We start from the raw sequence: 115,343 nt of genomic DNA, 5'->3' as shown, positions 1-115,343 counted from the left end.
ACGATCATTTATCCGGTGGTCGATAGCATCCATTTAAAGCGATTGTTACCACATCCAGAGCAGATTGACTTAGATTCTTTGTACCAAAGCATCCCCATCCAGCCCCTCAGCCCTAAAACGGATTTGAAAAACGTGTTTGCGGCGGGAATTAGCTTGCTTATTATGGCGGGATTGATTTACTGGATTTTTGGCAAAGCGATCACCAAACTCTTCAAACGCTACCTATTATGGCGACGTCACCGGGAATTTAAACGAACCTTCCAGCGCTACGCGCGTCAAGTGGCGGGAACTCCGGTGGGTTTACTGAATTTAGAACGGGCCTTTTCTGGGTGGAAGAAATACCTAGAGGAATTAACGCAATTACCTTTTACGACCTTTACTTCGAAAGAAATGCTCGATAACTTGGCAGATGAGGCGATGGAAAAGGTCTTGAATGAAATGGATTCAGCTATTTATGGCGGGAATTTTTCCCAACATACGACGGAATCCTTACAGTATTTAGAGGGTTTAGCCACGAATTTATACGAAATAGAACAGGAAAAGATCCAGAACAATGAAGTTTAATCCGCTGTATTCATGGCACCAAATCCAGGCATTCTTCACCTTCGAGTGGGAGAATAGCTTGTTTTTGTATGGCTTGGTATGGCCCTTTCTCGTTTATTTCATCAAGTATTTACGCCAACGCGGCAACCAGCCACGCCTGGAATTATCGCTTTCTGTGCCCTTGAAGCAAAACCGGCTTACCCTCTTGCTGAGTTATGTTCCCATGGTCATTCAGGTACTATGCCTGTCTTCCGTCATCATCGTGGCGGCAGGGCCTTACCGCGTGATTAAACACCAGAAAAAGCAAGTGGAAGGAATTGATATTGCATTGGCTTTGGACATATCCTCCTCTATGCAGACGCGTGATATTAGCCCCAGTCGTTTAGAAACAGCTAAAAAGATGGGCAAGGAGTTCATCCGCCAGCGAAATCACGATCCCATTTCGCTCATCGCTTTCGCGGGTGCCCCCTATCTAGCGAGTCCCATTACGACGGATTCGGCCTTTTTATTGCATCAGTTACAGCGATTCCAGACGAATCAAATTGTGGAGGAAGGAACCGCTTTGGGCGATGCCTTGGGGATGTGTATTAACCAAATCCGCGACTCTGAAAATCCCAAGAAAATCAGCATCCTGATATCCGATGGTAATAATACAGCCGGTAATCTCGACCCGGTTACCTCCGCGGAACTGGCTAAAAATTTCAACATCAAAGTCTATACTATAGCCGTGGGAAGCCTACAACCAAGTATAGACCCGGTGGACGAAAGTACCTTGCGCGAGATTGCACGCTTGACGAAGGGAAAATTCTTCCGGGCCACGAATGGCCAGGCCTTGCAACAAATTTTCCAAGAAATTGATAAAATGGAGGCCTCAGTGGTCAAAACGGTTACCTGGGAAGAACACATCTCCCTTTCTTACCTATTTGCAGAAATTGCCCTGATCCTATTCTTTATCGGATTATGGGTTCGTTTCAGCTGGATAGGCAACTCTTTAGAAGATTAATATGGTTTTATTTCCGCACGCGAAGATTAATATAGGCTTGTACATCACGAAGAAACGCAAGGATGGATTTCACGATTTAGAGACTTGTTTCTTTCCGGTGCCTTGGACGGATGTGCTCGAGATCACGCCATCAGAAGGGGAATTCACCTTTAGCTCTTCAGGTTTAGACATCGCAGGTGCCATCGAGGATAATCTATGCTACAAGGCTTATGAGCTATTGAGGAAAGACCATCAAATGCCTCCTGTACACATCCATTTGCACAAAATTATCCCCATGGGCGCTGGTTTAGGTGGAGGTTCCTCAGACGCTGCGTTTACTTTAATGGGTTTGAGAGACTTGTTTCAGCTCCCCCTAACGAACGAAGACTTACAACCCTATGCGGCAAAATTAGGCAGTGACTGTGCGTTTTTCTTGTCGAATCAGGCGGCTTTCGGCAAAGGAAAAGGGGACAAACTGAGCCCTATCGAGGCAAGCCTAAAAGGGAAGTTTCTCGTGTTATTATACCCCGCAGTGGGCATTTCTACGGCGGAAGCCTATGCGGGTGTAACGCCTGCAAAAGCACCGGTAGATCTGCGCAAGGCCATTTTGAAAGCGGATTGGAAAGAGGCGATTTCGAATGATTTCGAGAAGAGTATCTTCCCGCATTATCCTGTTTTGGCTTCTTTGAAGGAGGAAATGTACACCTTGGGTGCGAGCTATGCAGCGATGAGCGGATCGGGGTCGACGATTTTCGGAATTTTTGACAAAAAAATCGACCCACCTGCAAGATGGGCCGATTATACGGTTTGGAGCGGCTGGGTCGAAAAAGACTAGTCTTTCGCGAAGATCGCTTCTAAGGCTGATGCGCCCTTTGTTACGACTTTTCCTGCCGGTAATTCTTTCAACAATTTGATTCCCGCGTAGTCTGGTGTGGAGCTCAAAATCTCCACAGGCACTTGTGCCATGGCGCCATTCGTCATTTCCACGTAGATGAAACCGCCTTTACCCACGCGAGCCAGGCCCGCTTGTGGAATGCTAGGAATTTTTTGAGAGCCTACTTCGATGCGCGCACTCACGAATTGACCTACCGTGAAGTTCTTTTCATCCGACTTGTTTGCGAAGTGGCCGTGAACGGACGTCGTGCGGTTGGTTAAATCCACTTGTGGGGCGATGAGGAAGATTTTGGCATTTGCTTTTTGACCCTCTGATTCGAATTCGATAGTTTGACCGATGTTTAATTTGGCCAAATCCTTCTCAAACACCTTCAATTCTACGTGCTTGTCTGCCATTCCCACGACCTTAATCAAGACATCAGACGGTGTTACGTATTTCCCGATCGCTAAAAACTGGTCTTGGATATAGCCGTCGATGGGCGAACGCAAGGTCAAAACAGAGCTCAAATTTCCTTTGGCTAGCGATTTCAAGTCACAACCTAAGACCTCTAATTTTAGTCCCAAAGCCTTCACCTGCGCATTCACATTGCCTAAATCGGCTTCCGACTGCTGTAATTTCTTTTTTGAACCCACTTCCTCGTTCGTCAACACTTGCTGACGCGATTTCTCGGAACTCATAAAAGTCTGCGAAGACAGAGCCTGCAAATACTCTTGCTGCATTTGGATGAAATCAAGAGACGTCAAGGTCGCTAAGGCCTGCCCTTTCGACACTTTTTTGCCCGGAAGCAATTCATACGTCGTTTTCACGTAACCCGCGATGGGGATTGAGATAGACGCTAAAGATATAGGCGGCACATCGACCACCCCAGTACATTTAACTTCGGTAGACATTTCGCGCTCTTCTAAAGCTCCGAATTCGATGCCCGCGTTCGTCTTCTGTTCTGCGGTCAATTTAATTTCGGTCACCGGCGCTTCCGAGGTGGCCTCTTCTTTTTTCGAGCAAGCCGCTACGCCTAATACAAGGCATAGTGCTGCTAATTTGATTAACTTATTCATTTCCAATGATGGTTTGACGGGTGATAATCGCCTGGTTGTAGGCGTTGACTTCTTGAATATAACTTTCGCGAATCTGCCAAGCTTGCTGCGTATTTTGCAACATCTCGACGTATTCGATTTCTCCCTGCTGATACGATTTCAGCGCGGTCTTCTCTAACAAAGCTGCTTGAGGCAAGGCTGTGGAGGTATAATAGGCCAAACTCGCCCGGTATTTCGCCACCGCTGCCTCCGCATTCTTGTAATCCGTTTGCAAGGCAGATTCGGCTTGGATTTTTTGGCTAACAAAAGCCTCCTCCTGTAATTTCGCTGAGGCAATCTTCGCTTTTTGCCCTTTCCCGAAAATCGGAATGGCCAAACCAGCTTGTACGAAGTTTTGACCCCCTACATTTTCAATGCTCTGCGTCGTAACCCCAATTCTCAGATCCGGCTTCAAGCGTTCTCTTTCGACCGCCGTCAGCAATTTCCCGTGCTCTACTTGCTCAGCTAAAAGTTCGATAGTCGGGTTTTTCGACAGATCTAACCCAGCTTGGCCGGATTCCATGGCCAGCGATTCCTTCCCTTCAATCTCAAATTCCCCCGGTTCATTGATCCAGTAAGCGAGGTTTTGGTAGGCGGTCTTTTGATCCGCTTCTAGGGCAATTCGCTTCTGCTGAAACTCCCGCAAACGCGTTTCTGCCGCCATCAATTCCAAGCGATTCGTCTCGCCTTGTTGGAATTTAATCGTTGCCGCACGCTTCATCAGGGTATATAAACTGTCTTGTGAAGCTAAAAACGATAGATTTTTCTGCTGTGCCAAAATCTGGTAATAATAGAATTTCACACTCGAAGCCACTAAATTTTGCGTGATCTTCAAGCGCTTTTCGCTCAACACTTTCGCCGAGGTCAAGGACTTCACCTGTGCCTTTAACAGCGTAGGCCACGGGATACTTTGGGAAGCCACCAGGGTATAATCTTGGCTGTAATAGGTCTGCACTCGTCCGTACTGCGCATCCACCGTTCCTTTAGGCAATTCTTTACCAGAATTAATCAAAGCCTCCGCGGTTTTAACGTCTGCCAAACCAGTGGCAAGGAGGGCGTTGCGAGTGGAGGCGAGGGAGAGGCAAGCTTTTAAAGAGAGTCGATAGTCGATAGTCGGGAGTCGAGAGTCACTAGTCGATAGTCGATAGTCGATAGTCGGGAGTCGAGAGTCACTAGTCGATAGTCGATAGTCGATAGTCGGGAGTCGAGAGTCACTAGTCGATAGTCGATAGTCGATAGTCGACAGTCCGGAGGCTGTGCTTGAAAATGACATCAAGATGAATAAAACTATCATCCCTAGACCTTTGGCCTTCAGCTTCTGCTCTCGGCGGCCCATCACGATCGAGTAGACGACTGGAATAACGACCAATGTTAAGAACGTCGCGGTAATCAAACCGCCTATCACCACCGTTGCTAAGGGCCGTTGTACCTCCGCACCCGGGGAGTGGCTCAGCGCCATAGGCAAGAAACCTAAAGAGGCCACCGCCGCGGTCATAATCACGGGTCTAAAACGCAACTCCAATCCTTTCTTCAAACGTTCTTCCACGCCCAACCCCTCGTCTGCTAATTGCTTAAAGAAGGAAAGCAACACAATTCCGTTCAAGACCGCGACACCGAATAAAGCGATAAATCCGATCCCCGCCGAAACCGAGAACGGCATCCCGCGTAACCAAAGAGCAACCACACCCCCGATAGCTGATAAAGGAATCGCCAAGTAGATGATGGCGGCTTCTAAGAAGCTTTGGAAGGTAAAAAACAAGAGTACAAAAATCAGCGCTAACGCGATCGGAACTACTAAAGCCAAACGCGATTTCGCCGCCTGTAAATTCTCAAACGTTCCGCCATAGGTCACGTAATAACCCGCCGGCAAAGTGATCTTATTTTTCATGACTTTTTGGATATCAGCCACCACGCTTTCCACGTCACGACCTCGGACATTAATCCCGATGGTAATGCGGCGGTGCGTATTATCTCTGGAAATTTCTAATGGCGCGTTTTCGTAATTTACCTCCGCCACTTCTTGTAAGGGAATTTGAGAGCCAGATGGCAAGTCGATGTAGAGTTCGCGCAAATTCTGAATGTCTTGGCGGTGAACGGAATCCATTCTAACTACTAAGTCGAATCTTTTCTCGCCTTCCATGACGATTCCGGCCGTTTCTCCGGCGAAAGTCATCTTGATGGCGGAGTTAACTTCGTTCACATTCAAGCCATATTGCGCCATCTTCACACGATTGTATTTCACCACTAATTGCGGGATGCCGTCGATTTGCTGGACTTTGATGTCCCCTACGCCGTCGATGCTGCGGATGTAGCGAGAGGCTTCGGTCGCATGATCAAATAATTCTTGGAGATCTTCCCCAAAAATCTTCACCGCAATATCCGATTTCACTCCCGCGATCAGCTCGTTAAAACGCATTTGAATCGGTTGCGTGAACTCGAAATTCACTTCTGGGTAGACGTCTAATGCCGCATCCATTTTGGCCTCTAATTCCTCCATCGTCTCCGCATTTTTCCATTCCGACGGATCCTTTAATTGGATTATTAAATCGCAGGCATTCACGCCCATCGGGTCCGTTGGGATTTCAGAGGCTCCGATGCGGGAAACAATTTGCTTCACTTCCGTGGGAAATTTCTTCAATAACATCGCTTGAGCCGCGGAATTGATTTTAATACTTTGGGAAAGAGAGGCATTCGTAGGCAAAATCGTCTCTACCGCAAAATCGCCTTCGTTTAATTCCGGAATAAACTCACCGCCTAAAGTCATAAAGAGGGCAATACTGGCGCTAAATAGGCCAAAAGCCCCGATCACCACCCACTTGCGTTGCTTCAAGGCCCAATGAATGAGGGGTTGATAGCCGCGGTATAAAAAACCCATAATGCGATCCGCAATCGTGATTTCGTGACTGATTTTCTTGCTTAAAAACAAGGCAGACATCATGGGCACATAAGTCAGCGAAAGAATCAGCGCACCTAAGATGGCGAAACTAACTGTTTGCGCCATCGGTCTAAACATCTTGCCCTCGATTCCACCTAAAGCCATAATGGGTAGGTAAACGATCAAGATGATGATGACGCCAAAGGCAGCGGAGCCGAAAATCGCTTTGGCAGAAATCCCCACTTCCTCATCCATCGCCTGCTGACTCAATTCCTCGCCTTTTCGATGGCTGTGGAGCCGGTGTATAATGGACTCCACAATGATGACGGCGCCATCCACAATGAGGCCAAAATCAATCGCCCCTAAACTCATCAGGTTCGCAGACACCCCGAAAATGTGCATCAGCGCAAAGGCAAACAATAAACAGAGTGGAATCACCGAGGCCACGATCAAGCCGGCGCGCAGATTTCCCAGTAGTAAAACTAAGATAAACACGACGATCAAACCTCCTTCGATCAAGTTCTTCTCCACCGTATTGATGGCGCGACCGATTAACACGCTGCGGTCTAAATAGGGAACCACGTGAACTCCTTGGGGTAGGGTTTTGCCAATGATTTCCAGCTGAGCCTTCACATCTTGAACCACCTGATTTGCATTCGCCCCTTTTAAAAGCAACATCACGGCACCTACCGCCTCTCCCTTTCCATTTCTGGTCATCGCTCCATAGCGGATCGCTTTCCCGAAGCCTACTTTGGCCACATCCTTCACTAGAACGGGCAAGCCCGCCTCCCCTCTTTGGGAAACCACCGTATTCTCAATATCCTCTAACGAAGTCAACATTCCCTCCGAACGGATGAAATAAGCATCCGTACCTTTCTCTATATAGCCACCTCCGGAATTCGAATTATTGATCTGAATCGCCTTAAATACCTCATTTACGCTCACGTTCATGGCACGTAATCGCTCTGGATCTACCGCCACTTCATATTGCTTCAAGTGCCCTCCATAGGAACTCACTTCTACCACGCCCTTGATTCCTAAGAGCTGACGTTTAATAATCCAATCCTGGTAAGTCCGCAAATCCGCAAGGGAATATTGATCTTTAAATGCAGGATCCACCTCTAGGGTGTATTGAAAAAACTCGCCTAGACCGGTGGTGATGGGCGCTAATTCGGGAATGCCAGACCCTTGTAAAAGGTAGGGCTCAGCCGCTTTTAATTTTTCGGCCACTTGCTGCCGGGTCACTTCGGTGGCGACCTCATCCTCGAAAACGACCGTAATAATGGACATACCCATCCGAGAAATGGACCGAATATCCTTTACATTGGGGATTGTTCGTAACGATATCTCCAAAGGATAGGTGATAAACTTCTCCACCTCGGAGGCGGCCAGAGCCGGGGATTGGGTGATCACCTGCACTTGGTTCGACGTAATGTCTGGCAGGGCATCGATGGGCAGTTTGCTCAGCGAATAGCCTCCCCAAAAAATCAGCCCCAGGACAAAAAGCCCGACCACTAATTTATTGCGTATACTGAAACTGATAATGGAATTAATCATGTTTTAAAAATTAAGCTTTGATATAAACGGCTTGAGACCGTACAGAACAGGCGTAATTTTAAAACCGGGGAGGCGCGATTAAGACACGCTCCATCGAGAAATGGTAGTTGTTTTCGTAGAATTCTGAGCGGCGACGCGCTACGATGAGCGCGACAGCACTCATGAAAAAGAAGGTAACTGCGGGCAAAACGAAGCCCATCGCACCTGAGAAATCGAATGAAGGTAAACTCGGATGTTGGGTTGTTTTTGCGTGCTTCGAATCAGCCGCATAATGCATCCAAAGAAAGTCCACAAAACTGAAACCCGCCGGAGCCTGCTTCTTGTGATCTTGAAAATGCTTCACCAGTTCGTTCGCCTTGATGGACTGCTCCATCCCCACCTTGGGCAATAAGCCGCCGGCAAATAGGATCACAAAAAGAACATAAGCCATGACATTTTTCATCCCCCAAATGTAACAAAAATTCGAATTTTTCACCCATATTTATGTTTTCATTTTAATTTAAGATGGAATGACGGCCTAAATCATGGATGAAATAAATCTTTTGTGGCATCAGCTCACTGATTCTGAAACCATTATCCGCTCTGGATTGATGGTCATTACCTTGATTGTTTTCGCCGAGAATGGCCTCTTCTTTGCCTTTTTCCTGCCTGGGGATTATCTGTTGTTTTTGACGGGTGTTTTTGGGGGTACCGGCGTGCTGAAAGAGCCATTGAGCTCCCTTTTGTTAAGTATTTTTCTAGCCGCCGTCATCGGTTCCTTTGTGGGGTATTTAGTGGGGCGGTTTTTTGGCAAATCGCTGATGAATAGGCCAGATGGTTGGTTTTTCAAGAAGAAACACTTGGAATCGACCCGGGAATTTTTTGACAAATACGGATTTATGGCGCTGGTGATCAGTCGCTTTTTGCCTATTGTGCGGACTTTCACGCCTATTTTGGCGGGAATTAGTCACCTTTCCTGGTATAAATTTATTTTATTGAACCTGGTGGGAGGTGCGCTCTGGGTGGGCATTTTAGTGACCGCAGGTTTTTATTTAGGCCAAAATTTCCCCGGCATCATCAACTACGTACAATACATCATTCTATTCTTCCTAGCAGTTACCACGTTTACGGTGGTGAAGGGATATTTGAAATTGAGAAAATGATCGAGCAATTTGGCTATGTGGCGGCATTTTTAGGCGCAGGAATGCTATTCCTGGGCTTGATCTTAACCCTTGCCCGCTTTATTCGCCCAAATCGCCCCAATGTCGAGAAGAATTCCACCTACGAATCCGGCGAAGCACCGGTAGGAAACGCCAATATTCGCTTCAATCCGCGCTTTTACGTGATTGCCCTGCTCTTCGTCCTGTTCGAAATCGAATTAGTATTCTTATTCCCCACGGCCACCCTATTAAAAGACAAAGCTCTATCTGCAGCAGCACCGGAATTCCCGATGTATGCGGTATTCGAGATTTTATTATTCGTGGGAATCCTGGCTTTGGGACTCGCTTTTGCTTGGGTAAAAGGGTATTTAAATTGGGAAAAACCAGAAACGGCTGCGGAGAAATTGAACATTCCTATCCCAGACAGCGTTTACGATAGCATTAGAACAAAACATTCCGGACCTAAATAATGGATCATAAAACGCATACACTCACTTCGCTGAACGCTTTTTCCAAACTGTTACTGGATTATCTAGCAGAGAAGCCGGTGTTAAAGGAGTTTTACGGCAATGGCCCAAAGATCTCAAATTTCAAAGACCAAATTTCAGAGAAAAAATCGTTCCCATTTGCTACACGTGAGGTTCTTCAGACTGTTTTAAGCGAGCAATATGCCGCGATAGGTGCTGAAATGCCAGCGGTGGATCTTCGCGATGAGAATACCTTTACGGTAACCACGGGACATCAGTTAAATATTTATACGGGTCCCCTTTATGTGATTTATAAGTTAGTCTCGACCATTAATCTGGCGCGAAAACTTCAAAAAGCGTATCCCACTCAGCGCTTTGTCCCTGTTTATTGGATGGCGACGGAGGACCATGATTTTGAGGAGATCAATCACTTCTTTGCTTTTGGGACGAAATACGAGTGGAATACTTCCCAAAAAGGTGCCGTAGGTCGCTTTTCATTGAGCGATTTCCCTCGCATTCCGTTGAGAAATGAGATCTTCGACAAGGCCTATTCAGAGGGAAAAAACCTCTCAGAAGCAGTGAGAATGTATATGCACGCGCTTTTCGGGGCTGAGGGTTTAGTCTGTCTCGATGCAGATGATGCGCGATTGAAGTCGATTTTTGCTCCTATCATGGAGGCGGATTTAAAGCAACAGGTTCACGAGCCGATTGTACGGGCGACGACTGAGAAATTAGAAGCCTTAGGCTACAAGACACAGGTTTCGGCGCGTCCAGTGAACTTGTTTGAATTAACAGATAACGATCGCGTTCGTTTGGAAACAGGGGATTCGGTGGATATCACCAAAGCTAGCCCGAATGTGATCTTGCGACCCTTGTACCAAGAAGTCATTTTACCTAACCTAGCCTACATCGGAGGCCCGGCGGAGGTGGCTTATTGGTTGCAATTGAAAGGTATATTTGATTTACACCAGGTTCCATTCCCTATTTTATTGCCGCGTAATTTTGCGATCGTGAAGACGCAGAAACAGGTAGAGAAAGCGGAGAAATTAGGCCTGAGTTTAGCGGATTTGTTTAAAAATGAATTAGCGCTAAGACGTGATTTTGTGGCGGGACGCACGTCACATAAGTTGGATACCGATCAAGAGGCGCAAAATCTGATGCCTATTTTAGCGGAACTGGCCGCCAGGGCAAAAGCCATCGATCCTACTTTAGAAGCTAGTGTGCACGCAGAGCAGGCACGCTGGACAAAAGGCTTGGAGCGGTTAGCGAAGAAATTAAAGCGCGCGGAAGAGCGTAATCAGGGGGATGAGGTGAGACAGGTTTTGGCACTAAAAGAAGCCTTATTCCCTGCTGGAGAATGGCAGGAAAGACATACGAACTTCCTCGAATTCGCGAGTGATTACCCCGATTTTATACACGATTTACTACAGACATTCGATCCATTACACTTCGAATTCTACGAAATAACCCTATAATGCCCGAAAAACTCAGTCCGTCAGACTTCCTCGAAGCCGCAAAAACGTACCCGGTGCTCGATGTCCGATCGCCTGGCGAATATACGCGGGCACGGATTCCGGGAGCGATTTCCTTTCCTATTTTCGATGATGAACAGCGCGCGGCGGTGGGCACCTGCTACAAACAAAAAGGGAAGGACAAAGCGATTGAATTAGGCTTAGAATTCGTGGGTCCGCAACTAGCGACCTGGGTGAAAAAGGCCAAAAAGCTAGCCGTCGACAACACCATCCTCGTCCATTGCTGGCGCGGAGGCATGCGAAGCGGCAGTATGGCCTGGCTTTTTGAGACGGCTGGATTGCAGGTCAAAATCCTCGTGGGTGGCTACAAGGCCTACCGCAACGAGGTATTAGCCATTTTCGAACAACCCATTCCCTTCCGCGTTTTGGGTGGGAAGACGGGATCTGGGAAGACGGAGATCTTGCATGAATTAGCGAAAAGAGGACATCAGGTACTCGATTTAGAAGGAATTGCGCACCATAGAGGGTCGGCTTTTGGGCATTTAGGCCAGGAAGTACAGCCTACGAGTGAGCATTTTGAGAATGAAGTACACCGCATTTTGTGCGGTTTTGATTACGGCCAGGAGATCTGGGTGGAGGATGAAAGCCGCCACATAGGTCAGGTATTTATGGGGGCATCGCTCTATAATCAGCTCAGAGAGGCTCCTGTCACGTTTTTAGATATTGAACCGGTCTACCGTTTGCCGCACTTAGTGAATGTGTATGCGTCTTATCCGAAGGAGGATTTGGCTACGGCTTTGGGCAAAATAAAGAAGCGTTTAGGCCTGGATCGCTACGCCATCGCGATGGAAGCGCTAGAGGCAGACGACTTTAGTTTAGTCGCGGAAATCACGCTCTATTACTACGATAAGGCCTATATGTACGGTTTAGGCCAAAGAGAAAACGACAAAATCACCCGCATCGAGGTCCGCACGCTGGACCCGGTCGAACAAACCGATTTACTTTTAAGCCATGCTTCCTAACGAATTTTTAGACAAGATAGTCGCGCAACACCAGCAGACGCCCCCTTTTCCGGCGACTTCTGACATCAAAAAGTTGTTCACGAAAATCGTTTTGACGCTTTTCCCGGAACAAACGCGACTGCATTTTAAGGAGGTGTCCGAACTGAAAGCCGTGTGGGAAAGCATCGAAAATGGGCTTGAAAGTCTGTTGTATTCGATGAAAGAACAGCTTTCGGAAGATCCTGCGGTCATTGCTCACCGCTTTTTAGGCCAAATTCCAGCCATCTACGACCTCTTGCAAACGGACGTGGAAGCGATGGTGGCGGGCGACCCGGCGGCGACCACTTCCTACGAAGTGATCCGGACTTATCCCGGCTTTTACGCCTTGGCCTTTTACCGCTTAGCGCACGGATTGCACCAGGAGAAAGTGCCGTTGATTCCGCGGATTTTGACAGAATATGCCCATTCCAAAACCGGTATCGACATCCACCCTGGCGCAAGCATCGGTCGCTATTTCTTTATGGACCACGGCACCGGAATCGTGATTGGGGAAACCACCATCATAGGGGAACGCGTGAAAATCTACCAAGGAGTCACCTTAGGAGCCCTTTCTGTCGATAAATCGATGGCTTCCACGAAGCGCCACCCCACTATCGAAGACGGCGTGGTCATCTACTCCGGAGCCACCATTTTAGGCGGCGAGACGGTTGTAGGAAAAAACTCGATTATAGGCGGAAACGTCTGGTTAACGCGCAGCGTTGCCCCTAACACGAAGATTTACCACCAAGAAAACGTCAAAGTTATCCAAGATTAATATGAGCCAGCTGTTAGAATTAGTCGGAAACACGCCTTTAGTCGAATTATCGCGTTTGAACCCAAACCCGAAGGTCAAGATTTACGGGAAGTTAGAAGGAAATAATCCGGGAGGTTCGGTCAAAGACCGCGCCGCGAAAAACATGATCGAAGGCGCCATCCAGCGCGGGGAATTGAAAGCAGGGATGAAGCTCATCGAAGCGACCTCTGGTAACACGGGCATCGCGTTAGCCATGATTGCCCGTTTATATGATATCGAAATCGAATTAGCGATGCCAGCGAATTCCACGCGGGAACGCGTCTTGACGATGGAAGCCTTTGGCGCTACAGTGACCTTGACAGAAAGCATCGAATCCGCCCGTGATTACGCCGTTGAAAAAGCCGCCAGCGGCGAGTTCTTTATGCTGAATCAGTTCGAGAATCCGGATAATTATTTGGCCCATTACAAAACGACGGGACCCGAAATCTACCGCGACACAAAAGGCACCGTAACTCACTTCGTGAGCTCTATGGGCACCACGGGCACCATTATGGGCACGTCGATGTACTTAAAGGAACAAAATCCAGCCATCCAAATCGTAGGCTGCCAGCCCACAGACGGCTCTAAAATCCCAGGCATCCGCCGCTGGCCTATCGAATACCGACCTAAAATCTATGACCCCTCCCGCGTAGACCGCGTGATGGACATTTCAGAAGCAGATGCCACCGCGATGACACAGGCACTCGCTAAAGTCGAAGGCGTATTCGGTGGGATGAGCAGTGGCGGCAGTGTTTTAGCCAGCTTACGCTTAGCGACTGAGTTAGAGGAAGGTGTGATCGTCTGCATCATTTGCGACCGCGGAGATCGCTATTTATCAAGCGGACTTTTCGGGGAATAAATCCCCGCTTTGCGAGATTTCTTTGTTTTTTTTAAGCCAAGATTGGGATTAAATAAAATTATACTTATTTTTGCACTCCCGATTAACGCGGGGAATTGAGGTGGATTAGCTCAGTTGGTAGAGCATCGGATTGAAAATCCGTGTGTCCCCGGTTCGAGTCCGGGATCTACCACTTCAATGAATAAAGACCCTAACAGCGATGTTAGGGTCTTTTGTTTTATCAGTAAACTGATAATTAATTTTTAGCATAGGATTCAATAGGAAGAAAGTCTAGATTTAGGCAGGTTTAAAGACCTACCAAACACCTAACTACCTAATACCTATGTACTACCTTCGCCTGCCATTCCTTGGGATGGCCCTTTTGCTCTTGCTAAACTCCTGCGAACGTCATTCTATCATCGAACCCCTCGATCCACATCAAGACTTAAAACAATGGTATGCATTTAGCAGAATAACCCACACTAATGAGCCCGTGTTGTGGAATTATACCACTCCTTTTACGATGCCAGACGGCTCACAGGCTTTTCAAATACCCGTGATGTCAAAAGTGGGAATGAAGGATTTGATTATTTATTCAGAAAATGGAGTTCAAAAAGGGTTTTATAAATGGTATACTCCTAAGGATGAAACCCATATTAATGTACAGGTTCTCAATATGTTCGATGAGGTGATTCGGGATGGTATTTTAACCAAAACAAAGAAGGCAAGTAATCCGCGAAAAAAGATCAAAAATCTCGAGAATTCCATTCCTAAAATGGCCAACTTAGATTTAGATGAGGTATTCTGCTATGGAGAACGAACTCGACCACCTATGACCCATGATGAGCTGATTGCCATCTACCGAAACAATTTGGGTAATTATGATTCCGCAATCCCCACTTTTTTTGAAGGAGGTGGCGGCGAATCGGGAACAGAAGAGGAAATTGATTTCGATCCTTCAGAAGAATTATTGTTTTCCGTCGGCAACGACGTCAAGAACAAATGCCTACTTCAAGCCATAAATGGAGTCATTAATTCGAAATATGATTTAGGGGGAATTGTAAAGAAATTAAAACTAAGTGCCAAAACCGTTCATTTTATTGAAGTAACTAATTTGCCAGCAACAGTTATGGCGCATACAACTTCTATCTCTTCTAAAGAGGTTACGATCGAATTAAATTTAAATGTATTACCTAAGCTGTCCCAAGAATTAATGGCTGTCACTTTATATCATGAATTATTACATGCCTATTTTGGGGTGATCTTAGGAAAAAATTGGAATGAATCAAAAGAGCATAATGAAATGACTGACACTTATTACTTAAGTTTATTAGAGGAAATTATGATTAAAAGGTTTCCCAACATAAAAGATTACGCTGGAGGATTGATTTTTACAGGATTACAGGAAACAGAGCTATTTAATAAGCTCAATGAGAATACCCAAAATTATATCAAGACAATAATTTATAACTTTAAAGACGGAAATAATGGAACGTACTGCAAATAAAAACCTCAAGAATCTTACATTTCTTACGCTGTTTTTAGTTTTACCATTGTTTATTTATGGTCAGACTAGAATAATTACTCTAAGTAACCATTTTTCATATAAAGGTAATTCAACCAGTAAACTAACAGTAGATAGCTCATGTCAGTTATTAGTACACGACTTAACTAAAGGGGCATATATTTCTTCTCAAAATGCAACCTGCCGTTCTGATATTGGCCTATATCTATATAAAGTAGATTCAAGAGGAAAGATTAATGAAAAAGAGATCATTTATTGGGGCACTTTAGTAGATTCTACTCAGGAGAGTATTCTACAGAATATTAAAATGACCTCAGGAAAGTACCTGAAGCCTAGTAAAAATATGCGACAGGCAGAACACTGGTATCTATTTGAATACATTTCAAATGGTTATAAAACTGGGTGCTTCGATCGAAATTGTCGTAACGAACAATCGGTTTTGGAAGACCAACTTAATAACTACAAGTTTATGATTTGGTCAACGATAGAAAAAGTGAAAGGACTTACTGGTAAGCTAACTTTCATTGATGGTAATAGCAACGATGAAGCATTTAGAAAAGGATTAATCAAGCAAGAAGAAAGGAAAGAGATGTAACTAATTCCCTGACTTATACATCCCAATCGCATAAAGTGGAATGATCTGGACGTTAGGGATTTGGCCAAAATTCTCCAAAGAGGTTCGAATTCCCTTAGTAACATTCTTTTCCTCTAAGAAGCGATACAAGCTTTGCATCGCGCCTTTCGTGCCTGATTTGACTTCGATGGGTAGAATTTGACCTTTGCGTTGGATGACGTAATCGACCTCAGATTGCGCATTTTTGCTTTCTCTTTGCCAATAATGCAAGTCCCAGTTTTCGTAACACGAGGTGTTTTTAATCAATTCAAGCCCCACGAACATTTCGGCTATATTCCCCTTGTTGATCACGGAGAAATCACTCTCCAAAAGCATTTCGGACATATTTAATCCTAAAATACGTTGGAAAATTCCTGTATCGAATAACAAAAACTTCCGCTTTTTCACATTGATCTCCGCCCCCAATGGCAACCCATTACAACTGGAATGCGTAACCGGATATATAATACCCGCTAGGGTTAATAAATCTAAGGCCTGTTTGACTTGTATATTTGTCAGATTAGTATTCCCATAAGTGTAGGTGAACTTATTTCCTACCTGTTGAACAACCAGGTTAAATACCTCTCTAATACGAATAGCGGGAACTCGATCTCGGAATTTGGCAAAATCTGCTTGAATTGATATGACTAAATCGTCTAAAATACGCTGCACTTCTAACATATCTCCATTTCGAACATAAGAACTAACCACTTCAGGCATCCCTCCTATGATTAAAAACTTCTTCAAATAATGGTTCAGTTTTTCGTGAACCAAATCAGGTAGTTCAGCGGTAAATCCAGCGCTCATCACATAATCAATCAGTCCCGTTTCACCATTCGCTAGTAAAAACTCCTGAAGAGATAAAGGGTATAGAAAAATAGATCGAACCCGCCCCACTCCGTAAGACGGAACCTCAGATAAAGCGAATTCCAACAGAGAACCTGCAGCGATTACATGCAATTGAGGCATTTTTTCATAGAAATACCGCAGAGCAGAAATGGCAGGAATGCATGCTTGAATTTCGTCAAAAAACACCAAGGTCTTCCCCTCCACTATAGGGACTTTCAACAAAAGTGTCAGCTGTTCGCACAGTTCAGCGGGGGATATGGATTTCTCAAATAGCGTCGAAAATTCGGGGTTTTCATCAAAATTTACTTCAACGAAATGATCAAATGATTTTGCCAAATGCCTCACAGCCGAGGACTTCCCTACTTGCCTAGCACCCCGTAGCAACAAAGGCTTCCTATCGCGCTGATTTCGCCACTTTTCAAGCTCTTGATCAATTATTCTGGGGATGTAGCTCATTGTTTTGTTAAAAATCCAAACCAATATTACTACTTAAATGATAAAAATCCAAACCAATAATGGACTCAAAATGATAAAAATCCAAACCAATGTGAAATAAAGGCGCTGTGTTCTGACGCATTTTCAGGTATTGACAAAAAGTGTCAACACCCTAAAACTGCCCATAGTAAAATACATTTTTTTTACTATTTTTAGGAGAAATTACCCCTTATGCGCAAATTCCTACTAAACCTCATTGAACAATTCGGTTACCAAGTCACTAAATTCGATCGCAAGGCCGCTGGGCCTTACGCGGATATTCAGGACAAAACTTTTTGGAGCTTTTACGAGAAATGCCAGCCCTATACGATGACGTCGGTAGAGCGGATGTTTGCGTTGTACCAGGCGACGAATTATGTGATTGATCAAAATATACCCGGGGATTTTGTGGAATGTGGCGTTTGGCGTGGTGGTTCGTCGCTGATGGTGGCGCAGGTGTTAGCGCACCGCGGGGTGAGCGATCGCCACCTCTATTTATACGATACGTTTGAGGGGATGTCTGAACCTACGGCGGAGGATGTGGATTTTAGGGGCCAAAAAGCCGACCTAATGCTCGAGCAAACCCAGGACCAGAAGGAGACTTCGGTTTGGTGTTTGGCAAACTTAGACGACGTAAAATTAACGATGTCGAACAGCTCATTTCCATCAGAAAACATCCACTACGTGGAGGGAAAAGTGGAAGACACGATTCCGCAAATCACCCCAAAAGGCGCCATCGCCCTGTTACGTTTAGACACGGATTGGTACACTTCTACGAAGCACGAATTGATTCATTTATATCCATCTTTAAGCGAAAGCGGCGTGATGATCATCGACGATTATGGCCACTGGGAGGGCTGCCGCAAAGCGGTGGACGAGTATTTCGCAGAGCAAAAGACATCGATTTTATTGCAGAGAATTGACTACACAGGCCGTTTGGCGATAAAAAAATAAACCTATGCGCATACTACTTTTAACTCTATTAGCATTTAGTACACTTGCTCAACAGAAACCCATGCGATTGTGGTACGATAAGCCGGCGACGTATTTTGAAGAGGCGCTTGTTCTCGGAAATGGGAAACAGGGGGTGACTGTTTTTGGCGGGACAAAAAGCGATAAAATCTTCTTGAATGACCTGACTTTGTGGTCTGGGGAGCCGATGGATCCGTATATGAACAAGGAGGCGTATAAAAATTTACCGGCGGTTCGCGAGGCTTTGCGTCTGGAAAATTATAAGGCGGCGGATTCTTTGGTCCGTAAAATACAAGGCAAATTCTCGGAATCGTATGCGCCGCTGGGAACCTTATATGTAGACTTTAACCACGATAATCCGACGGAATACCGCCGCGAATTAAGTTTAGATAAGGCCGTTTCGACGGTGCATTACCACACTGGTTCGAATGAGATTCGCAAGGAATATTTCTTCTCGCATCCGGACAATGTGTTCGTGATTCACTTGACGAGTAAGGAGAAAAAAGGGTTGAATTTTACGGTTCAATTTAAGTCCTTGTTGCGTTATTCGACGAAATCGACCATTAATCACTTGCACGCGAAAGGGACAGCGCCGGTGCGAGCGGATCCGAATTATGTGCGCAAAAAGGGGAATCCCATTATGTTTGATGATACCAAAGGAACGCGTTTTGCTTCGGATATTTTGATTCAATCGGCGGACGGAAAAGTGCTGAGAACGGATTCGACCTTGCAGATGGTGGGCGGAACGGATGCGACGATTTTAGTGACGATGGCGACGAGTTTTAATGGTTTTGACAAGAGTCCATCGAAGGAGGGTTTGAATGAAGATGAGCTGTCGGAGAAGCGTTTGCAGGCGGCCAGCTTTAAGGGTGCGGAGCAATTATTGGCGCGCCACTTAGCGGATTACCAGCCCTATTTCAAGCGTGTGAACTTGAGTTTGCCGGCAGACAATGCGCCGGAATTGCCTACGGATGAGCGTTTACGTCGTTATGCCAAAGGCGAGAAGGACAACTACCTCGAAACATTGTACTTCCAGTTTGGGCGGTATTTATTGATCTCGAGCTCGCGGACGCCGGGTGTACCAGCGAACTTGCAAGGACTTTGGAATCCACACATTCAACCGCCTTGGTCGAGTAATTATACGATGAACATTAATGCCGAAGAGAATTATTGGCTGGCGGAAAATACGAATTTGAGCGAGATGCACGCGCCGTTTTTGGGCTTTTTAGAGAACCTAGAAAAGACGGGACGCATTACGGCGAAGACGTTTTACGATGCGCCGGGTTGGGTGGTTCACCACAATTCAGATATTTGGGCGATGTCGAATCCAGTGGGGGATTTCGGGAACGGAGATCCGAGCTGGGCGAACTGGCCTATGGGCGCTACCTGGGCTTCCACCCATTTGTGGGAACATTATTTGTTCACACAGGACAAGAAATTCTTAGAGGCAAAGGCCTATCCTTTGATGCGTGGTGCGGCGGAATTCTGCCTGTATTGGTTAATTGAAGACAAAAACGGTCGCTTGATCACGTCTCCATCCACTTCACCAGAGAACAAATTCATCACGCCTACGGGCTACCAAGGAGCGACGGCCTACGGGGCGACAGCGGATTTGGCGATGATTCGCGAGTTGTTTTTGGACTTGATCGCGGCGGAAAAAGTCCTGAAAAAAGATCCGGCCTTCCAGGCATCTTTAGAAAAGGCTTTGGCCCGTATACTGCCGTACCAAGTAGGAGCGAAAGGCAATCTACAAGAATGGTATTTCGACTGGGAGGACACGGATCCGAAGCACCGCCACCAATCGCATTTATACGGTTTATACCCGGGAACACACGTAACGGTGGCAGAAACGCCCACGATTGCAGCGGCGGCTAAAAAGACCTTAGAGATCAAAGGCGACGAAACAACGGGCTGGTCCAAAGGCTGGAGAATTAACCTCTGGGCACGTCTGCGCGACGGAGATCACGCGTACAAAATGTACCGTGAACTGTTGAAATACGTAGAACCAGACGGTGTAAAAGTGAACTACGCACGCGGCGGAGGTACCTATCCTAACCTATTCGACGCACACCCTCCATTCCAAATCGATGGAAACTTTGGTGGCTCAGCGGCAGTCGCAGAAATGTTAATTCAATCCACTCCAGAATTAATCGAAACTTTGCCTGCATTACCGGCGGCCTGGGCTTTAGAAGGAGCTGTATCTGGCTTAAAAACCCGTGGTGGATTTGAGGTTTCCATGAGCTGGAAAGACGGCAAAGTGACGTCCCTACACCTGAAAGGGATGAAAGGAAGCACGGCGAAAGTAAAGGTGAATGGCGAGATTAAAAGTTTGTTGATAAAAACGGGAGAAGTTCACGTTTTGTGAAACCTTACGCGACTTCCTCCACCAGCGAACTCACCCAGTCCTGATACAATTCCGTTTCAATCTGAACGGCAACAGCGGCATGCTGTTCCCAGTCTGGCCAAGTAGCTTTTAATTGGGAGATCATCTCCTCTAGGTGCCCCTCTTCTTCCACGATGATGGATTTCACTTGGACTTTAGATTTTGTCTCTGTCAGGATTTGCTGGTAGATCGGATACAGTTCGTCAGCGCGCAATTCGATGGCGTAGGTCACTAATAAATAGGCCGCCCATTTTACGTCGTAGCCGGTTAGGCCTAGTTTTTTCTTCGCATATTGGCTGACGCGCAGGTCAAGAACGTCTAGATAGAAGCGGGAAGAGCGCGGGTTGATCAAAAAGGAATCGTCATAGGTTTCGAAGCCGGACGGAACTAATTTGCTGATTTGCTTCTTTAAATAATAAGCGTGGCGGTGTTCTTCTGCGGCGTGTTTTAAGATGATTAGGCTGACCTCTTTTTTGTGCTCAAATTTGGAAATTTTACGAGCCCCGGAATTTTCCATAAAGGAAAGCGTGTTCAAAAAACGGGCATGGGATTCAGGATTCGCCACTAGAGCGGCGATGGTTTGAGCGGTGTTCATGATTGACTTAGGCAAAATGTGTAGACAAAGATAGGCCAAAGACAAAAATTTTCTATCTTTAATCTCCAACAAAAATCAACGAATGAAAAAATTTCAACCTTTTTGGCTGGGAGCCCTGTTCCTCTTCGTGAGCACGTCTCTCTTTTCTCAAGTCACTTTCCCGATTAATGACGTCGCAAGTCCGTCGAATGGCTATTATGCCTTCACGAACGCGACCATCGTGAAAGATGCAAAAACGACTTTAACCAAGGCGACTTTGGTGATTAAAAATGGTAAGATCGAATCGGTCGGAGCTGTGGCGGTCCCTAAAGACGCGGTGGTGATCGATTGTGGCGGTAAGTACATTTACCCGTCTTTCATCGATATTTACAGTGATTATGGCATGAACGCTGTGGCAGCTGGCGGTGGTAGTTACCGCTCGCCCTCTCAAATGATTTCGAATACAAAAGGCCCTTATTCTTGGAATCAGGCTATCAAATCGGAGGTTTCGCACGCGAAATTGTTCGAGGTGAATGATTCAAAGGCGAAGGAATTGCGCAAGCTGGGCTTTGGCACGGTATTAACGCATCAAATGGACGGTATCTCTCGTGGAACCGGCGTTTTCGTGAGCTTAGCGAAGCAAAGAGAAAACTTGGTGGTCTTGAAAGAGAAAGCTTCGGCGCACTATTCGTTTAATAAGGGATCGTCTACGCAGGATTATCCGGGCTCGTTGATGGGTTCGATTGCGCTTTTACGCCAAAACTTCTTAGACGCCGCTTGGTACAAATCGAAGCCGGCGAAAGAGGGAACGAATTTATCTTTGGCTTCTTTTAATGAAATTCAAGCGCTTCCACAAATCTTCGAGGTAACCGATAAGTGGTCCGTTTTACGGGCAGATAAAATCGGCGACGAGTTTGGCGTTCAATACATTATCAAAGCGAGCGGTAACGAATACCAACGAATTGATGAGATGAAAGCGTCGAATGCGAAATTCATTTTGCCTTTGGACTTCCCGCAAGCGATGGATTTAGAGGATCCGACGGACGCGCGTTTCGTGAACGTGGCGGATATGAAGCACTGGGAATTAGCGCCTACGAACCCGGCGACTTTTGAGAAAGCGAGTCTATCGTTCGCGATTACGGCGAATGGATTAAAAGATGTGAGCAGTTTTATGCCCAATCTCCGCAAGGCGATTCAATACGGTTTAAGCGAGCAAAAGGCGTTAGAGGCGTTGACTTCAACCCCAGCAACGATCTTAGGCGTTTCTGACATGGTCGGAAGTCTGGATGCAGGCAAATTAGCAAACTTCGTAATCACGAATGGTCCCGTTTTCGCCGAAAAAACGACTATCATTGAGAACTGGGTACAAGGCGATGCGTATCCGATTGCGAAGGAACAATGGAGTTCTTTGGCAGGGAAATATGATTTACAATTAGGTGCAAACAAGGCGACTTTGAGTATCTCAGGTGAGCCAGGAGGGTATAAGGTTCAGATTTTGGCCAAAGACACCACATCCGTCGACTTCTCTCAAAAAGAATCCTTAATCAACTTGAGCTTCTCTTCGAAAGCCGACAAAGGCAAGCGCACGCGTTTGACGGGAACATTCGGAGATGCGAGCTTCGCTGGAACAGGCCAATTAGCGAACGGCGACTGGATTTCGTGGAAAGCAACGGCTTCCGCGGCGGCAGATACGGTAGCGAAAAAAGCAGGTAAGAAAGAAGATAAATTGGAATTAGGATCCGTCATCTACCCATTTGCGGGCTACGGAACACCCAAGCCAGCGACGGCCGAAACGATCTTGATCAAGAACGCGACGGTTTGGACAAATGAAAAATCAGGCGTTTTAAAGGACAGCGATGTCTTATTAAAGAACGGTAAAATCGCGGCGATCGGCAAAGGATTGAAAGATCCAACGGCGCGTGTGATCGACGGAACGGGCAAACACGTGACGGCGGGTATCATCGACGAGCACTCGCACGTAGCGGGAACCGGCGGCATTAACGAATGTTCGCAATCAGTGACGGCTGAGGTGCGTATCCAAGACGTGATCGATCCAGATGACGTGGACATCTACCGTCAATTGAGCGGTGGCGTAACGTCAAGCCACATCTTGCACGGATCATGTAACACAATCGGTGGCCAAACGCAATTATTGAAGTTCCGTTGGGGTGCGAACGCCGAGGGAATGAAGTTTGCAAACTGGGATCCATTTATCAAATTCGCATTGGGCGAGAACGTAAAACGCTCTTGGAACACGTCAAATCCGCGTTTCCCAGACACGCGTATGGGGGTGGAGCAGGTGTTAATGGATGCGTTTACTCGCGCGAGAGACTATGAAAAACAAGGTCCTGGCAAGCGTATTGACTTGGAATTAGAGACTTTGGTGGAGATTTTGAACCACAAGCGTTTCATCACGTGCCACTCGTACGTACAGAGCGAAATTAACGCGATGATGAAAGTGGCGGATCATTTTGGATTCACGGTGAACACGTTTACCCATATTTTGGAAGGTTATAAAGTAGCAGATATCATGGCCAAACACGGTGCGAATGCCTCGACATTCTCAGACTGGTGGGCCTATAAAATGGAGGTGACGGACGCAATCCCGCAAAATGCCTACTTGATGCAAAAGACGGGCGTGAACGTGGCGATTAATTCGGATGATGCGGAAATGGCACGTCGTTTGAACCAAGAAGCAGCGAAATCAGTGAAATACGCAGGTATGTCGGAGGAAGAAGCGTTGAAAATGGTGACGTTGAATCCTGCCAAAATGTTACACGTCGCTGACCGCGTCGGTTCCATCAAGGAAGGTAAGGATGCCGATATCGTGGTTTGGTCAGACAATCCATTATCGATTTATGCGAAATCGGAGCACACGATCGTTGATGGCGCAGTAGTTTTCGACCGCGCGGCAGATTTGATTCGCCAAGCGGAATTGAAAGCAGAAAAACAACGCTTAGTGCAAAAGATGATCGGCGCGAAAAAAGGCGGCGCATCGACTCGTCCAGCGACTCCATCCTACAAGGCGGAGAACGAATGCGAGGAGGATCACCACCACGGAAACAGCATTTGGGACCGTATTTCGAACCGTTGGGCTAACACTGAAAACTAAGATTTAAGATGAAAAAACAGATCATATATACTCTTTTCTTTGCGCTTAGCGGGATCTCTGCATTCGCACAAGAAACCATGCACCCATCCCCTGCCCAAAGCAAGACCATCGTCATCACCGGCGGTACCATCCACGTGGGCAACGGAACCATCATCGAAAACGGCACGCTCGTTCTCGAAAAAGGCAAAATCAAATCCGTATCTGCCACTCCTGTGACTATTTCAGGAGACGTAGAACGCATTGATGCCACAGGAAAGCAAGTCTATCCAGGCTTAATCGCCCCTAACTCGAGCTTAGGTTTGGTGGAATTCGCTTCTACGAAGTCGACCATTGACATCGAGGAATTAGGCGAAATGAACCCGAACATCCGTTCGATCGTAGCCTATAATACCGATTCGAAAATCATCAACACGGTGCGTTCGAATGGCGTTTTATTAGCGCAAATTACGCCGCAAGGCGGGATGATTCCCGGTTCTTCTAGCGTCGTGCAATTAGACGCATGGAACTGGCAAGATGCCGCTTACGCGATGGACAATGGCATTCACTTTAAGATGCCAGCCTTGATTAACCGTCCAGCTGCTTTTCAAAGAAGAGGAGCAAACGCGGATCCAGTGGCGGCGGGGTTGGCGCGCCTCGAAGAGGCGCGGTCCTTTTTTAAGGAAGCAAAAGCATATCTAAACGAGAAGACACATACAAGCACGAACTTGAAGTTCGAAGCTACGAGAGGCTTATTTGACGGAAGCAAGCCCTTTTTCGTGCACTGTGATTTAGTGAAGGAGATGCTAGCGGCGATTAATTTTGCCAAAGAATTCAACTTCAAACTTGTCCTAGTGGGAGCCACAGACAGTTGGATGATTGCGGATATTTTGAAGGAGAATAAGGTGGCGGTGATTTTGGGAGAAATCCACAGCCTTCCCGCTGCAGAAGATGACGCCGTAGATCAGCCGTACAAGACACCCGGAATGTTACAAAAAGCAGGCGTCTTATTCTCTGTAGGCTTCGAAGGCGGCGATGGAAACTGGCGCCAGCGCGACCTGCCTTTCCACGCTGGAACCATGTCAGCTTACGGGATGACAAAGGAAGAAGCGCTTTCAGCGATCACGCTAAATGCCGCAAAAATCCTTGGCATTTCAGACCGCACCGGCAGTATCGAATCAGGCAAAGACGCGAACCTAATCATCTCAACAGGTGATGTGTTAGACATGCGCACGAGCGTTTTAACTCATGCCTTCATTCAGGGCCGCGCCTTGAATTTAGACAACAAACATTCCCAACTTTTTGAGCGTTATAAGTACAAGTACAACGTGAAATAAGTTGAATTAAAGTGCAGTCTAAAAAGTCCTCAAAAGCCAATTTTGTCTTTTGAGGACTTTTTTTATACCCTCATTGCGCGTCATTATCAGTGTTTTTATAAAGTTTAGGATAAAAGTGTTAATAGTTTTGTTTTTGCATTTATTCTCTGAATATTATCAAAAATAAAACGCTAACCACTAATAAAATATGAAAACCAAACTAGTCTTTTCGACCGTTTTGATCAAGTCCCGCTTGACATTACGGATGACACAACAAGAAGTCGCTTCTGCCGTAGGAGTTTCCCAAAGTGCCTACAATTATTGGGAATCCGGCAAACATTATCCCAACGCCACCAAAATTTACCTCCTCATCCGAGTCTTGAAGATTCCCATTGAGGATGTGTTCTCGGCCTAAAATTTTCTTACCTTTGGGGGGATGATTCGCCTCAGCCTTTTACTCTTTTTGACATTCGTTGCGTGCACCCCCTCCCCGGAGCCGGCTACCCATTTCTACGACTGGAAAAAGGAGCTGAATCGCCTATCATCTTCCCCCCTTTCGGTAAAAAAGACCGTCATCTTAGATGGCACAGCAGAAGTGATTGATTCGGCCCAGGTGGATTTGGCCAAAGAATGGGCCCTCTTCCAAGAAGCCGACCTCAACAAACCTGCCTACGCCCTCAGCTACGAGAATCACAGCGCCCCAGGCCTGATCCTTTACGTGCTGAAAAAAGGCGAAGACCTTCCCGTTCGTTCCTTCCAAATCGCTTTAGACTCAGCCGGCAGACCATCTACGGTAGATTTTGAGATCTCTTCTGAGAATTTAATTTACATTACCTCCAAAAAACTCTCCATGCACCTCATCTCCGGTCGCGTGGTTTCCTACACCATTTCAGGTTCACAAGCTTTGCGCTGGTTCTCCTCGCCTACTCGCTATTCGGTTAGTGGGGTGGTATTGTAGCACTTCGTGCAGTCACTAGTCTCTAGTCGGGAGTCGCTGAGCGTAGTCATTGCTGCGCAATCTGGTCGTGGTCGCTCCGCGAAGTCATTGCTGCGCAATCTGGTCGTCACTTCGTGACTTAGTCGCGACTTTGTCGCTTAGTCCGGAGTAGAAGAATGGGTTAATGCAAACCTGCTAACAATTACCATAATAACCCAGAAATGCCTGGAAGGGCATAATGTTGAAATATCTTCGAGGCACTCAGAGGCCTTTTCAGGTATTGACACAATCTGTCAATACCGAAAAATCGACTTTAATGACTCGCGCAATTATTCACAAAATAGCCTTTTACAGCGCATTCCGCCGGCGGAGGATACTCGCGCTATTGACACAATCTGTCAATACCTGAAAATCGACTTTTACGCCAGACGATTTATTTCTCCATTTGTCGATTCTACGCAATCAGAGCCATTTTGAACAGAAAGGCCATGTAGAAAACCAAATCATACTGAACAGCAAGGCCAGGCTGAACAATCAGGGCGCTAAAAGGGTTTAAAGACGAGAGCGAGGGGGCAAGAAGGGAAAACATCGAAATAATTCGTATTTTTAAGGCATGATTTTACGGACAGAGAATTTAGTCAAGAAATACGGCCAACGATTAGTGAATGATCACATTTCGTACCAGGTGGCGCAAGGGGAGATTGTGGGTTTGTTGGGGCCAAATGGCGCGGGTAAAACGACTTCCTTCTACATCGCTACGGGTTTGGTGAAGCCGAATGAGGGGAAAGTGTTCTTGGATGATTTGGACGTAACAGACTTGCCTATGTATAAGAGGGCAAGGCTTGGAATCGGGTATTTAGCGCAGGAGGCGTCGGTTTTTAGGACGCTGAGTGTGGAGGAAAATATTCAGGCGGTGTTAGAGATGACGGATTTGTCGAAGGCGGCGCAGAAAGAGAAGGTGGAGAGCCTTTTGGAGGAGTTTTCCTTAACGCATGTGCGGAAGAGTTTAGGTCAGGTGCTTTCTGGGGGTGAGAGGAGAAGAACGGAGATCGCGAGGGCGCTGGCGGTGGATCCTAAGTTTATTCTGTTGGATGAGCCGTTTGCGGGGGTCGATCCGATCGCGGTGGAGGAGATTCAGACGATAGTGTCGAAGTTAAAATACCGGAATATTGGGATTTTGATTACGGATCATAATGTGGATGAGACGCTATCGATTACGGATAGGGCTTATTTGCTTTTTGAGGGTAAGATTTTGAAGGCGGGGACGCCACGAGAATTAGCGGATGACGAACAAGTTCGTCGTTTGTATTTAGGTAAAAACTTTAAGCTTAGAGAAAATCAGCGATGAAAAAGGAGACGATTGCGGTACATGGGAGTCATTTGAAGGATGAGACGGCGGGAGCGATTGCGGCGCCGGTGTTTTTGACGACGACTTTTGAACGGGCTTTGGACGGAACGTATCCGAAAGGTCACATGTATTCTCGCAACTCCAACCCTAACCGCACGGCACTTGAAAAAGGCCTGGCGGCCTTAGAAGGGGCGTCGCGAGGCTTCGCCTTCGGCTCAGGCCTCGCCGCCGTCAACGCCGTCTTCCAATGCCTACAATCTGGTGACCATATTTTAATGCCCGAAGTGGGGTATTATGCCTCGTACAAACTGGCGGAAGAGATTTTGGGTCCCTGGGGACTAGAAGTGACGCAGGTGGATATGACGGATTTGGCACAGGTAGAAAAAGCGGTACAAAAAAACACAAAGCTCATCTGGGCGGAGACACCGGCGAATCCGATGCTGAGCATAACGGATATTGAAGGCCTGTCAGTCATTGCTAAAAAACACGGACTTAAATTAGGCGTGGATAATACGATGGGCACACCAGTGCTCCAAAATCCCATCGCTCATGGCGCGGACTTCGTGATGCACGCGACGACGAAGTACATCGGCGGACATTCGGACATCATGGGCGGGGCAGTGCTAGTAAAAGAGGATGATGAGTGGGCGAAAAGAATTGAAAGAGTGCAGATTTTGATGGGTGCGACTCCTAATCCGTTGGACTGTTACTTATTAGCGAGGGGTTTGAAGACTTTGCCTTTGAGAATGAGAGAGCACAGTGCGAACGCGTTGGAACTGGCGAAGCGTTTGGAAAAACACCCTAAGGTAGAATTAGTGCATTATCCTGGCCTGGAATCACATCCGCAGCACGCTTTGGCAAAAAAACAGATGCCTCAAGGATTCAGTGGCATGATCGCTTTGCAGGTGAAAACGGGGGAAACAGAAACGAGGGAGATGGCGGGTAAACTGCAGATTTTCCAACAAGCGACGAGCTTAGGTGGCGTAGAATCACTGGTGGAACACCGCAAGTCCATTGAAGGACCGCAAAGTACGACACCGGGAAACTTATTGCGTTTCTCGATCGGTTTAGAACATGTAGATGATTTGTGGGCTGACCTAGAACAGGCGCTGGCTACTATTTAGAGATCCTTCTCTAATTTCACCTCGACTTCTTTATTAATTCCTTTCAGTTCGACACGCTGGCGCTTGTAGCCAGATTTCGAAATCGAAAGAAAATTGTATTGCTTTTCGTCGATCTTAATTTCGATGGGGGTTTTCCCCACGAAGTAACCGTTTAATATAACTTCTGCTCCCGCTGGATCCGTTTTGACAGAAATGGTCTTAGTTGCAGGCGCAACGAAAGAACTTAAAGCACTGATTAGCAATACGATAAGAATATTTTTCATGTAGGCTTCGAATTAAGAAATCGAAATTACCTAAAAATAAATGAAATAATGTTCTGGAAGCTAAAAATATCTAGTTGCTGATAATTGCAATTGGGCATTCAGTACGTGCTGGTCGAGCACCCATTGGTAATTGCGCATCCAGGCGAAATTTAATTTGGCGGTGAGGGAATAGGCCTGGATTCTTCTTTGGTAATATCCACCCCACATCAGGTCTACCCATTTCGCATCATAGGTTTTAAACGCGTCGTAATAGTAATCCATGTTGTGGGCGTAGCGCTCGATAGAAAAACCGGCGATGGAAGCGGGGCGAACGAAGGCGAGGTCAAAGGTTTGGAGGTTTGATCCGGGACCTATGCCGGCACCTAGCACCTGACCCTCGTTTGTGTAGCCGTGGCGAACAAAATCGTGGCGATACCAGGGGCCATTATTGCGTACGAGGCGATCAGCGGTCATTTCCAGGGTGGTGTTTTCCAAAGCCAGGCGAATATACCGGCCGGAAGACTGTTTGAACACCTTGCGTAAACCTAGGATATAGGCCCTGGAATGCTCCATGGACGTTAACCAATCCCAAAAACTATTCTTGTAATCATTATAGCCTAATTCCCCGTAGAGCTCGACATGGGAGGCCGGAAAAACCCAGCGCACATTCAAGGACGCTAACTGGTCTCTTCGCTTCGCATCCTCCAGCGGAAGATTCTTTTTTTCAAAGGGCAGTAAGAACGGAAACACGTCCGTCAAGCCCGAGCCCATGTCAGATGTATAAAGATGGAAAGCGCGGGAGAAACCGAGGAATAGTCCGGGTACCCAGCGCGGCTGGTAATTCAAGGTGAGGGCAGAAATGTAGCGGGCATCCGTGGATTTAGGCTCTAAATAATTGATGCCGTTGACTATATAATCGGATGCCAAAGGCTGTACCCCAGACCCCTCTAAGCGCCCGCCAATCAGCTGGAATTCGAAAGAGCCCAGGAAGGTTTTTAGCGGTTTGACGCTATTGAATGTCCCGTGCAAGAAGCCTGGGGCATTGTTTGACAGGAGAAGGGAGTTGCGGAAACCCGGACCCCACCAGAGATTCTCGGTGGAAATACCCACAGAGACGGAGCGGGAGGAGAGGCGGAGGGCACTTTGGCCTAAACGAAAACGGGAATAGGCAGAGGTCCCAAAGCGTTCCGGAATGTCTGTGCTATTCCACAAAACTAACATGGGAGCGCGCTGAGGGCCTTGAAGGGAAAAAGTTCCGAAGTCTCGGTTCTCCGCGTAGACGAATTCCGGCATCAGCTGGAGACTTAGGCCTTTGTAGTGGGTAAAAAAACCTGCCGTTAAATAAGTTTGCAAACCTTTCGCCGGGATCATCGCGCCGTCGTTCCATCCCAAGGGGGCGTAGGTATTTAGCTGATTCAGGACAGTGGCGGGTAGCAGACCTGTAGCGGCCGAATCTGAAATCGGCCGTATAGTAAACGAATAAGTGGCTCCGGAGATCAATTGTTGATTACGGAGACGCTCTTCAGAAAAATCTGGCCGGCCCACGGGAATGGTTTGGGCGTAGATTTGTGCTGTCAGAAAGAAAAAAAACATCTTTTTAAGCATGGACAAATTTAGGGAGGAATGGGCGCAATGTTGTAAATTTGGGTGATAAAGATTTCGATGAACAAAAAGTCCAACCGTTTTGCGCTGATTCGCTATGTGAACGATGCCCTTGTGGTCATTGCAGCCTATTCGCTTGCGCTTTGGAATACGGGGCATATAGATCAATGGAATCCGGCTTTTGGCCTGCTTTCGCTCGTATTGTGGTATTTTGTCTCCTCTTTTTCGAAATTGTATGCGGATCGACGCTCGAATAAGTTTGCGGAGGAGATCATTTTCATCGTTTACCACCTGATTTTATTTACGATTTTGCTCAGTTCCAGTCTCTTCTTTTTGAAGCCGACTGGGGCCTATGATTTCCACTTCTTTGCCTATTTTATTAGCGCTAATTTCCTTTTAGCGGCCATCACCAAATACATTTTACGGAAGAATCGCCACGCTGCTTTTTACCAAGGACGGATGAATGACGTGGTTTTATTAGTGGGTGCGACCGCCGCGGCGAAGAATTTTTACGATACGGTACAGAAGTATTATTACTACGGTTATAAGGTCGAGGGCCTGATTGATGACGAGATGAACAATATTCCAGGTTGTGATTATTTAGGCAAAATCAGCCAGCTGGACTTGATTTTGAAGTCGCGCTACGTGGACGAAGTCGTGATTGCCTTGCCTACGGACGACTATTCGACCATTCAGCGCTGCATCAGTATTTGTGATTATTACCGGACCAAAGTCCGTATTTTGCCTGACTTCAAACAATATGCGACCTCCTCGGTCAGCATTCAAACGATCGGACAAGTGCCCGTGATGAACGTGGGACGTCTACCGCTGGATCGTTTGGAGAACCGAATTTTGAAGCGCATTTTTGATGTGACGTTCTCGCTGGTGTTCTTCCTGACTTTTGGCCTGATTCTATTTCCACTGATCGCCTTGTTGATTAAGTTGACGTCCAAAGGGCCTGTCATCTTCAAACAAGAACGCTGGGGACTGAATAATGAGACCTTGATTTGCTATAAATTCCGCACGATGGTGCAGGAAAGTGAGGACGTAGATGCAGAGGGAAATTACCAGCAGGCGCAAAAAGATGATCCGCGCATTACGCGTATTGGGGCCTTCTTGCGCAAGACGAATTTGGATGAAATACCGCAGTTTTGGAATGTATTAATCGGCAATATGTCTGTCGTGGGACCGCGTCCGCACCCGACTCCCCTGAATATCGAATCGATGAATACCGTGGATAATTACATGCTACGCCACATCGTTTTGCCGGGAATTAGCGGCTGGGCGCAGGTAAATGGGTGCAGAGGGGAAACGCGGACGACGGAAGATATGCAGGATCGCGTAGACTTTGATTTGAGTTATATTCACCGCTGGTCGTTTTGGTTAGATTGCCAAATCATCCTCCAGACCGTCATTAACTTCTTCAGGGGCGACCAGAACGCGTACTAAACTTTTGAAACTGAAGGCTCAGGGAAAAAATCTCCCAGTAAATACAACCCTACCCAAGTCCAAAATGGGAATGCACCCATAGGTCCTTCTAGAAAAACATCAAAACTACCATTTAGCCAAAAAGTAAAAAGCACACAGGATATCATCAGCTGGCGATCAGTTAACTTCCTTTGAAACATAGGCTTGAATAGACAAAAAAGCCAATAGGACCATAATAAAAATAGTGGCCAACCAAATCTAGCTAATATCGTTAAATTAAAATTGTGTGGCGACCGTAGGTCTTCAGAATCAGTTGTAATGACATCGCTCTCCGCCAAACTCATTCCAAATCCCTTCCCTTGTAACGCAAATTCCGGACTAGTACTGTAATCCAAAATGTTCGCCCACCATACTAAACGCCAAATTTTATTATCTTCTAAAGTAGCATCTTTCCCTACCCCAAAAATAGATCCTACATTTTCGACCAATTGATCCATTCCTACTTTTCTTCCTTGGAAATTATCTTTCACTTTAATAGAAGCATATAAGGGGAGTACAATAAGTAACACCAAAGGTAAAAAGCGGGCGTATTGTTTTAATTGTGTCCGTATTTCATGTTGTTTGGTAAAATAGGCAAACAGTCCTAAGCCTATAGAATAAGCGAGCATACCAGACCTAGAATAGGCCGTAATTATCAGTAAGTTTAATGCAATGGCAATGGCCATGATTAATTGAAAACGAAATGAACGATGGCTTAAAAATAGAATTAATACAAGGGTCGAAATTAATAAATGCACCCCCATATCGCCATATTTATAGAGGGCGAAAGGCACGGAACCAAACAAAACGCGGTTATCAAAAAATTCGGAAAAATTTTGAATGTAAAAATTAAAAAAAGCAAACAGGGGAAACCATGTGTATATTAAAATCAGGTATTCCCACATTTTTTGTTGGTAATCCTTAAATAAAAAGACAAAGAAGGCAAACCAGGCGTATTGAATTATAAACGAATCTCTTATCACATCGAAGAGCGTATAGGAGCGCAAACCCCAAGCAATGTAACCTACCATTATTAGGAGGAAAAATGCCAGAATTTTTGTCCGCTTATCCCAGCCGAACGTATAGTCTTTACGAGTAATAAATAGAATGATAAATCCGCCTACCCAAATCGCTTCGGCAAAAAAACTGTAGGCAATTCCTTTGTTAAAGAATACGTATAAAGCCATTACAAAAAAATAAGCCTGTAAATACAGCTTTTTAACGGCTTCCATGAAGATTATATTTTATTGATGCTTGCCATTGTAAATTCGTATAATCGGATTTGGTTGATGAATCTGACCAGCCAGAGCCATCTTCTATTCTCACCCACATATAATTATTGACTGAAGTTTGGAATACTGATCCGCCCAAAAGTACATATTTTCTTACTTGTATCTGCGCCTCTACCCCAGTCATCAAATTGACCCAATAGCGATTTGTGTAGCCGCTACCATAATATTGATACACATAAAAATCATTATTTTTCACTAATCTTTCCGCATGTAGTCTGATTAAATTGTTACCTCTATGCCAGCTTAAATTGATTGTTTGACTATTCGATCCCGGCCCAATAGATGCCCCCAGTAATTTAGCATTTTGTGTATATCCTTGACGTACTTCAGTGCTAGTATACCAGCTAAAACGATTGGGTTCTCCGGCCGTTGCCTTGATGACTAAAGCCGGATTCATTAATTGTAATTGTGCAAATTCAATTTCAAATTCGATAAATGATTTCTTTCTTTTTCCTAAAGGGAAAAGCTTACGACCACCTATAATAAACCCTGTTTTAGTAGAATCTCCAAAGAAGCTCGACGGACCCACTAGTTTATCTGGTTGACCAAATTCTCCAAAAAATTCAGCATGATCCCTAGGAAGAGCAAATCGGAAAAGAAATGCCCCTAATTGCATTTTTGGATTCTCCACAAATGGTTTCCCCGATTGTGGCCCATCATTCGTGAAGTAATTTTGCTGCGCAAAAGAATAGCCTAAATAGAAATTAGGCACCCACTTGGGTTGCCAATTGACCATAAATGCCTTCAGCATTCTCACTGAATTATTCTTATTTTCAATGCCTCCAGCCCATAGCGGTCTAAAATACTTGTCCTCAGGTGATAGCATACTAGGATTTTCTAGCATACCTACGATTCCTTTCCCTTCAAATGAGCCAACAGGAGTAATTACCGGCTTGCGTGTTTGCAAAAAATAATGTAAAAACCCAGATGCTTCATTGGTCATCATCAAGCTATTTTTAAATCCTGGCCCCCACCAATTATTTTCGGTTGATATTCCCGTTGAAATATTCTTTAGCTGGAATGCAATTCTAGATTGACCAGGAAAAAAGGTTTTCAAAGGAGCTTCTCCAAATTGACTATAATAATCAATTTGATTATTTATCATGAAAAATATCCTCGTAATATAATTCCCGTCTTGTGGATTCCCAATAAAAACAGGCGGTGGAGAGTTTTCCGCGATCACCCATTCTGGCTGCAAGTTAATGTCTAAGAATTTCCATCGTAAATGAACCCCTAGGCTCCACCGACGTTGAAAACCAACTGCCGGATATAATGTCCCTTCATTATAACCTAAAGGCATCACATTATTATTTTGTACTGTATGGCTAAAACTAATATTCTCAAGCTGAAATGACTTTTTCAATGCCACCGACTCTAGTTCTTGTAATGCTGATGTGGAACGAATCATAAAAGATTGGTTCTGGTATTTTAAAGAATCTGCACCATTCATTAATTGAGCATTCCTTAGAGCATCTGTCAATGAAATATCATCCAATAAAGTCGTCTGACCGAATAAAGAACACGTAACCAGCAAAAGACCTACTATATACTTTACCATAAAAATATCGTGTTAATGAAAGCATACAGGTTTGATTTCGAATGATCCTTTTCCCATAAATAATTCGAAGAATTCACCCATTTAAAATCACCTGTGAATAACAATTTTTTATAGCGATATCCCCCTTGAAACCCAAAGGCAAAATCATCCCATTTAGTATCTCTAAGCCAAACCGCATTTCCGCCAGCATAGGTGTATGGCTTATTTGAGACGTGTTGAAAAGAAAGCCCTATTTTAGTCCAGCCCTGATTCCAGCTTATGGCAAAAGATTGTGCATCATTCCCATGACCAACCCCATTCGCAATAATCTGGTTATTATTTGTAAAACCTTCATAGACTTGACCATGTTCATACCAATTCCCTGCTGGACGCATTAAATATGAGGGAGTTTCAGACATTTTTATTGCCTCAGCTTGCACAGATATGAATGACCTTGAATTCAGTGGGTGTAATTTCTTAAAACCAACCATCCAAGCAGCGGCATGACCCATATCTAAATAGAGGTCACGTAAATTTTCTTTGGCATCATTATAGCCAAATTCAGCATAGATTTCGGCATGATTTTTAGGCATTAACCAGCGGGTGGAAAAACTTAAAATCTGGTCTTTGCTCAGTGTATCATCATTATAATCGCTCTTGAATAGATTGTTCAACACCGGCAAGTAGGTGTTCATAAATTTCGCGTTGGGCAGTGGCACCTCGTAATTTTGAAAAGAACGGGAAACGGAGAAGAAGACGTTTTTCATAAACCGCGGCTGGTAGGTCAGGATGATCCCGTTGTATTGGCGATTCTTTGGATTATGAGACAAATCACGTCTTTTCAAGGCATTGTTTTCAAAGCCCTGCAAGGAATCTCTTGTCATCCGGCCTAAAATCAATTGGAATTCGAAGGATCCTATCGGAGTCTTCAAAGGTCGTGTGGTATTCAAGCTGTAATGCTGAAATCCAGCCGCATTATTCGTCATCAGTAACGAAGAATAGTGTCCAGGCCCCCACCATAGATTCTGGTTCGATACGCCTAGCGAAATCCCCCCCGCCTCTAAGCGTACAGAAGATTGTCCTAGACTTAGTCGATCTAACGATGGATTTACTTCTCCCCACGCGTCGCTAGTTTCATAATCTGCCGAACCCGTATGTATAAATTCAGGTTTGAACTGCACATGCAAAATGCTAAATCGTGCATAAAAACCAGCACTGGCCTGCATTTGATAGCCATTCGAGATGGACATCGCCTGGTCGTTCCAGCCATAAGGGCGGGAGGTGTTCAATTTTTGAGAGAGAGAAGCGGGCAATAAAATAGCCTGAAATAGGCCTTTTTTATAGCTCTTAATAGAATCATTTGCGGAGGGATCGATCAAACGATATAAGTCTTGCATGCTCTGCTTCCCCGTAGAATAAAAGGGCCTGGCCAGCATGGACTGATTCGCGTCTACTTTACCTAAGAGTTGCAGATTGCGAACTTGCTCATCGATGTCAGAGAATCCGACGGGGATGGCGTTTTGGGCCCATATTGGAGTCCCAAACAAACACAAAACGAAACAAAGCGACAGCAAAAACTTCATAAACAAAGTTAGGAATAATCCGGTGCTGAACAAAAGGGGAGAAAAGACTAAAAAATTAAAGTTTGCATTACTAATATATAAAAGTATATATTTGTAATATAAACTATTGTAAGCTATGCTTCACGACGAACTAAAATCCCTTTTAGAAGACCAACGTCTTTATTTTAACAAGCAAGACGGCACCATTGATCGAGATAGTAGTCCTGAAATTAGATTAGACGTGCCCTTGGCGGTTATTTTGACCGGCATACGTCGAGCAGGGAAAAGTACGCTGTTAAAGCAATTAGTCAAAGACAAAAGTAAGGTAGGCTATGTTCATTTTGATGATCCTCGTTTTAGCACTTTTGAAGTACCTGATTTTTATAAAATTGAGGAGATTTGGCCCACTATCCACCAATTTCAATTTGATGAAATTCAACAGATAGATGGTTGGGAGGCCTATATTAGACAAGGGCTAGAGAGAGGAAATCGCTATGCAATCACGGGTTCAAACGCGAAATTATTGAGTTTAGAATTAGGCACTTTGTTAACCGGGCGCCATATAACACATGAAATATTCCCCTTTTCGTTTCGGGAATTTTGTCGGTTCAGGAAGCAGATGCCTACGGCAGATTCCTTCCAAGAATATATCGAAATGGGCGGATTTCCGGAATTTGTTGCCTTCAATATACCGCGTTACCATACCGAATTATTTAAAGATATTATTCAACGAGACATCGCCGTGCGGAACGGGATTCGTAACGTACAAGAATTGACGATTATCGCCTTGCACCTGCTCAATAACATCGCAAGACCTTATACATTGAATAAGTTAGCTAAAAGCTATGGCATAAAGTCCGTTAATACCGTTTCGAATTTTGTCAAATTTTACGAAGACAGCTACCTGCTGTTCAGTATTGCTAAATTTGATTTTAGCTTTAGAAAACAACAGGTAAACGAAAAGAAGATCTATGCGATAGACACGAAATTCGCACAACAGAATTCGACCCAACTACACGAAGATAAGGGCCGGATTTTGGAAAATTTAGTCTTTTTAGAGATCCGCAGGAAGACGAATCAGATTTGGTACTATAAAGAAAACCACGAATGTGATTTTATTTACCAGTTAGCTGGTCAATACCATGCTGTTCAGGTATGCCATGAAATACATAAAGACAATTTAGCGCGGGAAATGGCTGGTATGGAAGAAGCGATGTCCACCGTCGAATTAGTCTCTACCACGTTCGTTACCTCCCATCAAACGGAGGATTTACACATCGCAGGCAAAAAAGTGCCGTGCATTCCCTTTTTTGAATGGGCTAAGTAAGTACATTTGTATCCTATGAAACTCTCCGTCTCCATGATCACCTTCCAGGGTGCGGCTTATCTAAAGGCGCAAATGGATTCGATTTTAGGCCAAAGTGTTCCCGTTCACGAAATTATCGTCTGCGATGACGGATCGACGGATGGCACGCGGGAAATTTTAGCCGCTTATGCAGCCGACAATCCACAAATTCAGCTCCACTTTAATGAAAAGAATCTAGGCACGGTAGCTAATATGCAGCAATGCCTACGCAAGACGACGGGGGATCTTATTTTTCTGGCGGATCAGGATGATGTTTGGTTGCGAAACAAGGTCGAAAAGACGCTGGCCTTTTTCCAAGAGAATCCTGATGCAGATGCCGTTTTTAGTAATGCAGATATCATTGATGAAGTAGGTGAAACGCAATATGGGATGACTTTATGGGATATTATTGGTTTTCCATATGGCCAAGTTGAACTAACGGATTTCGAAAGACGCGTAGACAATGTGGTGACGGGCGCGGGATTAGCTTTTAAGCGAAATCCAGAACTCCTTGAAAAAGACATCCCCCAGATACCCGGATTATTGCACGACGGCTGGATTGGACTCTACTTTGCGGCAAAAAATACCCTCAAAGCAAACCCAGAAAAACTATTTCAGTACCGCAGCCACGCAAACCAGCAAGTAGGTGGAAAGATTAAGGAAAGACAAGCCTTGCTAGACTTTAACCTAGCCTTATACGATGGGGTTCCGGTGATGAAAGATTTTGCTACCTGGAAAGCGGCGATGAAACGCCTGTATACGAATCTGGATTTACCTTATATGAACAAGGTGAAAATTCAGGATCAAATCGATTTGTACGCGGAATACGGGAAGACCTATTTCCAGCTGCGCGCTAGTTTATTCCTCTTTGTTAAAGCGATCCGCTAGGCGATTCCATTGTGTACGGAATACTGTATCCGGCAAGATAAACAGTTGTAACACCACAAACCACGTCAACGAAAATACCCCTATCACCAGCAAACGCAATAATAGCGTAGGAACAAAGAGCTTAAACAAAAACACGATTCCTAGATACGGAACCAACCCCAGCAATTGTTGAAAGAAAACCGTGGTATAATTCGAAAGTGAAATCTCCTTGCGAGTGAAGAAAACGAAGGCGATGCAAACCGCTAATTCAGTCAACAGAATCGTGATGGCGGCGCCTTCTTCTTTCAGCGTAGGAACTAAAAGAAACGCCAATATAATACTGATAAACATCCCGATTAGCGCAGAGATCAGAATGGATTTGTCCTTGCCTACGGCGCTGAGGATTTGGAAGCCAAAAATCCCCGACATACTGATGATCAAGATCAACGGCGCCGTGATTTGCAATGGTAAGATCGCGCGATCAAAGGCTGTTCCTAGCAATATATGGATGATCTCCGGCGCACAGGTAACGATTCCTAACACCAAAGGCATCGAAAGGCTCACCAGTACATAAAAACACTGTTTCACGAGTAAAACGAAGGCCTCTTTCTCTCCCTTGTGGTATAAACTCACTAATCCCGGGAACATCGCCACCGAAATCGCACTCAAGACGCCGATAAACAGGCGGTTTAATTTCAAAGCAGAGGAATAATAACCCACGCTTTCATTATCTGCTAGAAAGCCTAATAAGATGGTATCGAGCGAGAAATAAACGGAGATCGTGAAGATGGTTAAAAACAGCAAAGCCATCGGCTTGATGTGTTTCTTCAGCTCCAGGTTTGCAAAAGAGAAGCTAGAAAAATCGAGCAAATCCCATAGCCTTTTTCCATTAAATGCAGCTAATATCACGGCTAATCCCACCTGCATCCGGAAATAGTTCACGTAGTCATTTGTATTTCGGATGAATAGAAACACCGCGGCAATGAAGCAGAGGCGGATGACGAGGGAACGAATAGCGATGAATTTGAATTGGTTCATCCCGCTGAAGAACCATTCTAATTGGAAGACTTGTAGGATAAAGTAGCCCAGCGCCCAAGAGAACAGTGATTGCTCAGCCGCGAGCTGTGGGACCGCTATAATAAAGACTAAAAAAACAAGACTTAAGAGTAAGGTCCCTAGCGCATTGATAATGAAAATTTCGCTAAACGTCTTTGTTAACAATGTGCGATCTGATGCGGCTTTGGCCACTTCGCGCACCCCATAAATAGGAATTCCTAGGGCGGCTAATAAAACAAAATATTTGGCAAAACTCTCCGCGAAATTCAAGACTCCCACGTGCTCTGGACCTAGCGTACGAGCCAAATACGGAAACGTGATTAGCGGGAATAATACCTGCGTAATCGCTAATAACACATTATAAAAGACATTTTTCCGGGTCTCCATTAGCGGTAACTCGCGTCCACGATCAGTTTATATAGGTTTCGAATCATCCGCGGAATACGTTGGATTTTATAGGCCAAAGGCACTCCGTGCACATAGCGACGGTCTAACACATGAAAATGAAAATCCGAGTCGAAATGTTCTGGATTTTCGGCGGCCATCTGACGGCAAACGCCCTGCACATGACGAATCTCTTCTAGATTGGTCTTCCCATTCGAGAACACCCGGTTGTCCGTACGAATCGGACGCGCATGCTTTAGTTGCACTCCGTGCACCACAGCCGTTTTGGTCTTGCCTATCAGGCGTTGAATCGTCGGGATCAAATACACATCAAGTCCCGTACCGGAAATCGAGTGCTTGAAATGAGGTCCAGCGGCCTGAAAAACAGCCTCGCTGTAGAAAGGCGACATTATTTCCACCCACCAGGTATCTTGAACCAAGTACCCTGGTTTGTGGATGAATTGGCGTAAATGATAGTAAGAATCGTGGTTCAAGCTAGGCTGAAACACGTCTAATTTCTCTAATGATGCAATGAAAAAGAGCTTGTTCAGATCGGAAACCGAGATGATTTGATCATCATCTAGAAAACCGATATAGGTCAGCGGAGTTGAAACCAAGGATGCATAAATGTTCTGCATCACATCACCCTTGCATTCTGATTTGATAGATAGATAATGCGCTACGGACATGGGTGCCTCCGTAATCGCACCACTGTAATCGTACAATAACCAATCGAAAGCGGGCTCCACATCGAAATGGATGTGGTCCATGGGGCTAGACTTGCCGTCCCAAGTAATCGCAACGATGGATTTAGGTGTACGCATATTTAACAAAAGTACGATTGTATCGTGTTTCGGCAATAGAAAATCATCCGAATTAATTCAGCGGTCAACAGATGCCTGCGACTCTCCCGTCGAATCAGCGAATCAGATGTGCGCCAGGTCGAAATCACTTCCGGGACAATGGCACCAAGAGAAATCTCCGAGGGATCCACAAATCGCTTGTACATGTCTACCGGATAAGCTACCCGCGCCGTTTTTCGCAACAAATACCGCGCCGCTTTCGCATTCAAGGAATAGCCATAAGCCCCATAAACGGACTTAATCAAGGGTTCGCCCACGCCATTTTCTTTCGTGGAGCGTTTCAAACTAGTATAACCATTCCAAGCTCCCCAGAAGAAAAAATCGTATTTCTTCACGGTTTCGGGCTTTAAAAATTCCGGCTTTAAGATCCGGCTATCGGATTCTAGTACCAAAAAATGCTCCTCTGAACTTTCCCGTGCAATAATACGCCACACCTTGCGGTGGCTCAATATCACCCCAATTTCTGTAGGCAATAATCCCTTACCGGTCCGCGAGTAAGATTTTTCAATCAAAGCCTCTAAAAAAGGAACGTGCACTCGTGACGGAAATACTGGTTCCACCACTTCTAACGCAGGAAGCGCGGATCGCATCGCCTCCACGTGTGACTTACGCTCCGTCTCATGTTCCGCAAAAAGGACGAACGCGCGCTTAAACATGATCGAATTGGCTAAATGTACTGAAAGATCCAGAAGCTAAGGCGTCCGGCGTAAAGAAATCCTGCTTGCCCCCATCAGGGTATAGAATGAAATGGGGCTTGCGGCATAGATAGGCCAAATGTAAGGGCAATGAATCTGAAGTCACCACATAATCTGCCGCCTGTATCAAATCAATTAATTGCTCGAACGAAGCATAATCTGAACCGAACCGCGCTACTTGACCATCGATTCGCGCCAAAATCGAGGAAGGAATGACACGCTTAGGCAATCGTGCATCCGGCAAAATCAATACTTTGTCGCCTTTTCTTTCCAGACCCTGTGCAGGCAAAGCATAAGCCGCATAAACCGGCTCCCCTGTTTCGAAAATCGCTTTAAACGAATGACCCGTAAAGAAATTCAATAGCCCCAAGCGTACACTTTGTTCCACAAAATCAGACGTTCCTGGATTCGCGCTTATATATTTCCTGATTTTCGATAATTGACGAAATGTGTCAATACTGAAAAACGTCTTATTCGTAAATATATTTAATTGCGATCCTGTGATCCCAAAATTAACAAAGTCAATAATACGAGGATAAATACAGCCTCGCGATATCAGCGCATCATATAAAGGTTTCAAATGCAATGATGCAACGATAGTATCTGTTGCGGCAAGGGCTTGCACCGCTATCGCAAAATCTCCGTAAGCGCGCAATAGAAACACCCGACGCATTATTTATCCGTATAAAGGTAGAGGCAAAGGAAGAATCCGACTACAATACCAGCAAACAATCCAGCGAATCCTAAGAACAGATAGGATTTGCGATCATCCATCAGTGGATATTTAGGCACATCCAGTAGTTGAATCACAGGCGTCTGAGAAACCAAGGCGATGCGACTCATCTCTAAGTTTTTCGTCACTTCGGCATAGATGCTGAAGACAATGGACTTATCACGTGAACTAACTTCCGCCGGAACAGACATGGACTTGTAAGCCACGTTCGGATCTAGGATCTGGAAAGAAGCCGCGTTATAGGACTTCGCATTCAAAACACGTAACAAAGAGTCTCCGCGCGCCTGCAAACGCTTCACGTTCGCAGCTGCAGTGCTCGTTTTCACATTCACGTAATAGGTCGTCGTCTCTTTTAACAAACGCTCTGCAAAATTCTTAGAGAACACCTGGTTTTGGGAAACCGTTACAATCTTGAAGATAGATCCCTTCTTGTTCAGGCGATCCACAGACACGTTTTTCTTCGCGATTTGCTCATACATCACATACAAGACTGAATCTTGATAAACGGAATGCGCCGGCACAATAGCGGCAGAATCAGCCGGAATAGCAAACGAAACAGGAACCGGCAAACGCTCTCCTAAACCAGAAAATTCTATATACAAATCCGCTAAGGTATTACCTGAATTCCCTGAAATAGGCGTCAACAATACCTTCTCAATAATAACGCGGGACTTGATGATGTCCAAAATATTATCGCCTGTAAACAAGCTCGAACCACTTCCTAAACTACCTAAATCCAAGCCTACTTGAGATGCAATACCCGCTAAACCCCCGCCACCGGCAGATTTCTCTTCTAGGATAAACGTCGTAGACGCCGCATAAGCCGGCTTTTGCATGACGCGGTAAACCAGTGGTAAAACAAAGCCAATGACAGCACATAAGGCAATCATTAAAACCTGTGAACGCAAGTAGCTAAAGAATCGCTTGATTGATTCGATGACATCTCCTAAAACGATGGTTTTCTTGTCTGCCATTATTTCACCGTGTTAATTAAAGCGATAATTAAGCCCCCTAAAGATGCTAAGCCCGTTCCCATCGCGATATACTCTGGCGTTGAAATAGGACGCTTATCCTTCTTAGCAGGCACATATACCTCCGCACCTGGCTCTAGGCTAGGGTAGAAGCGGAAGAATAGGAAGCGTTTTGTTGTTTTGATCTCGCCATTAGGACGCACCATGTAGGCGTAACGGCGGGCTGCATTAGGAGCAAACCAACCTGACTCTGAGATTAAGCGACGGAAACCTAAACCGCTGTGGTAGGCGATTTGGCGTGGTACATTCACTGCCCCAAAAGTCTGCACCGTCTGCGTTAATTTAGGCACTTTGATCACGTCACCCTCTTCTAAAATAATATCATAAAGCGAACCTGGCTTTTCCATTGCCTCCGCAAGGCGAATACCTACCGGCTTTTGATCCACTAACAAACCATTCACGTTCGATGCAATCTTCGCGGTATCAGTTGCGGCAAATGAATTGCCAGAGCTACGCTTCGATTGATTTGAAATCGTATTGATCTTGGAAGAGAACAGCGCCTCATCCGCAGACGTCTGATTCACTCGCGTTTTACGCAATAAAATCGCACCCGTTGCATAACCCGTTTGCTTCAAACCACCGGAACGCGCAATAATATCAGAAAGTCGCTCCTTATTTCCAGATAAGGTATAATTTCCTGGATACAGCACTTCTCCTTCTACCGAAACTGTGATTTGCGTACGATACGAAGGTGATTTACGTACGGAAACAATGTCAAAAGGCTGCAATACGAAGTTCAAATCCTCCGCCTTAGCTGAACCTAAATCAATCGAATGTATAATCGAATAAGCCGTCGTATCAGTAGAAGATGTAGATAACAAACGACGCGAAACCTCGATGCGAGAACGCGATGCCCCTTCTTTAAAACCATCCGCTAACAGAATTAAATCTTGCACGCGCATATTGTCCGCAAAAGTAAACGTCGCCGGGCGATTTACCTCCCCGTTTATCGTCACAGAATAGGCCTCACGTAAACTCGTGATGGGGTAAATATGTATTTTGTCTTCGCGTTGCAAGCGAATATCGGTCTTACCTGAAAGGACATCTTTCACATTAAAAGGCAGCACAGCCGGCGTTAAATCAGGATTCAATCGACTCAAAAGCGCGCGTTCTGTAAACGCATTTTCTTTCACGCGAACGGCTGTTAATAAGTCTTTCAGGTTTGTAAATTCATTCAAGCCATATTCCCCTGGATAATACACGGCCCCATCGATAAAGGCCCGATTAGTGAAGGTATTTGCCAAAGCATCTACCACCAAGGAGTCTCCAGAGTGTAATTGAAACGTCGAAAGACCATCAGACTTCACGGAGAAAACCTCAAACCCAGTCGCACCCATCCGCTTCACGCGAATACGCTCCTTGAATGCATCATCTGCAAAGCCACCCGCATAACGCAAGATATCTGCTGCATTTTCGCCCTTCTTCACATCAAACAAAGCCTTCTTCTTCACTGCGCCGCTCACCGCCACACGTGACTCATAGGTTCCTACCCGGATCACATCGTCGTCTTGCAAGATTCTATTTTTCGACAAATCCCCTTTCAATAGGAAATCATATAAGTCTAAAGTCGTAATCGTTTTCCCATTACGCACTAATTCGATCTTGCGGAATGAACCTAAATCAGATGGCCCTCCTGATGCATACAATGCATTCATTAATGTAGAAAGAGAGGAAACGGAATAGTTCCCAGGCTTCTTCACTTCGCCCACTAAAGTTACTCGAATAGAACGCAATTGACCTAGAGATACCATCACTTTCGTGCTGCCGCCCGCGATGGTCGTGTAAATTTTACCAGCCGCTTCTCTGATGCGAACCTGCGCCTCTTCGATCGTCAAACCGCTTACTTTAATGGGTCCCAAATTAGGGAAACGAATATATCCCTCCGTGCTCACCTTCAGCTTTTTCGTGCTTTCACTTAAGCCATAAATATCCACAATCAGCTCATCTCCCACACCAATCGAATAATTCCGCGGCGTAGAAATCGCCAAATTAGGCTCAAAGCTCAGGTTTTGGTTTTCAAAAATCTCAGATCCAAACACGCGCAAACCAGAGGGCGCAGCAGAGGGCCCCGATATCTCAATTTTCTTACGTGGAACCGTAAATTCCTCTGACGTTTTCGTCTTGTAGGCGTTCTGTGAAGACCCCGTTAATGGATCTAAAGAAGCAATGCGGCGATTTAAAATGATGATTTGATCAGCTGGAACCCCTTTTTGCTTCAACACCTGGTCGATTTCTTCTGGCGCTAAACCTTGCAACTGGTACTTCACCATAATCTGCGCTAATTGCTGATCACTAATGTTATTGATATCGACGGGTATCTCCTGAGCGAAAACGGGAATCGCTAGGATCAACAAAATAAGTATGCGTAATGCTTTCATCTCTATTTTTTTTAGGTCTAGTCTTAAGACTATAAACCAGCTTGTAAAATTACTATTTTATTTAATAAGATGAATGATAATTTATTATGTGGGAAGCGAATGAGCCTAACTAACGGTCTCGTAAGCGAGTCATGGGTGCTTCATAATAAAAATATAATAAATGGGAAAGGCAGAATACTAAAACCCAATATAGCACATAGCGTATGCCCCCTATGGCATATTTTGATTCCATAAATAGCGTCCAAGGTATTTTTCGCAAAATCCAATTTTGGATAAGCGTTAAATTGAGTAGGTACATGGAATAAGATAATATACTTATGTAGCTAAGGGCCTTAGGCCAAAATCCTTCTCTGGATTTAACTGAGGTCAAAAAAGGTAATAAGCAGGCAGTTGCAATGGATTGAAAAGAAAAGGAAAATACCGCCTGGAATAAACTCACCCTATTCTCAAGCAAAGGCGCTACATATTTAAAGCATCCTAATAAAACCAGCCCGAAGATAAATAGCATTCTCTTGTATTTTTCCCAAAAACCTGGATTAAAATAAAACACATATGCCGCTAAAACCCCATACATAATACTATCTAAACGAGTAATAACTTGCTTTCTAAACACATTATCCCATATATTTTCGGTCAATGCTGGAAAGGTTGAATATCGATTAAATCTTATGTAGGTAATTACTAAAATCACTAAAAGAGCTGTACCTAATAGAGATGATTTAGTCGGTATTTTAAAAAAATTCAATTGAATGAATAGAAAAAATGGAATAAGAAGATAAAACCATTCTTCCACTGATAGGCTCCAAGCTTCTGGAAAAAAGGCAGGATGAATGCTATTAAAATTTTGGAAAAAAAGTGCGTAGGACCCGATTTGTTGCATATCAAATTGGGAATTAAAAATAAGTTCGAGAACCGCTAGCAAAACTAAGACAAATAAATAGTTAGGAATTGTACGATACCATCTTCTTTTCCAAAAGTCAATTATATCTATTCCCACTCCCCTTTCAATCAATTTTATCAATATCCCCCCTATCAAAAATCCACTTAAAACGAAAAAGATGGATACCCCATCAAAGACCAACAAATCTGTCCATTCTCTCAACGCAGGAGGCATAAGAAGACCCCCATGATCTATGACTACGCATAAAATGGCTACCGCTCTTAGGATGTCTAAGCCTAAAATTCGTTTAGAATCAAGATTCAACTTTAAGAATGATTTCATTTAGTCTTTCTAATCCAAAAAGCTCCCGGTTCGCAGGCAGGGAAATCCGATAACAGGGGACATTTCAATTTTAAATCCTCGAAATGGTGGTGCTTTAAATAATTCAATGAACCGATGATTTCAAACGAGGAATTATAAGACAAGAAAGCCTCTAGTAGATACTGCTCATTCCAAAAATAATGCTTGTTTACAACCCATTCTTCTGGGTAATCTTTTGGCGTAAATATATCATGGATATGAACGAGCACACCAGGCTTTAGAAGTGGCAAAATGGTTAGGTACTCATGTAACACATCGCCTTGGGGTCTAATGATATGAGATGAATCGATGAATAAAATGTCATTCGCCTCCAAACTTGTAAAAATAGACGTTTCTATATCTTCCACTTTTTCCCGTTTCACCTCAATTCCTAGCTCTTCTAACCAAGGTTGTTCATAAGGTTCGATGCACACATGTCTGCAATGGTAGAACTTGTTAAGATCCCCATTTTTCTTGATGGCATTTTGCGCCATCAAAGTGGAATTTCCACTACCTATTTCAAAGATTTGTTTCGGTTGAAAATGCCGAATCATATTATACAGATATTCTGCATCACCTGGTCCGTAGGAATCATTTAGGTAATAATAGGTAGCAGGTGCTATTGAATGCAAAGGGAATGATCTCAATTCATCCGCATACGTAAATTGATTTAATAAGTCTCTTTGTGTTTTTAGATTCAAATCAATCGAAGCTAATTCCCGATCTTGGTTTAAGGGCCTTTCCAAATACTTCCTCGGATTAATCATCGGATCATAATAATGATCTAAAATGGGGAAAACCCCCACTTTCATTAGCAGAAAATCAGATGTAGAACTAGAGCCCTTTTGTCTGATAAACTTCAGCCAGATAGCGGACAGAACCGTCAGAGGAGATCCTAAAAAAAGCAATACCTTTATTATTTTATTTTTCATCAATCGCTAAGTTAGGTATTGCCGTAAAATTATTGACTAATTCAGCTCGATAATTGTTAATTTGCACTAAAGAATCTGAAAGACTGAATGCAAAACAATTTGCCTACATACGAATTACTTGGTATTGATTACACAGCATCTGATTACGAAAATATCACAAAGGCAATCATTGAACATGCTTCAAAACATCATTCAATAGGACTTAGCGCTTTAGCGGTTCATGGCCTAATAGAAGCTTACCAAAATCCTGCCTTACATAAATTGATTCATTCGATTCATTACGTAGTTCCAGATGGGCAGCCCATTAAGTGGTGTTTAAATTATTTTCATCACGCTGATTTAAAGGATCGCGTTTATGGCCCTACCTTAACATGGAAAGTATTAGAAAAGGCAAATGAGCAGAATTTACGCCTATTTCTGTTTGGAAGTACGGAGAAAACCTTAAGTCTATTTCAAGAAAATATTGCCAAAAACTTCCCTCAGATTCAAATCGTCGGTCACCACGTAGATCGATTTCGAGATGCTACTAAAGAAGAAGATGAGGAGGATATAAAAAAGATAAATCAATCAGGAGCACAGCTCATTTTAGTAGGCAGGGGATGTCCCAGGCAGGAAATATGGGTAGCGGAGCATATTGGAAAAATTAATGGGGTCATGATGGCGGTGGGTGCCGCATTTGACTTCCACGCTAATACGCTTAAGCAAGCCCCTGCCTGGATGCAAAATAATGGATTGGAATGGCTATTTAGACTCATCCAAGAGCCTGGCAGACTATGGAAAAGGTATTTATTTACTAATTCAGCTTTTATTTATTTAATTTTATTAAAAATAGTCAAACTTGACAAATGAGAAAGATTTTAGTTACTGGTGCTGGAGGATTAATTGGAAGTGAAGTTGTCCGTTTCTTTTGCAAAAAAGGGATTGAAGTAGTGGGTATAGACAATAATATGCGTCAGGTATTTTTTGGAGACAAAGGCGATACCACCTGGAACATCTCAAAATTAGAAAAAGAAAATGCCCGTTTTAAAAATTACACGATTGATATTCGAGATCGTGAAACCGTATCGAAATTCATTTTAGAAATAAAGCCGGATGCCATCGTACATACTGCCGCTCAGCCTAGTCACGACTTAGCCGCCTCTATGCCTTTTGAAGATTTTGATGTGAATGCAGTAGGTACATTGAATTTATTAGAAGCTACAAGAAGATATAACACCTCAGTTCCTTTTGTTCATTTATCAACGAATAAGGTCTATGGAGATAATCCTAATTTCCTTGAGCTGACTGAGGGAGAAACAAGGTATGACTATGCTGACTCAAAGTATTTTAATGGCATTAGTGAAACATTTAGTATTGACCAATGCAAGCATTCTCTTTTCGGAGCCTCTAAAGTTGCCTCGGATATTTTAGTTCAAGAATACGGCCGCTATTTTAATATGCCTACTTGTTGTTTAAGAGGAGGCTGTTTAACAGGCCCTAATCACAGCGGGGTAGAATTACATGGCTTTTTAAGCTATTTGATCAAATGCAACTTGAACGAAATTGAATACAAAATATATGGCTATAAAGGGAAGCAAGTAAGGGATAATATTCATAGCTACGACGTGGCGCGTTTTATTGATTTATTTATCCAAAATCCAAAAGTAGCCGCAGTATATAACATAGGTGGAGGACGAGATAACTCCATCTCCATCCTAGAGGCATTCCAACTTATCGAAAGTATTTCAGGTAAACCAATGAAATACACTTATGTAGATGAAAATAGAATTGGGGATCACATCTGTTACATATCAAACCTCAATAAAATCAAGACCGACTACCCTAGCTGGGGAATAACGAAAGATCTGCAAACAACTTTTCAGGAGATTCATGATTCCTGGAGTAAAAAGGGACAAGTCTAAAATAATTCTATTTCATTTAAGGGACAGAACAAAATCCTGCTCCATTTTTTACAATTGGTCCAGTTATTTGTTTACTGTCAATACAATGATTTAACCTCTTTTTCTGCTACTTTTTCTTTCATATACTTAAACAACTCTTCCAATTCTTGAAAATGATTTACAACCTTTAGAAAGGTCTCAATCGTAGCGTTCTTACCTGATTCTAAGTTATGAATCGTTATTCTAGACAAATTCAAATTTGCCGCAAGTTCCTCTTGGGAAAGCCTTTTTCGCCGGCGCATCGATTTACACCATGTACCCATCAGAAGCTTTACGTCACTTATTTTTATTGAATCAAAGAATATTTCTTCCATTTTTGTAAACTATATTATACAATATAAGCATATATAAGCATAAATGTATAATATAGTTTACAAAAATGCCCGCCTTTCAGCGAGCTTGTTCAGCTCACTTCCAGCCTATCACAGATTTGCTGAAAATATCCTTGAGACCAGATTTCTAAATCTTGTGGATTAGGAATAAAACGAATTACGTCCTCTTTTACTCTATTGATATCTAAGGATGCGATTTTCAATGCTAGCAATTCAAGCAATTGGTCTTTTGTCATAGTTTCTTGAGCCCAGTCTCCACTTTCAATCGCTCTATGGCAAAAATGAGTTAAGTTAATTTTTACCCTTTTTTTTATATACCAGTCTAAATCATACCAGTCTCGGCCTTTAACCCTAGTCTTCCATTTTCGAAAAAGAAGCGCATGCATTTTACCGGCAAACAGATCTGGAAGTGTAAGACAGTTAACGTAAAATGAGAAGGGTTTAGTCAGGAGTTTATTTTCTGTGCCAAATCGAAGCGGCGGATTCGTATCAATTTCCAGCTTGATTTTAATGCTTGGCTTTATCGAAAGCTTGATTTGTGGGATCGTATCCTCAAATATCAATTCACTCCAAAGTGTATCTGATTTCAGGAAGGCAGAATCGATAGTTGAAATCGTGGATTTCATTTTTTGATTCAAGCTTACCTTTATTCCCAAAGCCTGAAACTCATCCACAATTGATTTAAAATAGTGATCGAATTCAAAATCAGCATCTTTTTGCAATAAGGAAAAGTCCAAATCTTCAGAGAATCGATTCAATCCGTGAAAAATTCTCAATGCAGTACCGCCATAAAATGCAGCATGTTTGAAAAAATTAGCTCTGTATAAGCCTGCCAAAGCAATTTCTTGCATAATCTCTCGTAACGCCTGTTCGGTGTCTTGAATATTTTTAGGCTCATACGATTCAATCCATTCCTTGATCATAATTCAGCTATTGCTTCGATTAAATTCTTAATACTCGTCCGCTTAGGGCAAACTGGTAACCACTTGGCCATCTCACGTAAATTCAATTCTCTCAGGCGATCTTTATCCATTCTTAGATCTTGGACGAGAAAAGTCATGGCTTGTTTCTTACTCCTCAGATTTACTCCAGCAGTCGTAATTACTTTATCGCATATACACTTTTCTGGGCTCGCAATTAAAACCGTTTGTTTATCAGTTAATCGGACTGATTTTATCCCTACAGGATAATAGGCCAAAGGCAAATGAGTAAAGCTAAAAACCGTGTTTTCAACAGTAGATCTTTTCGAAAGTTTACTCGTAACACTAGTTATTTCAAAAACACGCTCAGGTATAAACCCCCAATAAAACAAAGCGGAGTCAAGAGAAACATAACTAGGACCATACAAATGATTCGCTACCAGAAATGGCTCAGGTCTATTCGAGTTTATTAAAGTACTAGTCATATACAGACCCTTCCTTAACTGAATTAAATCCCCCTGACTCATCAATTCCATAATTTTATCATAGGGCCTATTGTAATCCTTCAAAATTGTTAGTAAAATCTGCGTGCTTATAGGCTGTTCCGCATATTCTGCTAAAAGTGTTCTGACATCCATATGTCAAAATTAATTATATAATTCGGATTTATTCCGAATTACACTATATTTTATTACATTAATTGTCAAATTTTTAAAATCAATTCGGAAAACAATCAAATCCGGGATTATCTCAATCTAGAGATAAAGGTTACCCTTTTCGCTTTAGGAAGGTTTTTCAATATACCCGATTTAGTCAGAAAGAGTATTGCTGATTCACGTGATTTCGTGGCCAGAGCGGTTGCTTTATGAATCGCATCAATTTGTTTCTTGAGTGTATTAGGAGACATTGATTTAATTAAATAGTGGTTCGATAAAGGTATCAAAATAGCCGGGCCATCCCTATCAATAAACTGATAATCCCCTAAAACAAAAAGCCCGCCTTCCAGCGAGCTTCCTTTGTTTAAAATAAATGACTAAGTCACGAAGTGACGACTAAATCGCGAAGCGATGACTAAGCCCGAAGGGCGACTAAACGACAAAGTCGTGACTAAGTCACGAAGTGACGACTAAATCGCGAAGCGATGACTAAGCCCGAAGGGCGACTACCCTAGTAGCTCCTTCAAATTCACCGTCTTAAAAAACACATAGATCAAAGAAAAGAACACCCCCACAAACATAAACCCAATCGTAATCAAACTACGCTTGGGGCCATCCTTCTGAATTGCTACCTGTGCCGGCTCCAATACTTTAAACACAGGTGTCTCACGGTGTAATTTTACCTTAGACTCTTCGTATTGTCCGCTGATAGTCGTATACAAATTGTAAGCCATATCCACCTCGTATTGCAATTTCTTCTCGCGGTCTTTTGCCACGTTCAAGAACAAGTTCATGTTTTGATCGCGATATGCACTTAAAGTAAATAAGGCTTGGTCATAGCGTGAGCGGGATTCCGAAAGGCGCTTTTCTAAGAAGGTCAATTCTTGTCTAGCCTTCTGAGTGCGATAATCTGTTACATACTTCGTCAAGTAGTGCTGAATTAGCGAAGTGATGTTCGCTGCCGCCACCGGATTCGTTAATTTAGTCGTTAACGAAATGACACCAGATTTTTTATCAATCTCTAGTACTATTGAAGCTCTTAATCTCTTAATAGCTAATTGTTCCTTCTTATTTAATTTGATTAAATCTGCAGAAAGGGCGCTAGATGGGACTTTATCTAGTTTTACATCATAAACAATTTCATTTTCATCAGGATCGCCAAATAAATCTAATGGAGCAGAATCTTGCTTCTCAGATAAAAAGTCCAAAACCGTTTGCCATTTCTTGTGTTTCGTGCTATAGATTTTTGCTTTCAATACTTCCTGTAATAAGGGAGCACTCTGAACGATGTTAGGGTATAAATCTGGACGAATAGCTTCGGCTCCAGAGGAGCTTCCGCCTAGGTCTACACCAGCTAGCCCTGCTAGGGATTTTAAACCACCCATTCCGCCTGCACCACCGGATTTAGAATCTAATTCCGGTAATAGTTTCGCGTTAGAGCTATATTCATTAGGCTGCGTTAGGGAATAAATAGCCCCTAATGCTGCAAAAAGCACAGCACAAGTAGCTATTAAAATCCGATACGACTTCAGCGTACGGAAAATCTCACCAAAGTTGATCGAAATTTCCCCGTTATCTTCTAATTGATTATTTTCTATCGTAGACATGGCGCTTATTTAGTCAAATTGTTAATAAGTGTTGTCAAGGTAAGCGCAACAGAAACTAAGGCAGATGATAAACCAACGGCCTCAGCAGTAGTTAGACCCTTTTTAGTCGTCGGGAATTCAGGTACCACTATCTCAGAACCTGGAAGTACCCTCGGATTAATACGGAAGAATAAGAATCGTCTTCTTTTCGTGGAAATACCGTTAGGCGCTTTCACGTATACATTTCTCTTGTCCGCATACTCAGTATATCCACCCGCGCCATCTAGATAGTCTTGAAGACTATATCCATCCACAAAAGCAATAGCAATCGGATTCTGAACACCTCCGGAAAGTTTAACCGTTTCTAACACACGTGGAATGACTAAACGGTCATTTTCCATGAGTAATAGGTTGTTTTTAGAAGCTGGGTTCTTGAGGATTTCAGAAAGTTTTACCCCCACCACAGTTGAATCACGGTACAGAATAGCGCCATCTAAATAGCCTTCCGGTTTTAGACCTCCCGCCTCAAAAATTAAATCAGCAATCTTTTGATCATCTTTCGGAATCGCATAACGACCGGGGAAGTTCACCATACCTTCGATGGTCACCCCTCTTTGCACTTCATAATTAGGCGATCGACGAATAGAGATGATGTCAAAAGGTTTCAATTCATATTGACTTCCTTCGCTGCTGATATTCAAGCTGCCATCGATATCGAAAGTCTTAACGATGATTTTTTCATTGGTTGCGTTGTCGTTGCCATGCGTGATCACACGACGCGATAATTCGATTTTAGCATAACTAGCCGCTTCTTTAAAGCCTTTCGCCATCAGAATGATATCTGCCACCTTCATTCCGGTACGGAATTCGAATATACCTGGTTTATTCACTTCACCAAAAATGCTGACCCGCTGGTATTCACGCAAAGAATCGAGCGAGTAGACCATTAGGGAATCTTCGCGGTGTAGCGCGATATCTGCTAATTCGCCTCTTAATACTTTTCCTAAGTCGAAGGAGATCATTTCCGGATCGTAGTTTTCCTTTCTACGGGAAATAGTTGCACGATTTAGGAACGCATTTTCACGAGGCCCTTCAGCGCGTTTGATTAATTCTTTTACCGTCGTTAAGCCATTTTCGATGGCAAAAACACCTGGTCTAAATACCGCGCCACTCACTGTTACACGATTTTCATAACGCTCGATAATTTTACCTACCGAAATCGAATCTCCATTTTGAGGTTGGAAAGTCGCCACTTCATCTTGTGTGATGTTTAGTAATTTCAACTCACGCGAAGTGTTTCTGCGGACATTTAAGGAGTAGGTATAGGCCTTATCTGTGAAGCCCCCCGCATAACGCAGGATGTCTTTTAAGGTTTCTCCTTTTACGGCCTCAAAAACCATGGGGCGTCTTACTTCGCCGGCTAATTCGACATGAGAATCGAAATCCCCTACACGAATGATGTCTTGGTCTTTTAATTGGATGTTGTCTTTTTGATCCGCCTTTAGTAAGAAATCGTATAAGTCTAGCGTACGAACCACTTTGTTGTTTCTTATCACGCGAATGCTACGGTAGGATCCATTTTCGTTAGGCCCACCTGCTAAGTATAAGGCGTTAAATACGGTTGCCAAAGAAGAGATGGTATATGAACCCGGGTTCTCCACTTCCCCTACTAGGGTCACTTTGATACTGCGCACATTTCCTAAGGTGATAATGGCAGAAGATCCGCTACCAGGGCGATTCAAACCTTGATATAATTGCCTTAAGCGACTCACGATACGGGCAGATGCTGCCTCTACGTTTAATCCATTGACATAAATAGGGCTCAAGTTTAGAATCTTAACCGTTCCCTCTGGACTCACCGTAACGGTGTAATTATCCATTACTTCGCCAAAGATGTCGATATTCAACTCATCATCTGGTCCTAGCGTATAGTTCACAGGAGTCGCAATACGCAAATCCGGCTCGAAGTTTAATTTCTTGTTATTGAAAAGGTTCGCACCGTAGATCTTTTTCTTAGGCAACAAAGTAGAGTCTACCATTTCCTCTTCCTCCATCGAAACGTCTTCCGAGCCCTCCTCATCGGTATTTTTAGCCCCTTTTTTCGTGCTCAATTTCCCCGAAACCGTTCTTTTAGAAGAGGTTTTCGATTTCGACGTGGTCGTTTTTTCCTTCGTTTTTGTATCCCCTATCTGCGTCAAACGGCTGCGCATTTTTGCTATATCCGCTGAGGTATATCCTTGTGCTTTGGCTGCTTTTTCTAACTGTGCTTCTGTCATTCCGCTGGATTGGGCACGCTCGAAGAAGGTAGAAATTTCTTCGTCACTCAGGTCTTCCACTTTGCGTTTTGCCTGAGAAAAGGCTGCGTGAACAAGTACTAGGAAAGAAAGGGTCAAAAGAATTCGACTGAATAATTTCATACAAGAATGTTATGATACGTATATTTTAGGCAAATTTAACTAAAATTTAGGACAAGCGATGCTTTGGCGGTTAGTGCTGCAAGGATTTTTATTTAATGGTCAAATCCGGTTCAAATTTTAAGGGTGTTACTTACACTTCTGCAAAAACCTTCACATGTTTTCCCTCTTCTTTTCTCCATTTCTTTTCAGTAGAAATCTTTTCTACTAATTTATCTTTAAAATACACCTTGAGCCAGTTATTACTTTGAAAATCACAAACCTGCTTATAGACTTCTTCTGAGTGAATGATTAGGCGAAGAATAAATTCTTCCTTAGGATCTCTGTGGTTATTTATTACTTGACTTAAACTAGTCGGATTAACATCGATATCCTTAGCAAAGAGCTTTCTTTTGGGATATATAGAATCGACATAAAATTCCAAAAATGAGGGAAATTGACCCCTACTATCATTCACTTCAGAAGATAAGAATTCTTCCATTTTCAATTTTAATTGAAGAAGCTTTGCTCGTCTTATATCGTTTGAGGACAAATTGCTTTTTCTTAACGCACGCGCTTTTGCTAAAGACTTTAATTCATTCTCTCCAGCCAGCATGGAACTCTCCCTTGAGTCTAACAAACTATCCGGATCTAAAATTAAATTTTCATTAATCATGGTCGTATGTATTTATCACGTCTATTATTTCTGGTACCTCAAGGCTTAGCAATGACCCCACTTGTTTCATCTTATACTTTTCTTTGTAATGCGCTGCCACTATTGTTTTAGGCCAAATAACTAAACAAGCATCCTCCGCAAAATTATACACTGCTAATTGAGCCGCATAAGCGATAAGATGTCCAGCTATCCGATCGAATTTTTTATTTCTTCCTCTATTATCTTCTGAGACAGCTAATAACCTAATTTTAACAAAGCTCTCCTTCGAGAATACTTCCAAAGACATTAATCCTAGTATTTCTTTAGTCGACTTTAGCTGCAGTTTTACAACACCCTGATTAAGCTCTTTCTCCCATTCAAAGTAAAAGTTGTCTCGTTTCAAATCCGCCAATTCAGCGAGAACGATTTCAGCCAAAAATTCTTCTCCTGTCAAGACCTCTATAACCTTCATGTGTTAGTAAATATAAGCAAAAGTTTACAAAATACGTAAACAAAATTCAATTCATAATGTTATCAAAAAAGTATTGAATTTGTTGAATCCGCTAGTTCAACTTATTATCTACTATTCCCTAATAAGAAACTGATAATATTGTACAAAAAAAGGGGCAAACGATCCTAATGCCCTAAAGAAGCTAATGAAATTACGTTTATCCCATCGGGGCGACGGTAACTCATTACCTAGACATTGTGCAAATATGAGGACTTTTATTGTGCACTTTTAAGGATAATTATTCTTACACACTTTTTAGATTTTCCTAAATATCCGATTTAAAAATGTTTTAATATTATAAAGTCTTTTTATAAATCCCCCTTTAAACAAAAAAGCCCGCCATCCAGCGAGCTTTTAAATCAAAAATACACTATCAATCAATGCGCCACTCCCTTACTAAAAAGCACACTCGTAAAAGTCCTCACCACTATCATCAAATCAAACCAAACCGACTTTCTCTCTAGATACTCTTTCTCAAGCGCCACTTTAGCCTCAATGGAGATCTCGTCTCGCCCGTTAATCTGTGCCCAGCCTGTGATTCCTGGCTTAAGCTTGTCTACCCCTGCTGCGACCCGTAAGGCCATTAAATCGTCTTGGTTATACAACGCCGGCCTGGGCCCCACGAATACTATTTCTCCTTTGATGATGTTGATTAGGTTAGGTAATTCGTCCAAACTCAATTTCCGCAACACCCCTCCTATTCTCAACAAATAGGACGCAGGGCTTTCTAATAAATGCGTCGCGACATTTGGCGTATTCTTCTTCATGCTTCTGAACTTGTAGATGTTGAGGGATGTAAAACAATTTTCAACCAGATTATATGTCCTTAATAGAACATTTGGAAATTCATTTTAAAAATGAGTACTATTAACCCAATATTATTATTTGATTGCCGCTAAATACCCAAAATTCAAAACCATGTTTATTAATGCCATTATGCAATAACTTAGCCCCATTAGGCAATAAGTCGGAAAGTCTCCCAAATGCTTGAGAAGCATTTAACTGAGAAGGTGAAATGGAAATAGAATTACAAAAACAACATTTCTTTGATTTAAAGAGTTTTATGTAGCGATTCAAAATTGGAACAGCTAGAACAGTATCCAACGTTGATTTTAATTGTACAGCACCTTTTAAAGTTGCTTGTTTAAAGCTTTGCTTACTTTTTAATTCATTAAAAATAAAGTTGCTTTTATCTTGAGTAAAAACAACGGCATCGCACCTTTTTCTTCCTCTCTGAAAATTGGCGTCTAAGCTTGATATAAATCTATCATAATCAAATATTTTCACCACTTTATTATTTGAATTTCTATACTTAGCTTCTCCTAGTTCAATAGATGTAATGCAAACAACTTTATTTTCATCTTTTAAACCAAAAGTTAAATCGGAAGTTTTTTGCAATAAATTATGCAATTGACTGTTAGGAATACCATAATATTTTATAAACTCATCAATCATTTTTATATAATTATATTAAATCGAGTTGTATGAGTTGTATATGTCGTTAATCGTATCTGATAAAGAATTAGTATTAACCAACCTTTCATTTTGAATTATTAAATCTTGCAATATACCTTCTGAAACCTGATATACTCCCAACTTTGAGTAGTCAAACTGCGCAAAATTTTCACAATTTTCATCAAAAGACTTTATCATTAAATTTAAATGATTAATTATATAAGGACTATGCGTTGAGATGAAAAGGCTCATATCATTCTCATTCCTCATAAAACAATCTTTAATCAACTCCTCCATCAGTTTAAATTGTGCATCTGGGAATAGGCTTAATTCTGGTTCCTCAATATGAATATAAATTTTCTTGCCTAATTCGCTTAAATTCTTCGTAGGCCTAAAATCTGTAAGACTATCAACAGATGACAAATAACTTAATACTGAACGATTAAAAGCATCCTCAAAGTCAAATCTTGAGGCAAAATATTTAGAGATTAAAGTGATTGGTGCTGAACTTTGAATCCCTGAAGAACTATTTTTAAATTCCAGCTCAAATTCATTATTTATTGACCCAATTTTGTATTCCCTACCTTTATTTGTTTTCTTTGAAATAAATTTAAGCCCTAAATGTTCTAATTGAACACTTTTCAAAACATCAGAGGCTAACTCAAAGTCTTTATAGACTTCATGAAAGTAAAATCCTAAATATGCCCCCGCAAGAGAAGCGCTTCTGCTAGCCCATAGCGGTATAATATTTCTATTTTCAGTTATAAAACTAACCTTAGTGAAGTGTAAATTTTTACTTGATATTAAATTTGAGCGATACAATTTTCTATCTGAGTATTTTATTATAACTTCTTCGCCATTTTCAAATTTTACAGTATAAATTATGCTTGTATTCGGGCTTAAAAACTCTTCGAGACCACTATATTTAAAATGTTTAACTATGTGAAATCTAAATGGACTTTTAGAAATCTTACTGTTTTTAAGATAGGACCGTATATTTTCCATCTTAAAGATATATCTAAACAAGGAAATACATTTCATTAAAGTACTCTTACCGCTTCCAGATTCGCCAATTAAAACCGTAAAAAGCTTTATCTCCTCGATATTTACTTCTTTTAAGGGTCCAAAATTTTTAATTACTATTGACTCTTTCATATTATATTCCCTTAATCTAGAATTTTACTGCGCTTAGATGAATATCAAATTTAGAGAAATAAATCACTAAATAATCTGAAATTTAAAGGTTTTTAATATTTACAACAAAGGGAGCTCATTGTGCTCCCTTTTCAAAATTATCAAAATAAAAATTTCACCCCTCACTCCCCCTAAACTCTTCCATGGTCGCATGTCCATCAGCACTAATTCCTTTCCGCTGAACAACATTCAAAATCGTCATCCATAATATTTTTAAATCTAATGAGAATGAAACCTTTTCGACATATTCTACATCTAGCTTAAATTTCTCCTCCCAACTTAGAGCATTACGACCGTTAACTTGAGCCCATCCAGTAATACCTGGCCTCACATTGTGTCTACGAGTTTGTTCTGGTGTGTAACGAGTTAAGTATTGAGTTAATAGCGGCCTCGGTCCGACTAAACTCATATCGCCTTTTAATACATTTATCAATTGAAGTAATTCATCAATCGATAGCGCTCTTACTACTTTACCTATCTGTGTGAGTCTAACTTCATCTGGCAGTAGATTCCCGTTAACATCTTTCCCATCATGCATCGTCTTAAACTTTAAAATCGTAAATGGTGCACTTTGATATCCTGGTCTAACTTGAAAAAACAAAGCTTCTCCTTTATTGACAACTAGAAGTAAGATGAAACATATTATAATTATAGGAGAAAATATTAACAACAAAACCAATGCTGCTATAAAATCTAATATCCTTTTAAAATAACTCTTGTACATTAACTATTTTGATATTTAGCAAAAAGATTATCTAAACTTTCAAAGATTCTATCAAACTCTTCATCAGTCAAATTTGAGCCACTTGGTAAGCATAGGCCATCTTCAAATAATCTATCTGAAACTCCATTAAGGTAAGCCTTAGAATTTGCAAAGATTGGTTGTTGATGCATCGGTTTCCATAGTGGTCGTGATTCAATATTTTCTTCTTCTAATGACAGTCTTATTACTTCACGTGTTAATCCATTATTAAATGCAGGATCAACTAAAATACAAGTTAACCAACGATTAGAGTAATATCCTGAGGGAGCTTCTTGAAATTTGATTGTAAATCCTGCGTAATTATGCTTTGAAAAATACTTTTTATATCTCTCAAAATTGTTTCGCCTTGCTTTAACTCGATCACTTAATACTTCTAATTGTCCTCTTCCAATTCCAGCTAAGACATTCGACATTCTATAATTATAACCAATATGTGAATGCTGGTAATGTGGAGCTGAATCTCTTGCTTGAGTAGCAAGGAAACGGGCTTTTTCAATCATTTCTGCATTTTTAGACAATAATGCTCCCCCGCCTGATGTTGTAATAATTTTATTCCCGTTGAAACTCAACACACCAAACTCTCCAAAGCTACCACAAGGCTTATTATCTATATTTGAGCCTAATGCCTCAGCAGCATCTTCAATTACAGGAACCCCATACTCATTTGCAATTGAAAGTATTTCTTTCATTTTCGCAGGCATACCATATAAATGAACAGGAACGATAGCCTTTGGTAATTTCTCATTCTGTTTTGCTTCTTCAAGTGAAATCTTCAATAAAGCAGGATCCATATTCCAGGTATCTCTTTCCGAATCAATAAAAACCGGTATAGCTCCTTGGTATGCTATTGGATTAGCTGAGGCAGAAAATGTCATTGATTGACAAAATACAATATCCCCAGCTTTTACGCCTAACAAAATTAATGCTAAATGAATAGCAGATGTGCCTGATGATAAAGCGGCAGCATGGCTTGTATTTGTTTGAAGTTGAAGACCTTGTTCAAAGGTGTTCACATGTGGACCAAGAGGGGCAATCCAATTAGTAGCAAATGCTTCATTTACATATAGAAGCTCGTTTGATCCTATATGAGGAGAAGAAAGCCAAATTTTAGATTTCATTAGTAGTAAATAGTACAGTTTCTTTAAACCTATGAAAAAAAGTGGTATCAGACTTTAAATTTTTCTCAATAACCATATTAGGTGCAATTATATTAGAATTTCCAACTTGAATATTCGGAATCGTAGCAGAGTTAATACTAAAAAAATTATTATCTCCAATTTTAGTATTACCAGATAGCCCAACATTAGGACAAAAAATGTTATTTGTTCCTATTGTAGTATCATGACCTATATTCACTTTATTATTTAAAGTATTAAATTTATGAATAACAACATTTGGGCCAATTTGGCAATAAGGACAAATTATGCATCCCTCATCAATAGTTGCCGTAGGGAAAATCGATGAGGTATGGTGAACAAATTTTGCAAATTTGAAACCTCTTTTAGTTAATTGATTAATTAATTTGAATCGACCTTTAACATTACTAAATCCCAAAATAATCTCAACATTTTCATTGATATATTTTTCATTGAGCGTATCCCCTAAATATGGAGCTCTTAATTTATATTTATTGTATAATTCTTCAGAGTCGGAGATAAAACCCAATAATTCGAATTCATTTAAAAAACTATTATTTTCAATTATATATTGCTCAATTTCAGCAGCATGAGCTCCTGAGCCCATAATAATTACTTTTTTCATAACTCCCATTCATTAAAATAAAAAAGATCCCCGTGTCCGGGCAATACTATTGTATTATTATCTATTGTTGAATTTAGTAAGTTATAAGAATTCATAAATTCTATCTTATTACTTCCTGGTAATTTTAAAACTAAATTCTTTTTTTCAATTACAGTATCCCCACCAAATAAAATTCCGTCATACCAATAACAATAAGACTCCTTAGAATGTCCAGGGGTTTTTATAACATGGAATTTAAAGCTTTCAATTCCATCTTTAAGAATAGTTTCCACATTATATCCGTAATAATATGATAAGTTAATTCTCAAATCTTTAACTGCTGTTTGAAATTCCTTCGATGGTGAATATGAAATTGCATTATCCATTAACAAAATTTCATTAGCATGAAAATGATGATCAAAATGCTCATGTGTTATAAATACAATGATTTTACGATTATTATGTTTATAAACCCAATCAAAAACATGATTATTAAAGTATCCAGGATCTACAATATAAAGTATTTCTTTTTCTAGAATGAAATAGGTGCAAGCGCCGAAAAGTTCAGATTTATATCTATATACAGATGATTTATTATTGATATTACAAAATAGTTGCTCCACCATCTATAATTAATTCCTGACCAGTCATCCAGTTATTTTTTTCTATTAAAAATTCTAACCAATCATTTAAAACACTCGGAGTAGCTATTCCAAGAGGGATATGCGAGTTTAAATCATCAAAATTAACATTCAATATCTCATTCGTTGCACTAGTCATAATTGGCCCTAAAACTAAACAATTAACTTTTATTGGATTTAATTCAATCGAAAGAGATTTTGTCAAACCAATTAAAGAGCTTTTAGCCGCTGAATAAACTGAAAACCCTGCTTTCCCCCTAATAGCAGATATGCTTGAAAAAAATAATATATTCTTAATGTGTTGTTTATATTCTTTTCGACATAAAATACTTAGCATTTCAATTGCAGAAATGACATTAATTTTAAATGATCGAACTATTTTCTCGGTTTTTTGTAAACGAATAGGAGATACATTAAAGTCGCCTCCAAGATGTAAAAAATGGTTTGGTTTAAAGGGACTTTCGGAAAGAAATTTTAATAATGAATCAACAACATTATCAGTTTCAAAATTACACACCCATATCAAATGAGTGTCTCCATGTAGCCTATCTAATAAATTATGAAGTTTGAAAGAATCTCTTCCTGCTAAAATGATTCGATATTTTTTTGATAAAAAAATAGCTATTTCTTCTCCTATTGATGATGTACTCCCCGTAATTAGAACAGTATCCATAAAATAAATATTAGGCTAATATAAAATTAGCTAAATCTTCTACAGTTTGAAGATTATTTAAAATTTCATTAGTTATTTTCTTATTGTAATCGGTATGAGACATTGCAATGATAGACAAACCAGTTAATGAATCCCATTCTTCAAAATCTTTTAGATTATCTTTCATATTGACGTGATCTACATCAAGAATTTCAGCTATTTTGATTAATAATTCCTCTTTCATATTATTTATAATTTATAATCTCACAAAAATCTAAGTTTCCTAATTTACATTTTATCAGGCTCCAAGTTAACCCCACACCAAATCCTCCCAAACACACTTCAAAGCTTTCACTTTTAACTTTTCCTCCTAAGTTATCACATATTGTGAGGGGTACTGTGTTATTGCTACCATTGCCATATTTTTCACAAATATTATTAGGCATTTTTTCATAACCTATTTCTAACTTATCAGCTAGTTTCTCCAACATAAACTTATTAGGTTGATGAAAAAAGAAATAATCAAAGAAACTTTTATTTACATTTAATTTAACAAGCATCTCATTGAATAATTCAGGCACTTTTGTCTGAACAAAATTAAAAACTTGATCACCTTTCATGACTAAGTCATCTAGCGATCTTAAGTTGCCTGCGACATCTTCTTTCAAAATTGCTGTTTCAACGGAGGATGGCATTTTAAATCCCCCGGCGGGAATCTGTAAACTTAATGCACCAGATCCGTCCATTTTAATAAACACATCAATAGATTCGTCTTCCAAAGTATGTTCAATAATAGTGATAGATGCTCCATCCCCAATCAATGGGCGACTATTACGGTCCTTAACTGAAACTTTAGTACTTAGAATATCCGCATTCAATAATACAACCTTATTAATTACACCGGTATCCAACATCATAAAGGCTTGCATCAAACCAACTTCAAACCCAGCACACCCTTGATTAATATCTAAACATATAACATCTTCATTCAATAATAAATTCCCAGCAATTATATTAGAAGTAGCTGGAATAAATTGATCAGGAGATTGTGTACACAATATTAAAGCTTGAAATGAATCTTTGTTTAATAATTTTTTGTCAAAAAGGTAATTCAAACCAAAAGTACACAAATCAGAAACGGTAGTACCGTTATCAACAATTCTTCTGGTACCATAACCCATAATCTTTCCTAATTTGATACTTTGCTTATCAGAAAAATTATAGTTTGATATTTCATCGATAAAATTAACTTCATTTGTAGGCAATATCGACAAAATACCGGATATTCTCTTGTTTTTGAACTTAAGATGCATTTTTTGAACTTTGGACTAATTTTACAATTGAATCTAAACTACTAAAACTTTCGGGCACAATTAATGAACCATTAATTTTAATATCAAATGTAGACTCTAAGTCTGAAACTATCGTTATCAAATCAAATGAATCTAGATAGCCCTCATCTATAAAATTTACCTCTGAATTAAACTCAAATTCAGGCCTTGTATCCCTTAAAATATTTAACACTAAATCTTTCATAATTTATTATATTTTTCTACTATTAAAATACCATCTTTAAATTTTATAAAATCTCCTAAACCTGTAACAAAATATATACCATTTTCTGTGTATATTTTTCCCCAATTATTTACAAACTCGTTTGAGGCTAATGTTGCCTTCCATATTTTATAACCATTATATTCAGCTCCTTGATAAGGGAACGAAACTCCACGAACTAAATTTAACGCTGCCAATGCTTTTCCGTTAACATCAATTTGACAATCCAAATCTTTAAGTTTACCATAATAAGACCCAGCTTTATTACTTTGAACTATTGGTCTAATTTTGTTTGCCCTTATATCAGAAATAGCATCAATAATAATAGGGCCATAATTATTTTTCATTTTTAACTGCAAATCAGAAACATAATCACAAGGTTCAATATCAATTACTCTTTGTCGAATTATATCTCCTGTATCAATTCCTTCATTGATAAAATGAACAGTAATTCCTGTATAGCTATCACCATTAATAATAGGCCAATGTTGTGGTGATAACCCTCTATAATTAGGTAAGATTGATGGATGCAAATTTATACAACCATACCTAGGGATTTGTATAATATTATATTTTAATATCCTCTCAAAATGAGCAACTACAATTAAATCCGGATGCAATAATGCTATTTCATTAACAATAAAGTCAGAATTAATATCCTTTATTCTATTAAATTTAATGCTATTTTTTTCGCAAAGCATTTTAAGCCTTACGAAGATTTTATTCTCATAATAAGGGCAATAAACAGCCAAAATATTATTTCCACTTGAAATAAGAGCATTTAATACAACGGAACTAAATGAATCTTCTCCTAAAAAAATTATATTCATATATTAAATTTTTGAAAATAAATTCAATCGATCAATCTTTCCATTTGCATTAAATGGAAATTCTTTTTCTAAAATCCATTTAGTTGGAATCATATATTTAGGCAAAATATCCAATAAATATTTTCTGACATCTGCGAATGAAATATCGCCAATGTAGAAACATACGATTTGAGACTGCTTGTTATCATATAAAACACAAACATTTTTTATACCATCAATTCCATGAATAGCTGTTTCAATCTCACCTAACTCAATTCTATATCCCATGTGCTTAATTTGAGAATCTTTTCTGCCAACAAAAATTAATTCTCCTAAATTATTCTCGTATACCAAATCTCCCGTTTTATATATTTTATCACTGTAAAAATTATGTAAAGGGTTTTGCACAAATACCGACTCCGATTTTTCAAAATCGTTATAATAGCCAAAAGCCAAAGAAGTACCTCTTACGCATAGCTCACCAATTTCTCCAACTTCAACGATATTGCCAGAATCTGAAAAAATCAGTACTTGGGTATTTTTACAAGCTTTCCCTATTGGCAAAGGATCGTCATCATTGAAACTCCTATCAACAATATAATAGGTACAATCAACTGTGATCTCTGTAGGTCCATACAAGTTAGAATATAAAGCATTAGGATATTTAGACCTCCAATAGTTCAAGTGCTTATTTGGCATTGCCTCCCCTGCAAATAATATCTTATTTAAAGACGTCGGCAAAACAGAGGAAAATGCATCAAAATTTGAAATGCTATTCAAAACAGATGGAACCCAAAAAACAAAATTTATGTGTTTTTCATTAATATATTCAATTAATTTAATAGGAAAAGTAAATCTATCTTCAGGAATAATATTTAATTTAGCGCCAGTTACAATCATTAAATATATGTCAAGAGTAGAGTTATCAAAATAGAATGGCGCCTGGTTACCAATTATATCATTCTCAGTAACCGAATAAACTTCTCTAGCCCACTCAATATAATCAATTACTCCACGTTGAGAAATTAAAACTCCTTTAGGTGTGCCAGTAGAACCAGAAGTAAAAATTGAATATATCGGATCTAAATCAATTACACTATTTTTAATTGATTCTAATTTACTAAGTGAATCTACTGTAAGATTGGATTCTAATTCGTCTTCAATACAAATGATATGACCTGAAAAACCACATTGAACTAATTTATTCCTAAACTCAGAATTACTAACAATAATACTAGAATTTAACTTGTCCAATATTTTTGATGTCCTATCAAAAGGAGTTTTTACATCTAGAGGAACATAAAAATTGCCTGATTTCATAATTCCAATAAATGACACAATATTCCATAGATTCTTAGGCAAATACACACAAATTGGCAATCTAAAACTACTACTAACGTTCAAAATAGCTGTAGCTAAGCAATTAGAATATCGATCCAACTCTGCAAAAGTAAGTTGATTTTGATTGTCATCTAAAGAAACTTTATCAGAAAATTTAGTGACGGTGTCATTAAAATACTCTATCAAGTTACATTTCATGAAAACTTATTTATGATTAATAAAATTAAAAATATTAAAAAATAAAAAGACAATAAACTTTCTTCTATCTCTAAAAAGTTGTGTATTATATTTTAAAATAACAAAAATTCGAGTGAACCAATTTAAATTATAAAGGTAATATATTTCATACTCATCTTGATGTGGATCAAGAAAGTTCTCTTTAAAATTGGTTGATTGATAAGCATACCAACCAGAAAAGAATAGCTGAGCCCTTTTAAAAAAAGAATTAATAGAAAGTATATTCATAGAACCATGAACGTTACTTGAATGAATTCTATACAAAATGTAGCTATTGGTATCAATAAAAACATCTTTTTTATTGATTCTACAATAAAAATAAATTAACCAATCATGTGATATAAATTTCCAGTTTGTAAAGTTCAATTTTTTAAAATAATTAGACATTTCATGTACCAAATTGGATGGCATAACATAAGTACAACCTGCACTACCTCCCTCAAACAAATAATCAAATTTAACTTGCTTGTAATTTTTTTTCAATAAAGTTTTTGTGTTAGAATTAGTATCCCAAATTGTCAAATTTGAACAATATAAATCAACATGACTCTCTTCAATTTTATTTACAGCACAATAAATTTTAAAATCCAACCAAATATCATCTTGATCTGAGAGTGCGACACAATCAAATTTATTATAAACTTCAAAAGGTATTGAACAAATAGCATTAATAAAATTTAAAGCTGCTGAACCCGAGTTAGATTTATTTTTGAACAACTTTATTCTAGAATCATCAAACCCATTTATTACGTCAAGGGTATTATCTGTACTACCATCGTCAAAAACATAAATTTCAATCATTACTTTTTTTTGTAATAGGATCGATTTTATTTGATCGTAAATAAATTGACCCCCATTATAAGAGCATAATAAGACCAAAACTTTGTTGTTAGCCACGAATTTATTTTTTAATTAAAAAAACAAATATTATTAAACGGATATGTTTAATTAATGAACTTGTAATAAGTAAAGGGAAAAGAGGCAAATACAAGTAATTAGTAAAACAAAAGGTCGTATACAACCTTATTTCACCTATCCGCATTTTAAAAATATTGCTGCTAAGCCCATTACCACCCATGAATGGCTTACCTAAAAAAGTTAGAGGAGAACCATTGATCCGTAATATATCGTTATATTTAAATGCAATCCTTAGCCATAAATCATAATCTTCGCAGTATTTCATTTCCTCATTAAACCTTAATGAAATATCTTTTCTAACTACAACCGCTGGGGTTACAGATAAATTTTTAATTAGCCAATTTACAGGATTTATTCTTTGAGCTTCAAACCTATTTTGAGAGTAATTATAATCTAAAATCTCAATTAATTTTCCAGTTTTTGATACATCAGAATTATGAAATAATAAAGCTGGAGCATATTCATCAATAAATCCACTACAAACATTTAATTTCTCAGGATGCCATAAATCATCAGAATCTAAAAAGCATATATATTCACCCTTGGCTAAGTCCCAACCAAAATTCCTTGTAAATGATGGGCCAGAATTTACAGGCATTTCATAATATTCAAAAGCTATACCAAGCTGTCTAAATTTTTCTTTGAATGCCTTTATTAATTCTGCAGGATAATCATTGCTAAAGTCGTTAACCAAAACTACTTCATAGTCAATATATGTTTGATTAAAAACTGACAATAAAGTCTCTTCAATAGTTAAAATTGAATTATAATAGGGAATTAAAACAGTAAATTTAGGATTGCTAGACATTACAAATATATCACTCTATTTAATTCCTCCGCATGACTCAATTTCTTAGGATCCAAAATCTCACGAATTGTAAATTGCGCATTTTTAATCAAGGGATTTAGATTAATATAATTATTAAAAGCATATTCCAGTTTTTCTACAATGCTATCAACCGAAAAAGGCATTATTCTTAAACAATTATAATTATCAATCATTCTACTAGGAATTCCGCCAACAAATGTTGTGATTATAGGTACCCCAAAAATCATGGCCTCATATAATGTCCTCGGAAAACCCTCGTGATGAGTTGGTAGTATGAATAAATCAGACTCCATATATAAATCTTTTATGTTGGATAAATCTGTTTCAGGACCATAAAAATATATCGTATCACCTAGATTTAATTTATTAGAATAACACTTGATATAATCTTCATTATATCCATCTCCAACTACTGTAAGTTTAAAATTATATACTTGTTTTTTCTTTACTAATTCAACAGCATCTAGAAGTTCAATTAATCCTTTCTCTACATCCAACCTTCCTAGATATAAAATATTATAGATTGATTTTTTCTTTAATTTTCTTACTTCAACAATATCAGTGTAATTGAACGAAATTCCTGGACGCTGTGTAATTCCATTGCCTCCACACGAATTCACTAATTCTGTAAAATTAGGAGAAACTGTAAAAACAACCTCTGCATATTTATATAAAAACTTTGATAGTTTACTGTCAACACCTTGTTGCCCTCTAACATTTAAACCATATTTTTTTCCAAGTAACAAAGAAAAGAAGGCAAAAAAATGATAGTTAGTCGGATAGTATATATATACAAAGTCACTTTTATATACTTTCCAAAATCCAACTAAATAGACCAACAAATAAGTAAATATTTTACTTTTATATCTATTCAATGCGGTAGTCTTAATTTTGGAATTATTCAAATCAAAATCATGGAACTCTTCATCCTTTTTTAATTTAGTTTGGAGCATTTCTACCTCATTACCTAGATTAATCAATTGTGTTCCAAAGTCCCCAATCGCTCTAAATGTGAATAAAGAACCCTTTTTTTCATAGAATACATTATTTACAAGTAAAAGTATTTTCATATTTTAACTACAGAATAATATTTATTGATAATGAAGCAATTTTTTTCTTTTAAAGAACAATTCAAGGGCAAGAATATTCCAAATTTTTTCGGGATGATCAATATTTCCATCTTGGTGCGCTTCCCAGATGTTTGATACAAGTTTCTTATCCCAAAAATCAGAATCAGATGGGATCGCATCAATAATTCCTTGTGCCCATATTTTCAAATCGTTTCTTAACCAATAAGATACAGGTATAGAAAACCCTTGTTTAGGTCTATTAACAATATCCTGTGGAACATATTTATATAATACATCTTTCGCAATTCTTTTGGAAGTATCATTATTAAATAAATAACTATCTGGAAGACTAATTAAGAATTTAATTAAGTGATGACTTAAAAAGGGGGCACGAGATTCTAAACTTACGGCCATCGCTGCTCTATCAACTTTAACTAGAATATCATTTGGCAAATAAGTTAATGCATCATAATGGCCTACATTATTAAATCTAAAATTTAATCCGCCTAGAAATATATTTTTCTTCTCCGCTATAGAATCAGCTAGAGGCAATGGTAGATCCCAAAATTTATTATGCCATTTAGATTGTACTTCACCGACATTATCATGATTTAGCAACAACCTAAGTAAAAATTCCAAACTTTTAATTTTTCTGTAAAACTTATTTTGAGTCCAACCAAAAACTCTCATTATCATTAATAAAGCCTTATCAATTCCTAATTTAGACAAAAAAACAAATTTTTTATACTTTAAAAATATTCTATGATCTGGATAACCATATAAAAATTCATCTGCTCCATCACCACTTAATATTACTGTTACAAATTCTCGAGCATATTCCGAAACGAAAAATGTAGGTATTTGAGAACTATCGGCAAATGGCTCATCCCAATAAGAAAATATTTCCTCTATCTTACTTAAAATTTCATTTGTGTTTAAATACTTGGTATTGTGCTTTGTATTTAGAAAATCTGCAACATTTTCTGCATGAAAAGCTTCATTAACACCAGGCTTTGGCTACCTATTGTAAATGTCATTAGATCAGACTTGACATGCTGTTTCATGATCGCACACACAAGGGATGAGTCTATTCCTCCGGATAAAAATGCCCCAATTGGAACATCAGAAATGGATTGTCTTTGGATAGAATCAATCAATAACTTTTCAAACTCATATTTTGCCTCTTCATAAGTTCCTATAAAAGGGTTATTCTTTGCACTCTCTATTTCATGGCATAAAGACCAATAAATAATTTCTTTAGGTACTTCAAGATTATTTATAGAATTTGAATCAAAAACAAGAATGCATCCCGGTTTTACTTTATAAATATTTTCATATATAGAGAGATCATTAGGCACATAACTTCGAATCAAAAAGCCAACTGCCGCATCTAAATTAATATTTTTCTCAAATTTAGAATGAACCTCAAAAGCTTTAAGTTCGGAAGCAAAAATTAGATACCCATTTTGATATCCATAATAAAGAGGCTTTTCGCCAATGCGATCTCTAATAAGGTATAATTTTTGTGTTTGCGAATCCCACAATGATATAGCAAACATCCCTTCCAACTTGGAAGTAAATTCTTCAATACCAAATAACTCAAAACCCTCTAATATTATCTCAGTATCTGAATAGCCGTTCCAGGTTATACAAGGATTACGAACCTCGCATTCTTTTTTTAAATCTTGAAAATTATAAATCTCCCCATTAAATACAATTTTGTACCTATTGGAATGGCTGTCCATTGGTTGGCTACCAGCATCTGACAAATCTAGAATAGACAACCTAACATGACCAAATGCAAATTGTATATTAGAATTTGATAAGATTAATTGATCATAATCATAAGAATCTGGTCCACGATGATTTAAGCTAATTCTCATAGCTTCCAAATCTAAGTGAAAATCATCATACTTTTTTCCTATAAAACCAAAAATACCACACATGGAATATTAGCTAATTTATGATTGGTGAATTATTATTAAATTTATTTATGTTAGTTATTTTATTAAAATTTTGACCAATCAAAATAAAGGATAACAAAAAGAAAGGATAAGTATAACTAAAAATAAAAAATTCCTTAGATTCAATTAACACAAGAACGAGAACTAAAATAAATCCAACAAAATCCCTACTTTTTTTAACCAATGAAATCAACAATAAATAATATGATAAGTAAAATATAATAGCAAAAATTAAACCCATTGAATAATACGATTGTATATACCCAGTATCATGACCTGAGGCATTACCCTCCCCATTAGGCCCTTTAACTAAACCAGTTCCTATTATCGTACTATAAGAGAGCTTAGGTATAGGCATTTCACTTAATCCTTCAACCAAATCATTATTAATCCTAAATCCAGAATCAATCCACGCAACAAATAATTCCGTGTTATATCCATCGATATTTGTGGTAAATTTTTCTAAAAGTGTCAAAAAATTTAACTGAAAAAAACTAAAAAAAACTATCGCCCAAATAATTGCCTTCTTTATGGAAATTTTATTTGAGATAATATATAATAACAACGCAACTAAAGATAGAAATAAACCAGTTCTCCCAATAAATAATATTGAAATAATTATAACAATTAAAGCGCACCAAATCAATAGTGTAGTAATATTCGATTTTGAATAATAACGAAGATAAATCAAAAAAGAAGCAACTCCACAAAACTGAATTACAGAAAAAGTTGCTCCAGCAACAGAAACAAAACCTCGAGCCCTCATTAAATTCTCTTCACCGAAATTAGAATTATATAAAATTAAGTCATTAAAAAAATCCTTAAAAATAGGTATGAAATAAGAACACAATGTTAATATAGCCTGTGTCAATGACGCAAATCCAACAATTAAGACAAATTCCTTCCGAGATTTAAAATATTTAATCAATATGAAAGGCGTAATTATGCCATACATTGTAAAGTATGTTAATCTACCCATTTGGGTTATATCACTTGAGAAAACATATTGAAGAATAGCTATTATGAAAATAATTCCCAAAATCAAACTAAACCTTACTAAGTTTTTATTCAAAGAAAGAGAAAACTTCGGCCCTGATTTATTTAATAGAAAGTGTAACATCAACCCCGAAAAGATAACTCTTGATGTGGTAAATCCAGGCAATTGCTTGAAATTAACATCAAATAACAAGAAAAAAATAACAAGAAATTTCAAAATCTTACTTTTCAAATTATAGATCCTTTTGATTTGAGAAACGACAAAACTTTATTTCTAAATAGACCTAAAACTAATCTCACTAGCCTTGATAATAAATAATACCCTTTAATCAAACCAATTTCTTGAAGTACTTTCCAATACATATAAATATAACCGATACGCATTTTTGATATTTGAGCCTTAGACTGCGAAATTCCACCTAAATTCCTTCTGTAACACGCCATTGAAATATCTATATATTTTGTCTTACCTCTTGATGACAATAAAATTTCAAGAGGAATATCGCCAGAAATAGAATTAATTAGCCATTCAGGATATCCTTTTGGGAAATAACTACTTCTGTAAAGTAAACTACAAGTTGGAATGTAATGACTTCTAATAATATCACTTAAATATAATGTATCACAAGGAGGTATAGGGTAGCTAAAGGTATCCTCATCATTAATTTGAGAAATTATTACCTTGTGGAAGATCATACTATAATCAGAATGACTTTCCATAAAATCTACTTGTAACTGAAGCTTGCGATTATCTGTCCAATAATCATCTCCCTCACAAAAAGCAATATACTTGCCTTTAGCTCGATTCATTGCAAAAAGTGAATTGCCCATCATACCAAGATTAGTATCATGATTGAAATATTTAACCAAATGAGCTTTGGGATGACTAGATAAACATTTATTTATTACAAAATCTGAATTATCAGGAGATGCATCATTTGACAAAATCAATTCAAACTCAAAATTGCATTCTTGACTTAATACACCATTAATTGCCTCCGATATATAATTTTCGTGCCCATAAGTGATCATTACAACAGAAACAACTACCATATAGAATTATTGATTGTTGAAGAAATTAGTTCTAAAATACTATCTTCTATTTGATGGGATAAGGGCAAACATAAAATCCGGGAGGACACACTTTCTGAAATTTTCATGCTTTTACCATTTACAAATTCAATTGTATTTAGAGATGGGTAAAAATATCTCCGGGGAAAAATTCCAATTTCATTTAATTTAGTTTGAACATTACTTAATTCTTTTTCAGATTGAAAGATAATTGGATAATAACTATTATTCCATTCCGTACCCTCTCTGATTTTCATTTTACTCAACTTGTCAAACTTTATATTTTCATCATAGAACGCTACTATATCTTTTCTTCCATTAAATATTTCATCAATATGGTCTAAAACGACGATACCCATAGCCGCTTGAAGCTCCGAAATTTTAGCATTTATTCCCAGCCCAAAAAAAGAACTCGGTCCATTGTGGCCAAAATTATGACTATAATATAATTTATTTCTCAATTCTTCATTTTTACAAAATACAGCGCCGCCCTCCCCAGTATGAAAAATTTTAGTAGCATGAAAACTACAAGTACTTACATCACCATAATTAAAAATTGACTCCCCTAAATACTTAACTCCGAAAGAATGAGCAGCATCATAAATAACCTTTAAACTATACTTTTGTGCAATTCTTTCAATTACAGCCACATTACATGGATTACCAAATACGTGAGTAGCTAAGATTGCAGTTGTTTTATTTGTAATTGCCTCTTCAATCTTATCTTCATCAATAGTTAGATGATCTTTATCTATATCAACAAAGATAGGCTTACAATTTTCCCAAATTATAGATGATGTAGTAGCAATATAACTAAACGGGGTGGTGATGACTTCTCCATTATTTCCTAATAATTTAAGCGCAATTTGGATTGGAATCGTACCATTGTTCATTACAATAATATTGTCAGTTTTTAAAAACGATTTTAACCTATTTTCTAGTTCCAAAACAAGTTCTCCCCTATTGGTAAGCCATTGGTTTGCCCAGATTCGATTAAGTTGAATAATATATTCATTTATATCTGGGAAATATGTTTTTGTTACGTTCGTCACAAGTAGTAATAATTAATTATATATAAGAATATGAACTTAATTTGATTTTATAAAATCTAAAAATGTAAATAAAGATTCATTTTTGGTAAAATAGGACAACCCAATAAATGATGTAACTCCCAAAATAGTTAATGATACTAATTGTGTTAAACTACTAAACTTAATTAAATAAAGAGAGGCTAAATGTACAGTTACTGCCATAATTATAGCAATACCAAGTGTTGGAATTAAATCAAAAATTTGATTTTTTGATTTATATGAAATTAGACTACCACAAAAATGAGTATTTATAATTAAAGAAAATATTGATCCAAAAACATTGCTCCAAACTAAACCCATAATTCCAAACTGCAAACCAATAATTATGAATAAAACTGTAATGATCTTTTTAAAAATTTCAATTTTAAGAAAAGTATTGCTCTTACCAAATGCATTAAGAATATTAATATTTAATGTATGAATTGGGAATAAAACATAAGCCAAACATAGTATCTGAAAAAACGGAACAATTTCAATCCACCCATTTCCCATCAATACTAAAATTAGTGGTTTTGCTAAAACTAAAGCTCCTAACATTACTGGAGCAGCGAGGAAAAATGAAAATAATTGAATTTTCCTATATATCTGCTTGAATTTTAAGGAATCCTCCTGGATATTTGAAAATAATGGCAACGATACTTTACTTACAATTAATGATAATATTGATGTTGGGTAATTATTTAAGGTGTATGCTCTATCATAATAACCTAAAACCTGAATTGTGAAATATTTTCCAATTAATACATTATAGATATTTTCAAAAATTGTATTTAGTTGAGCGGAGAGCATAAGTTTATATCCAAAGCTCAAATGCCTTTTGACATATTTAATAGAGAAATAAAATGACGGCTTCCATTTACTAAAAAATATATAAACTAAAGAGCTAATTAATTGTGAACTAAGAAATAACCCAACAATACTCCAAACCTTATAATCATTTAATGCCATCAAAACACCTATAACAAGTCCTATAATATTTCCAGGAATATTGAATATTGCAATTTTTTTAAAATCCATTTCTTTAATCAAAATAGATTGCGGAACCATTTTTAATGCATTAATTAAAAATCCAATACAATAGATTCTAATTAAATTTGTAAGAATTTCCTGTTTATAAAAATCTGCAACATAAGGAGCGATGAAAAACATCAGAAAATAAGCCCCGGTACTAAATACAATATTTAAATAAAAGATTGTGGAATATTCTATTTTATTGGGGCTAAGAGTTCTTACAATTGAAATTGATAAACCACTGTCAACCAATGTAGTTCCAATTGTAAAGAATATAGTTATCATACCTAATATACCGAATTCGGAGGGCCCTAATAACCTAGCAAGTATAAGTGTAGAAATAAAATAAATGGCTTTGTTAAATATAATATCTAACATAGTCCATGTTACTCCTTTAAAAGATTGTTTTGCTAAACTCAAATTATCTATTCTCTTTTAAGTACCAGTTCAGCACTTCCTCTAATCCTCTTTGAAAATAAAATTCAGGTTCATATTTCAGTAAACTTTTTATTTTTGTAATATCCGCTTTCGAATGTTTTACATCACCCAATCTCTCTGGTAAGTAATTTGCAGTAATATTTTTATCACAAATTACATTCAACATTTTAATTAAACTATTTAAAGTAACTTGATCTCCACATGCAACATTCATTACCTCGTGTTTTTGCAAATCATCATAAAAAAGGGCTCTAATATTTGCTTGAACAGCATTTTCAACAAATGTAAAGTCTCTGCTTGTTTCACCATCTCCATTTATATTAGGTTGTTGGTTTTTTAAAAAGGCATCACAAAAAATAGGAATTACTGCTGCATAAGGATTATTGGGATTTTGTTTTGGTCCGAAAATATTAAAATACCTTAGTCCAATTGTATGAGTGCCATAAACTTGACTAAAAACATCTGCATATAATTCATTAACCAACTTAGTTACGGCATATGGAGACAAAGGTTTGCCTTCATTACCCTCTACTTTAGGCAATACCTTACTATCGCCATATGTAGAAGATGACGCAGCATAAACCATTCTTTTTATATTTTTTGATTCTTTTACACTGTTTAAAATGTTAAGAAACCCATCTATATTGACTTCATTAGATGTTATTGGATCACTTATGGATCTTGGAACTGAGCCCAATGCTGCCTGGTGTGTTACAAAATCTATTCCATTAAGTGCTTTCTTACAAGTTTCTACATTACGAATGTCTCCTTCCATAAATTCGAAATTTGGAAGAGCCATAAAATCTTGAATATTTTCAATATATCCATTTGATAAATTATCAAGCACTCTTACGTGCCCTGCATTATATCTTAATAAATATTCAACAATATTGCTGCCTATAAAACCAGCACCACCTGTTACCAAAAATTTATACTTAGATAAATCTTCTGTATGATAAGGAGTGTTATATAAATTGTTATTATACATAAATTATAGTCTTCCGTCAGTTAAGTGCTTACTTAATATTCCTTTTACATCAAATACAACAGAATTAGAATTTTGATAATCTTGTAAATTAATTTTCAAGAAATTTAAATGTCCAACAGCCAATATAATTGCATCATAATTGTCATTTGGTATTTCTACCAAGGTTGCTGTGTCATATTCTTTTTTTACTTCATCAGGATTAGCCCATGGATCAACAATTGTCAGAATTGTATTATAAGTTTTCAATTCATTAACAATGTCAATAACTCTAGTATTTCTTACATCGGGACAGTTTTCTTTAAAAGTAAAACCAAGTATTAAAATTTTAGAATCTATAATTTTAATACTTTTTTTAATCATCAATTTTACTGTTTCTGTAGCAATATGCTTCCCCATGCCATCATTTAATCTTCTCCCAGCTAAAATAATTTCAGGATGGTAACCAACTTCTTGCGCTTTTTGTGCCAAGTAATAAGGATCTACTCCTATACAATGTCCCCCAACTAAACCAGGTTTGAATTTCAAAAAATTCCATTTAGTAGCTGCGGCCTCTAATACTTCGTTAGTATCAATATTTAATAAATTAAATATTTTTGAAAGCTCATTAACAAATGCAATGTTGATATCTCTTTGTGAATTCTCTATAACCTTTGCCGCTTCTGCAACTTTTATAGAGCTAGCTTTATAGGTTCCGGCTACAATGATTGAGCTATATAGCTTGTCTACAACTTCCGCAATTTCAGGTGTTGATCCTGATGTAACTTTAAGTATTTTAGTTACGGTATGCTCTTTATCACCTGGATTAATTCGTTCAGGGCTATAACCAGCATAAAAATCAACATTATATTTTAGTCCACTATTTTTTTCTAGGACTGGAACACATTCTTCCTCAGTTACTCCTGGATATACAGTACTTTCATAAATTACAATATCTCCTTTTTTTAAAACGGAGGCTACAGTTTCACTTGCTTTTATTAGCGGGGTCAATACAGGTCTATTATTTTTATCAGTAGGAGTGGGTACTGTTACGATATAAACTGTACAATCAGAAATTTTTGTACAATCTGAAGTAACTGAAAATAAATTATTATTTAATGTTTCCCTCAAATACTCATTTGATACTTCAAGAGTACTATCAATCCCTTTGTTTAATTCGTTAATTCTGTTGCTATTAATATCAAAACCAATGGTCTTAAACTTTTTACCAAATTCTACAGCTAATGGAAGTCCTACATATCCAAGACCAATAACTGCAATATGTTTATTTTCAATATTCATTTTAATATCTAAAAAAATTAATTGATATTTTCTCCACGGCTTCGCTATCCTGAGTCACACAAAATTGTGCCTCAGAAAATGGTTTTAATAACAAATATACCCCCATTTTGGTTTAGCGCCAAAGACAATTTATTTAATGGGAATATTTAAAATTATATCCATCGAATTATTCGAATAGTCCTATTTTAGTCGCTAAGGGCTCGGCCTTTGGTTTCAGGTAAATAAATCGCGCCCACGATGACCGTTAAGGCCGCTAGGGCGATGGGATAGAACAATCCGGCAAAATTCGAATGAGTGACCGCTCCCAGCCAAGTGGCCACAAAAGGGGCACATCCGCCGAACACCCCATTAGCAAAGTGATAAGGGATGGAGAGGGAGGTATAGCGGATTTTGGTAGGGAAAAGTTCGACGAGGAACGCGGCGATCGGGCCGTAGGCCATCGCCGCGAAAGTCACCAATAAGCTGCAAATAAAAGCCAGTTTGAGCTTTCCAGTCCAGTTCAGGAAGATCGCGCCATTGACCATCGTGCCTTCCTGGGCGACGATCGTGGACATCCACGAGAAAAGGGGGTAGTACCCGAGCGCAGCGAGGGCCATACCGCCCAGCATAATTTTCTTGCGACCCACCCGATCAGACAGGCTCCCGAAATACACGAAGAGGGGCGTGCCCACTACCAGACTAGCAGCGATAATGAGGTTCGTCGTAATGAAATCGACCTGAAGGATTTTGTTGATGAAGATTTGGGCATAAAATTGTCCTGTATGCCAAACAACCCCCTGTCCCACAATCGCCCCAAACATCGCAATTAACATTAAGCGGCGATTCGCCTTACTGGCGAAAGCTTCCTTTAAAGGATTTTCGGAGAGTCTGCCTTCCGCCTTGAGTTTGGAGAAGAGAGGAGATTCATCCATATTCCGCCTAATGAAATAAGACACAACCACTAAAATACCAGAAAGCGCAAAAGGCACCCGCCAGCCCCAGTCCTTAAAGGCCGCATCGCCTAAAAGCTGCTGCGTCGCTAAGATGACCAGGATGGAGACGAAGAAACCGAGCGTGGCGGTCGTTTGGATGTAGGACGTGTACTTCCCGCGTTCGGCGTCTGGTGCATATTCCGCGACGTAAGTCGCGGCGCCCCCATATTCGCCCCCTAAGGCTAATCCTTGGATGATTCTTAATGCCAAAAGCACAGCCGGAGCCACTAACCCAATCTTCTCATAACTCGGTATAAACGCAATCGCAAACGTCGACCCACCCATCAAAAGCAGCGTCAACAAAAACGTATACTTCCTCCCTATCAAATCCCCCAGCCTCCCAAAAAGCACCCCACCAAAAGGCCTCGCCACAAACCCTGCCCCAAAAGCCGCCAACGTCGATATAAACGCCGCCGTCGGATCCTCCTTCGGAAAGAAACTCAACGAAATAATCGCACTCAAACTCCCAAAAATATAGAAGTCATACCACTCAATCACCGTCCCCACACTCGACGCCACAATCACCTGCCACAACTTCTTAATGGGTACTTTATTATTATCGAACTCTTGCATAGTACATTCTCAATTTCTTCCTAAAAATACACAAAATATCACTATCTCATCTTTATGGGGCGACAATTGTTGTAATTCCTTACCTAAAACTGATAATATAGGCTTTGAAGAGCCTATAGGCGGTTTTTGCTATTATAACTTGCAATTGTATAAACGGCTTTTTCAGCTTTTGACACAATCTGTCAATACCTGGAAACGGCTCTCAGTGGCACGCGCCTATTTTACCAATAGCCCCCTGAGACGCACACAAGGCACATAAAGACAAATTTGAGGCCCCTAAATTCACATTATCAATAAGCTGTTAGGAAGACAGGATGGGCGGGAATACATTTGGAACACCAAACCACTAATCAATATGTTTAACCACTTCTCTAGATACCTGAAGCTCATCCGTGCCGTTCCGCTGCACGTGATGGCGCAGGATCTCGGGATCGACGCCGGGCTTTTGAGCAAATACGAAAACGGCAATCGCATCCCAGACCTCGACCTCGTCATTATTTTTGCCCATTACCACCAGGTAAATGCACGCGAACTTTGCATCTATTGGATGCGGGAGCGCATCAAACGATCCTTTGTAGGCTACGAAAATTTAGTCGAAGAAGCTTTGCCCCACGCAGAAAAAGACGTCAAGTACTTCCTCCGGCTCCGCAAAGTCAAATTAGAACGGAAATTCAGCTTCAAGCTCATCCCTAAAAACGCCATTACCTACGACATCAAGCAGGTTAAAAACCTACGCTATTTTCAATACCGCCACCACGGCGTCAATAACCACTAAACCCTACAAACATGTTCAATTTCTTTGGCAATAAAGAGCCTCTGCTCTTCTACAACGGCCACATGGGCCCCTACAAATTCACAAAAGTCACCGTCACCATCTTCGAAAAAGACCAAGAAGTCTACACAGAATCGGTCATCGTTGCTCCGGCAGCCAGATCTCAGCTGATATTTGACTCGAAGAAGTTCTTGACTGAGCTGAGGAATAGATGATTAATTGTTGCACTATAGTGAAACTTAACTACCTTTGATGTGTCCCAGACACCTATTTAAAGCATATCGTTAATACGGATGGGCTTTATGAAATTAGAATTCAGGTAGGGAACGATATCATTCGAATATTTTGCTTTTTCGAGACGGGGAAACTAGTTATTCTAATCAATGGATTTCAGAAAAAGACTCAAAAAACACCTAAAAAAGAGATACGATTAGCTTTAAAACTAAAATCAGAATATGAAAAACAAAAACCTGACGACCTTCGCGGAGCATAAAGACAAACACTACGGCAAATTGGGTACAAAAAAAAGAGATGAATACGAAGCGGGATATCAAATCTTCAAGGCAGGCGTATTGATTCAAGTTAAGCGCCTAGAATTAGGCATGACTCAGGCAGAACTTGCAGAAAAAGCGGGAACAACTAAGTCCTATATTTCTAAAATTGAGAATAACCTCAAAGAGGCTAGAATCTCCACACTGCAAAAGATTGTTGAATTAGGTTTTGGAGGTCGATTAGAAGTTTCCATCAAACTTTAGTATTGACAAAATCTGTCAATACCTGAAAAGCCGCCTGCGTACCACGCGACTTATAATAGCAAAAAGTGCCCTAGCGCGTAAACAGCCCTACAAATGAAGTAGACAGCGACACCAGAAAACTAAAAATCAAAGGAGCGATAAACCCTGTCACCGCAAAACCGGGCACATAGGCAGCGACTAGATAGACCAGACCTACCGAGATCACAAGAGAAAACAACCCTAAAGTCATAAACGTAATAGGGAAGCTGATGATCTTCAACACGGGTTTGACGAAGGAATTCACAAAGCCCATCGCTAGAGCGACTAAAAGTGCGGTCGTGAAACCGTCTACCGTAATGCCTTTTAAATAGCGAGGAATGACCATAACTACGCAGGCAATGATGATGTAACGAATGATGAATCCGATCATAAGAAAGATTATTTAGCAGCGTGACGAGACTGAAGAACGGCGATGATTTCGCTTAAATCGATTCCGCGATCCTCTAATAAGACTAATAAGTGGAAAATTAGATCCGCCGCTTCGCCTTTAAAGAGGTCATCGTTTTGCATTAAGGCTTCGATGACGAGCTCGACGGCTTCTTCGCCTACTTTTTGGGCCACTTTGTGGGTGCCTAATTGGAATAAAGAAGCGGTATAGGAAGACGCTGCAGGGGCAGTTTTGCGGCTACGGATAACATGTTTTAATTGATCTAACCAGGCTGCATTGTCTGCGTTTGACTCATCGAAACAGGTATCTGCGCCAGTGTGGCAAGTGGGTCCAAAAGGTTTGGCCTGAATTAAAATGGTGTCTGCGTCGCAATCGATTGAGAGGCTGACCACGTCTAAGAAGTTGCCTGATTCTTCGCCTTTAGTCCAAAGACGGTTCTTCGAGCGGCTAAAAAAGGTCACGCGGGACTCTGCAACGGTCTTTGCATAGGCTTCCTCATTCATGTAGCCTAACATCAAAACGGTACGAGTGCTGGCATCTTGGATGATGGCGGGCACGAGGCCTTTGGAAAAATCGGGTTGCTTGGACATATTTCTATTAAATGCGCATCGGGATGCCTTGGGTTGCAAGGTAATTCTTCAATGCCAAAATTTCAATTTCTTTAAAGTGAAATATACTCGCGGCGAGGCCTGCGTCTGCTTTGCCGGTCGTGAATACTTCCGTAAAATGTTCCATCGTTCCCGCTCCGCCAGAGGCAATAATGGGAATGGAGGCTGCTGAGGATATGCGTGCGGTCAAATCACAGGCGAAGCCTGCTTTCGTTCCGTCCGCGTCCATCGAGGTTAATAAGATTTCGCCGGCGCCGCGGTTTTCGACTTCGCGGGCCCATTCGAGGGTTTTTAATTCTGTTATTCGACGGCCGCCGTGGGTGTGGACGAAGTCCTGGCCCGCGGCGGGTTCAAAGCGCGTATCGATCGCGACAATGATGCATTGGGAGCCAAAAGCCAAAGCCAGTTCATCCACCAGCTCTGGCCGGCGCACCGCAGACGAGTTGATGGACACTTTGTCCGCGCCGGCGTTCAGCAACGCCGATACGTCAGCAATAGACGAAATTCCGCCGCCCACGGTAAAGGGAATATTCACGTGCCGCGCGACTTCACGCACTAAATTCACTAAGGTCTTCCGGTCATCGACCGTCGCCGTAATATCTAAAAAAACCAGCTCATCCGCCCCCTGCTGCGCATATAGTGCACCCAGCTCCACCGGATCGCCAGCATCGCGCAGGTCCACAAAGTTCGTCCCTTTCACGGTCCGCCCTTCTTTAATATCGAGACAAGGTATGATGCGCTTTGTTAACATGCTGCTGCTGAAAATTTGGCCAAATCCGCTAAACTAATCCGACCCTCATAAAACGCCTTCCCCACAATCACCCCAAACAAATTCATCTCCCGCAAGCGCACTAAATCCTCCATACAAGCTACCCCACCGCTCGCAATCACGCTCAGCGACGGGCTCGAAGCCTGAATTTTTTCATATAAATCGAAGCTGGGGCCTTGCAACAAACCGTCTTTGGCGACATCCGTCGAAATCACATACTTCGCGCCTTTCGAGGTATAATCCTGTAGAAAGTCAAAAATCGAAATGTTCGAATTCTCCTGCCAGCCCGAAACAGCGATCATCTCATTCTGCGCATCCGCCCCCAAAATAATCTTCTCCGACCCATACTTCTGCAACCATTCACAGACCAGCGCAGGATTACGCACGGCAATACTGCCGGCGGTAATCTGCGCGGCACCCGCAGAAAAAGCCGTATCAATCATCTCGTCGGACTGAACTCCGCCGCCAAAATCAATGTGCAGCGACGTGTTCGACGCAATGCGTTCCAAAACCGCCGCATTCACAATCTTCTTCGCTTTCGCCCCATCCAAATCCACTAAGTGCAAACGCTGAATTCCGGCCCCCTCAAAGGCTTTGGCGATCTCCAAAGGGTCTTCTGAATAGACCGTTTTTTGGCCATAATCCCCCTGAGTCAAACGCACGCATTGCCCATTTATCAGATCGATCGCCGGAATTAGTTGAAACATATTAGAGTGCTAAGAAATTTTTCAAAATCTGTTCGCCAGCCTTTCCGCTGATCTCCGCGTGAAACTGCGCGGCATAAAAATTATCCTTGTGTAACATCGCCGAAAACGGCTGCTCATACTCACAAACCGCTGTCGTATACTGATTTACGGGCGCATAAAAAGAGTGCACGAAATAGACGAACTCTTCTTCTTTCAGTCCTTTCATTAAGGGATTCTCGCCTTTCTGCACGATCGAATTCCAGCCGACATGCGGAATTTTCAAGTCTTTACTAATGAATTTCTTCACCTCCACGTCAAACACCCCGATGCAATCCACGTTTCCCTCTTCCGAGTGCTTGCACAACAATTGCATTCCGATGCAGGTCGCCAAAACAGGCTGCTTCAACCCCTTTATCACCTCGTCCAGGCCTTTTTCTTTCAAATAAGCCATCGCCGTACTCGCCTCGCCCACCCCCGGAAAAATCACTTTGTCGGCTTTTTTAATCTGCTCATGGTCATCTGTCAGTTGGTATTTCTGCCCAATACGATCCAACGCGTACATCACCGATGCCACATTCCCCGCATTGTATTTTATGATCGCAATTTCCATAAGCGTACAAAGGTATTAACTTTGGGGGATAATTGCCCCCTTTGCGGGGCCCTTTTATGAACAAAAAACTCGTTTACGAAACGCTCTACCTCGTTTGGATGGGCCTATTGCCCCTGCTGGCGTCTGGCTTTTTGGGCTACTACGCGCTGGCGAATCCTTCGTTTTTTACGACGTTTTCTCTGCTGGGGTCGGTAGTTTTTTGGATTTGCGCCGCTTTGATTATGGGCCTGGCCCTCTGCCCTACAACGTTTTTTGCCTTATTTACGGGTTACGTTTATGGCTTTTCGGGACTCTTGCCATTGATTTTGGCTTACTCGGCGGCTTCGGCTTTGGGTTATTTTCTGGCCAAAAAGTTCGGCGCGACAGCTTTGCTGTCGCGCGTACCTTCTAGTTTCCTAGCGAACGTGCGGTCTTCCTCCTTTTCCTGGGTGTTCCTCGCACGGCTTTCTCCAATTTTCCCATTCGCCATCACAAACGCAATCATGGCCTTTGTAGGTGTTCCCTTCCGCGCCTTTATTACAGCTGGAACTTTGGGAATGTTACCAAGAACTTTCTTAGCCGTTTTTACGGGGATCTCTGCTTCATCTTGGGCTTTATTATTTGCCCGGCCCGAATTATTGCGTTGGCAAGATGTGATTTCTGTGCTGCTTTTAATCGTTTCCGCTGTAGGGATGTATCTTTTAGGCCGCCGTTCTTTGCAATAAACGATCCTTCGGATCAAAGCATAGAGCATAAAGCATAAAGTATAAAGGTTTCGCTTCCGGCGAATCGGTGTTGGATTTTATGTGATCTGCCTCTATGAGTCCTAAACCCAATAAAGTGCGAAATAAAGTTCGAGCCACTCAGGCAGCTTTTCAGGTATTGACAGATTGTGTCAAGATTCAAATTGCAAAGTTCAAAGACCAAATTGCAAAGCAATGACTAAGCCGAAGGCGACTAAGCGAAGCGTGATGACTAAATCGCGCAACGATGACTAAGCCGAAGGCGACTAAGCGAAGCGTAGTGACTAAGTCCGCAGGACGACCAAATTATCAGTTTATTAAAGGGTAATATCCAAAAAATGGGTTACATTTATCCATGCAACCACTAAACATCAAACTATACGATTTAGCTCGTGCTAAATTGCACCTGAAAGATTCTGACGCCATGGAATTTGTATCCACCATTCACGAAATGCACGACCACTTAGATCAGAATCTGGCCACAAAGGAATTTGTAAGCAAAGAACTTTCTGAAACGAAATTTGAAATTCTAAAATGGCTATTTATCTTTTGGGTAGGCCAGTTATCCATCACAATTGGCATCGTTCTAATGCTAATCAAAAAATAAATTCATATCCTATCAACGCGATGCCATGAACGCTGATTCAAGTATTAATAAACTGCAAGATCACCGATTCGAAAATCTGGTGACGAAAGAATACCTGGATCAAAAACTTTCTGAGATACCGGTAAAATTGAATCATTTGGAATTGAGAAGCATAGAACGTATGAACACCTTAGAAATAAGGCTCCTTGAAAAATTCAATAAACTAGAAATTCAGTTAATAGAAGCTAAATTGGAAATATTCCAATGGATGTGCTTCTTTTGGATTACTCAGATGGCGGTCAACGTTGTAGCCATTATGATATTACTCAAAAAATAATCCGCTGACTAAGTCCGCAGGACGACTAAACGACAAAGTCGTGACTAAATCGCGAAGCAATGACTAAGCCGAAGGCGACTAAGCGAAGCCCATTGACTAAATCGCGCAGCGATGACTAAGACGCAACGCGTCGACTAAGCCCACAGGGCGACTTCGCGAAGCGTCGCAACTAAGCCGCTTCGCGGCGACTTGCTACGCAAGCGAATCTATCACCTGAACTTTTCCCCAAAGGTGCATGTTCTCCTCAATGAACTTCTTGTGGAGTGGGTGGTAGAGGTATTCTTTTTCTTTTTCGGCGCTGTCGAAAACAAGGACTACCGAAAAGGTGTAACTTGCTTCTGTAACGGATTTGTCAAAATCGGTGACGATGGGCTTGCCTACGTGGGCTGAAGTGATCATCGGGAGGGTGCCTAACGTTTTTAGGGCGCGGTAGAGTTGATCGGTTTCGGTGGTGGAGGCTGGGTTTTTGGCCCAAAACAACACATGATGTATAAAGGTCATTTTCGTTGAAGGTTCAGCTGATGCCACAAAGGGCAAGGTCGAGGCTAGGGCGATAAAATCGCGGCGGGAAGTAGACATAGGTTTAATATTTTTTCAATTCTACAATGGAAAATCCACAAATCAAAGTGATTGTGACCGGGGTAACCGGGATGGTGGGCGAGGGCGTGATGTTGGAGGCGTTGCGTTCGCCGTTTGTGAAAGAGGTTTTGGCGATTAGTCGCAAGCCGTCTGGTCACTCGCACCCGAAATTAAAAGAGTATTTTTTGGCCGATTTTTATCAGCCGGAGGAGATTAAAGAGGTCGCCAAAGATTACGATGCGTGCCTATTTTGCCTCGGAGTTTCGTCCGTGGGGATGAAAGAAGAGGAGTTTAGGCGTAAGACCTATGATTTGACTTTGGGTTTTGCGGCTCAAATGCCCAAACATATAAGCTTCAGCTATATTTCCGGGATGTCCACAGACAGCACCGAAAAGGGTTCGATTATGTGGGCGAGGGTGAAGGGGAAGACGGAAAATGATCTGAAAAAGATGGGTTTTCGGGATTCTTATTCGTTTAGACCGGGGTATTTGCAGCCAATGAGGGGGAATAAATTCACCTTGAAATACTATAAATACATCGACTGGATGTATCCGCTGCTGCTTTTGGTGGCGGGGAAGACGGCGTCTACTTTGGAGGAATTAGCAAAGGCGATGATCGAGGTGGCTGCCTTTCCGACCGAAAAGAAGACGATTGAGGTGGTGGATATCAAGGCTTTGGCAGAACAAATGAGCAATAGAATCTAGGGGAATTGCCTAGAAATGGGTAATTTTGTGGTGAAATGTAATACAATAAAAGATGGATAAGAAAGTAGTTTTAATGATCTTAGATGGCTGGGGCATCGCAACAAACCCCAAAGTTTCCGCAATCGACGCGGCCAAAACGCCATTTATTTCTTCGCTTTACAGCAAATATGCGCACTCGAAATTAGAGGCGTCCGGCTTAGCAGTAGGTTTACCAGAGGGCCAAATGGGCAACTCAGAAGTGGGCCACATGAACTTAGGGGCAGGCCGCGTGGTCTACCAAAACCTCGTTCGCATCAACAAAGCAGTCACAGAAAATACTTTGGGCCAGGAGCCTGAATTAGCGAAAGCATTCGACTATGCTAAAGCAAATAACAAATCCGTTCACTTCATGGGTCTTGTGTCCGACGGCGGCGTTCACGCACACATCGAGCACTTGAAATCCTTGCTTTCGACGGCGTCAGAGGCAGGTTTGGGCAACGTTTTCGTCCACGCTTTCACAGATGGCCGTGATACGGATCCCAAATCAGGTCTGAAATTCATGACCGATTTATACCAACATACACTTAAAACCAACACGCAAATCGCTTCAGTAACGGGTCGTTACTACGCGATGGACCGCGATAATCGCTGGGAGCGCGTGGCTTTGGCCTACAAAGCGATGGTCCACGGCGAAGGAACTCCTTCTACCGATGTATTGAAATCCATCGAAGCGAGCTACGCTGCAGGTGTAACGGACGAATTCATCCACCCAATCATCATGACGGATGCGTCCGGTGCTCCAATTGGCAACATCCAAGAGGGCGACGTAGTAATCTGCTTCAACTTCCGCACGGACCGTGGCCGCGAAATCACGCAGGCTTTAACACAGCGTGATTTCCACGAGGAGAACATGCACAAAATGAATTTGTACTACTTGACGATGACGGAATACGATAAAGAATTCCAAAACGTCCACGTCATCTTCAACGACTCCAACCTACCAATGACAATGGGCGAGGTCCTTGAGGGCGCAGGCAAAAAACAAATTCGCATCGCCGAAACCGAAAAATACCCACACGTTACATTCTTCTTCTCAGGCGGTCGCGAGGCCCTTTTCACAGGACAACAAAACATCCTACGCAACTCCCCAAAAGTCGCCACCTACGATCTTCAACCCGAAATGTCTGCCGCAGATCTTCGCGATGCGTTGATCCCAGAATTAGAAAAAGAGGAGGTAGACTTCGTCTGCTTAAACTTTGCTAATCCTGACATGGTAGGCCACACGGGCGTTTTCTCTGCCGTAGTGAAGGCAGTCGAAACGGTAGACGCTTGCGCCGAGGCAGTCGTAACAGCGGGTCTAGCCCACGGCTATTCCTTCATCATCATCGCTGACCACGGTAACGCGGACGTAATGATGAATGAAGATGGTTCGCCAAACACAGCCCATTCAACGAACCTTGTTCCATGTATTTTGGTAGACAACGAATTCAAACCTACGCTTCGCGACGGTAAACTGGGTGATGTGTCTCCTACGATCTTGAAAATGATGGGCGTGGCTCAACCGAAAGAGATGACGGGGGTGGCATTATTTTAAATTGAAAAGCTCCGCTTTTTGATTTAAAATAAGTCGACTAGAAGTCATTCCGACTGCGTCGGAGTCATCGCTACGCGATCTAGTCGTCCCTACGGGACTTAGTCGCGACTGCGTCGCTTAGTCCGGAGGGAATGAGTCCGATATGGCCCTGGGTGCTCCTAGGGCACAAATGGGTTAAAATACTTTCAAGGCACTAAATGGCATTTTCGCGTATTGACAAATTCTGTCAATACCTGAAAAGTCGCCTGAGTGCCTCGAAGTTTATTTCACACTTTATTGGGTTTAGAGGCCGGAAAGGCAGATTGCATAAATTCCTCTATACGATTCGCCGCAGGCGATGCCACTTTTGAACTTTGAGCTTTGCTCTTTGAACTTTTAACTTTGCTCTTTGAAATGAAAAAAGTCCAGCATTTCTGCTGGACTTTTTTCATTTTTCAATCGGTTGATTCTCCTGATCTACTATCACGAAGACATCCTCGGATGGTCGCTTCATGAAGTACTTTTCGCGAGCGTATTTTTCTAACAACGCTGGATTGCCCATCACGGCAGCACGCTCCTGTTTCAGCTCCTTTAATTTGTGCCGATAGTATTCGTGTTCTGCCTTCAGGTCTGCCAATTCGGTGTAGAGTCTATATTGGACCGAAAGATCGTTTGTATCTAATACGAACATCCAAACCAATAAAACACTGGTGGAGACGTAATAGAAACGATTTGGCCCTAAAAATAAACTACGTACGCGATCGAGCATAGAATTAGAAATTCAAACCTGGGAAATATGCGTTAGCCCCTAATTCCTCCTCAATGCGAAGCAATTGGTTGTATTTAGCCATACGGTCAGAACGAGACGCAGAACCAGTTTTGATTTGGCCTGTGTTCAATGCTACTGCTAAGTCAGCGATGGTAGCATCTTCAGTCTCTCCCGAACGGTGTGACATGATGTTTTTGTATAAATTGCGTTTCGCTAAGTTAACTGTGTCGATTGTCTCAGTTAATGAACCGATTTGGTTTACTTTTACTAAAACTGCGTTTGCAACGCCTTTGTCGATACCTTGTTGTAAACGCTTCACGTTCGTTACGAATAAATCGTCACCTACTAATTGACATTTAGAACCGATTAATTTCGTTTGCTCAGCCCAACCTGCCCAATCGTCTTCAGCCATACCGTCTTCGATCGAGATGATTGGGTATTTGTCAGCCCAAGTCTTCCAGTAAGCAGCCATCTCCATAGAGTTCAATTGCTTTCCGTCAGATTTTTTGAACGTGTAAAGACCTGTTTTCTCATCATAGAATTCAGATGCAGCCGCATCCATAGCGATGAAGATTTCTTCGCCTGGCTTGTAACCTGCTTTTTCGATCGATTGCAATACGATTTCGATTGCCTCTTCGTTCGACTTGATGTTTGGTGCAAAACCACCTTCATCACCTACGTTAGTAGAATATCCTTTGGACTTCAACACACCTTTCAATGCGTGGAAAACCTCCGTACCCATACGTAAAGCGTGAGAGAATGACTCCGCTTTCGCTGGCATCACCATGAATTCTTGGAAGTCAATCGAGTTATCCGCGTGAGAACCACCGTTTAAGATGTTCATCATCGGAACTGGTAACGTGTTTGCGTTAACGCCACCGATGTAACGGTATAATGATAAACCTGCCTCTTGTGCTGCTGCTTTCGCAACTGCCATTGAAACGCCTAGGATCGCGTTAGCGCCTAATTTGCTCTTGTTAGGAGTTCCGTCTAATTCAATCATGATGTTATCGATCATGTTTTGCTCAGACACTTCTAAACCCCAAAGTTCTTCAGCAATCGCCGTATTTACGTTCTCAACTGCTTTTAAAACACCTTTTCCTACGTAAACTGATTTGTCTTCGTCACGAAGTTCAACTGCCTCGTGGATACCTGTAGAAGCTCCAGATGGAACTGCTGCACGTCCAAAAGCACCGTCTTCGGTCTTGATATCCACCTCGATCGTTGGATTTCCACGTGAATCTAAAATTTGTCTTGCGTGTACATACTGTATTGCACTCATCGTATAATATTTATTTTGATTAAAGAATTACTTATTATTGGCTAAATTGCCTTGCAAAATAACGTAAATTTTGCCTAAAATCCGTATTAAAGTCATGAAAATTCGCATCGCCTATCTGTCATTGATTTTTGTTTCACTACTGAAGCTCAACACGTTTGGCCAAAATGTAGACGTGGATACCTTCGAAAAGAAGATCAAAGAGACGCCGAACGCTTATTTGCTGGATGTGCGGACGACGGGGGAATTTGGAGGAGGACATTTGCCAAAGGCGATGAACATCGACTTTCGTTCCCCCGATTTCAGCGCCAAGGTCGCGCAACTTTCAAAAGATAAACCAGTATTAATCTATTGTCTTTCCGGCGGTCGTTCTGCCCAAGCAGCAGAACAAATGCGCGCGGCTGGTTTTCAAGTGACCGAAATGAAAGGGGGCTATTTGAAATGGACGACTCGTCTGAAGCCTTTAGAGGGAGTACCCGATGTGAAGCATGATGCGGCTTGGAATTTGGGAGACTTCAAAAAAGAAATCGCTTCATCTGACGCCGTTGTGGTTGATTTCTATGCCAAATGGTGTGCGCCATGCCTTAAAATGATGCCCATCGTCGATAAATTAGCCGAAGAATTCAAAGGTAAAGTTACCGTTTTAAAGGTCGAAGCGGACGGCAACCAGGCCATCATGCAGGCCTACGGAATAGACGAAATCCCGAGTTTCATGGTCTTCTCCAAAGGGGAGTTGATCACTAAAACATCGGGATTTCGGGAAGAGGCCGCGTTAAAAGAACTCTTTACTGCGACCAAGAAGTAGGCTGACGCTCCCAACGGTGCGCGCGCAACTCCTCTACTAATTCTGTTGATAAACCATTGCCATCCGAAGTGGCTGTATTACTTTCTACGTGCTTAATCTTCCGCATACCTGGAATAATCGTGCCCACATCTGGATTCGACAGGATGAAACGCAAGGCCATTTCAGGTAAATCCATCCCTTCTGGAACCAACGGTTTCAACGCATTCGCGTGATCCACACTCGAAATCAAATTCTCCGGAACGAAATAGGTCGAACGCCAATCATTCGCCGGGAAAGTCGTTTCATAAGTCATCAAACCCGTCAAACTTCCCTCATCAAAAGGCACACGCGCAATCACACCCACGTCTAATTTCTTACAAAGGGGGAATAATTGGTCTTCTGGATTTTGGTCAAAAATATTGTAAATCACCTGCACCGAGGAAATCAATCCCGTTTCCAAGGTCTGCAAGCAGTTGTTTGGCTCCCAACGGTTCACCGAAACTCCCCAATGAGCGACTTTTCCCTCTTTCGTTAATTTCTCCACCGCCATTTTCCACTCATCGCGATCTGCCCACGCATCTTCCCACACATGGAACTGCTGCAAATCAATTTGCTCCACTTTCAGATTGCGCAAACTTTTCTCTGTGTATTCCACGATGTGCGCAGCCGGAAAACAGTCCTCTATTTTGAAATGAGACTTGGATGGCCAGGTAAAGTTTTTGGGCGGAATCTTCGTCGCAGCGTATAAGGTGGTTTCTTTATGACGTCTCAAAAGACCTCCCAAGATTTCCTCACTCTTACCCTCCGCATAGCCCCAAGCCGTGTCAAAAAAATTACAACCCAGCTCAACCGAACGGTCTAAAGATTTATTGACTTCCTCAATATCAGATCCGGTCCAACCGGCCAAGCCCCACATGCCATATCCCACTTCACTCACATGCCAGTTCGTCCGGCCAAATCGTCTTGTTTTCATAGTGTTTATTTATTTCCAAAAATAAGCAAAATTCTCGTTACCCCTGCCCCGAATACTACGTGAAAGACTTGTTTGCAACACCTTTCATGTTGCTTTTTATATGTATTTCATATAAAAAATATATGTAAGCTATCATTTATCCACCGGTAAATAAACGAAATAAACCCAATAATAGTCAATAACGCAAATAACCTAATTATTATTACAAAAGGGGATCCAAGGACGTAGTTTTGTCTCATCAACTGTTCCAAATTATGACCGTTAATATTAAGAGAGAGCAATGCTATGAACTTCTGATCGGCGATCAAAAAGTTTGTATTGATACTATTTTACGCATCGAAGGCGAAGGAAATTATTCCAAATTCTATTTATCGGACGGACGAAAGATCATCTCCTGCCGAACATTAAAATACTTCGAGCCCAGCCTACTAGATCGCGGATTCATTCGCCCGTCTAAATCAGCTATCGTAAACATGAATGCCATTCAGGCGATCGATTTCAATATCCACAAAAGCATTCGTTTAATCAACCAACATCAGGTGACCATCTCGCGTCGCCAAATTAAACCGTTGAAGGATTTGTTTAAAGCTGCTGCGCAGCAGTCGTAGAGCGACTTAGATAAGAGAGTAGAGATTATAGAGTATAGATAGGCCCTCCTGATCCGTAAATACACTTTTAGTAAAATAACGTCGAGGCACTCAGAGGCGTTTTCAGGTATTGACACATTCTGTCAAGATTCAAATATCAAAGTTCAAAGAGCAAAGACCAAAGTTCAAAGCATTGACTAAGACGGAGTCGACTAAATCGCGCAGCGATGACCAAGCCCGCAGGGCGACTAGGGCGCAACGCGCCGACTAAGCGAAGCGTCATGACTAAATCGCGCAGCGATGACCAAGCCCGCAGGGCGACTAAGTCACGTAGTGACGACTGCGCTTACAGCGCTACATGCACCAACTTCTTCGTCTCGAAGAAATCCTCTTTAAAGCTTTTGGAAAGATGATAGACCTTGTGCTTTCTACCGAATTCTTGCAATTCCTCTTGCAAGTCTCCGCCTTTTAGGCAAAGCAGGCCATTCTTCACATCGTGGTAGCTGTTTAGGCTAATCTTATTCTTCACCCAACCGAAGAAAGGCAGTAGACGGGTGACCGCGCGAGATACGACGAATTCAAACTCGCCGTCCACATCCTCGGCACGGCCGTGGGTGGCTTGGACGTTTTTGAGGCCTAGGGCTTCTGCGACGCCTTGAACGACTTTGATCTTCTTCCCTATGCTATCCACAAGGTGGAAGTTTACTTCCGGGAATAGGATGGCCAAAGGGATGCCGGGGAAGCCGCCGCCGGTGCCGACGTCTAAGATTTCGGTGCCGGGTTTGAAATCGACGAATTTGGCGATGGCGAGGGAGTGTAATACGTGGTGCAGCATCAGGTTATCAATGTCTTTGCGGGAAATGACATTGATTTTCTCATTCCACTCTGCATACAGGGGGAACAATTGCTCGAATTGGGCTAATTGCTGCTCGGTGATGGTGGGGAAATACTGTTTGATGATGGCTGCTTTCATGTTATCGTTTTTTGCGTCTGGCTTTCTTGGATTCAGAAAGCAATTTCTTTGCCTCCGTGTGTTGGGGAGATTTCTTTTCGGCACGCTCTAGTACTTCCTTGCAGAAGTCGACGGCTTCGTCGTAGTGTTGTTGTTGGTAGGAAATGCGGGCTAAACCTAAAACGGAGGCCCAGTAATAACCTGAATCGGTGGCATCCGTCTCCTTAGTGTAGGCCATGCACTGCTTGAAATAGCGCATCGCTTCCGCATGATCACGGTAGACATACAGGGCGTAATAGCCCAAAATATAGCTGGCGTAGCGACCTGAGGTGCCTTCGTAGCCTATTTGGTGTTGCTCGATGCGGCGTAAGATTTCTTTACATAGGGCCGAAGCTTCCTGGATATTTCCATTCATGTAGGCCGAACGGGCATAGGCACGATGGAAATAGGGATTGTCAGGGAAGGTTTCGGAGGTGTATTTGGCCATTCCGTAAGCCTTCTCATTCATATTCTCGATGCCGTAAATCTGCAAGAGGAAGTAGCGGGCTTCGGTCCGGGTATAAAAAGCTTGATAGCTTACCTTCTCTAATTGAGCAATTCCTTGCGATTTGTCTGCCTTAGGGAAAAGCCACAAGACGGGGCGCAAAAGGGGAAAGTTCTGCTTAATGAAGAAGTAATAGTAGTTATACAAGCCATCGCCGAACATCAATTCTGGGCTGAAATCAGCGAAGTTGCGGGAATATTCGAGGTATTTGAGGGCGTTTTTGGCGGCCAACGTGGCGCGCGTCCAGTGCTTGCGCTCTGCGTGCAGACGGCCTTTGAAGCCATAGGCAGCAGCCATGAAGAAGGCGGCTTCTGGGTTTTCGGTTTCGTCGTAGATCTTTTCGGCCTTTTCGATACTTTGGTCCATATACTCGATCAAACGATCATCATAAACCTCATTTCTCGTGTTAGGGACGATTTTCCACCATTGCATCAGGCCTAATAGAAAATCAGGCAGCGGATGCTGGGGGTATTTGATCTTTAAATAATTGAATTCGCGTTCAGCTTCCGGGAAATGGAAGTTATACATCTGGTTAATGGCCACGGTGGCCTCCGTCTGAACTTCGGTGGTGAGCAACAGCATTCCTTTAGAACGCTCTTTCTCTGCCTCATCCGCCTTCTTCCACCATTGTGCATTCGAGTTGAAAGCGGGTAGAAGAAGGCCGAAAAATAAGGCTATAATACTAAGATGATATCTCAATTTGATCTCCATTTTGGTTTAAGAATTTAAATTCTGTAATGCCAAATGAGGAATCTTCCATGATCGTAATCCAGGTCTTGTACTTCAAGAACCACTTCATGCGAATAGAAGGGAAACCTTTCGTGAAATAAGCGCTCAAGAAGGGGTGTGCCAAAATGGTCAATTTCTTCTCGTTTTGCTTCGTCACTAAATGTTCCAAATGCTGTTCAACAATGTCAGATACCGCGATACTCGCCGTGATACTTCCTGTTCCTCCGCAGCTAGGGCACGTTTCGTGCGTCGCTACGTTCATCTCAGGACGAACACGCTGGCGGGTGATTTGCATCAAGCCAAACTTCGTTAGCGGCAAAATGGTGTATTTCGAACGATCACCACGCATTTCATCGCGCATGATGTCCTGAATTAACTTGCGGTTATCTGCCTTCTTCATATCGATGAAGTCGATCACGATAATACCGCCCATGTCGCGTAGACGTAATTGGCGAGCTACTTCTTTCGCCGCTTCTCGGTTCACACTTAAAGCCGTCGCCTCCTGATCTTCTTCTGAATTCGACTTATTTCCCGAATTCACGTCAATCACGTGCAATGCTTCCGTGTGTTCCACGATTAAATAACCTCCACCAGGCAAGGAAACCGAACGGCCAAAAAGCATTTTCAATTGCTTCTCAATGCCTAATTGCTCGAATAACTTGGTTTTACTTTGGTGTAACTTAACAATCTTCTCCTTTTCAGGAGCCACATTGTGTACATAGCCTTTTGCCTCATTGTACAATTCTGGTGTATCAACGATGACATTATCAAAATCATTGTTCAACAAGTCACGTAACATCGAAGTTGCGCGGCTCATTTCTCCAATAATGCGGTCTCCAGCTTTAGCATCCACTAATTTCACTAAACCTTCCTCCCATTTCGCTATGGAATCTTTAAGGTCGCGCTCCATTTCTTCCACCGCTTTGCCTTCCGCCACCGTACGCACGATCACACCGTAATTCTTCGGCTTAATCGAGGTCATCAGCTTTTGCAAGCGATTGCGTTCCGCTTTCGACGTGATCTTCTTCGAGATGTTCACACCGTTCGCAAAAGGAACTAAAACAAGGAAACGACCTGCGATGGAAATATCGCAAGATAAACGAGGGCCTTTAGTGGAAATAGGCTCCTTAACGACTTGAACTAAAGCTAAATGTCCTTTTTGAACGGCTTTCTCGATCTTCCCTAATTTATCAATTTCGGGCTCAAGTTTGAAGTTCTCTAAACGGACAACTTTGTTTTTCTTCGTCATCACCTCCCGCGTAAACTTCTGCAGGGTAGGCAAATTAGGACCTAGGTCATGGTAATGCAAGAATGCATCCTTCTCATAACCGATGTCAATAAAAGCGGCGTTCAGTCCTGAAACCAATTTCTTTACTGTGCCAAGATAAATATCTCCTACAGAAAATTGAGGTTCCGACTGTTCTATATGGTACTCTACTATCCTTTTGTCGTGCAAAAGGGCGATCCGATCCCCCTTGGGAGTCGAATTAATGATTAATTCATTGCTCACAATTTATGTCGAGAAGAAGGGTACAAGGCCTTTTGGCCTATATAGTCTAAATATACAGGAAATTAAACACCAAAAACAGGCCATTTCGAAAAATGCCTGTTCCTGGGTTACCTAAATGCAAATTCCATGAAGGAAAATGGATTTATGAAGACTATTTCTTCTTGTGACGATTCTTGCGAAGACGCTTCTTTCTTTTGTGAGTAGAGATCTTGTGACGTTTTCTTTTTTTACCGCAAGGCATAATGTTAAGAATTAATGTGTTAAATACTATACGAGATTGACTTTCAACCTCAATGCTCCTGCATTTCTGCAAGCAACTCTTTCGCGGCCTTCTGCTCTTCTGCGTCTTTAGATTGCTCTAAAACACGCTTCAGAACCTTCTGAGCCTCTTCTTTTTTATCTAACTGGGCTAAACAAAAACCGAGATTTAACGCGGCTTTGTGGTTATTCGGCTCCAGCTTCAATATCTGGGTGAATCGTTCTTGGCCTTTGCCAAACTGATTCGATTTAATCGATAATATCCCTAAATTAAACAGCGCTGGCACAAACGTGGGCTCCTGTTCAATCACTTCGCGAAGTAGCGTAATGCCCTTCATCGGAGTGGGTGTATCTACGTAAGTCATCGCCATGTTCGATTTTACCAGCAAGTTGTTCGGGTCGATGGCCAAAGCCTTCGAGAAGTACATTCTTGCTTTTTCTCCCATTTTACCGCCTTTCTGTGCATTCAAAGCATACGTTTGTGCTTCAAAATACAGCTGTCCAGCACGTAAAACGTTCGTCAAACTGGGATGCTGATCCGCATAATTCGCTGCAAAAACCGCAGCAGAATCATAATGACTCGCATTCATAAAAGCGCGCATCAGATTCTCTAAGGCTTTCACCTGTGAGGCATCTGTCTTAGCCGCAGCAAAAGCGGATTTCAAGGCAGAAATCTCTTTTAGCTGCGCTGGAGTCAAAGGAGCAGCGTGCTCTTCTTTCTCTGCGACTTTTTCCGTCTTTTCGCTTCCCGCGTCTCGGTTAGCGCCCCCCGAAGGAGTATTTTGTGTCTTTCCCGCCACATTACCTTTCGGTAAAGAGTACAATAGGGCGGTTATCCCTAGGCCTGCCAGAAGAATGATCAAAAGGTTTTTTTTCATTATTCTAGACCCTTTTTTAGCTCGAAAGCCTATTTAGTGGGGTCAGTACTCGTTTTTACTTGCTCTACAAATACTTTCGCTGGCTTAAAGCTAGGCACATAATGTGCGTCGATTGTGATCGCCGTATTCTTAGAAATGTTGCGAGCAATCTTCTGCGCGCGTTTTTTGTTGATGAAGCTACCAAAACCACGAACATAAATATTCTCTTGGTTTGCTAGGTTGTTTTTAACTACTTCGAAAAATGACTCTAACGTTTCCGATACATCTTTCTTATCAATCCCTGTTTTGCTGGCAATCTCAGCAATTACATCTGCCTTAGTCACGTTTTATAAATTTATTAAATGATGATTCTTAGGTAATTACAATTTCCCCTCCGTAAAAGGGACACAAAAGTAACGTTTTTCTCTCAATTCTCTAAAAATTCTTTCGAAATCGGGGTGATTTTTTTCGTAAATTTGATTTTATCCATGCAAAAAAGCCCTTTACATCCTTTTTCGGCCACTATTATGGCCTGGTACGCGGAACACCAGCGCGAGCTGCCGTGGCGCCAAACACAGGATCCCTACGCGATTTGGCTATCCGAAATCATCTTGCAACAGACGCGGGTGGCGCAGGGACTGCCCTATTTTGACCGATTAATCACCGCTTTTCCTACGGTTCGCGATTTAGCTGAGGCTCCAGAGGCCTCTCTATTACGTTTATGGCAGGGCTTAGGCTATTATTCCCGTGCTCGGAATCTCCAAAAAGCAGCCCAAATGGTCATGCGTGACTTCTCGGGCGTTTTCCCACAAAGCTATGACGAGATCATTCGATTGCCCGGCGTGGGTCCCTATACGGCAGCAGCGATTGCGTCCTTTGCTTTTGATGAGGCCAAAGCCGTGGTAGACGGCAATGTATACCGGGTTTTGTCTCGTGTCTTTGCCATCGAAACGGACATTGCTTCTTCTGCGGCGCGTGGAGTTTTCACCTCTTTAGCACAATCATTGATTCCAACGCAGGATCCGGCGACCTTTAATCAGGCGATCATGGAGTTTGGCGCTTTGCAATGCACGCCAGCGCCAGATTGCTCGGATTGTCCTTTGCGTGTCTCTTGTGCGGCTTTAAGTGTAGGTCGCGTAGCTGAATTACCTTTAAAGTCAAAAAAGACAAAGGTCAAAGAGATAGAGATGAATTACCTCGTCATCGAGCAAAATGGCCAGCTTCTAGTGCGTGAACGTACGGAAAAGGGTATTTGGAAGGGATTGTGGGAGTTTTATCTCATCGAAGATTCATGCGATTGGTTGCCTTTTCAGCGCCAAGCCTTGAAATCCCCAGCGGTACATCTATTAAGTCACCGCAAAATCCATTGCGACGCTTGGTATGTTCAAGTTCCTGATAATTTTGAATTGGAAATTCCGGAAGGATATGGCTGGATGAGCCCTTCAGACTTCGAGAGCAAAGGAAAACCAGTTTTGCTTTTGAACCTAATAACTGATAATTTAGATTGTCCTATTTTACAAGACATTTCGCCCACGTACCTTTAGGCAATGCAAGGAGCCTTGCTGAGCTAACCCTTTAAACGACAAATCATTATGGCTGGAGTAAACAAAGTTATTTTACTAGGAAATTTAGGTGCTGACCCAGAGGTGCGCGCCCTACCTAGCGGTGTAAAAGTGGCAAATATTAACATTGCGACCTCTGAGTCGTATACGGGAAAGGACGGACAGCGAGTAGACCAAACCGAATGGCACCGCGTAGAGCTTTGGGATAACCTGGCGAACATCGCAGAACAATATTTAAAGAAAGGAAACCAAGTCTATATCGAAGGAAAAATTCGTTCCGAAGAGTGGCAAGATAAAAATGGCGCGACCGTGCGTGGGTACAAAGTACGCGCAACGTCGATCAATTTAATCGGAGGGCGTAACGAAGGGTCGCCAGCGTCTGCTCCGGCGGCAGAAAGACCAAAGCCTGAAGCCGTTTTAGCCGGTGCTTCGAAGACCGATCCATTTCCACCCATGATGGAAGAAGGGGACGATCTACCGTTTTAAATTTTTATTACAAAAAAGGGGATATCGCATTTCGTATTCCCTTTTTTGTAAATTTGCATCGATCAGTTCACCCAAATTATGGACCCAGACCCCTTACCCAATCTGTTTTTACTCGCCTTGGAGCCTTCCATTAGTGTGAGTTCGATTGCTCTTATTTCCTTCATTTTAGTGGCTCTATTGTTCCTATCCGCTGTTTTAGCTGGCTCAGAAGTAGCGTTCTTTTCCCTAAACGCAGACCAGCGTATTAGCCTTCGCGAGAGTGAGGTAAGCAGCGAGAAAAAGGTGAGCCATTTGCTAGATAAACCCCAACAATTACTGGCTACTTTGTTGATTTCCATCAACTTTGTCAATATTATTTTCATTACCCTAGCAAATTATTTAACCTCCATGGTCCTAGGTCAACAGTCGATGGAGACCTTGCTCGTGACCTTGTTTTTATTGTTTGGAGTGACGTTTATCATTACGTTTTTTGGAGAATTGATTCCCAAAGTATGGGCCCAGCAAAATAACCTCAACTTCGCCCGCTACTCCGCTCCTTTCATCAGCTTCTTGAATTTTGTGTTTGCTCCGCTTTCCAAAGCGCTTCTAGGCATTTCTGGCTTAATCGAGAAACGCGTGAAGAAGAAATCCTATACACTGACTTCCCAAGAATTGAATCAGGCACTGGAGATTACGACGGATGAAAACACGAGTGATCGGGAGAAAGATATTTTACGTGGGATTCTGAATTTTGGGAATATCTCCGTGAAATCGGTCATGCAGGCAAGACGCGACATTGTGGCCTTCGATACGAGTATGAATTTCCACGAGTTAATGGACCTCATCAATAAGAATGGCTATTCGCGTGTTCCGGTATACAACGAAACCATCGACAAGATCGAGGGGATTTTATACATCAAAGACTTATTGAAGCACATCGATCAGGACGAGAAATTCGACTGGTTACCGCTTTTGCATAGTCCGTTTTTTGTACCGGAAAACAAGAAAATCGATGATTTACTATACGATTTTCAAGAAAAACGCGTACACATGGCGGTCATCGTGAACGAATACGGCGAGACTGAAGGGCTCGTAACAATGGAGGACATCATCGAGGAGATCGTGGGTGAAATCAATGACGAGTTCGATGAGGTAGAAGCGGATTACAAGAAAATAGGCGATAACATTTATGTGTTCGAGGCGAAGACCTCTTTAAATGATTTCTGCCGCGTTTTTGAGATCGAGGCTTCCTATTTCGAGAAGGCCAAAGGCGAAAGTGAAACGCTGGCAGGATTGATTATCGAACTTTTTGGTCGTATTCCGAGTGCAGGAGAAGAAATCGAATTCGAAGACTTTACCTTCAAGGTTCAATCAGTCGATACCCGCCGCATTAAGAAGGTGCGCGTTACGCAACGCGTTTCAGCAGACCAAGACGATTCCCAGAATTAAGTTACGATCATTAATTTCGCGAAGCTCAATAAGAGCGTCTTCTCGCCTACTCCCTTTTCAAAATCAATCACCGCTTTGCGTTCAGCGCCATTGACTTCGATGCGTTTGATGAGGCCGAAACCGAATTTAGCGTGTTCGACTTTTTGGCCAGCTGCTAAAGCTAAGGCGTCCGTGGCCTGGAAGTTTGCTGAAACCACGTGCTGGTAATTCGTGTTCGTCGTAGGTTTTTGGATCAGTTGTGCTGCTGATAGAGCTGGTTTCGCGGTGAAACCAGTCTTTTGAACCGGGCGGAAGCTAGATACTTCTTTGCGCGCACCGGCGGGTTTCGCCATCTTCACAAAGTTCGGATCTAATTCATTCAAGAAGCGACTCGGCTCACAAGCCTTCAATCGACCAAACTGGTAACGTGATTCCGCATACGAGATTTGCAATTTCTTCTCTGCCCGCGTCACGGCCACGTAGAACAAGCGGCGCTCCTCTTCGAGGTCCTGCTGGGACTGCAACATCATTTGGGAAGGAAATAAATCCTCCTCTAATCCCACTAAAAAGACGCGGTTGAATTCTAGCCCCTTCGCCGAGTGAATCGTCATCAAAGTCACCTTATCGCGATCCGCCGGATCTTCATCCGCATCCGCGTTCGTTAGTAAGGAAACCGATTGCAAGAAGGTCGCGAGCGATTTGTCCTCGTTTTCTGGATTGTCCACGAAGGATTTGATGGCATTCAGTAATTCTTGCAAGTTTTGGTAGCGCGCTAGGCCCTCTACCGTCTTGTCTTCGTATAATTCACGCAACAAACCCGACGCTTTCGCCACGTGATTCGCCACTTCGTAGGCATCTTTATTTTCTACCTCCACCATCAATTTGAAGGACTTGATCAAATCAGAGAAAGCCTCGATTCCGGCACTCCCGCGAGCCGCCTGGAATTGGGAGATATTCGAAACCACGTCCCAAATAGGTACATTATTTTCCGCCGCCGTCACCACAATTTTCGCGATGGTCGTGTCTCCGATACCGCGTTTAGGTAAGTTGATGATGCGCTTAAAGGCCTCCTCATCGTTCTGGTTCACCGTAAAACGCAAATAACCGAGTACGTCTTTGATCTCCTTGCGTTGGTAGAAAGAAACACCCCCGATGATGCGGTATTTGATGTTCAAGCGACGCAAGGCCTCCTCAAAAGAACGGGATTGGGCGTTCGTGCGGTATAAAATGGCGAAATCCGACCAAGTTAAATTCTCTTTTTGGGCAGCTTCGAAAATCGCCGAAGCAATCATGCGGCCTTCCTCGTTATCACTGGATGCGCGGATGATTTCGATATCATCACCATCCTCATTCGAGGTGAAAACGTCTTTCTTTAATTGGTTTTTATTGCGGGAGATGATCGAATTCGCCACGGCCACGATGGCCTTCGTGGAACGGTAATTCTCCTCTAATTTAATGGTCACTAAATCCGAATAATCACGCTCAAAGTTCAAGATATTCTGGATATCCGCGCCGCGGAAGGCATAAATGGACTGAGCATCATCACCCACCACGCAAATGTTGCGGTTCACGGCAGATAACTTCTTCGTGATCAAATACTGGGAAACGTTCGTATCCTGAAACTCATCCACCATCACGTGCTTGAACTTGTGTTGGTATTTATTCAATACGTCCAAATGGTCGCGGAAGAGGATGTTGGTTTGGAATAATAAATCATCAAAATCCATTGCGTTTGCTGCGAAGCAACGCGCACAGTACAATTGGTATAATTCGCCCATCGCCGGGATGCGCGCGAGGCGATCTTCTTCGGCTAGAATGGAAGAACCGGTGTATTGTGCCGGACCGATCAAGCGGTTTTTCGCGTTAGAGATTCGGTTCAAGACCAAATTCACTTTGTACACTTTATCGTCTAAATTCTTCTCCTTGATCAGCGCACGGATCAGGGATTTAGAATCGTCTGTATCGTAAATAGAGAAGTTCGAGGTGTAGCCGAGGCGGGTGCCTTCGAAACGAAGAATTTTGGCAAAAATCGAGTGAAACGTCCCCATCCAAATGTTCTTCGCCGCATTCCCGATCACCGTTTCAATCCGGTGACGCATTTCGCCCGCCGCCTTGTTCGTAAAGGTCAACAGCAAGATCGCAAATGGATCCACGCCTTTCTCAATCAAATGCGCCGTACGGTAGGTCAGCACGCGGGTCTTTCCAGATCCGGCACCGGCGATGATCATCAAAGGACCATCAATATGTTCGACTGCATTTCGTTGAGGCTCGTTCAGGCCAGCTAGGTAATCCATCTGTTTTGGGCTAATCAATTAGGGCTTCAAAAATACGTAATTTAGGCCGGATTTTAGTGATGCCCTGCGTATTTCTCCCCTGCTGGAATGGCGATTATCAATTTGTTCTCTTTGGTAGGTAGCGGACACGTCGCAAATGGCGTGAAGGCACACGGCGGATTGTAGGCCTTATTGAAATCAAGCGTGACAGTTCCGTCCGGATTAAACCCTTTCGTATCCAGGAAACGGCCTCCGCCATAGGTCGTTGTTTTATTGGTAGCATCGCCAAAAACGACAAAGAAATCCTCCTTCGTCTCCCCCGGCCCCGCCTCTAGGCGATAGGTCTTCCCGTCCACCTGGAACTCCAATAAACCCGGAGAATCCTCTTGGTAGGAACGCCCCGTGATGTCGATGATGGTGACTTTTTTACCGACGGTAGGAATGAATTTGGCGTTGATTTTCCATTTAGCATCTGCCGGGAAATGATCAATTCCGTGAAAAGCCTTCAAGTATTCACCCTCCAAATCGCGCAGACGAATAGCGTATTTATCTCCGCGTTTAATGATAAACCAACGTAGCGATTGATGACTAATTACTGTGCTTTTACCCTCCGGGGTGAAAATGACCAGATGATTATAAAGTACTTGATTATTTTGCAAGATGACCTTCCCTAAGGAAGCCTCCGCGTGTGGGAAGACAAAATCGTTTGATTCCGCACCACCAATGGTGTTTTCGCCCTCTTTCAGCCAAAACAAGCCGGCTAGGTTTAACCAACCAGTTTCGGATTTAAGGCTGGCTTCTCTTTTGGCATAAAAACCGGTGTAATCCTCCTGAGAACGCGCTGTGAAGGCTAACATCATAAGGCACAAAAATAGGATCTTTTTCATAGCGGGATATTTGCCTAAAAATACTAAATTACCTTAGAAATTTACCCCATGAACCCGCAAATCTACGAACTAGGCGACAGCGCATTAACGATTGAATTCGGTAACGAAATCAGTGCGGATACACACCAGGAGGTGATGAGGCGGTTTTATCAGTTTCAATCCTTTCCCTTACCCGGCACCTTGGATTTAATTCCGGCTTATACGAGCCTCACGATCGTGTTTGACTTAAGAGTGGTGGCGAGCCGCTTTGAAGGTTTGGCAGGAATGAAAACACTCATCGAACAAAAACTAGCGGAGGCTTTTACGGCGGTCATTCCAGAGGGACGCCTCCACGAAATCCCCTGTGTTTACGAGGGCCCAGATTTAGCCTCCGTGGCCTCCGCCTGCGGACTCAGCGAGGCGGAAATCATCCGCATTCATAGTGAAAAAGAATACACCGTCTACTTCCTAGGCTTCCTCCCGGGATTCGCCTATATGGGCACCACGGACGAACGCATTACCGTGTCTAGAAAATTGACGCCGGCTCCCATACAGAAGGGAGACATCGGTCTAGCCGGCAACCAAACCGGCATCTACCCCAGCGCTTCTCCCGGCGGCTGGCAGATCATCGGTCGGACGACGGATATTCCTCATTTCAGAGCGGGTGACCGCGTTCGTTTTATCCCCGTCACCGTATGAAGCTGATCAAAAAAGGTTTATTGGATACATGGCAGGGCCTTCCCAGCTTCGGTTTACAGCACGAGGGAATCCCGCCCGGTGGAGCGATGGACACCTTTTCCTTGCAGATTGCAAACGCGTTAGTGGGAAACGATCTATATGATAAGGTGCTGGAAATGCACTTCCCCGCTGGGGTTTACCAGTTCGAGACGAGCACTTTGCTGGCGATTTGTGGTGCGGACTTTAGAGCCTGTGTGGATAATGTGGAAGTCCCACTGAACCAACCGATTAAAGTTCCGCCTGGAGCCATTTTTAGTTGTAAAAAGCCAGTTTCAGGCCAAAGAGTCTACGTCGCCACCCGAACCTTACATGACGAGCAGGTTTCCCGCGTGAAGATTTTGCCTTGGTCGATGAACCCGGAGAATGTGTTCACGGATGAACCGATCAGGATTTTATGTGGGAGGGAATGGGATCAAATAAAGGCATGTTCACAACAATGTTTTTTAAGTAGACCTTTTGGCATTTCGCCCACCTCGAATCGGATGGGATATCAATTGATTCAGGAACCGTTGAAGATACTGCCTTCGCAAAACCTGATATCTTCCGCGGTCACAGCCGGCACGATTCAACTGCTCCCTTCAGGTCAGATAGTGGTTTTAATGGCAGGACATCAGACGACGGGGGGGTACCCGCGTTTAGCGCATGTGATTTCGGCGGATTTGCCCCGTTTAGCCCAAAAAGGCCCCGGCGACAGCCTCCGCTTCACCCTAACCGATTCGATGACGGCAGAATACGAATGGATTCTTGTCCAAAACTATCTACAACAAGTACGGAATGTGTGTACGCTGAAATTAAGTCAGCATCGATTCGATCACCACTAATTCGTCGCGAAGACGCGCGGCTAATGGGAAGTCGAGGTCGCGCGCCGCTTTCTCCATCTCTTTGCGAATGGTTTCGGATTGCTTTTTGAGCTCCGCCGGCTTCATATAGGCTAATAAAGGATCCGCCGCGACTGGTGCTTGATCCGGATGAATCGTGTAATTCTTCGTGGGTTTCGCCATGCGATCTGCGATGGAGGTTTGCTCCATGATCTCGTCGTGCGAACGCCAAATGGTTTTTGGCGTAATACCGTGCTTCTCATTATAGGCCATTTGGATGGCGCGGCGGCGATTGGTTTCCGAAATCGCGAGCTCCATCGAACCCGTGATCTTATCTCCGTACATCAACACCTTACCGTTTTCATTACGCGCCGCACGACCGATGGTCTGAATTAATGAGCGAATATCGCGCAAGAAGCCTTCCTTATCCGCATCCATAATCGCGACCAACGAAACTTCCGGTAAGTCCAAACCTTCCCTGAGCAAGTTCACCCCCACTAAGACGTCGATGACGCCCAGACGCAAATTGCGCAGAATTTCGACGCGCTCCAGGGTTTTCACCTCGGAGTGAATATATTGGCATTTGATGCCTACGCGGTCGAGGTATTTCGATAGCTCTTCGGCCATCCGTTTGGTTAAGGTCGTAATTAAAACACGTTCGTTTTTCTTGATGCGGTCGTAGACCTCTTCGAGTAAATTATCGATTTGGTTCTTCGTAGGGCGGACTTCGATTAAAGGATCTAAAAGTCCAGTAGGGCGAATAATCTGCTCGACCACAACTCCCTCCGAGCGGCGTAATTCGTAGTCGGATGGGGTGGCGGAGACGAAGATGGTTTGGCCGATGAGGTCTTCGAATTCATCGAATTTCAAGGGGCGGTTGTCCATCGCCGAGGGCAAACGGAAACCGTATTCCACTAGGGATTCTTTGCGGGAGCGGTCGCCGCCGTACATCGCGCGGATTTGGGGCATCGTGGCGTGGCTTTCGTCCACCACCATTAGGAAGTCGTCTGGGAAGAAGTCCAATAGGCAGAAGGGGCGCTGGCCGGATTTTCTTTGGTCAAAATACCGAGAATAATTCTCAATCCCCGAGCAATACCCTAGCTCGCGCATCATTTCTAAGTCAAACTCTGTCCGCTGCTTAATGCGCTCCGCTTCTGTGAGGCGACCCTCGCGGCCGAAATAGGAAATTTGGTTCACTAAATCTTCCTGGATATGGGAGATCGCATTGTTCAAGGTTTCACGTCCCGTCACAAACAAGTTCGCCGGGAAAACGGCCACCATCGTCTCCGAAGAGATCTTCTTGCCCGTCCAGGGATCAATGCGGTGAATCTCCTCGATCTCATCGCCAAAAAAAACGAAGCGATACCCAAAATCCGCGTAAGCCAAGAAAATATCGACGGTGTCGCCTTTCACCCGGAACGTTCCGCGCAAGAATTCGCCTTCGGTCCGCGCGTAAAGAATCTCCACCAAACGGAACAAAAACTGGTTCCGAGAGATGATGTCTCCCACGGCGACGCGCATGATGGAATTTCGGTACTCATCCGGATTTCCCATACCATAAATACAGGAAACGGAGGCGATCACAATAATGTCGCGGCGGCCAGACATCAAGGAAGAGGTCGTCGCCAAACGCAACTTTTCAATCTCCTGGTTAATCGAGAGATCTTTTTCTATGTAGGTTCCCGTAGAGGCGATGAAGGCCTCGGGCTGGTAATAATCGTAATAAGAGATGAAATACTCGACCGCATTTTCCGGAAAAAAGGACTTGAATTCCCCGTATAATTGGGCGGCGAGGGTTTTGTTATGGCTCAAAATCAGGGTTGGCCGGTTCACCTGCTGGATCACATTCGCGATCGTAAAGGTCTTTCCAGAGCCGGTTACGCCCAGCAGCGTTTGCGCGGCTTCTTCTTTGTTCACCCCCTCGACTAATTGCCGAATCGCCTCCGGCTGATCTCCGGTGGGCTTATAAGAAGAAGTGAGTTTAAAATCCATCCCGAAATATACGAATAATGGAGAGGATAATTCGGGAGGAAATACTATTTTTGGCAAAAATCAAACCTCTCTATGTTAAGACTTGCACTCATCATCTTTAGCTTAAGTACTTTCTCTTGTAAATCAGAGGAACCTGTTGCGCCTAAGATCAATATTATTGATTTACCGGTGGTTCCACCTAAGGAATATACGTTTGCGACGACGCCTTTTTGGGCGGATGAATTCGAAAAAGATGGTCTTCCAGATGCGTCGAAATGGGGTTATGACGTAGGAAATAGCGGCTGGGGTAATAATGAACTCCAAAACTACACCAACGCAAACATCAAAAATGCGCATATCGAGAACGGCATTTTGACGATTGAAGCGATCAAGGAGACGGCTGGATCGAGCGCCTACACCTCCGCGCGTATCGTCACAAAAGGCAAGAATGACTTTTTATATGGTCGTATTGAGGCCAAAGCAAAGATTCCAGCTGGCCGTGGAAACTGGCCTGCGATCTGGATGCTTGCGTCTCAATCTGATTACGGCACACAATACTGGCCAGACAATGGCGAGATCGATATCTTAGAACACGTGGGTTACGACCCGGGTGTGATGCACGCGAGTGTGCACACAAAAGCGTATAATCACGTCATCGGAACGCAAAAAACAGCAACGACAACCCTAGCGAATTGGGATACCGAATTCCATACGTTCCGCGTGGATTGGACGCCTGACTACGTGCGTGCCTTTATCGATGACAAGCAATACTTCGAATTCAAAAATCCGAAAGGTGGCTGGGAACAATGGCCTTTTGACAAGAAGCAACATATCTTAATGAACCTAGCGATCGGTGGAAACTGGGGTGGACAAAAAGGCGTGGATGACACGATCTTCCCAAACAAATTCCAAATCGACTACATTCGCGTTTACGCACTTAATCCTTAGTATGAAATACCCCAAAGCCGCGGAGGCATTCGATCGTTTACTTGTCATCATGGACGACCTGCGGGAGAAATGCCCTTGGGACAAGAAGCAGACGCTGGAATCATTACGCCATTTGACCATCGAGGAGACCTACGAGCTTTCCGATGCGATCATGGAAAATGATTTGACCGAAATCCGCAAAGAGCTAGGGGATATTTTCTTACACCTTGTGTTCTATAGCAAAATCGGTTCCGAAAAAGGAGCGTTTGACGTAAGCGACGTGTTGCACGGGGTGTGTGAAAAACTGATCAGTCGCCATCCGCATATCTATGGCGATGTGGTAGCTGAGACGGAGGACCAGGTAAAGCAGAATTGGGAAACCTTGAAATTAAAAGAGGGGAACACGTCCGTTCTGGGCGGCGTTCCAGGTTCTCTCCCAGCACTCGTGAAAGCGATGCGGATACAGGAAAAGGCGCGCGGTGCGGGTTTTGACTGGGAAGAAAAAGAGCAGGTTTGGGAGAAAGTGGAGGAAGAACTGGGCGAATTCAAAGAGACTTTTGTGGGTAAAGACCTCGATGCCGCGGGAAAGGCGGAGGCAGAGGGCGAACTAGGGGACTTGATCTTCAGTCTCGTGAACTTTGCCCGATTCATCGATATTAATCCCGAAACAGCCGTGGAGCGGACGAACAAGAAGTTCATCAAGCGCTTCCAGCACCTCGAAAAACGCGCGGCAGAGAATGGCCAGACGCTTTCCGAGATGACTTTGGCAGAAATGGATATCTACTGGAACGAGGCGAAAACGCTTTAGTTCACGCTAAACTGATACGCTGTTTTCGTTTTATAGACTTCCCCTGGACGCAAAACCGTGCTAGGGAAGTTTGGTTGATTAGGTGAATCCGGGAAATGCTCGGTCTCTAAACACAATCCGTATCGCTTGGTGATTTGCACCCCGTATTTCCCCGTCAAATGTCCATCTAGGAAGTTCCCCGTATAAAACTGTACCCCAGGCTGGTCTGTTGACACGGTCATTTTACGACCCGAAACTGGATCTTTTACTGTCGCAATCTTCGCATACGATCCCGCCGGTTTATCCAAAGCCCAGCAATGGTCATAGCCTCCGCCTAACACAATCTGCTCTGACGAAGTGTCGTTTATGCGATCGCCTACGACATGTGGCTTCGTAAAATCAAACGGCGTACCATTTACCGGAGTCAATTCGCCCGTCGGAATTAACACCTTATTCACGGCGACTAATCGCGACGCATCAATCTGCACTTCTTGGTTCAAAATATCGCGTTTCGCGTTTCCGCTCAGGTTAAAATACGAGTGATTGCTCAGGTTTAATACGGTCGCTTTATCCGTTGTGGCTTCATAAGAGATCCCTAATTCGTTATCCTCCGATAAGGTATAGGTCATCTTAACGCGTAGGTTCCCGGGGAATCCCTCTTCCATGTCTTTCGAAACATAGGATAAGCTAAGGCTCTGCGCGGAGGCCGCTTCCACTTTCCACACTTTCTTATCAAAACCGATGAGACCACCGTGAAGGTGTTGGCCGTTGTTTTGGGCAGCGAGGGTGTATTCTTTCCCGTCCAGCGTAAATTTCCCGTTTGCAATGCGGTTTCCGAACCGTCCTACGATCGCTCCGAAATAGGGAGTGTCTTTAATGTATTCTTGTAAAGTCTCGAATCCCAGCACCACATCTTCCACTTTTCCATTGCGATCCGGCGTTAGGATTTTTTGGATGATACCGCCGTAGTTCATGATGTGCACTTCCATGCCTTTGGCATTCTTCAAGGTATACAAGGTAACAGACTCGCCCGCAGGCGTTTGACCGAAAGGTTTTCCGGGATTAGACATAGCAAATAGGTTTTGGGACAAGAAAAAAAGGGCTAAAAAGCAATATTTCATAGGTTAACGAGGTTTGTGACAACAATTTAGCACAAAAGATGGAAAATAAACTAATTCTTCGTAGCTTTGCACCCCAATTTAAAAATTGTTTCAAACTTAATTTCAGCAGGTTAGCCCAGCTTGTTGATGTAGGCAAAATCAAAAACGATTAGCCAAACGGGCACCAAATATGTCAAAACAACCAAAAGATTTCGACTGGGATTTAGTTGAAGGAAAAGGGTTCGGTGGTAACTATACTACAGAACAAAAAGAAAAAATGGAGGCTGCTATCGAAGCAACCTTGAACTCGGTCACTGAGAAGGAAGTAGTGAAAGGTATTGTTGTAAGCAAGACTGACCGTGAAGTAATCATTAACATTGGATTCAAATCTGATGGTTTAGTATCTGCTTCAGAATTCCGCGATATGCCGGATTTGAAAGCTGGTGACGAGGTTGAAGTATACATCGAGAACCAAGAAGACGCAAACGGACAATTAACATTGTCACGTAAGTTAGCTAAGGTGATGGGTGCATGGACTAACATCGAGAAAGCATTAGAAGAAGATACCATCATCAATGGTTTCGTTAAGCGCCGTACAAAAGGTGGTTTAATCGTAGATATCTTTGGAATCGAGGCATTCTTACCTGGTTCTCAAATTGATGTGAAGCCTATCCGTGACTTCGATATTTTCGTAGGTAAAAACATGGAGGTTAAGGTGGTTAAGATCAACCACACAAATGACAACGTAGTTGTATCTCACAAAGTATTAATCGAGAAAGATCTAGAGGCTCAACGTCAAACGATCTTAACGAACTTAGATAAAGGTCAAGTACTAGAAGGTGTGATCAAAAACATGACTAATTTCGGTGTGTTCATCGATTTAGGTGGTGTAGATGGTTTACTTCACATCACAGATATCTCATGGGGTCGTATCAACCACCCACAAGAGGTGTTGAAATTGGATCAAAAAATCCAAGTGGTGGTATTAGACTTCGACGAAAACAAAAAACGTATCTCTTTAGGTATGAAGCAATTACAAGCGCACCCTTGGGAGGCTTTAGCTGCTGGAACTGAAGTAGGTTCGAAAGTAAAAGGTAAAATTGTTAACGTAGCTGATTACGGTGCTTTCTTAGAAGTATTGCCAGGCGTTGAAGGTTTAATCCACGTGTCTGAGATGTCATGGTCTCAACACTTACGTAACCCACAAGATTTCTTGAAAGTAGGCGACGAAATGGAAGCAGTCGTGTTAACATTAGATCGTTCTGAGCGCAAGATGTCTCTAGGTATCAAGCAATTAACAGAAGATCCTTGGACTAAGACTGATTTATTAGCGAAATACGCAATCGGTACGAAGCACAAAGGAACCGTTCGTAACTTAACTAACTTCGGTTTATTCTTAGAATTAGAAGAAGGAATCGACGGTTTAGTTCACGTTTCTGACTTGTCTTGGACAAAGAAAATCAAACACCCATCTGAATTCGTTAAAGTAGGTGATTCTTTAGATGTTATAGTGATCGAATTAGACGCGGATAACCGTCGTTTAGCTTTAGGCCACAAACAATTAGAGGAAAACCCTTGGGATACATTTGAAAGTGTGTTCACTTTAGGCTCAACTCACAAATCAACGATCATCTCGAAGAACGAGAAGTTCGGTGTATTAGAATTGCCATACGGTATCGAAGGATTAGCTCCTTTGAAGCAGTTAACGAAAGCAGACGAAACAGTGGCTGAGGTAGGTGAAGCGTTAGACTTCGTGGTAACAGAATTCCACAAAGAAGAGCGTAAGATCATCTTATCACACACACGTACTTTCACGGCGGCAACGGCGGAAGAAGTAGCGGCTGATGCTGCTGCTGCGAAGCCAGAGAAAAAGAAAGCAGCGAAATCTGCTGACAAGCCTGCTAGTGTAACAGCTGAGAAATCGACTATGGGAGATATCGGTGCTTTATCTGCTTTAAAAGAGCAAATGGAAGGTGCTGAAAGAGAACAAGCGATTAAAAAATTAGAGAAAAAATCTAAAAAGGCTGAATAGTAACATTCAACTGTTCTATACTGAGAGGGGTTAGCGAAAGCTGACCCCTTTTTTTTGTTTTCTCCTATTTTTTTCCAAACTTACATCCAATCATTTAAACCTATCAACCATGAGTAACGAATCAAGACGGGACTTCCTGCGTAAGGCAGGATTAGCCGCAGCCAGTTTCTACATTGTACCTCGCCACGTGCTAGGCAAGGGCTACATTGCTCCTTCAGACAAATTAAACATCATGGGTGTCGGTGGTGGCGGAAAAGGCTACAGCGATATCATGAGTTCCTATAATAAAGGGGCAGAAAACATCGTCGCTATCGTCGATGTCGATGATCGCCAAATCGCTCGAATCAAAGGCGACCTACCCAAAGCAAACTATTACCGTGACTTCCGTGCTGCTTTAGATAAAGAAGGCAGCAATGTAGATGCAGTCATTGTTTCTACGCCTGACCACACCCACGCTACCATTGCGATGGAGGCCATGCGTCGCAAGAAACACGTATATGTGCAAAAGCCTTTGACACACGACATCTACGAGGCTCGTATCCTAGGGGAGAAAGCACGTGAGATGCAAGTAGTCACCCAAATGGGTAACCAAGGTTCATCCGGCGACGGTGTTCGTAAAATGATGGAATGGTTCGATGGCGGGGCGATCGGAAAAGTAAAAGAAGTGTTAGTGTGGACAAACCGTCCAGTGTGGCCACAAGGAATTGCTTACCCAGCGGCTGGTTCCCCAGCACCGGCTGAGGTAGATTGGGATCTATGGTTAGGACCTTCGAAATACAGAGAATATAACCCTGCTTTTCTTCCCTTCAAATGGAGAGGCTGGTGGGATTATGGTACAGGTGCCCTAGGAGATATGGGATGTCACTTATTAGACCCTCCCTTCAAAGTGCTAGGCATCCGCGATGCGATCGACGTAGAATGTTCTGTAGGTTCTGTTTTCTTACAGGATTGGACACCGGAGCACATTCCACAAGGATGTCCTCCTAGCTCGATGGTAACCTTACACTATGGTCCTTCGAAGAAAAATAATTCTCCTGTGAAGTTAACCTGGTTTGACGGTGGCCTTCGCGCACCACATCCAGACGGAATTCCTTCGACCGATGTGATCGGAGATGCGGATGGAACGAATGGCGTTATCCTGATCGGTTCGAAAGGAATCATGACCTGCGGAACGTATGGTATGAATCCAAAAGTTTACCGTAATGGTGTGCGGGTAGATGAATCAGAACTTCCTAAAGCAAGCATAGCACGGGTAAAAGGCGGCGATGGCGGTCACAATACCCAGTGGGTGGAGGCTTGTAAAGCGGGTTTTGGCAATATGGAAGTCAGTTCTCCATTTGATTATGC

At 42.0% G+C, this 115,343-nt stretch carries 109 protein-coding genes, 1 tRNA gene and 1 pseudogene (2 of these 111 running past the window's edge); 43 read left to right on the top strand and 68 right to left on the bottom strand.

Annotated elements, in window-relative coordinates; translation table 11 throughout:
* The 3 genes in view from EWU21_RS05745 to ispE are tightly spaced (at most 1 nt apart) and all read left to right on the top strand, a layout consistent with a single transcriptional unit that may run on beyond the window.
* On the top strand, positions 1–564 hold the 3' portion of the coding sequence (locus EWU21_RS05745) for a hypothetical protein (protein ID WP_130895851.1). The gene continues 291 nt to the left of window position 1, outside the view; only the last 564 of its 855 coding nucleotides appear in the window; its start codon lies beyond the left edge, outside the window; its stop codon occupies positions 562–564.
* Positions 554–1,546: a VWA domain-containing protein gene (locus EWU21_RS05740; RefSeq protein WP_130895850.1), complete on the top strand. Its 993-nt coding sequence runs from the start codon at positions 554–556 to the stop codon at positions 1,544–1,546. The genes EWU21_RS05745 and EWU21_RS05740 overlap by 11 nt, the downstream gene beginning before the upstream one ends.
* A 1-nt stretch (position 1,547) precedes the next feature.
* Complete coding sequence (gene ispE / locus EWU21_RS05735; protein WP_130895849.1) at positions 1,548–2,360, top strand: 4-(cytidine 5'-diphospho)-2-C-methyl-D-erythritol kinase; 813 nt, start codon at positions 1,548–1,550, stop codon at positions 2,358–2,360.
* On the opposite strand, the gene EWU21_RS05730 is transcribed toward ispE, so the two are convergent.
* The 3 genes from EWU21_RS05730 to EWU21_RS05720 are packed head-to-tail and all read right to left on the bottom strand — an operon-like array spanning position 2,357 to position 8,367.
* Entirely contained in the window at positions 2,357–3,475 is a 1,119-nt protein-coding gene (locus tag EWU21_RS05730; protein WP_130895848.1) for an efflux RND transporter periplasmic adaptor subunit, read from the bottom strand. The genes ispE and EWU21_RS05730 overlap by 4 nt on opposite strands.
* Positions 3,468–7,925 (bottom strand): CusA/CzcA family heavy metal efflux RND transporter, encoded by a 4,458-nt coding sequence (locus EWU21_RS05725; protein WP_130895847.1) that lies wholly within the window; start codon positions 7,923–7,925, stop codon positions 3,468–3,470. Before EWU21_RS05725 ends, EWU21_RS05730 begins: the two co-directional genes overlap by 8 nt.
* Positions 7,926–7,983: 58 nt before the next feature.
* Positions 7,984–8,367 carry a hypothetical protein gene (locus EWU21_RS05720; protein ID WP_130895846.1) on the bottom strand — a complete coding sequence of 128 codons (384 nt, stop codon included), beginning with the start codon at positions 8,365–8,367 and terminating at the stop codon, positions 7,984–7,986.
* A gap of 82 nt (positions 8,368–8,449) precedes the next feature.
* Between EWU21_RS05720 and EWU21_RS05715 the strand changes: the two genes are divergently transcribed.
* The 9 genes from EWU21_RS05715 to EWU21_RS05675 all read left to right on the top strand — a co-directional run bounded on the left by EWU21_RS05715 (position 8,450) and on the right by EWU21_RS05675 (position 15,794).
* On the top strand, positions 8,450–9,067 hold the full coding sequence (locus tag EWU21_RS05715; RefSeq protein ID WP_130895845.1) for a DedA family protein: 618 nt from the start codon (positions 8,450–8,452) through the stop codon (positions 9,065–9,067).
* Positions 9,064–9,534 carry an NADH-quinone oxidoreductase subunit A gene (locus EWU21_RS05710; RefSeq protein WP_130895844.1) on the top strand — a complete coding sequence of 157 codons (471 nt, stop codon included), beginning with the start codon at positions 9,064–9,066 and terminating at the stop codon, positions 9,532–9,534. The genes EWU21_RS05715 and EWU21_RS05710 overlap by 4 nt, the downstream gene beginning before the upstream one ends.
* Positions 9,534–11,006: a bacillithiol biosynthesis cysteine-adding enzyme BshC gene (locus tag EWU21_RS05705; RefSeq protein WP_130895843.1), complete on the top strand. Its 1,473-nt coding sequence runs from the start codon at positions 9,534–9,536 to the stop codon at positions 11,004–11,006. Before EWU21_RS05710 ends, EWU21_RS05705 begins: the two co-directional genes overlap by 1 nt.
* Entirely contained in the window at positions 11,006–12,025 is a 1,020-nt protein-coding gene (mnmH, locus tag EWU21_RS05700; RefSeq protein ID WP_130895842.1) for a tRNA 2-selenouridine(34) synthase MnmH, read from the top strand. Before EWU21_RS05705 ends, mnmH begins: the two co-directional genes overlap by 1 nt.
* Complete coding sequence (locus EWU21_RS05695) at positions 12,015–12,818, top strand: serine O-acetyltransferase (protein WP_130895841.1); 804 nt, start codon at positions 12,015–12,017, stop codon at positions 12,816–12,818. Before mnmH ends, EWU21_RS05695 begins: the two co-directional genes overlap by 11 nt.
* A gap of 1 nt (position 12,819) precedes the next feature.
* Positions 12,820–13,695, top strand: a complete 876-nt coding sequence (cysM, locus tag EWU21_RS05690; RefSeq protein ID WP_130895840.1) for a cysteine synthase CysM — start codon at positions 12,820–12,822, stop codon at positions 13,693–13,695.
* Between the two features lie 99 nt (positions 13,696–13,794).
* Positions 13,795–13,867 (top strand) — tRNA-Phe (locus EWU21_RS05685).
* Positions 13,868–14,017: 150 nt separating this feature from the next.
* The gene (locus EWU21_RS05680) at positions 14,018–15,181 is read left to right on the top strand and encodes a hypothetical protein (RefSeq protein WP_130895839.1); all 1,164 of its coding nucleotides are present in this window, start codon (positions 14,018–14,020) and stop codon (positions 15,179–15,181) included.
* Entirely contained in the window at positions 15,162–15,794 is a 633-nt protein-coding gene (locus tag EWU21_RS05675; protein ID WP_130895838.1) for a hypothetical protein, read from the top strand. Before EWU21_RS05680 ends, EWU21_RS05675 begins: the two co-directional genes overlap by 20 nt.
* Here EWU21_RS05675 and EWU21_RS05670 read toward each other — a convergent pair whose 3' ends face one another.
* Positions 15,795–17,117 carry an ATP-binding protein gene (locus EWU21_RS05670; protein WP_130895837.1) on the bottom strand — a complete coding sequence of 441 codons (1,323 nt, stop codon included), beginning with the start codon at positions 17,115–17,117 and terminating at the stop codon, positions 15,795–15,797. It abuts the gene before it with no gap.
* 210 nt (positions 17,118–17,327) lie between these two features.
* Here EWU21_RS05670 and EWU21_RS05665 point away from each other — a divergent pair, with 210 nt between their 5' ends.
* Both EWU21_RS05665 and EWU21_RS05660 read left to right on the top strand, forming a co-directional pair.
* Positions 17,328–18,089, top strand: coding sequence for a TylF/MycF/NovP-related O-methyltransferase (locus EWU21_RS05665; protein WP_130895836.1), 762 nt, complete (start codon positions 17,328–17,330; stop codon positions 18,087–18,089).
* Positions 18,090–18,093: 4 nt separating this feature from the next.
* Positions 18,094–20,472, top strand: coding sequence for a glycoside hydrolase family 95 protein (locus tag EWU21_RS05660; protein WP_130895835.1), 2,379 nt, complete (start codon positions 18,094–18,096; stop codon positions 20,470–20,472).
* Positions 20,473–20,476: 4 nt separating this feature from the next.
* On the opposite strand, the gene EWU21_RS05655 is transcribed toward EWU21_RS05660, so the two are convergent.
* On the bottom strand, positions 20,477–21,124 hold the full coding sequence (locus EWU21_RS05655; protein ID WP_236633180.1) for a hypothetical protein: 648 nt from the start codon (positions 21,122–21,124) through the stop codon (positions 20,477–20,479).
* A 43-nt stretch (positions 21,125–21,167) separates the two neighbouring features.
* On the opposite strand from EWU21_RS05655, the gene EWU21_RS05650 reads away from it, so the two are divergent.
* From EWU21_RS05650 to EWU21_RS05625, 6 genes are all read left to right on the top strand, one after another.
* The gene (locus EWU21_RS05650; RefSeq protein ID WP_130895833.1) at positions 21,168–24,176 is read left to right on the top strand and encodes an amidohydrolase family protein; all 3,009 of its coding nucleotides are present in this window, start codon (positions 21,168–21,170) and stop codon (positions 24,174–24,176) included.
* A gap of 8 nt (positions 24,177–24,184) precedes the next feature.
* A complete protein-coding gene (locus EWU21_RS05645) occupies positions 24,185–25,489 on the top strand; it encodes an amidohydrolase family protein (protein ID WP_130895832.1) in 1,305 nt (434 codons plus the stop codon).
* Between the two features lie 187 nt (positions 25,490–25,676).
* Positions 25,677–25,883: a helix-turn-helix transcriptional regulator gene (locus tag EWU21_RS05640; RefSeq protein ID WP_130895831.1), complete on the top strand. Its 207-nt coding sequence runs from the start codon at positions 25,677–25,679 to the stop codon at positions 25,881–25,883.
* 21 nt (positions 25,884–25,904) lie between these two features.
* Positions 25,905–26,426, top strand: coding sequence for a hypothetical protein (locus tag EWU21_RS05635; protein ID WP_130895830.1), 522 nt, complete (start codon positions 25,905–25,907; stop codon positions 26,424–26,426).
* Between the two features lie 592 nt (positions 26,427–27,018).
* A complete protein-coding gene (lptB, locus tag EWU21_RS05630) occupies positions 27,019–27,753 on the top strand; it encodes an LPS export ABC transporter ATP-binding protein (protein WP_130895829.1) in 735 nt (244 codons plus the stop codon).
* Positions 27,750–28,877, top strand: coding sequence for a trans-sulfuration enzyme family protein (locus tag EWU21_RS05625; RefSeq protein ID WP_130895828.1), 1,128 nt, complete (start codon positions 27,750–27,752; stop codon positions 28,875–28,877). Before lptB ends, EWU21_RS05625 begins: the two co-directional genes overlap by 4 nt.
* Here EWU21_RS05625 and EWU21_RS05620 read toward each other — a convergent pair.
* Both EWU21_RS05620 and EWU21_RS05615 read right to left on the bottom strand, forming a co-directional pair.
* A complete protein-coding gene (locus tag EWU21_RS05620; protein WP_130895827.1) occupies positions 28,874–29,140 on the bottom strand; it encodes a PEGA domain-containing protein in 267 nt (88 codons plus the stop codon). The two genes, EWU21_RS05625 and EWU21_RS05620, sit on opposite strands and share 4 nt — an antisense overlap.
* Before the next feature lie 60 nt (positions 29,141–29,200).
* A complete protein-coding gene (locus EWU21_RS05615) occupies positions 29,201–30,712 on the bottom strand; it encodes a capsule assembly Wzi family protein (protein WP_161566478.1) in 1,512 nt (503 codons plus the stop codon).
* A 69-nt stretch (positions 30,713–30,781) separates the two neighbouring features.
* Between EWU21_RS05615 and EWU21_RS05610 the strand changes: the two genes are divergently transcribed.
* Entirely contained in the window at positions 30,782–32,170 is a 1,389-nt protein-coding gene (locus tag EWU21_RS05610; RefSeq protein WP_130895825.1) for an undecaprenyl-phosphate glucose phosphotransferase, read from the top strand.
* On the opposite strand, the gene EWU21_RS05605 is transcribed toward EWU21_RS05610, so the two are convergent.
* The 3 genes from EWU21_RS05605 to EWU21_RS05595 are packed head-to-tail and all read right to left on the bottom strand — an operon-like array spanning position 32,167 to position 36,600.
* Positions 32,167–33,420: an O-antigen ligase family protein gene (locus EWU21_RS05605; protein WP_130895824.1), complete on the bottom strand. Its 1,254-nt coding sequence runs from the start codon at positions 33,418–33,420 to the stop codon at positions 32,167–32,169. The two genes, EWU21_RS05610 and EWU21_RS05605, sit on opposite strands and share 4 nt — an antisense overlap.
* Positions 33,407–35,038 carry a hypothetical protein gene (locus EWU21_RS05600; protein ID WP_130895823.1) on the bottom strand — a complete coding sequence of 544 codons (1,632 nt, stop codon included), beginning with the start codon at positions 35,036–35,038 and terminating at the stop codon, positions 33,407–33,409. Before EWU21_RS05600 ends, EWU21_RS05605 begins: the two co-directional genes overlap by 14 nt.
* The gene (locus EWU21_RS05595; RefSeq protein WP_130895822.1) at positions 35,032–36,600 is read right to left on the bottom strand and encodes a capsule assembly Wzi family protein; all 1,569 of its coding nucleotides are present in this window, start codon (positions 36,598–36,600) and stop codon (positions 35,032–35,034) included. The genes EWU21_RS05600 and EWU21_RS05595 overlap by 7 nt, the downstream gene beginning before the upstream one ends.
* A 115-nt stretch (positions 36,601–36,715) precedes the next feature.
* On the opposite strand from EWU21_RS05595, the gene EWU21_RS05590 reads away from it, so the two are divergent.
* Positions 36,716–37,906, top strand: a complete 1,191-nt coding sequence (locus EWU21_RS05590; protein WP_130895821.1) for an ATP-binding protein — start codon at positions 36,716–36,718, stop codon at positions 37,904–37,906.
* Between the two features lie 15 nt (positions 37,907–37,921).
* The gene (locus tag EWU21_RS05585) at positions 37,922–38,812 is read left to right on the top strand and encodes a glycosyltransferase (RefSeq protein ID WP_130895820.1); all 891 of its coding nucleotides are present in this window, start codon (positions 37,922–37,924) and stop codon (positions 38,810–38,812) included.
* Here EWU21_RS05585 and EWU21_RS05580 read toward each other — a convergent pair.
* From EWU21_RS05580 to EWU21_RS05545, 8 genes are all read right to left on the bottom strand, one after another.
* On the bottom strand, positions 38,783–40,234 hold the full coding sequence (locus EWU21_RS05580; RefSeq protein WP_130895819.1) for a flippase: 1,452 nt from the start codon (positions 40,232–40,234) through the stop codon (positions 38,783–38,785). The genes EWU21_RS05585 and EWU21_RS05580 overlap by 30 nt on opposite strands.
* Entirely contained in the window at positions 40,234–41,055 is an 822-nt protein-coding gene (locus EWU21_RS05575) for a hypothetical protein (protein ID WP_130895818.1), read from the bottom strand. The genes EWU21_RS05580 and EWU21_RS05575 overlap by 1 nt, the downstream gene beginning before the upstream one ends.
* A gap of 2 nt (positions 41,056–41,057) precedes the next feature.
* Complete coding sequence (locus EWU21_RS05570; RefSeq protein ID WP_130895817.1) at positions 41,058–41,750, bottom strand: glycosyltransferase family 25 protein; 693 nt, start codon at positions 41,748–41,750, stop codon at positions 41,058–41,060.
* A complete protein-coding gene (locus EWU21_RS05565; protein WP_130895816.1) occupies positions 41,743–42,462 on the bottom strand; it encodes a hypothetical protein in 720 nt (239 codons plus the stop codon). Before EWU21_RS05565 ends, EWU21_RS05570 begins: the two co-directional genes overlap by 8 nt.
* Positions 42,462–43,496 carry a hypothetical protein gene (locus tag EWU21_RS05560; protein ID WP_130895815.1) on the bottom strand — a complete coding sequence of 345 codons (1,035 nt, stop codon included), beginning with the start codon at positions 43,494–43,496 and terminating at the stop codon, positions 42,462–42,464. Before EWU21_RS05560 ends, EWU21_RS05565 begins: the two co-directional genes overlap by 1 nt.
* Entirely contained in the window at positions 43,496–45,931 is a 2,436-nt protein-coding gene (locus EWU21_RS05555; RefSeq protein WP_130895814.1) for an SLBB domain-containing protein, read from the bottom strand. Before EWU21_RS05555 ends, EWU21_RS05560 begins: the two co-directional genes overlap by 1 nt.
* A 109-nt stretch (positions 45,932–46,040) precedes the next feature.
* Positions 46,041–47,153: an acyltransferase family protein gene (locus tag EWU21_RS05550; protein ID WP_130895813.1), complete on the bottom strand. Its 1,113-nt coding sequence runs from the start codon at positions 47,151–47,153 to the stop codon at positions 46,041–46,043.
* On the bottom strand, positions 47,150–48,103 hold the full coding sequence (locus EWU21_RS05545) for a class I SAM-dependent methyltransferase (RefSeq protein WP_130895812.1): 954 nt from the start codon (positions 48,101–48,103) through the stop codon (positions 47,150–47,152). Before EWU21_RS05545 ends, EWU21_RS05550 begins: the two co-directional genes overlap by 4 nt.
* An 87-nt stretch (positions 48,104–48,190) precedes the next feature.
* Between EWU21_RS05545 and EWU21_RS05540 the strand changes: the two genes are divergently transcribed.
* Both EWU21_RS05540 and EWU21_RS05535 read left to right on the top strand, forming a co-directional pair.
* Positions 48,191–48,952 carry a WecB/TagA/CpsF family glycosyltransferase gene (locus EWU21_RS05540; RefSeq protein ID WP_130895811.1) on the top strand — a complete coding sequence of 254 codons (762 nt, stop codon included), beginning with the start codon at positions 48,191–48,193 and terminating at the stop codon, positions 48,950–48,952.
* The gene (locus EWU21_RS05535) at positions 48,949–50,004 is read left to right on the top strand and encodes an NAD-dependent epimerase/dehydratase family protein (RefSeq protein WP_130895810.1); all 1,056 of its coding nucleotides are present in this window, start codon (positions 48,949–48,951) and stop codon (positions 50,002–50,004) included. Before EWU21_RS05540 ends, EWU21_RS05535 begins: the two co-directional genes overlap by 4 nt.
* A 77-nt stretch (positions 50,005–50,081) precedes the next feature.
* Here EWU21_RS05535 and EWU21_RS05530 read toward each other — a convergent pair whose 3' ends face one another.
* From EWU21_RS05530 to EWU21_RS05375, 32 genes and pseudogenes are all read right to left on the bottom strand, one after another.
* Complete coding sequence (locus EWU21_RS05530; RefSeq protein ID WP_130895809.1) at positions 50,082–50,357, bottom strand: helix-turn-helix transcriptional regulator; 276 nt, start codon at positions 50,355–50,357, stop codon at positions 50,082–50,084.
* Between the two features lie 89 nt (positions 50,358–50,446).
* A complete protein-coding gene (locus EWU21_RS05525) occupies positions 50,447–51,298 on the bottom strand; it encodes a nucleotidyl transferase AbiEii/AbiGii toxin family protein (protein ID WP_130895808.1) in 852 nt (283 codons plus the stop codon).
* Positions 51,295–51,933 carry a type IV toxin-antitoxin system AbiEi family antitoxin domain-containing protein gene (locus tag EWU21_RS05520; protein ID WP_130895807.1) on the bottom strand — a complete coding sequence of 213 codons (639 nt, stop codon included), beginning with the start codon at positions 51,931–51,933 and terminating at the stop codon, positions 51,295–51,297. Before EWU21_RS05520 ends, EWU21_RS05525 begins: the two co-directional genes overlap by 4 nt.
* Positions 51,934–52,457: 524 nt before the next feature.
* On the bottom strand, positions 52,458–53,558 hold the full coding sequence (locus tag EWU21_RS05515) for a Wzz/FepE/Etk N-terminal domain-containing protein (RefSeq protein ID WP_130895806.1): 1,101 nt from the start codon (positions 53,556–53,558) through the stop codon (positions 52,458–52,460).
* Positions 53,559–53,563: 5 nt separating this feature from the next.
* The gene (locus tag EWU21_RS05510; protein ID WP_130895805.1) at positions 53,564–55,954 is read right to left on the bottom strand and encodes an SLBB domain-containing protein; all 2,391 of its coding nucleotides are present in this window, start codon (positions 55,952–55,954) and stop codon (positions 53,564–53,566) included.
* 130 nt (positions 55,955–56,084) lie between these two features.
* Positions 56,085–56,606 (bottom strand): hypothetical protein, encoded by a 522-nt coding sequence (locus EWU21_RS05505; RefSeq protein WP_130895804.1) that lies wholly within the window; start codon positions 56,604–56,606, stop codon positions 56,085–56,087.
* Entirely contained in the window at positions 56,599–57,057 is a 459-nt protein-coding gene (locus EWU21_RS05500) for an N-acetyltransferase (RefSeq protein ID WP_130895803.1), read from the bottom strand. The genes EWU21_RS05505 and EWU21_RS05500 overlap by 8 nt, the downstream gene beginning before the upstream one ends.
* A 416-nt stretch (positions 57,058–57,473) precedes the next feature.
* A complete protein-coding gene (locus tag EWU21_RS05495; protein WP_262707895.1) occupies positions 57,474–57,881 on the bottom strand; it encodes a sugar transferase in 408 nt (135 codons plus the stop codon).
* An 82-nt stretch (positions 57,882–57,963) separates the two neighbouring features.
* Complete coding sequence (locus EWU21_RS05490) at positions 57,964–58,551, bottom strand: hypothetical protein (protein ID WP_130895801.1); 588 nt, start codon at positions 58,549–58,551, stop codon at positions 57,964–57,966.
* Between the two features lie 15 nt (positions 58,552–58,566).
* Positions 58,567–59,706, bottom strand: a complete 1,140-nt coding sequence (locus EWU21_RS05485; RefSeq protein WP_130895800.1) for an AAA family ATPase — start codon at positions 59,704–59,706, stop codon at positions 58,567–58,569.
* A 154-nt stretch (positions 59,707–59,860) separates the two neighbouring features.
* A complete protein-coding gene (locus EWU21_RS05480; RefSeq protein WP_130895799.1) occupies positions 59,861–60,469 on the bottom strand; it encodes a sugar transferase in 609 nt (202 codons plus the stop codon).
* Positions 60,469–61,626 carry a DegT/DnrJ/EryC1/StrS family aminotransferase gene (locus EWU21_RS05475; protein WP_130895798.1) on the bottom strand — a complete coding sequence of 386 codons (1,158 nt, stop codon included), beginning with the start codon at positions 61,624–61,626 and terminating at the stop codon, positions 60,469–60,471. The genes EWU21_RS05480 and EWU21_RS05475 overlap by 1 nt, the downstream gene beginning before the upstream one ends.
* Positions 61,616–62,269 (bottom strand): acetyltransferase, encoded by a 654-nt coding sequence (locus tag EWU21_RS05470; RefSeq protein ID WP_161566477.1) that lies wholly within the window; start codon positions 62,267–62,269, stop codon positions 61,616–61,618. The genes EWU21_RS05475 and EWU21_RS05470 overlap by 11 nt, the downstream gene beginning before the upstream one ends.
* A complete protein-coding gene (locus EWU21_RS05465; protein WP_130895796.1) occupies positions 62,266–62,874 on the bottom strand; it encodes an MBL fold metallo-hydrolase in 609 nt (202 codons plus the stop codon). Before EWU21_RS05465 ends, EWU21_RS05470 begins: the two co-directional genes overlap by 4 nt.
* Positions 62,852–63,562: an SDR family NAD(P)-dependent oxidoreductase gene (locus tag EWU21_RS05460; RefSeq protein ID WP_130895795.1), complete on the bottom strand. Its 711-nt coding sequence runs from the start codon at positions 63,560–63,562 to the stop codon at positions 62,852–62,854. The genes EWU21_RS05465 and EWU21_RS05460 overlap by 23 nt, the downstream gene beginning before the upstream one ends.
* A gap of 10 nt (positions 63,563–63,572) precedes the next feature.
* Complete coding sequence (locus EWU21_RS05455; protein WP_201738091.1) at positions 63,573–63,785, bottom strand: phosphopantetheine-binding protein; 213 nt, start codon at positions 63,783–63,785, stop codon at positions 63,573–63,575.
* A gap of 1 nt (position 63,786) precedes the next feature.
* Positions 63,787–64,854, bottom strand: coding sequence for a 3-oxoacyl-ACP synthase III family protein (locus EWU21_RS05450; protein ID WP_130895793.1), 1,068 nt, complete (start codon positions 64,852–64,854; stop codon positions 63,787–63,789).
* Entirely contained in the window at positions 64,844–65,077 is a 234-nt protein-coding gene (locus EWU21_RS05445) for an acyl carrier protein (RefSeq protein WP_130895792.1), read from the bottom strand. Before EWU21_RS05445 ends, EWU21_RS05450 begins: the two co-directional genes overlap by 11 nt.
* A complete protein-coding gene (locus tag EWU21_RS05440) occupies positions 65,074–65,925 on the bottom strand; it encodes a methionyl-tRNA formyltransferase (protein ID WP_130895791.1) in 852 nt (283 codons plus the stop codon). Before EWU21_RS05440 ends, EWU21_RS05445 begins: the two co-directional genes overlap by 4 nt.
* A 3-nt stretch (positions 65,926–65,928) precedes the next feature.
* Positions 65,929–67,443 (bottom strand): amino acid adenylation domain-containing protein, encoded by a 1,515-nt coding sequence (locus tag EWU21_RS05435; RefSeq protein WP_130895790.1) that lies wholly within the window; start codon positions 67,441–67,443, stop codon positions 65,929–65,931.
* 6 nt (positions 67,444–67,449) lie between these two features.
* Positions 67,450–68,379 carry a glycosyltransferase gene (locus EWU21_RS05430; RefSeq protein WP_130895789.1) on the bottom strand — a complete coding sequence of 310 codons (930 nt, stop codon included), beginning with the start codon at positions 68,377–68,379 and terminating at the stop codon, positions 67,450–67,452.
* A 4-nt stretch (positions 68,380–68,383) separates the two neighbouring features.
* Entirely contained in the window at positions 68,384–69,208 is an 825-nt protein-coding gene (locus EWU21_RS05425) for a glycosyltransferase family 2 protein (protein WP_130895788.1), read from the bottom strand.
* Entirely contained in the window at positions 69,208–70,299 is a 1,092-nt protein-coding gene (locus EWU21_RS05420; protein WP_130895787.1) for a glycosyltransferase family 4 protein, read from the bottom strand. The genes EWU21_RS05425 and EWU21_RS05420 overlap by 1 nt, the downstream gene beginning before the upstream one ends.
* A 21-nt stretch (positions 70,300–70,320) precedes the next feature.
* Positions 70,321–71,247 (bottom strand): annotated as a pseudogene (locus EWU21_RS11400) (asparagine synthetase B family protein); the annotation flags it as partial.
* Positions 71,248–71,261: 14 nt separating this feature from the next.
* Positions 71,262–72,245, bottom strand: a complete 984-nt coding sequence (locus EWU21_RS11395) for an asparagine synthetase B family protein (RefSeq protein ID WP_130895785.1) — start codon at positions 72,243–72,245, stop codon at positions 71,262–71,264.
* Between the two features lie 10 nt (positions 72,246–72,255).
* Positions 72,256–73,491 (bottom strand): hypothetical protein, encoded by a 1,236-nt coding sequence (locus EWU21_RS05405; RefSeq protein ID WP_130895784.1) that lies wholly within the window; start codon positions 73,489–73,491, stop codon positions 72,256–72,258.
* Entirely contained in the window at positions 73,488–74,312 is an 825-nt protein-coding gene (locus EWU21_RS05400; RefSeq protein WP_130895783.1) for a glycosyltransferase family 2 protein, read from the bottom strand. The genes EWU21_RS05405 and EWU21_RS05400 overlap by 4 nt, the downstream gene beginning before the upstream one ends.
* Positions 74,306–75,382 carry a DegT/DnrJ/EryC1/StrS family aminotransferase gene (locus EWU21_RS05395; RefSeq protein ID WP_130895782.1) on the bottom strand — a complete coding sequence of 359 codons (1,077 nt, stop codon included), beginning with the start codon at positions 75,380–75,382 and terminating at the stop codon, positions 74,306–74,308. The genes EWU21_RS05400 and EWU21_RS05395 overlap by 7 nt, the downstream gene beginning before the upstream one ends.
* A 36-nt stretch (positions 75,383–75,418) precedes the next feature.
* The gene (locus tag EWU21_RS05390; RefSeq protein WP_130895781.1) at positions 75,419–76,852 is read right to left on the bottom strand and encodes a lipopolysaccharide biosynthesis protein; all 1,434 of its coding nucleotides are present in this window, start codon (positions 76,850–76,852) and stop codon (positions 75,419–75,421) included.
* 1 nt (position 76,853) lies between these two features.
* Positions 76,854–77,858: an SDR family oxidoreductase gene (locus tag EWU21_RS05385; RefSeq protein WP_130895780.1), complete on the bottom strand. Its 1,005-nt coding sequence runs from the start codon at positions 77,856–77,858 to the stop codon at positions 76,854–76,856.
* Positions 77,859–77,861: 3 nt separating this feature from the next.
* A complete protein-coding gene (locus EWU21_RS05380) occupies positions 77,862–79,136 on the bottom strand; it encodes a nucleotide sugar dehydrogenase (protein ID WP_201738090.1) in 1,275 nt (424 codons plus the stop codon).
* 185 nt (positions 79,137–79,321) lie between these two features.
* Complete coding sequence (locus EWU21_RS05375; RefSeq protein WP_130895778.1) at positions 79,322–80,680, bottom strand: MFS transporter; 1,359 nt, start codon at positions 80,678–80,680, stop codon at positions 79,322–79,324.
* A gap of 355 nt (positions 80,681–81,035) precedes the next feature.
* Between EWU21_RS05375 and EWU21_RS05370 the strand changes: the two genes are divergently transcribed.
* From EWU21_RS05370 to EWU21_RS05360, 3 genes are all read left to right on the top strand, one after another.
* A complete protein-coding gene (locus EWU21_RS05370; RefSeq protein WP_130895777.1) occupies positions 81,036–81,455 on the top strand; it encodes a helix-turn-helix domain-containing protein in 420 nt (139 codons plus the stop codon).
* Positions 81,456–81,732: 277 nt separating this feature from the next.
* Positions 81,733–81,945: a type II toxin-antitoxin system RelE/ParE family toxin gene (locus tag EWU21_RS05365; RefSeq protein WP_201738093.1), complete on the top strand. Its 213-nt coding sequence runs from the start codon at positions 81,733–81,735 to the stop codon at positions 81,943–81,945.
* Complete coding sequence (locus EWU21_RS05360; protein WP_130895776.1) at positions 81,908–82,207, top strand: helix-turn-helix domain-containing protein; 300 nt, start codon at positions 81,908–81,910, stop codon at positions 82,205–82,207. Before EWU21_RS05365 ends, EWU21_RS05360 begins: the two co-directional genes overlap by 38 nt.
* A gap of 70 nt (positions 82,208–82,277) precedes the next feature.
* Here the strand turns inward: EWU21_RS05360 and EWU21_RS05355 are convergent, their stop codons facing one another.
* From EWU21_RS05355 to hisH, 5 genes are read right to left on the bottom strand one after another with little or no spacing between them, the layout of a single operon-like run.
* Complete coding sequence (locus EWU21_RS05355; protein WP_236633179.1) at positions 82,278–82,616, bottom strand: phage holin family protein; 339 nt, start codon at positions 82,614–82,616, stop codon at positions 82,278–82,280.
* An 8-nt stretch (positions 82,617–82,624) separates the two neighbouring features.
* The gene (gene hisIE, locus EWU21_RS05350; RefSeq protein WP_130895775.1) at positions 82,625–83,224 is read right to left on the bottom strand and encodes a bifunctional phosphoribosyl-AMP cyclohydrolase/phosphoribosyl-ATP diphosphatase HisIE; all 600 of its coding nucleotides are present in this window, start codon (positions 83,222–83,224) and stop codon (positions 82,625–82,627) included.
* Between the two features lie 7 nt (positions 83,225–83,231).
* On the bottom strand, positions 83,232–83,993 hold the full coding sequence (gene hisF / locus EWU21_RS05345; RefSeq protein WP_130895774.1) for an imidazole glycerol phosphate synthase subunit HisF: 762 nt from the start codon (positions 83,991–83,993) through the stop codon (positions 83,232–83,234).
* Positions 83,987–84,718, bottom strand: a complete 732-nt coding sequence (gene hisA / locus EWU21_RS05340) for a 1-(5-phosphoribosyl)-5-[(5-phosphoribosylamino)methylideneamino]imidazole-4-carboxamide isomerase (RefSeq protein WP_130895773.1) — start codon at positions 84,716–84,718, stop codon at positions 83,987–83,989. Before hisA ends, hisF begins: the two co-directional genes overlap by 7 nt.
* A 1-nt stretch (position 84,719) precedes the next feature.
* Positions 84,720–85,307: an imidazole glycerol phosphate synthase subunit HisH gene (gene hisH / locus EWU21_RS05335; RefSeq protein WP_130895772.1), complete on the bottom strand. Its 588-nt coding sequence runs from the start codon at positions 85,305–85,307 to the stop codon at positions 84,720–84,722.
* Positions 85,308–85,363: 56 nt separating this feature from the next.
* On the opposite strand from hisH, the gene EWU21_RS05330 reads away from it, so the two are divergent.
* On the top strand, positions 85,364–86,011 hold the full coding sequence (locus tag EWU21_RS05330; RefSeq protein ID WP_130895771.1) for a TVP38/TMEM64 family protein: 648 nt from the start codon (positions 85,364–85,366) through the stop codon (positions 86,009–86,011).
* A 373-nt stretch (positions 86,012–86,384) separates the two neighbouring features.
* Positions 86,385–86,636: a hypothetical protein gene (locus tag EWU21_RS05325; protein WP_130895770.1), complete on the top strand. Its 252-nt coding sequence runs from the start codon at positions 86,385–86,387 to the stop codon at positions 86,634–86,636.
* A 508-nt stretch (positions 86,637–87,144) separates the two neighbouring features.
* On the opposite strand, the gene EWU21_RS05320 is transcribed toward EWU21_RS05325, so the two are convergent.
* Entirely contained in the window at positions 87,145–87,531 is a 387-nt protein-coding gene (locus EWU21_RS05320; RefSeq protein ID WP_130895769.1) for a Dabb family protein, read from the bottom strand.
* A gap of 26 nt (positions 87,532–87,557) precedes the next feature.
* Here EWU21_RS05320 and EWU21_RS05315 point away from each other — a divergent pair, with 26 nt between their 5' ends.
* Together EWU21_RS05315 and gpmI are read left to right on the top strand one after the other, a co-directional pair.
* On the top strand, positions 87,558–88,235 hold the full coding sequence (locus tag EWU21_RS05315; RefSeq protein WP_130895768.1) for an NAD-dependent epimerase/dehydratase family protein: 678 nt from the start codon (positions 87,558–87,560) through the stop codon (positions 88,233–88,235).
* Positions 88,236–88,287: 52 nt separating this feature from the next.
* Positions 88,288–89,808, top strand: coding sequence for a 2,3-bisphosphoglycerate-independent phosphoglycerate mutase (gpmI, locus tag EWU21_RS05310; protein WP_130895767.1), 1,521 nt, complete (start codon positions 88,288–88,290; stop codon positions 89,806–89,808).
* Positions 89,809–90,235: 427 nt separating this feature from the next.
* Here gpmI and EWU21_RS05305 read toward each other — a convergent pair whose 3' ends face one another.
* A complete protein-coding gene (locus tag EWU21_RS05305; RefSeq protein ID WP_130895766.1) occupies positions 90,236–90,556 on the bottom strand; it encodes an FtsB family cell division protein in 321 nt (106 codons plus the stop codon).
* Positions 90,557–90,560: 4 nt separating this feature from the next.
* On the bottom strand, positions 90,561–91,838 hold the full coding sequence (gene eno / locus EWU21_RS05300; RefSeq protein ID WP_130895765.1) for a phosphopyruvate hydratase: 1,278 nt from the start codon (positions 91,836–91,838) through the stop codon (positions 90,561–90,563).
* Between the two features lie 94 nt (positions 91,839–91,932).
* Between eno and EWU21_RS05295 the strand changes: the two genes are divergently transcribed.
* Positions 91,933–92,640 (top strand): thioredoxin domain-containing protein, encoded by a 708-nt coding sequence (locus EWU21_RS05295; RefSeq protein WP_130895764.1) that lies wholly within the window; start codon positions 91,933–91,935, stop codon positions 92,638–92,640.
* Here the strand turns inward: EWU21_RS05295 and EWU21_RS05290 are convergent.
* Positions 92,621–93,592: an aldo/keto reductase gene (locus tag EWU21_RS05290; RefSeq protein WP_130895763.1), complete on the bottom strand. Its 972-nt coding sequence runs from the start codon at positions 93,590–93,592 to the stop codon at positions 92,621–92,623. The genes EWU21_RS05295 and EWU21_RS05290 overlap by 20 nt on opposite strands.
* Positions 93,593–93,846: 254 nt before the next feature.
* Between EWU21_RS05290 and EWU21_RS05285 the strand changes: the two genes are divergently transcribed.
* On the top strand, positions 93,847–94,200 hold the full coding sequence (locus EWU21_RS05285; RefSeq protein WP_130895762.1) for a LytR/AlgR family response regulator transcription factor: 354 nt from the start codon (positions 93,847–93,849) through the stop codon (positions 94,198–94,200).
* Positions 94,201–94,525: 325 nt separating this feature from the next.
* Here EWU21_RS05285 and rsmG read toward each other — a convergent pair whose 3' ends face one another.
* The 5 genes from rsmG to EWU21_RS05260 form a co-directional block, all read right to left on the bottom strand.
* Complete coding sequence (rsmG, locus tag EWU21_RS05280) at positions 94,526–95,152, bottom strand: 16S rRNA (guanine(527)-N(7))-methyltransferase RsmG (protein ID WP_130895761.1); 627 nt, start codon at positions 95,150–95,152, stop codon at positions 94,526–94,528.
* A 1-nt stretch (position 95,153) separates the two neighbouring features.
* Entirely contained in the window at positions 95,154–96,386 is a 1,233-nt protein-coding gene (locus EWU21_RS05275; RefSeq protein ID WP_236633178.1) for a tetratricopeptide repeat protein, read from the bottom strand.
* Positions 96,358–97,914 (bottom strand): Rne/Rng family ribonuclease, encoded by a 1,557-nt coding sequence (locus tag EWU21_RS05270; protein ID WP_130895759.1) that lies wholly within the window; start codon positions 97,912–97,914, stop codon positions 96,358–96,360. The genes EWU21_RS05275 and EWU21_RS05270 overlap by 29 nt, the downstream gene beginning before the upstream one ends.
* 290 nt (positions 97,915–98,204) lie before the next feature.
* Positions 98,205–99,050, bottom strand: coding sequence for a tetratricopeptide repeat protein (locus EWU21_RS05265; protein ID WP_130895758.1), 846 nt, complete (start codon positions 99,048–99,050; stop codon positions 98,205–98,207).
* 29 nt (positions 99,051–99,079) lie between these two features.
* Positions 99,080–99,373 carry an HU family DNA-binding protein gene (locus EWU21_RS05260; RefSeq protein WP_130895757.1) on the bottom strand — a complete coding sequence of 98 codons (294 nt, stop codon included), beginning with the start codon at positions 99,371–99,373 and terminating at the stop codon, positions 99,080–99,082.
* A gap of 144 nt (positions 99,374–99,517) precedes the next feature.
* Here EWU21_RS05260 and mutY point away from each other — a divergent pair, with 144 nt between their 5' ends.
* From mutY to gldE, 3 genes are all read left to right on the top strand, one after another.
* Complete coding sequence (mutY, locus tag EWU21_RS05255; RefSeq protein WP_130895756.1) at positions 99,518–100,573, top strand: A/G-specific adenine glycosylase; 1,056 nt, start codon at positions 99,518–99,520, stop codon at positions 100,571–100,573.
* Positions 100,574–100,621: 48 nt separating this feature from the next.
* Positions 100,622–101,077: a single-stranded DNA-binding protein gene (locus tag EWU21_RS05250; RefSeq protein WP_130895755.1), complete on the top strand. Its 456-nt coding sequence runs from the start codon at positions 100,622–100,624 to the stop codon at positions 101,075–101,077.
* A gap of 78 nt (positions 101,078–101,155) precedes the next feature.
* Positions 101,156–102,505 carry a gliding motility-associated protein GldE gene (gene gldE / locus EWU21_RS05245; RefSeq protein WP_130895754.1) on the top strand — a complete coding sequence of 450 codons (1,350 nt, stop codon included), beginning with the start codon at positions 101,156–101,158 and terminating at the stop codon, positions 102,503–102,505.
* Here the strand turns inward: gldE and EWU21_RS05240 are convergent.
* Complete coding sequence (locus tag EWU21_RS05240) at positions 102,502–104,778, bottom strand: ATP-dependent helicase (RefSeq protein WP_130895753.1); 2,277 nt, start codon at positions 104,776–104,778, stop codon at positions 102,502–102,504. The genes gldE and EWU21_RS05240 overlap by 4 nt on opposite strands.
* Positions 104,779–104,831: 53 nt before the next feature.
* Positions 104,832–105,644 (bottom strand): DUF1684 domain-containing protein, encoded by an 813-nt coding sequence (locus EWU21_RS05235; RefSeq protein WP_130895752.1) that lies wholly within the window; start codon positions 105,642–105,644, stop codon positions 104,832–104,834.
* Between the two features lie 48 nt (positions 105,645–105,692).
* On the opposite strand from EWU21_RS05235, the gene pxpB reads away from it, so the two are divergent.
* Together pxpB and EWU21_RS05225 are read left to right on the top strand one after the other, a co-directional pair.
* Positions 105,693–106,322 carry a 5-oxoprolinase subunit PxpB gene (pxpB, locus tag EWU21_RS05230; protein WP_130895751.1) on the top strand — a complete coding sequence of 210 codons (630 nt, stop codon included), beginning with the start codon at positions 105,693–105,695 and terminating at the stop codon, positions 106,320–106,322.
* On the top strand, positions 106,319–107,182 hold the full coding sequence (locus tag EWU21_RS05225) for a 5-oxoprolinase subunit C family protein (RefSeq protein ID WP_130895750.1): 864 nt from the start codon (positions 106,319–106,321) through the stop codon (positions 107,180–107,182). Before pxpB ends, EWU21_RS05225 begins: the two co-directional genes overlap by 4 nt.
* Here the strand turns inward: EWU21_RS05225 and uvrB are convergent.
* Entirely contained in the window at positions 107,153–109,171 is a 2,019-nt protein-coding gene (uvrB, locus tag EWU21_RS05220) for an excinuclease ABC subunit UvrB (protein ID WP_130895749.1), read from the bottom strand. The genes EWU21_RS05225 and uvrB overlap by 30 nt on opposite strands.
* Positions 109,172–109,243: 72 nt before the next feature.
* Between uvrB and EWU21_RS05215 the strand changes: the two genes are divergently transcribed.
* Together EWU21_RS05215 and mazG are read left to right on the top strand one after the other, a co-directional pair.
* The gene (locus EWU21_RS05215) at positions 109,244–110,098 is read left to right on the top strand and encodes a glycoside hydrolase family 16 protein (protein ID WP_130895748.1); all 855 of its coding nucleotides are present in this window, start codon (positions 109,244–109,246) and stop codon (positions 110,096–110,098) included.
* A 1-nt stretch (position 110,099) separates the two neighbouring features.
* A complete protein-coding gene (mazG, locus tag EWU21_RS05210; RefSeq protein ID WP_130895747.1) occupies positions 110,100–110,885 on the top strand; it encodes a nucleoside triphosphate pyrophosphohydrolase in 786 nt (261 codons plus the stop codon).
* On the opposite strand, the gene EWU21_RS05205 is transcribed toward mazG, so the two are convergent.
* Entirely contained in the window at positions 110,882–111,934 is a 1,053-nt protein-coding gene (locus tag EWU21_RS05205) for an aldose epimerase family protein (RefSeq protein WP_236633177.1), read from the bottom strand. The genes mazG and EWU21_RS05205 overlap by 4 nt on opposite strands.
* Before the next feature lie 220 nt (positions 111,935–112,154).
* Between EWU21_RS05205 and rpsA the strand changes: the two genes are divergently transcribed.
* Positions 112,155–113,996 carry a 30S ribosomal protein S1 gene (gene rpsA / locus EWU21_RS05200; protein WP_130895745.1) on the top strand — a complete coding sequence of 614 codons (1,842 nt, stop codon included), beginning with the start codon at positions 112,155–112,157 and terminating at the stop codon, positions 113,994–113,996.
* A 109-nt stretch (positions 113,997–114,105) separates the two neighbouring features.
* Positions 114,106–115,343, top strand: partial view of a Gfo/Idh/MocA family protein gene (locus EWU21_RS05195; protein WP_130895744.1) — the 5' portion only. 196 nt of this gene lie beyond the right edge of the window; the window shows 1,238 of its 1,434 coding nt (coding positions 1–1,238); its start codon is at positions 114,106–114,108; the stop codon falls past the right edge of the window.

Origin of the sequence: Aquirufa antheringensis (assembly GCF_004307425.1) — a bacterium.
Taxonomy (GTDB): Bacteria; Bacteroidota; Bacteroidia; order Cytophagales; family Spirosomataceae; genus Aquirufa; species Aquirufa antheringensis.
This window is presented reverse-complemented; position numbering and strand designations above follow the sequence as displayed.

Excerpts from the sequence above, each read along its gene's own strand:
- EWU21_RS05740 (WP_130895850.1), top strand. The coding sequence starts at position 554 with ATGAAGTTTAATCCGCTGTATTCATGGCACCAAATCCAGGCATTCTTC.
- ispE (WP_130895849.1), top strand. The coding sequence starts at position 1,548 with ATGGTTTTATTTCCGCACGCGAAGATTAATATAGGCTTGTACATCACG.
- EWU21_RS05730 (WP_130895848.1), bottom strand. The coding sequence starts at position 3,475 with ATGAATAAGTTAATCAAATTAGCAGCACTATGCCTTGTATTAGGCGTA.
- EWU21_RS05725 (WP_130895847.1), bottom strand. The coding sequence starts at position 7,925 with ATGATTAATTCCATTATCAGTTTCAGTATACGCAATAAATTAGTGGTC.
- EWU21_RS05720 (WP_130895846.1), bottom strand. The coding sequence starts at position 8,367 with ATGAAAAATGTCATGGCTTATGTTCTTTTTGTGATCCTATTTGCCGGC.
- EWU21_RS05715 (WP_130895845.1), top strand. The coding sequence starts at position 8,450 with ATGGATGAAATAAATCTTTTGTGGCATCAGCTCACTGATTCTGAAACC.
- EWU21_RS05710 (WP_130895844.1), top strand. The coding sequence starts at position 9,064 with ATGATCGAGCAATTTGGCTATGTGGCGGCATTTTTAGGCGCAGGAATG.
- EWU21_RS05705 (WP_130895843.1), top strand. The coding sequence starts at position 9,534 with ATGGATCATAAAACGCATACACTCACTTCGCTGAACGCTTTTTCCAAA.
- mnmH (WP_130895842.1), top strand. The coding sequence starts at position 11,006 with ATGCCCGAAAAACTCAGTCCGTCAGACTTCCTCGAAGCCGCAAAAACG.
- EWU21_RS05695 (WP_130895841.1), top strand. The coding sequence starts at position 12,015 with ATGCTTCCTAACGAATTTTTAGACAAGATAGTCGCGCAACACCAGCAG.
- cysM (WP_130895840.1), top strand. The coding sequence starts at position 12,820 with ATGAGCCAGCTGTTAGAATTAGTCGGAAACACGCCTTTAGTCGAATTA.
- EWU21_RS05680 (WP_130895839.1), top strand. The coding sequence starts at position 14,018 with ATGTACTACCTTCGCCTGCCATTCCTTGGGATGGCCCTTTTGCTCTTG.
- EWU21_RS05675 (WP_130895838.1), top strand. The coding sequence starts at position 15,162 with ATGGAACGTACTGCAAATAAAAACCTCAAGAATCTTACATTTCTTACG.
- EWU21_RS05670 (WP_130895837.1), bottom strand. The coding sequence starts at position 17,117 with ATGAGCTACATCCCCAGAATAATTGATCAAGAGCTTGAAAAGTGGCGA.
- EWU21_RS05665 (WP_130895836.1), top strand. The coding sequence starts at position 17,328 with ATGCGCAAATTCCTACTAAACCTCATTGAACAATTCGGTTACCAAGTC.
- EWU21_RS05660 (WP_130895835.1), top strand. The coding sequence starts at position 18,094 with ATGCGCATACTACTTTTAACTCTATTAGCATTTAGTACACTTGCTCAA.
- EWU21_RS05650 (WP_130895833.1), top strand. The coding sequence starts at position 21,168 with ATGAAAAAATTTCAACCTTTTTGGCTGGGAGCCCTGTTCCTCTTCGTG.
- EWU21_RS05645 (WP_130895832.1), top strand. The coding sequence starts at position 24,185 with ATGAAAAAACAGATCATATATACTCTTTTCTTTGCGCTTAGCGGGATC.
- EWU21_RS05640 (WP_130895831.1), top strand. The coding sequence starts at position 25,677 with ATGAAAACCAAACTAGTCTTTTCGACCGTTTTGATCAAGTCCCGCTTG.
- EWU21_RS05635 (WP_130895830.1), top strand. The coding sequence starts at position 25,905 with ATGATTCGCCTCAGCCTTTTACTCTTTTTGACATTCGTTGCGTGCACC.
- lptB (WP_130895829.1), top strand. The coding sequence starts at position 27,019 with ATGATTTTACGGACAGAGAATTTAGTCAAGAAATACGGCCAACGATTA.
- EWU21_RS05625 (WP_130895828.1), top strand. The coding sequence starts at position 27,750 with ATGAAAAAGGAGACGATTGCGGTACATGGGAGTCATTTGAAGGATGAG.
- EWU21_RS05620 (WP_130895827.1), bottom strand. The coding sequence starts at position 29,140 with ATGAAAAATATTCTTATCGTATTGCTAATCAGTGCTTTAAGTTCTTTC.
- EWU21_RS05615 (WP_161566478.1), bottom strand. The coding sequence starts at position 30,712 with ATGTTTTTTTTCTTTCTGACAGCACAAATCTACGCCCAAACCATTCCC.
- EWU21_RS05610 (WP_130895825.1), top strand. The coding sequence starts at position 30,782 with ATGAACAAAAAGTCCAACCGTTTTGCGCTGATTCGCTATGTGAACGAT.
- EWU21_RS05605 (WP_130895824.1), bottom strand. The coding sequence starts at position 33,420 with ATGGAAGCCGTTAAAAAGCTGTATTTACAGGCTTATTTTTTTGTAATG.
- EWU21_RS05600 (WP_130895823.1), bottom strand. The coding sequence starts at position 35,038 with ATGGTAAAGTATATAGTAGGTCTTTTGCTGGTTACGTGTTCTTTATTC.
- EWU21_RS05595 (WP_130895822.1), bottom strand. The coding sequence starts at position 36,600 with ATGAAGTTTTTGCTGTCGCTTTGTTTCGTTTTGTGTTTGTTTGGGACT.
- EWU21_RS05590 (WP_130895821.1), top strand. The coding sequence starts at position 36,716 with ATGCTTCACGACGAACTAAAATCCCTTTTAGAAGACCAACGTCTTTAT.
- EWU21_RS05585 (WP_130895820.1), top strand. The coding sequence starts at position 37,922 with ATGAAACTCTCCGTCTCCATGATCACCTTCCAGGGTGCGGCTTATCTA.
- EWU21_RS05580 (WP_130895819.1), bottom strand. The coding sequence starts at position 40,234 with ATGGAGACCCGGAAAAATGTCTTTTATAATGTGTTATTAGCGATTACG.
- EWU21_RS05575 (WP_130895818.1), bottom strand. The coding sequence starts at position 41,055 with ATGCGTACACCTAAATCCATCGTTGCGATTACTTGGGACGGCAAGTCT.
- EWU21_RS05570 (WP_130895817.1), bottom strand. The coding sequence starts at position 41,750 with ATGTTTAAGCGCGCGTTCGTCCTTTTTGCGGAACATGAGACGGAGCGT.
- EWU21_RS05565 (WP_130895816.1), bottom strand. The coding sequence starts at position 42,462 with ATGCGTCGGGTGTTTCTATTGCGCGCTTACGGAGATTTTGCGATAGCG.
- EWU21_RS05560 (WP_130895815.1), bottom strand. The coding sequence starts at position 43,496 with ATGGCAGACAAGAAAACCATCGTTTTAGGAGATGTCATCGAATCAATC.
- EWU21_RS05555 (WP_130895814.1), bottom strand. The coding sequence starts at position 45,931 with ATGAAAGCATTACGCATACTTATTTTGTTGATCCTAGCGATTCCCGTT.
- EWU21_RS05550 (WP_130895813.1), bottom strand. The coding sequence starts at position 47,153 with ATGAAATCATTCTTAAAGTTGAATCTTGATTCTAAACGAATTTTAGGC.
- EWU21_RS05545 (WP_130895812.1), bottom strand. The coding sequence starts at position 48,103 with ATGAAAAATAAAATAATAAAGGTATTGCTTTTTTTAGGATCTCCTCTG.
- EWU21_RS05540 (WP_130895811.1), top strand. The coding sequence starts at position 48,191 with ATGCAAAACAATTTGCCTACATACGAATTACTTGGTATTGATTACACA.
- EWU21_RS05535 (WP_130895810.1), top strand. The coding sequence starts at position 48,949 with ATGAGAAAGATTTTAGTTACTGGTGCTGGAGGATTAATTGGAAGTGAA.
- EWU21_RS05530 (WP_130895809.1), bottom strand. The coding sequence starts at position 50,357 with ATGGAAGAAATATTCTTTGATTCAATAAAAATAAGTGACGTAAAGCTT.
- EWU21_RS05525 (WP_130895808.1), bottom strand. The coding sequence starts at position 51,298 with ATGATCAAGGAATGGATTGAATCGTATGAGCCTAAAAATATTCAAGAC.
- EWU21_RS05520 (WP_130895807.1), bottom strand. The coding sequence starts at position 51,933 with ATGGATGTCAGAACACTTTTAGCAGAATATGCGGAACAGCCTATAAGC.
- EWU21_RS05515 (WP_130895806.1), bottom strand. The coding sequence starts at position 53,558 with ATGTCTACGATAGAAAATAATCAATTAGAAGATAACGGGGAAATTTCG.
- EWU21_RS05510 (WP_130895805.1), bottom strand. The coding sequence starts at position 55,954 with ATGAAATTATTCAGTCGAATTCTTTTGACCCTTTCTTTCCTAGTACTT.
- EWU21_RS05505 (WP_130895804.1), bottom strand. The coding sequence starts at position 56,606 with ATGATTAATGAAAATTTAATTTTAGATCCGGATAGTTTGTTAGACTCA.
- EWU21_RS05500 (WP_130895803.1), bottom strand. The coding sequence starts at position 57,057 with ATGAAGGTTATAGAGGTCTTGACAGGAGAAGAATTTTTGGCTGAAATC.
- EWU21_RS05490 (WP_130895801.1), bottom strand. The coding sequence starts at position 58,551 with ATGATTGATGAGTTTATAAAATATTATGGTATTCCTAACAGTCAATTG.
- EWU21_RS05485 (WP_130895800.1), bottom strand. The coding sequence starts at position 59,706 with ATGAAAGAGTCAATAGTAATTAAAAATTTTGGACCCTTAAAAGAAGTA.
- EWU21_RS05480 (WP_130895799.1), bottom strand. The coding sequence starts at position 60,469 with ATGTACAAGAGTTATTTTAAAAGGATATTAGATTTTATAGCAGCATTG.
- EWU21_RS05475 (WP_130895798.1), bottom strand. The coding sequence starts at position 61,626 with ATGAAATCTAAAATTTGGCTTTCTTCTCCTCATATAGGATCAAACGAG.
- EWU21_RS05470 (WP_161566477.1), bottom strand. The coding sequence starts at position 62,269 with ATGAAAAAAGTAATTATTATGGGCTCAGGAGCTCATGCTGCTGAAATT.
- EWU21_RS05465 (WP_130895796.1), bottom strand. The coding sequence starts at position 62,874 with ATGGTGGAGCAACTATTTTGTAATATCAATAATAAATCATCTGTATAT.
- EWU21_RS05460 (WP_130895795.1), bottom strand. The coding sequence starts at position 63,562 with ATGGATACTGTTCTAATTACGGGGAGTACATCATCAATAGGAGAAGAA.
- EWU21_RS05455 (WP_201738091.1), bottom strand. The coding sequence starts at position 63,785 with ATGAAAGAGGAATTATTAATCAAAATAGCTGAAATTCTTGATGTAGAT.
- EWU21_RS05450 (WP_130895793.1), bottom strand. The coding sequence starts at position 64,854 with ATGCATCTTAAGTTCAAAAACAAGAGAATATCCGGTATTTTGTCGATA.
- EWU21_RS05445 (WP_130895792.1), bottom strand. The coding sequence starts at position 65,077 with ATGAAAGATTTAGTGTTAAATATTTTAAGGGATACAAGGCCTGAATTT.
- EWU21_RS05440 (WP_130895791.1), bottom strand. The coding sequence starts at position 65,925 with ATGAATATAATTTTTTTAGGAGAAGATTCATTTAGTTCCGTTGTATTA.
- EWU21_RS05435 (WP_130895790.1), bottom strand. The coding sequence starts at position 67,443 with ATGAAATGTAACTTGATAGAGTATTTTAATGACACCGTCACTAAATTT.
- EWU21_RS05425 (WP_130895788.1), bottom strand. The coding sequence starts at position 69,208 with ATGTCTAGCAATCCTAAATTTACTGTTTTAATTCCCTATTATAATTCA.
- EWU21_RS05420 (WP_130895787.1), bottom strand. The coding sequence starts at position 70,299 with ATGAAAATACTTTTACTTGTAAATAATGTATTCTATGAAAAAAAGGGT.
- EWU21_RS11395 (WP_130895785.1), bottom strand. The coding sequence starts at position 72,245 with ATGTGTGGTATTTTTGGTTTTATAGGAAAAAAGTATGATGATTTTCAC.
- EWU21_RS05400 (WP_130895783.1), bottom strand. The coding sequence starts at position 74,312 with ATGGTAGTTGTTTCTGTTGTAATGATCACTTATGGGCACGAAAATTAT.
- EWU21_RS05385 (WP_130895780.1), bottom strand. The coding sequence starts at position 77,858 with ATGTATAATAACAATTTATATAACACTCCTTATCATACAGAAGATTTA.
- EWU21_RS05380 (WP_201738090.1), bottom strand. The coding sequence starts at position 79,136 with ATGAATATTGAAAATAAACATATTGCAGTTATTGGTCTTGGATATGTA.
- EWU21_RS05375 (WP_130895778.1), bottom strand. The coding sequence starts at position 80,680 with ATGCAAGAGTTCGATAATAATAAAGTACCCATTAAGAAGTTGTGGCAG.
- EWU21_RS05370 (WP_130895777.1), top strand. The coding sequence starts at position 81,036 with ATGTTTAACCACTTCTCTAGATACCTGAAGCTCATCCGTGCCGTTCCG.
- EWU21_RS05360 (WP_130895776.1), top strand. The coding sequence starts at position 81,908 with ATGAAAAACAAAAACCTGACGACCTTCGCGGAGCATAAAGACAAACAC.
- EWU21_RS05355 (WP_236633179.1), bottom strand. The coding sequence starts at position 82,616 with ATGATCGGATTCATCATTCGTTACATCATCATTGCCTGCGTAGTTATG.
- hisIE (WP_130895775.1), bottom strand. The coding sequence starts at position 83,224 with ATGTCCAAGCAACCCGATTTTTCCAAAGGCCTCGTGCCCGCCATCATC.
- hisF (WP_130895774.1), bottom strand. The coding sequence starts at position 83,993 with ATGTTAACAAAGCGCATCATACCTTGTCTCGATATTAAAGAAGGGCGG.
- hisA (WP_130895773.1), bottom strand. The coding sequence starts at position 84,718 with ATGTTTCAACTAATTCCGGCGATCGATCTGATAAATGGGCAATGCGTG.
- hisH (WP_130895772.1), bottom strand. The coding sequence starts at position 85,307 with ATGGAAATTGCGATCATAAAATACAATGCGGGGAATGTGGCATCGGTG.
- EWU21_RS05330 (WP_130895771.1), top strand. The coding sequence starts at position 85,364 with ATGAACAAAAAACTCGTTTACGAAACGCTCTACCTCGTTTGGATGGGC.
- EWU21_RS05325 (WP_130895770.1), top strand. The coding sequence starts at position 86,385 with ATGCAACCACTAAACATCAAACTATACGATTTAGCTCGTGCTAAATTG.
- EWU21_RS05320 (WP_130895769.1), bottom strand. The coding sequence starts at position 87,531 with ATGTCTACTTCCCGCCGCGATTTTATCGCCCTAGCCTCGACCTTGCCC.
- EWU21_RS05315 (WP_130895768.1), top strand. The coding sequence starts at position 87,558 with ATGGAAAATCCACAAATCAAAGTGATTGTGACCGGGGTAACCGGGATG.
- gpmI (WP_130895767.1), top strand. The coding sequence starts at position 88,288 with ATGGATAAGAAAGTAGTTTTAATGATCTTAGATGGCTGGGGCATCGCA.
- EWU21_RS05305 (WP_130895766.1), bottom strand. The coding sequence starts at position 90,556 with ATGCTCGATCGCGTACGTAGTTTATTTTTAGGGCCAAATCGTTTCTAT.
- eno (WP_130895765.1), bottom strand. The coding sequence starts at position 91,838 with ATGAGTGCAATACAGTATGTACACGCAAGACAAATTTTAGATTCACGT.
- EWU21_RS05295 (WP_130895764.1), top strand. The coding sequence starts at position 91,933 with ATGAAAATTCGCATCGCCTATCTGTCATTGATTTTTGTTTCACTACTG.
- EWU21_RS05290 (WP_130895763.1), bottom strand. The coding sequence starts at position 93,592 with ATGAAAACAAGACGATTTGGCCGGACGAACTGGCATGTGAGTGAAGTG.
- EWU21_RS05285 (WP_130895762.1), top strand. The coding sequence starts at position 93,847 with ATGACCGTTAATATTAAGAGAGAGCAATGCTATGAACTTCTGATCGGC.
- rsmG (WP_130895761.1), bottom strand. The coding sequence starts at position 95,152 with ATGAAAGCAGCCATCATCAAACAGTATTTCCCCACCATCACCGAGCAG.
- EWU21_RS05275 (WP_236633178.1), bottom strand. The coding sequence starts at position 96,386 with ATGGAGATCAAATTGAGATATCATCTTAGTATTATAGCCTTATTTTTC.
- EWU21_RS05265 (WP_130895758.1), bottom strand. The coding sequence starts at position 99,050 with ATGAAAAAAAACCTTTTGATCATTCTTCTGGCAGGCCTAGGGATAACC.
- mutY (WP_130895756.1), top strand. The coding sequence starts at position 99,518 with ATGCAAAAAAGCCCTTTACATCCTTTTTCGGCCACTATTATGGCCTGG.
- EWU21_RS05250 (WP_130895755.1), top strand. The coding sequence starts at position 100,622 with ATGGCTGGAGTAAACAAAGTTATTTTACTAGGAAATTTAGGTGCTGAC.
- gldE (WP_130895754.1), top strand. The coding sequence starts at position 101,156 with ATGGACCCAGACCCCTTACCCAATCTGTTTTTACTCGCCTTGGAGCCT.
- EWU21_RS05240 (WP_130895753.1), bottom strand. The coding sequence starts at position 104,778 with ATGGATTACCTAGCTGGCCTGAACGAGCCTCAACGAAATGCAGTCGAA.
- EWU21_RS05235 (WP_130895752.1), bottom strand. The coding sequence starts at position 105,644 with ATGAAAAAGATCCTATTTTTGTGCCTTATGATGTTAGCCTTCACAGCG.
- pxpB (WP_130895751.1), top strand. The coding sequence starts at position 105,693 with ATGAACCCGCAAATCTACGAACTAGGCGACAGCGCATTAACGATTGAA.
- EWU21_RS05225 (WP_130895750.1), top strand. The coding sequence starts at position 106,319 with ATGAAGCTGATCAAAAAAGGTTTATTGGATACATGGCAGGGCCTTCCC.
- uvrB (WP_130895749.1), bottom strand. The coding sequence starts at position 109,171 with ATGGATTTTAAACTCACTTCTTCTTATAAGCCCACCGGAGATCAGCCG.
- EWU21_RS05215 (WP_130895748.1), top strand. The coding sequence starts at position 109,244 with ATGTTAAGACTTGCACTCATCATCTTTAGCTTAAGTACTTTCTCTTGT.
- mazG (WP_130895747.1), top strand. The coding sequence starts at position 110,100 with ATGAAATACCCCAAAGCCGCGGAGGCATTCGATCGTTTACTTGTCATC.
- EWU21_RS05205 (WP_236633177.1), bottom strand. The coding sequence starts at position 111,934 with ATGTCTAATCCCGGAAAACCTTTCGGTCAAACGCCTGCGGGCGAGTCT.
- rpsA (WP_130895745.1), top strand. The coding sequence starts at position 112,155 with ATGTCAAAACAACCAAAAGATTTCGACTGGGATTTAGTTGAAGGAAAA.